The organism is Providencia xihuensis (assembly GCF_041953405.1).
GTDB classification, from domain to species: domain Bacteria; phylum Pseudomonadota; class Gammaproteobacteria; order Enterobacterales; family Enterobacteriaceae; genus Providencia; species Providencia vermicola.
Genome location: NZ_CP169565.1, coordinates 3,055,482 through 3,170,824, shown reverse-complemented (window position 1 = coordinate 3,170,824; position 115,343 = coordinate 3,055,482). Strand labels below are relative to the sequence as shown.

The 115,343-nt window shown below is 39.0% G+C and carries 82 protein-coding genes and 1 tRNA gene (1 of these 83 only partly in view); 48 read left to right on the top strand and 35 right to left on the bottom strand.

Translation table 11 applies throughout. From position 1 onward, the window contains the following. Window positions 1-119: 119 nt before the first annotated feature. On the top strand, window positions 120-542 hold the full coding sequence (locus ACE2AL_RS14260) for a DUF2000 domain-containing protein (RefSeq protein WP_206085454.1): 423 nt from the start codon (window positions 120-122) through the stop codon (window positions 540-542). Window positions 543-589: 47 nt separating this feature from the next. On the opposite strand, the gene pflA is transcribed toward ACE2AL_RS14260, so the two are convergent. From pflA to ACE2AL_RS14240, 4 genes are all read right to left on the bottom strand, one after another. Then, window positions 590-1,378, bottom strand: coding sequence for a pyruvate formate lyase 1-activating protein (pflA, locus tag ACE2AL_RS14255; protein ID WP_375083626.1), 789 nt, complete (start codon window positions 1,376-1,378; stop codon window positions 590-592). Between the two features lie 139 nt (window positions 1,379-1,517). Beyond that, window positions 1,518-3,800 (bottom strand): formate C-acetyltransferase, encoded by a 2,283-nt coding sequence (gene pflB / locus ACE2AL_RS14250; protein ID WP_206085456.1) that lies wholly within the window; start codon window positions 3,798-3,800, stop codon window positions 1,518-1,520. A gap of 70 nt (window positions 3,801-3,870) precedes the next feature. Then, on the bottom strand, window positions 3,871-4,728 hold the full coding sequence (focA, locus tag ACE2AL_RS14245) for a formate transporter FocA (protein ID WP_206085457.1): 858 nt from the start codon (window positions 4,726-4,728) through the stop codon (window positions 3,871-3,873). Window positions 4,729-5,179: 451 nt separating this feature from the next. Beyond that, entirely contained in the window at window positions 5,180-5,953 is a 774-nt protein-coding gene (locus ACE2AL_RS14240) for an IclR family transcriptional regulator (RefSeq protein ID WP_206085458.1), read from the bottom strand. A 343-nt stretch (window positions 5,954-6,296) separates the two neighbouring features. Between ACE2AL_RS14240 and ACE2AL_RS14235 the strand changes: the two genes are divergently transcribed. The 3 genes from ACE2AL_RS14235 to ACE2AL_RS14225 are packed head-to-tail and all read left to right on the top strand — an operon-like array spanning window position 6,297 to window position 10,173. Beyond that, the gene (locus tag ACE2AL_RS14235) at window positions 6,297-7,190 is read left to right on the top strand and encodes a dihydrodipicolinate synthase family protein (RefSeq protein ID WP_206085481.1); all 894 of its coding nucleotides are present in this window, start codon (window positions 6,297-6,299) and stop codon (window positions 7,188-7,190) included. Between the two features lie 50 nt (window positions 7,191-7,240). Continuing rightward, complete coding sequence (locus tag ACE2AL_RS14230; RefSeq protein WP_206085459.1) at window positions 7,241-8,554, top strand: MFS transporter; 1,314 nt, start codon at window positions 7,241-7,243, stop codon at window positions 8,552-8,554. Between the two features lie 23 nt (window positions 8,555-8,577). Beyond that, window positions 8,578-10,173 (top strand): UxaA family hydrolase, encoded by a 1,596-nt coding sequence (locus ACE2AL_RS14225; protein ID WP_272538766.1) that lies wholly within the window; start codon window positions 8,578-8,580, stop codon window positions 10,171-10,173. A gap of 65 nt (window positions 10,174-10,238) precedes the next feature. On the opposite strand, the gene ycaO is transcribed toward ACE2AL_RS14225, so the two are convergent. Continuing rightward, window positions 10,239-11,993, bottom strand: coding sequence for a 30S ribosomal protein S12 methylthiotransferase accessory factor YcaO (gene ycaO, locus ACE2AL_RS14220; RefSeq protein ID WP_206085461.1), 1,755 nt, complete (start codon window positions 11,991-11,993; stop codon window positions 10,239-10,241). A gap of 318 nt (window positions 11,994-12,311) precedes the next feature. On the opposite strand from ycaO, the gene ansB reads away from it, so the two are divergent. After that, complete coding sequence (gene ansB / locus ACE2AL_RS14215; protein WP_206088380.1) at window positions 12,312-13,355, top strand: L-asparaginase 2; 1,044 nt, start codon at window positions 12,312-12,314, stop codon at window positions 13,353-13,355. 96 nt (window positions 13,356-13,451) lie between these two features. Here ansB and ACE2AL_RS14210 read toward each other — a convergent pair whose 3' ends face one another. Then, window positions 13,452-14,246, bottom strand: a complete 795-nt coding sequence (locus ACE2AL_RS14210; RefSeq protein ID WP_206085463.1) for an SDR family NAD(P)-dependent oxidoreductase — start codon at window positions 14,244-14,246, stop codon at window positions 13,452-13,454. Between the two features lie 587 nt (window positions 14,247-14,833). Between ACE2AL_RS14210 and ACE2AL_RS14205 the strand changes: the two genes are divergently transcribed. Further along, window positions 14,834-16,231, top strand: coding sequence for an OprD family outer membrane porin (locus tag ACE2AL_RS14205; RefSeq protein WP_206085464.1), 1,398 nt, complete (start codon window positions 14,834-14,836; stop codon window positions 16,229-16,231). Window positions 16,232-16,437: 206 nt separating this feature from the next. Here the strand turns inward: ACE2AL_RS14205 and ACE2AL_RS14200 are convergent, their stop codons facing one another. The 8 genes from ACE2AL_RS14200 to ybfF form a co-directional block, all read right to left on the bottom strand. Further along, window positions 16,438-16,971 carry a polymer-forming cytoskeletal protein gene (locus tag ACE2AL_RS14200; protein ID WP_241016871.1) on the bottom strand — a complete coding sequence of 178 codons (534 nt, stop codon included), beginning with the start codon at window positions 16,969-16,971 and terminating at the stop codon, window positions 16,438-16,440. A gap of 674 nt (window positions 16,972-17,645) precedes the next feature. Then, window positions 17,646-18,095, bottom strand: a complete 450-nt coding sequence (fur, locus tag ACE2AL_RS14195) for a ferric iron uptake transcriptional regulator (RefSeq protein ID WP_004256285.1) — start codon at window positions 18,093-18,095, stop codon at window positions 17,646-17,648. A gap of 266 nt (window positions 18,096-18,361) precedes the next feature. Further along, entirely contained in the window at window positions 18,362-18,889 is a 528-nt protein-coding gene (gene fldA, locus ACE2AL_RS14190) for a flavodoxin FldA (RefSeq protein ID WP_206085466.1), read from the bottom strand. Window positions 18,890-19,043: 154 nt separating this feature from the next. Beyond that, complete coding sequence (gene ybfE, locus ACE2AL_RS14185; protein ID WP_206085467.1) at window positions 19,044-19,337, bottom strand: LexA regulated protein; 294 nt, start codon at window positions 19,335-19,337, stop codon at window positions 19,044-19,046. 169 nt (window positions 19,338-19,506) lie between these two features. Beyond that, window positions 19,507-21,606 carry a type I secretion system permease/ATPase gene (locus ACE2AL_RS14180; RefSeq protein ID WP_375083625.1) on the bottom strand — a complete coding sequence of 700 codons (2,100 nt, stop codon included), beginning with the start codon at window positions 21,604-21,606 and terminating at the stop codon, window positions 19,507-19,509. Between the two features lie 3 nt (window positions 21,607-21,609). Beyond that, the gene (locus ACE2AL_RS14175; protein WP_206086634.1) at window positions 21,610-22,938 is read right to left on the bottom strand and encodes an HlyD family type I secretion periplasmic adaptor subunit; all 1,329 of its coding nucleotides are present in this window, start codon (window positions 22,936-22,938) and stop codon (window positions 21,610-21,612) included. Window positions 22,939-22,952: 14 nt separating this feature from the next. Continuing rightward, window positions 22,953-25,040 carry a type I secretion system permease/ATPase gene (locus ACE2AL_RS14170; RefSeq protein ID WP_353167658.1) on the bottom strand — a complete coding sequence of 696 codons (2,088 nt, stop codon included), beginning with the start codon at window positions 25,038-25,040 and terminating at the stop codon, window positions 22,953-22,955. Window positions 25,041-25,254: 214 nt separating this feature from the next. Beyond that, window positions 25,255-26,031 (bottom strand): esterase, encoded by a 777-nt coding sequence (ybfF, locus tag ACE2AL_RS14165; protein ID WP_272538761.1) that lies wholly within the window; start codon window positions 26,029-26,031, stop codon window positions 25,255-25,257. Between the two features lie 321 nt (window positions 26,032-26,352). On the opposite strand from ybfF, the gene seqA reads away from it, so the two are divergent. The 7 genes from seqA (at window position 26,353) to ihfB (ending at window position 34,410) form a co-directional block, all read left to right on the top strand. Next, window positions 26,353-26,898 (top strand): replication initiation negative regulator SeqA, encoded by a 546-nt coding sequence (seqA, locus tag ACE2AL_RS14160; protein WP_206086637.1) that lies wholly within the window; start codon window positions 26,353-26,355, stop codon window positions 26,896-26,898. 55 nt (window positions 26,899-26,953) lie between these two features. Beyond that, entirely contained in the window at window positions 26,954-28,588 is a 1,635-nt protein-coding gene (pgm, locus tag ACE2AL_RS14155; RefSeq protein ID WP_206086638.1) for a phosphoglucomutase (alpha-D-glucose-1,6-bisphosphate-dependent), read from the top strand. Between the two features lie 268 nt (window positions 28,589-28,856). Further along, the gene (gene serC, locus ACE2AL_RS14150; protein WP_206086639.1) at window positions 28,857-29,948 is read left to right on the top strand and encodes a 3-phosphoserine/phosphohydroxythreonine transaminase; all 1,092 of its coding nucleotides are present in this window, start codon (window positions 28,857-28,859) and stop codon (window positions 29,946-29,948) included. A 120-nt stretch (window positions 29,949-30,068) separates the two neighbouring features. Continuing rightward, on the top strand, window positions 30,069-31,343 hold the full coding sequence (gene aroA / locus ACE2AL_RS14145; RefSeq protein WP_375083624.1) for a 3-phosphoshikimate 1-carboxyvinyltransferase: 1,275 nt from the start codon (window positions 30,069-30,071) through the stop codon (window positions 31,341-31,343). Window positions 31,344-31,534: 191 nt separating this feature from the next. Further along, on the top strand, window positions 31,535-32,218 hold the full coding sequence (gene cmk, locus ACE2AL_RS14140) for a (d)CMP kinase (RefSeq protein ID WP_047756742.1): 684 nt from the start codon (window positions 31,535-31,537) through the stop codon (window positions 32,216-32,218). A gap of 174 nt (window positions 32,219-32,392) precedes the next feature. After that, the gene (gene rpsA / locus ACE2AL_RS14135; RefSeq protein WP_004909559.1) at window positions 32,393-34,066 is read left to right on the top strand and encodes a 30S ribosomal protein S1; all 1,674 of its coding nucleotides are present in this window, start codon (window positions 32,393-32,395) and stop codon (window positions 34,064-34,066) included. Window positions 34,067-34,122: 56 nt separating this feature from the next. Then, window positions 34,123-34,410 carry an integration host factor subunit beta gene (gene ihfB, locus ACE2AL_RS14130; protein ID WP_006813582.1) on the top strand — a complete coding sequence of 96 codons (288 nt, stop codon included), beginning with the start codon at window positions 34,123-34,125 and terminating at the stop codon, window positions 34,408-34,410. A gap of 20 nt (window positions 34,411-34,430) precedes the next feature. Here ihfB and ACE2AL_RS14125 read toward each other — a convergent pair whose 3' ends face one another. Continuing rightward, window positions 34,431-34,868, bottom strand: coding sequence for a hypothetical protein (locus ACE2AL_RS14125; protein ID WP_375083623.1), 438 nt, complete (start codon window positions 34,866-34,868; stop codon window positions 34,431-34,433). A gap of 220 nt (window positions 34,869-35,088) precedes the next feature. Here ACE2AL_RS14125 and ACE2AL_RS14120 point away from each other — a divergent pair, with 220 nt between their 5' ends. The 6 genes from ACE2AL_RS14120 (at window position 35,089) to kdsB (ending at window position 41,912) form a co-directional block, all read left to right on the top strand. Beyond that, window positions 35,089-37,452, top strand: coding sequence for a DNA internalization-related competence protein ComEC/Rec2 (locus tag ACE2AL_RS14120; protein ID WP_375083622.1), 2,364 nt, complete (start codon window positions 35,089-35,091; stop codon window positions 37,450-37,452). Window positions 37,453-37,488: 36 nt separating this feature from the next. Continuing rightward, complete coding sequence (gene msbA, locus ACE2AL_RS14115; protein ID WP_206086643.1) at window positions 37,489-39,234, top strand: lipid A ABC transporter ATP-binding protein/permease MsbA; 1,746 nt, start codon at window positions 37,489-37,491, stop codon at window positions 39,232-39,234. Beyond that, the gene (lpxK, locus tag ACE2AL_RS14110) at window positions 39,231-40,229 is read left to right on the top strand and encodes a tetraacyldisaccharide 4'-kinase (protein ID WP_375083621.1); all 999 of its coding nucleotides are present in this window, start codon (window positions 39,231-39,233) and stop codon (window positions 40,227-40,229) included. Before msbA ends, lpxK begins: the two co-directional genes overlap by 4 nt. Before the next feature lie 399 nt (window positions 40,230-40,628). Beyond that, window positions 40,629-40,844: a cold-shock protein gene (locus ACE2AL_RS14105; protein WP_206086645.1), complete on the top strand. Its 216-nt coding sequence runs from the start codon at window positions 40,629-40,631 to the stop codon at window positions 40,842-40,844. Between the two features lie 136 nt (window positions 40,845-40,980). Continuing rightward, the gene (locus ACE2AL_RS14100) at window positions 40,981-41,160 is read left to right on the top strand and encodes a Trm112 family protein (RefSeq protein WP_206086646.1); all 180 of its coding nucleotides are present in this window, start codon (window positions 40,981-40,983) and stop codon (window positions 41,158-41,160) included. Window positions 41,161-41,165: 5 nt separating this feature from the next. Continuing rightward, window positions 41,166-41,912: a 3-deoxy-manno-octulosonate cytidylyltransferase gene (gene kdsB, locus ACE2AL_RS14095; protein WP_206086647.1), complete on the top strand. Its 747-nt coding sequence runs from the start codon at window positions 41,166-41,168 to the stop codon at window positions 41,910-41,912. A gap of 74 nt (window positions 41,913-41,986) precedes the next feature. Here kdsB and elyC read toward each other — a convergent pair whose 3' ends face one another. After that, entirely contained in the window at window positions 41,987-42,814 is an 828-nt protein-coding gene (gene elyC, locus ACE2AL_RS14090) for an envelope biogenesis factor ElyC (RefSeq protein WP_206086648.1), read from the bottom strand. A gap of 338 nt (window positions 42,815-43,152) precedes the next feature. Here elyC and cmoM point away from each other — a divergent pair, with 338 nt between their 5' ends. The 9 genes from cmoM (at window position 43,153) to ACE2AL_RS14045 (ending at window position 72,739) form a co-directional block, all read left to right on the top strand. Then, window positions 43,153-43,941 (top strand): tRNA uridine 5-oxyacetic acid(34) methyltransferase CmoM, encoded by a 789-nt coding sequence (gene cmoM, locus ACE2AL_RS14085; protein ID WP_375083620.1) that lies wholly within the window; start codon window positions 43,153-43,155, stop codon window positions 43,939-43,941. Beyond that, entirely contained in the window at window positions 43,938-45,263 is a 1,326-nt protein-coding gene (mukF, locus tag ACE2AL_RS14080) for a chromosome partition protein MukF (RefSeq protein WP_375083619.1), read from the top strand. The genes cmoM and mukF overlap by 4 nt, the downstream gene beginning before the upstream one ends. Beyond that, window positions 45,244-45,969 carry a chromosome partition protein MukE gene (mukE, locus tag ACE2AL_RS14075; protein WP_272538756.1) on the top strand — a complete coding sequence of 242 codons (726 nt, stop codon included), beginning with the start codon at window positions 45,244-45,246 and terminating at the stop codon, window positions 45,967-45,969. Before mukF ends, mukE begins: the two co-directional genes overlap by 20 nt. Next, window positions 45,969-50,411, top strand: a complete 4,443-nt coding sequence (gene mukB, locus ACE2AL_RS14070; RefSeq protein ID WP_375083618.1) for a chromosome partition protein MukB — start codon at window positions 45,969-45,971, stop codon at window positions 50,409-50,411. The genes mukE and mukB overlap by 1 nt, the downstream gene beginning before the upstream one ends. Window positions 50,412-50,961: 550 nt before the next feature. Continuing rightward, on the top strand, window positions 50,962-59,934 hold the full coding sequence (locus ACE2AL_RS14065) for a C80 family cysteine peptidase (RefSeq protein ID WP_375083617.1): 8,973 nt from the start codon (window positions 50,962-50,964) through the stop codon (window positions 59,932-59,934). A gap of 485 nt (window positions 59,935-60,419) precedes the next feature. After that, on the top strand, window positions 60,420-62,204 hold the full coding sequence (ldtD, locus tag ACE2AL_RS14060; RefSeq protein ID WP_353166203.1) for a L,D-transpeptidase: 1,785 nt from the start codon (window positions 60,420-60,422) through the stop codon (window positions 62,202-62,204). A 353-nt stretch (window positions 62,205-62,557) separates the two neighbouring features. After that, the gene (locus ACE2AL_RS14055) at window positions 62,558-63,106 is read left to right on the top strand and encodes a YcbK family protein (protein ID WP_206086655.1); all 549 of its coding nucleotides are present in this window, start codon (window positions 62,558-62,560) and stop codon (window positions 63,104-63,106) included. A 39-nt stretch (window positions 63,107-63,145) separates the two neighbouring features. Next, a complete protein-coding gene (locus ACE2AL_RS14050) occupies window positions 63,146-63,781 on the top strand; it encodes an MBL fold metallo-hydrolase (RefSeq protein WP_272538752.1) in 636 nt (211 codons plus the stop codon). Between the two features lie 201 nt (window positions 63,782-63,982). Continuing rightward, window positions 63,983-72,739 carry an anthrax toxin-like adenylyl cyclase domain-containing protein gene (locus tag ACE2AL_RS14045; RefSeq protein ID WP_375083616.1) on the top strand — a complete coding sequence of 2,919 codons (8,757 nt, stop codon included), beginning with the start codon at window positions 63,983-63,985 and terminating at the stop codon, window positions 72,737-72,739. 76 nt (window positions 72,740-72,815) lie between these two features. On the opposite strand, the gene ACE2AL_RS14040 is transcribed toward ACE2AL_RS14045, so the two are convergent. From ACE2AL_RS14040 to pncB, 4 genes are all read right to left on the bottom strand, one after another. Further along, window positions 72,816-74,006, bottom strand: coding sequence for an amino acid aminotransferase (locus tag ACE2AL_RS14040; protein WP_206086658.1), 1,191 nt, complete (start codon window positions 74,004-74,006; stop codon window positions 72,816-72,818). Between the two features lie 432 nt (window positions 74,007-74,438). Then, window positions 74,439-75,524, bottom strand: coding sequence for a porin (locus ACE2AL_RS14035; protein WP_375083615.1), 1,086 nt, complete (start codon window positions 75,522-75,524; stop codon window positions 74,439-74,441). A gap of 560 nt (window positions 75,525-76,084) precedes the next feature. Next, a complete protein-coding gene (gene asnS / locus ACE2AL_RS14030; RefSeq protein ID WP_272538749.1) occupies window positions 76,085-77,485 on the bottom strand; it encodes an asparagine--tRNA ligase in 1,401 nt (466 codons plus the stop codon). Window positions 77,486-77,970: 485 nt separating this feature from the next. Next, complete coding sequence (gene pncB, locus ACE2AL_RS14025) at window positions 77,971-79,185, bottom strand: nicotinate phosphoribosyltransferase (RefSeq protein WP_206086660.1); 1,215 nt, start codon at window positions 79,183-79,185, stop codon at window positions 77,971-77,973. 467 nt (window positions 79,186-79,652) lie between these two features. On the opposite strand from pncB, the gene pepN reads away from it, so the two are divergent. From pepN to ACE2AL_RS14010, 3 genes are all read left to right on the top strand, one after another. After that, on the top strand, window positions 79,653-82,271 hold the full coding sequence (gene pepN, locus ACE2AL_RS14020) for an aminopeptidase N (RefSeq protein ID WP_375083614.1): 2,619 nt from the start codon (window positions 79,653-79,655) through the stop codon (window positions 82,269-82,271). Window positions 82,272-82,601: 330 nt separating this feature from the next. After that, on the top strand, window positions 82,602-83,612 hold the full coding sequence (gene pyrD, locus ACE2AL_RS14015) for a quinone-dependent dihydroorotate dehydrogenase (protein ID WP_206086662.1): 1,011 nt from the start codon (window positions 82,602-82,604) through the stop codon (window positions 83,610-83,612). A gap of 251 nt (window positions 83,613-83,863) precedes the next feature. Next, complete coding sequence (locus ACE2AL_RS14010; RefSeq protein WP_206086663.1) at window positions 83,864-84,409, top strand: cell division protein ZapC; 546 nt, start codon at window positions 83,864-83,866, stop codon at window positions 84,407-84,409. A 136-nt stretch (window positions 84,410-84,545) separates the two neighbouring features. Here ACE2AL_RS14010 and ACE2AL_RS14005 read toward each other — a convergent pair whose 3' ends face one another. Beyond that, window positions 84,546-85,661 carry a YcbX family protein gene (locus ACE2AL_RS14005; RefSeq protein ID WP_375083613.1) on the bottom strand — a complete coding sequence of 372 codons (1,116 nt, stop codon included), beginning with the start codon at window positions 85,659-85,661 and terminating at the stop codon, window positions 84,546-84,548. A gap of 98 nt (window positions 85,662-85,759) precedes the next feature. Here ACE2AL_RS14005 and rlmKL point away from each other — a divergent pair, with 98 nt between their 5' ends. The 6 genes from rlmKL (at window position 85,760) to rmf (ending at window position 93,825) form a co-directional block, all read left to right on the top strand. Beyond that, on the top strand, window positions 85,760-87,868 hold the full coding sequence (gene rlmKL / locus ACE2AL_RS14000; protein ID WP_272538746.1) for a bifunctional 23S rRNA (guanine(2069)-N(7))-methyltransferase RlmK/23S rRNA (guanine(2445)-N(2))-methyltransferase RlmL: 2,109 nt from the start codon (window positions 85,760-85,762) through the stop codon (window positions 87,866-87,868). A gap of 12 nt (window positions 87,869-87,880) precedes the next feature. Then, the gene (locus ACE2AL_RS13995; RefSeq protein ID WP_206086666.1) at window positions 87,881-89,788 is read left to right on the top strand and encodes an ABC transporter ATP-binding protein; all 1,908 of its coding nucleotides are present in this window, start codon (window positions 87,881-87,883) and stop codon (window positions 89,786-89,788) included. A gap of 32 nt (window positions 89,789-89,820) precedes the next feature. Then, window positions 89,821-91,095: a membrane integrity-associated transporter subunit PqiA gene (gene pqiA / locus ACE2AL_RS13990; RefSeq protein WP_206086667.1), complete on the top strand. Its 1,275-nt coding sequence runs from the start codon at window positions 89,821-89,823 to the stop codon at window positions 91,093-91,095. After that, a complete protein-coding gene (gene pqiB, locus ACE2AL_RS13985; RefSeq protein ID WP_206086668.1) occupies window positions 91,092-92,741 on the top strand; it encodes an intermembrane transport protein PqiB in 1,650 nt (549 codons plus the stop codon). The genes pqiA and pqiB overlap by 4 nt, the downstream gene beginning before the upstream one ends. Further along, entirely contained in the window at window positions 92,741-93,295 is a 555-nt protein-coding gene (gene pqiC, locus ACE2AL_RS13980; protein WP_206086669.1) for a membrane integrity-associated transporter subunit PqiC, read from the top strand. Before pqiB ends, pqiC begins: the two co-directional genes overlap by 1 nt. 359 nt (window positions 93,296-93,654) lie before the next feature. Beyond that, entirely contained in the window at window positions 93,655-93,825 is a 171-nt protein-coding gene (rmf, locus tag ACE2AL_RS13975; RefSeq protein ID WP_004909639.1) for a ribosome modulation factor, read from the top strand. Between the two features lie 131 nt (window positions 93,826-93,956). On the opposite strand, the gene fabA is transcribed toward rmf, so the two are convergent. From fabA to ACE2AL_RS13960, 3 genes are all read right to left on the bottom strand, one after another. After that, window positions 93,957-94,475 carry a bifunctional 3-hydroxydecanoyl-ACP dehydratase/trans-2-decenoyl-ACP isomerase gene (fabA, locus tag ACE2AL_RS13970; protein WP_206086670.1) on the bottom strand — a complete coding sequence of 173 codons (519 nt, stop codon included), beginning with the start codon at window positions 94,473-94,475 and terminating at the stop codon, window positions 93,957-93,959. A 96-nt stretch (window positions 94,476-94,571) separates the two neighbouring features. Continuing rightward, window positions 94,572-96,308, bottom strand: a complete 1,737-nt coding sequence (locus ACE2AL_RS13965; protein WP_272573496.1) for a Lon protease family protein — start codon at window positions 96,306-96,308, stop codon at window positions 94,572-94,574. Between the two features lie 206 nt (window positions 96,309-96,514). Continuing rightward, complete coding sequence (locus ACE2AL_RS13960; protein ID WP_206086672.1) at window positions 96,515-96,691, bottom strand: GhoT/OrtT family toxin; 177 nt, start codon at window positions 96,689-96,691, stop codon at window positions 96,515-96,517. 173 nt (window positions 96,692-96,864) lie between these two features. Between ACE2AL_RS13960 and matP the strand changes: the two genes are divergently transcribed. Continuing rightward, window positions 96,865-97,335, top strand: coding sequence for a macrodomain Ter protein MatP (matP, locus tag ACE2AL_RS13955; protein WP_206086673.1), 471 nt, complete (start codon window positions 96,865-96,867; stop codon window positions 97,333-97,335). A gap of 171 nt (window positions 97,336-97,506) precedes the next feature. Here the strand turns inward: matP and ompA are convergent, their stop codons facing one another. Next, window positions 97,507-98,568 (bottom strand): porin OmpA, encoded by a 1,062-nt coding sequence (ompA, locus tag ACE2AL_RS13950; protein ID WP_206086674.1) that lies wholly within the window; start codon window positions 98,566-98,568, stop codon window positions 97,507-97,509. A 354-nt stretch (window positions 98,569-98,922) separates the two neighbouring features. Beyond that, on the bottom strand, window positions 98,923-99,444 hold the full coding sequence (gene sulA, locus ACE2AL_RS13945; RefSeq protein WP_206086675.1) for an SOS-induced cell division inhibitor SulA: 522 nt from the start codon (window positions 99,442-99,444) through the stop codon (window positions 98,923-98,925). 233 nt (window positions 99,445-99,677) lie between these two features. Here sulA and ACE2AL_RS13940 point away from each other — a divergent pair, with 233 nt between their 5' ends. Next, window positions 99,678-100,292 (top strand): TfoX/Sxy family DNA transformation protein, encoded by a 615-nt coding sequence (locus tag ACE2AL_RS13940; RefSeq protein WP_375083612.1) that lies wholly within the window; start codon window positions 99,678-99,680, stop codon window positions 100,290-100,292. A gap of 118 nt (window positions 100,293-100,410) precedes the next feature. Here the strand turns inward: ACE2AL_RS13940 and yccS are convergent, their stop codons facing one another. After that, window positions 100,411-102,561: a YccS family putative transporter gene (yccS, locus tag ACE2AL_RS13935; protein WP_375083611.1), complete on the bottom strand. Its 2,151-nt coding sequence runs from the start codon at window positions 102,559-102,561 to the stop codon at window positions 100,411-100,413. Window positions 102,562-102,683: 122 nt separating this feature from the next. On the opposite strand from yccS, the gene helD reads away from it, so the two are divergent. Continuing rightward, complete coding sequence (helD, locus tag ACE2AL_RS13930; protein ID WP_272573498.1) at window positions 102,684-104,738, top strand: DNA helicase IV; 2,055 nt, start codon at window positions 102,684-102,686, stop codon at window positions 104,736-104,738. A 47-nt stretch (window positions 104,739-104,785) separates the two neighbouring features. Here the strand turns inward: helD and ACE2AL_RS13925 are convergent, their stop codons facing one another. Next, window positions 104,786-105,244: a methylglyoxal synthase gene (locus ACE2AL_RS13925; protein ID WP_206086679.1), complete on the bottom strand. Its 459-nt coding sequence runs from the start codon at window positions 105,242-105,244 to the stop codon at window positions 104,786-104,788. Window positions 105,245-105,357: 113 nt separating this feature from the next. Here ACE2AL_RS13925 and ACE2AL_RS13920 point away from each other — a divergent pair, with 113 nt between their 5' ends. Beyond that, window positions 105,358-105,771, top strand: a complete 414-nt coding sequence (locus tag ACE2AL_RS13920; protein WP_272538741.1) for a CoA-binding protein — start codon at window positions 105,358-105,360, stop codon at window positions 105,769-105,771. 75 nt (window positions 105,772-105,846) lie between these two features. Here ACE2AL_RS13920 and hspQ read toward each other — a convergent pair whose 3' ends face one another. Next, window positions 105,847-106,167, bottom strand: a complete 321-nt coding sequence (gene hspQ / locus ACE2AL_RS13915) for a heat shock protein HspQ (RefSeq protein WP_206086681.1) — start codon at window positions 106,165-106,167, stop codon at window positions 105,847-105,849. A gap of 218 nt (window positions 106,168-106,385) precedes the next feature. On the opposite strand from hspQ, the gene ACE2AL_RS13910 reads away from it, so the two are divergent. Further along, the gene (locus tag ACE2AL_RS13910; RefSeq protein WP_206086682.1) at window positions 106,386-106,664 is read left to right on the top strand and encodes an acylphosphatase; all 279 of its coding nucleotides are present in this window, start codon (window positions 106,386-106,388) and stop codon (window positions 106,662-106,664) included. A 7-nt stretch (window positions 106,665-106,671) separates the two neighbouring features. On the opposite strand, the gene tusE is transcribed toward ACE2AL_RS13910, so the two are convergent. Continuing rightward, window positions 106,672-107,001: a sulfurtransferase TusE gene (gene tusE, locus ACE2AL_RS13905; RefSeq protein WP_225817886.1), complete on the bottom strand. Its 330-nt coding sequence runs from the start codon at window positions 106,999-107,001 to the stop codon at window positions 106,672-106,674. A 180-nt stretch (window positions 107,002-107,181) separates the two neighbouring features. Here tusE and ACE2AL_RS13900 point away from each other — a divergent pair. After that, a tRNA-Ser gene (locus ACE2AL_RS13900) sits at window positions 107,182-107,269 on the top strand. A 169-nt stretch (window positions 107,270-107,438) separates the two neighbouring features. Here the strand turns inward: ACE2AL_RS13900 and ACE2AL_RS13895 are convergent. Together ACE2AL_RS13895 and ACE2AL_RS13890 are read right to left on the bottom strand one after the other, a co-directional pair. Next, window positions 107,439-108,002: a GNAT family N-acetyltransferase gene (locus ACE2AL_RS13895; RefSeq protein ID WP_375083610.1), complete on the bottom strand. Its 564-nt coding sequence runs from the start codon at window positions 108,000-108,002 to the stop codon at window positions 107,439-107,441. Window positions 108,003-108,616: 614 nt separating this feature from the next. Beyond that, on the bottom strand, window positions 108,617-109,177 hold the full coding sequence (locus tag ACE2AL_RS13890) for a hypothetical protein (protein ID WP_349415311.1): 561 nt from the start codon (window positions 109,175-109,177) through the stop codon (window positions 108,617-108,619). Between the two features lie 196 nt (window positions 109,178-109,373). Here ACE2AL_RS13890 and ACE2AL_RS13885 point away from each other — a divergent pair, with 196 nt between their 5' ends. Next, window positions 109,374-109,694, top strand: a complete 321-nt coding sequence (locus tag ACE2AL_RS13885) for a DUF3024 domain-containing protein (protein WP_375083609.1) — start codon at window positions 109,374-109,376, stop codon at window positions 109,692-109,694. An 820-nt stretch (window positions 109,695-110,514) separates the two neighbouring features. Here the strand turns inward: ACE2AL_RS13885 and ACE2AL_RS13880 are convergent. Further along, window positions 110,515-111,021, bottom strand: coding sequence for a DUF2931 family protein (locus ACE2AL_RS13880; protein WP_375083608.1), 507 nt, complete (start codon window positions 111,019-111,021; stop codon window positions 110,515-110,517). Between the two features lie 186 nt (window positions 111,022-111,207). Further along, the gene (locus ACE2AL_RS13875; protein WP_349415308.1) at window positions 111,208-111,663 is read right to left on the bottom strand and encodes a hypothetical protein; all 456 of its coding nucleotides are present in this window, start codon (window positions 111,661-111,663) and stop codon (window positions 111,208-111,210) included. A 166-nt stretch (window positions 111,664-111,829) separates the two neighbouring features. Here ACE2AL_RS13875 and ACE2AL_RS13870 point away from each other — a divergent pair, with 166 nt between their 5' ends. From ACE2AL_RS13870 to ACE2AL_RS13855, 4 genes are all read left to right on the top strand, one after another. Then, window positions 111,830-112,123, top strand: a complete 294-nt coding sequence (locus tag ACE2AL_RS13870) for a hypothetical protein (protein WP_375083607.1) — start codon at window positions 111,830-111,832, stop codon at window positions 112,121-112,123. Window positions 112,124-112,146: 23 nt separating this feature from the next. Continuing rightward, window positions 112,147-112,686: a hypothetical protein gene (locus ACE2AL_RS13865; protein WP_375083606.1), complete on the top strand. Its 540-nt coding sequence runs from the start codon at window positions 112,147-112,149 to the stop codon at window positions 112,684-112,686. Between the two features lie 310 nt (window positions 112,687-112,996). Beyond that, the gene (locus ACE2AL_RS13860; RefSeq protein ID WP_375083605.1) at window positions 112,997-113,650 is read left to right on the top strand and encodes a YnfC family lipoprotein; all 654 of its coding nucleotides are present in this window, start codon (window positions 112,997-112,999) and stop codon (window positions 113,648-113,650) included. Then, window positions 113,647-115,068: a DKNYY domain-containing protein gene (locus ACE2AL_RS13855; RefSeq protein WP_375083604.1), complete on the top strand. Its 1,422-nt coding sequence runs from the start codon at window positions 113,647-113,649 to the stop codon at window positions 115,066-115,068. The genes ACE2AL_RS13860 and ACE2AL_RS13855 overlap by 4 nt, the downstream gene beginning before the upstream one ends. Before the next feature lie 64 nt (window positions 115,069-115,132). Here the strand turns inward: ACE2AL_RS13855 and ACE2AL_RS13850 are convergent, their stop codons facing one another. Next, window positions 115,133-115,343, bottom strand: partial view of a lyase family protein gene (locus tag ACE2AL_RS13850; protein WP_375083603.1) — the 3' end only. 1,211 nt of this gene lie beyond the right edge of the window; only the last 211 of its 1,422 coding nucleotides appear in the window; its start codon lies beyond the right edge, outside the window — the gene reads right to left on this strand; it ends in the stop codon at window positions 115,133-115,135.

The window sequence follows — 115,343 nt, the reverse complement described above, 5'->3', positions numbered from 1 at the left end:
TAGAGAAAAAAATTACCGAATAATAAGCTTGCCATAGCTGAGTTAGAAAGCCTATTTCTTTCTTTAAATGCCATAATTATCGGGAAATTGAACACAATTAAAAATAGTAGGGGACATAAATGATATTTAATCCAGCTGAGCATCGCTGCGCTATCGTGGTTAATCAGGATTTATCTAACGGGCTTGCAATGAATGCCGCCAGTGTGATTGGTGTGAGCTTAGGAAATAAAGTAAACAATATGGTGGGGCAAGATTTAAACAGTGCAGATAATATTCATTATCCAGGGGTGATTTATGCCCCTTTACCGATTTTAAAATCACCAGAGCAGTATATTAAAGACATAGAAGAAGCTGCATTAAAAGAAAGTGAAATTTATATCATTCCTTTTAGTCTATTGGCGCAATCGTGTCGCACTTATGGTGAGTACCAGCAAAAGTTGTCAGAGCATGAATATAAAAATATTCAGTTAGCGGGTATTGGGCTGGTGGGAAATAAAAAGGCGGTGACTCAGCTTATTGGCCATTTGCCTTTATTTAAATAGGAATAATGGCAAATAAAGAAGAGGCTCAATGTTGAGCCTCAACTTATTTAGTACATGACTTTGTGCCCATAACTTTCAAGAATGCTTTTGACGCGTTCCATCACTTCTTTTGATGGTGGTTTAACTCCATCAAGCTTGTATTCTTCACCCATGGTTTCCCATTTGTGTTTACCAAGTTCATGGTAAGGTAATAATTCGATTTTTTCGATATTACCCATGTTTTTCGTAAATTCGCCGAGCAGATGTACTGAATGATCATCATCACTCCAGCCTGGTACAACAACATAACGCACCCACGTTTTTTGATTACGTTTAGCTAAATATTGTGCGAATTCTAACGTTCGGTGATTGGAGACACCGACTAACTTTTGGTGAATATCATCGTTGATTTGTTTTAAATCTAACATCACCAAGTCAGTGACATCCATCAGTTCATCAATAACAGGATCATAGCGACGAACAAAACCGTTAGTGTCCAAACAAGTATGGATATTCTCTTTCTTACAGGCACGGAACCAATCACGGACAAACTCTGCTTGTAAAATAGCCTCACCACCTGAAGCGGTGACACCGCCGCCCGTTGCATTCATAAAGTGACGATAGGTGACCACCTCTTTCATTAATTCATCGACGGTGACAATGTTGCCGCCGTGGGTATCCCAAGTATCGCGGTTGTGGCAATACAAGCAGCGCATTAAGCAGCCTTGGAAAAAGACAATAAAACGAATGCCAGGGCCATCAACAGTGCCGCAAGATTCAAATGAATGAATACGGCCTAACGTTGCTGGCGATTCTGTTTTAGTGATATCGGTTGTTGTAATAATTTCGGCAGACATAGCAGGTACTCCAAAATATCCGTCATACTTCTAAGACTTTATGCATGAAATAGTGATTTGTAGTCTTTAACTGACAGTATAGATAAAAAGACCCCATAAAGCGGGGTCTTTAATTTACTTTATTTTAATGAGCTAATTATTACATTGAACTTGTAAAAGTACGAGTAATAACGTCTTGCTGTTGTTCTTTAGTCAGTGAGTTAAAACGCACTGCATAACCTGATACACGGATAGTCAGCTGCGGATATTTCTCTGGGTTTTCCATTGCGTCTAACAGCATTTCACGGTTCATGACGTTAACGTTCAAGTGCTGACCGCCTTCAATAGACGCTTCGTGGTGGAAGTAACCATCCATCAGACCCGCTAAGTTCGTTTTACGCACATCGTCATCTTTACCTAACGCATTTGGTACGATAGAGAAAGTATAAGAAATACCATCTTTCGCGTAAGCAAATGGTAGTTTAGCAACAGAAGTCAGTGAAGCTACTGCACCTTTTTGGTCACGACCGTGCATTGGGTTTGCACCTGGTCCAAATGGTGCACCAGCACGACGGCCATCTGGTGTATTACCTGTTTTCTTACCATACACAACGTTAGAGGTGATGGTCAGGATTGACTGAGTTGGTACCGCATTACGGTAGGTAGGCAGTTTCTGAATTTTCTTCATGAAACGTTCAACTAAGTCACACGCGATGTCATCAACACGTGAATCGTTGTTACCAAATTGTGGGTATTCACCTTCGATTTCGAAGTCGATAGCAATACCGTCTTCGTCACGAATTGGTTTAACTTTCGCATATTTGATTGCAGACAGTGAGTCAGCAGCAACAGACAGCCCCGCGATACCACAAGCCATGGTGCGATAAACATCACGGTCATGCAGAGCCATCAGCGAAGCTTCATAGCTGTATTTGTCGTGCATGAAGTGGATGCAGTTCAGTGCAGTGACGTACTGAGTTGCCAACCAGTCCATGAAGTGGTCCATTTGGTTCATCACAGTATCGAAATCAAGGACTTCGTCCATGATTGGTGCATGTTTAGGACCTACTTGCATTTTCAGTTTTTCATCAACACCACCGTTGATGGTATACAGCATGGTTTTCGCTAAGTTTGCACGCGCACCAAAGAACTGCATTTGTTTACCAACAATCATTGGGCTGACGCAACATGCGATTGCATAGTCATCGTTGTCGAAGTCTGGACGCATTAGGTCATCATTTTCATACTGAACTGATGAGGTATCGATAGACACTTTTGCTGCGAATTTTTTGAAATTCATTGGCAGTTTTTCTGACCACAGGATAGTCATGTTTGGCTCAGGAGATGGGCCCATGGTATACAGTGTGTTCAAGAAACGGAAAGTACTTTTCGTTACCAGTGTACGGCCGTCAAGACCCATACCTGCTAATGATTCAGTTGCCCAGATTGGGTCGCCAGAGAACAGCTCATCGTATTCAGGAGTACGTAAGAAACGTACCATACGCAGTTTCATGACTAAATGGTCAATCAATTCTTGCGCTTGTTGTTCAGTGATTTTACCAGCTTCTAAGTCACGTTGGATATACACGTCTAAGAAGGTAGAAACACGACCAAATGACATTGCAGCACCGTTTTGTGATTTAACTGCGGCTAAGTAACCGAAGTAAGTCCACTGTACTGCTTCTTGCGCGTTTGTTGCTGGTGCAGAAATATCGTAACCGTATTTTGCAGCCATTTCTTTCATTTGACCCAATGCACGGTGCTGTTCAGCAATTTCTTCGCGCAGTTGGATAGTCATCTGTAGGTCTTCACCTTTTTCTAATCTTTCTTGCAAAGAGGTGAATTGGTTAAATTTGTCTTTCATCAGGAAATCAATACCGTACAGCGCAACACGGCGGTAGTCACCGATGATACGACCACGACCATATGCATCAGGCAGACCAGTTAAGATACCTGATTTACGGCATTTTAAGATGTCTGGCGTGTAAACGTCGAAAACACCTTGGTTGTGAGTTTTACGGTATTCAGTGAAGATTTTTTTGATTTCTGGATCTAAAGTACGGTCGTAAGCTTTGCATGAGCCTTCAACCATTTTGATACCACCGAACGGGATAAGACCACGTTTCAGAGGAGCATCAGTTTGTAAACCAACGACTTTTTCTAATTCTTTAGTAATGTAACCTGCATCATGGGAAGTGATGGTTGAAGCAACATCTGTATCAAAATCAACAGGCGCATGCGTGCGGTTTTCGATTTTGATCCCTTCCATAACTTTATCCCACAGCGAGTCAGTTGCTGGGGTAGAGCCTGCTAAGAAAGATTCATCACCTTCATATGGAGTGTAGTTTTTCTGGATGAAGTCACGTACGTTGACGTTTTTCTGCCAGTCACCTTGGTTAAAACCTTGCCATGCTAAAGCGAATTTTTCATTTAATTCGGACATGATACTTTTACCTTTTAACAGTGGATCTTTTAGGGATCTTAATAAATCTTTTCGTGTGTGTCAGTGGCGATTAATGTTTCTGGCCACCACGTAAATGCATAAACCAATAAATGAGGCCGACTAAAAGTGCGCCGCCAATAATATTTCCGATAGTGACTGGAATTAAGTTATCTGTAATAAAATTTCCAATCGTTAAGTGTGAAAACTGCTCTGGTGCCATATTGATTTGTGTCCAATATTCAGCAGGAGCGAATTCTTTAATCATGATGCCCAATGGGATCATAAACATGTTGGCGATGCTATGCTCAAACCCACTGGCGACGAACATCGCAACAGGGAGAACTAATACCACCAGTTTATCGGTTAAACTGCGACCTGCATAACTCATCCAAACCGCCAGACAAACCATTAAGTTTGCTAAAATTCCGAGTGCAACAGCCTCAATAAAGGTGTGGTGCAATTTATGGCTACTGGTTTGTAAGACATTTAATCCCCATTGGCCATTAGCCGCAGTGTATTGCCCCGCAAACCAAATGATAGCCACAAAGAACAGCGCGCCAATTAAGTTGCCAATGTATACATTGAACCAATTGCGGAACATTTGTCCCCAGGTAATTTTACCTGTGGCTTTAGAAACGATAGTTAAGACAGTGGAAGTGAAAAGGTCGGCACCACAAACAACGACTAACATTAAACCGAGTGAGAAACAAATCCCACCAATCAGTTTGGTAAAGCCGTATGGTGCATCGGCAGCCCCAGTTGTTGCAGTAATATAGAAAACAAAAGCAATAGAAATAAAAATACCGGCAGTGAATGCTGACAAGTAAGTAATTGCAGGATGTTTGTTCGCTTTATAAAAGCCAGCATCATCCGCGACTTGCGCCATTACAGCAGGTGGCAATAAATTAAAAGGGTTGTCAGCTTTCATACCAACACTCTCTTACAAAGTTGATTAATTATAGCACGCAATAATAGTAACAAAGGGGATAAGTGATAAATTTGATATGGATCATGAACACTCGCAAGAATACCGTCTAAATGGTTAATTTTATGTTAAAATCAAGATTAACCAATTGAAATTTAAGCAATAAATATTTTTTAAATTTTATTAAAAATTTTTATAAAGAGCATTTTTAGTGATATGGAAAGTGAAAATATACATATAAATGTTAATTATTTAAGTGCAATATGATCCCTTTGCTAAGGTATTTAACTTATGTCTAAATTTAGCGCTAAATTTATTGATATAAACCTCAAAAACCATCTGTTAAATTTCCGCCAAATTGTCATATTTTGCTAACAATCAACAAAATGATACGGCATACAAAAATTGTTGTTCCAGATCATTTTAGACTATATATGCCAATATTGAATTTTTATTATTTATAAAATTCAATATTATCTAGCGTGTTAAGTTCTTGTTCGATGCGTTCGCGGCTGGTTAACAGCGTTTCGATGACTTGGGCTGTTTTTTCATCGTTACTGCGGAAGGTGGGGATAGACACACTGATAGCGGCAATAATTTTGTTTCGTTGGCGCAATGCGACAGCATAACAAATGGTTTCTTCATTAATTTCTTTATTATCAATGGCATATCCATTTTCTTTTACTGCGTTTAGTTGCGTACGTAATTGTGGCAAAGTATGAACACTGTATTGTGTCAGCGGGGTGAAACCTGCAGGGTAAAGTTGGGAAATTTGTTCGTCACTGTAGTTAACAATCATTGCCTTACCTAGCGCAGAATAGATAGCTGGTAAGCGAGTGCCAATACTGGAGACTAACTGAACTTTTTGTGCAGATTGTACTTTATCAATATACAGGACATCAGCACCATCTAAGATACCCATTTGGCAAACTTCATTACATTGTTCGACAATAAGCCCCATCTCGCGATGGATCATTTTCAGCCAATACGATTTTTCGAAGAAAACGCGAGAAAGAATGGAACAAGCGATACCAAGATAGTAAAGCTGGCTGTTATCATCGTAATTAATATAACGGTGCTCAACCAATGTTTTTAGAATGGGGTAAATAGTCCCTTTCAGAATTCCAGTCTTATCAGAAAGTTGCGTTAAAGATAGCCCCGTATTTTCTGCAGCCAATACTTGAAGCACCTCTAAAACACGAATTGTCGGCATGTGTCCTGTAGACATTAAATCACCTCCCTGATTAATTGTGCCGCTATTCTAGGTTCAAAACTGAGCTATGTAAATCACTAGCAAAAACCCATTTCTTTTCTAAATCTATCGAATGACATTGCGCTGTTGACAGCAAAAGTCGTGATCCTGTTCAAAATTTACCAATAAAAAATGACCTTCTTGTTTTTAATATAATCAGTAACTTCTTATTTATTTCTTTTTAATCAAATGATTAAGGTGTTTTTATTTTAACTTTGTTCAAATTTGACTCAATCCATTTTTCGTGGTTATTTAATGTTGTTTTTATTTATGAATAAGGTTTGTATATATGAACAACAACCAAGTGGAGCTATCACGTATGGAAAGTCGCTATATCACCCCTGTTGTCACTATTTTTGATGACAAAGGCCGCGTTGATATTGAACAAAATCGACAAGTTTATGATTCGCTTAGCACAAAAGTCTCGGGTTTTGTCACGATGGGCAGTACGGGGGAGTTTTTTGCACTCGATATGAACAGTTCGAAAACCTTGATTGACCTTTGTGGCAATTACCCCAAAAGGGATATGAAGGTCTATGCAGGAGCAAGTCGGTTAGATGTCAATGAATCGATTGAACTTGCCAATTATGCGAATGAGCAAGGGGTCGATGGGGTAATGATAATCAGCCCCTATTATTTTCCGTTAGATGACGAGGGTGTATTTCGCTTTTACAGCACAATAGCAGAAAAAACCTCAGCAAAAATATTTATTTATAACTTTCCTGAGCGTACGGGATACTCTGTATCACCTGAAGTGTGTTTACGCTTAGCAGATAAATACCCTCATATTATTGGCCTGAAAGATACCATTCCCGACACTAATCATACAGCGCAAGTCATTGATGTTGTGAAATCCCGTATTCCACACTTTGAAGTCTATGCAGGTTACGACAACAACTTTGCTCATGTCGTGTTATCAGGTGGAAACGGTTGTATTGGTGGCCTTTCAAATATTATTCCGCAGTTTTTTGCTTCATGGATGAACGCCTTTGCAAAAAGCGATTTAGCGCTCGTCGCTAAACATCAACAACGTGTTGACCAACTGATGGCGATTTACGGGGTGAATGCTCCCTTTATTCCAACGTTTAAAAAAGCGTTGCAACTGAAAGGAGTGATTAACTCAGACCGTTGTAGCTCACCATTTATTGGATTGAACAGTGTACAGACAGAGCAACTTCAGCAATTATTAGCACTGGCTGATTCACCGCTCTGATCTTTCCTATAACAACACAATAGAACATCTTACCGACAGGGAAAAATATCATGGCGACAACACAAGCTTATAACAATCCTGTTTTAAACTCTGCGATTAAAAAATCGTGGAAACGTTTAGTACCCCTGATGTTTATTTTGTATTTCGTTGCATTTATTGATCGGGTGAATGTTGGTTTTGCTAAAGATGCTATGCAGTTAGATATCGGGTTATCGGACTCTGCATTTGCGTTTGGGGCAGGGATTTTCTTTGCGGCCTATGCATTATTTGGTATCCCCGCAAACTTAATTTTAAATAAAATAGGTGCCCAAAAATGGTTGAGTATCACCACAATCATTTGGGGCGTACTCTCCGCGATGACAGGCTTTGTCACCAATGAAACCCAATTTATTATTTTGCGCTTCTTATTAGGGCTAGGGGAAGCAGGTTTCTATCCAGGAATTCTATTATTAGCATCAATCTATTTTCCTAATAATGTCCGCGGATCAGTGATTGGTATATTTGTTTTAGGGGTGCCATTAGCCTTGACGCTAGGTTCTCCACTTTCTGGTGCATTATTAGAGTTGCATGGCTGGTTAGGCCGTCCAGGTTGGTTCTGGATGTTTGTTATCGAAGGCTTGCCTGCGGTTGTTATTGGTATTTTTGCCTTCTTTTATCTGGATGATAGCCCTGAAAAAGCGCGTTTTTTAACCGACGAAGAGAAAAAGGCATTAACGGAGCAACTTGCCAAAGAAAATGCAAAAACAGAAACTACCTCTGTGCTTTCGGCGCTCAAAAATGCCAAGGTGTGGCACCTTGCATTGATTTACGGCACCATCCAAATATCCGTGTATGGCCTGATGTTCTTTTTGCCTTCCCAAGTGGCTTCATTAATGGGGGAAAGCTTAGGATTCAAACAATCGTTAGTGGCAGCTATTCCATGGGCTTGCTCAGCCTTTGGTGTCTATTATATTCCGCGCTTTGCCGACCGCCATCCAACAAAGCGTGTGGAAATATCTGTTTTGTGCATGTTAGCTGCGGCGGTGGGCTTAGCGTTATCTGCATTTGCCAGCCCAGTTTTTGCTATTGCAGCACTATGTTTAAGCGCGGTGGGCTTCTTATCGGTTCAACCTGTCTTCTGGACGTTTCCGCCTCAGTTACTCAGTGGTCCTGCATTAGCAGCGGGGATTGGTTTTTGTACCACTATGGGGGCATTTTGTTCATTCCTTGCACCTATCATCCGCGTTGAAGTGGATAAAGTAATGAACAGCAATACAGCGGGGATCATGACATTGTCAGTGATAACTGTGGGTTGTGCTGTGTTAATTGCGCTCCTTAAAAAGAACTCTCATAAAAATGGCCATAAAGTTTTGTCATCGAATTAATGGCAACAATTGGAAGGTGTGACATGCAAAAGATTTTACGAATTGATGAAAGCGACAACCTGATTGTTGCCTTAAAAGACTTGCACGCTGGGGAAGTTTACCATTGGGGCAATGAAGAAATTACCTTAGTCACTGACGTGAAGGCTAAACACAAATTTGCCTTAGAAGCGTTACCCATTGATGGTGTGGTATCGATGTATGGCACTGCAGTAGGTAAAGCGACGCAACCCATTGCAAAAGGCGAAGCCATTACGGTGAACAATATTCGCCATTATGCAGCTCCTGTTTCCTTAGAAAATGATTCACTATACGAATGGAAAGCACCTGATGTTTCCGCTTATAAAAAACGAACTTTTCAAGGATATGTACGAGGAGATGGGCGTGTAGGAACAGCAAATTACTGGCTAATTTTCCCGTTAGTTTTTTGCGAAAACCGCAATGTGACGAAATTAACCGATGCTTTAAATGATGCATTAGGCTACACCAATAATAGCTTAAAAAGCTTTGCACTAGACTTAACTGCAGGAACGCAAACGCCGACAGCAAAACCAAAGCTGTTCCCGCATATTGAAGGCGTTCGGTGCATTACTGTCACCAGTGGCTGCGGCGGTGCAACCTCGGACAGTAAAACCATGTGTGATGTGTTAGCAGCTTATGCAGACCACCCTAATGTGATTGGTATTACGGTATTTAGCTTAGGATGTGAAAAAGCGCAGCGCAAAATGTTTAAAGAATCACTGGCTGCACGTAACCCAAACTTTGATAAGCCTGCACTGTATTTTCGTCAACAAGAGTGGGATAGCGAAGAAGAAATGATGCAAACTGCGCTCAAACAAACTTATGAGTGCATGAAAGCGGTTAAGCCACAATCGAGGGTTGATGTGCCATTATCCCACCTAAAATTGGGCGTAAAATGTGGTGCTTCTGATGGTTTTTCAGGGATTTCAGGTAATCCTGCAATGGGGCTTGTTTCAGATTGGTTAGTCACGTTAGGTGGCGCATCTGGTTTGGCAGAGTTTCCCGAATTATGTGGTGCAGAAGGGGATATGGTGAAACGCTGCGTATCTTTCGATGACAAAAAGAAATTTCTCGAATTGATGGAACGCTATGAAAAAACGGCGAATTTCTTTAACACCACCATCGCGGATAACCCAAGCCCTGGAAATATTGCGGATGGCTTAATTACCGATGCGATTAAATCTACAGGTGCGGCAAAAAAAGGCGGCACTTCACCCATAAGTGCAGTGTGTGATTACGCAGAACCCATGCCAGAGAGCGGATTGTCACTGGTTTGTACGCCGGGTAATGATGTAGACGCGGTAACTGGGCTTGTTGCCGCAGGCTGTAATGTGGTGATTTTCTCAACAGGGTTAGGTACACCGACAGGGAACCCGATCGTGCCCGTACTAAAAATTTCGACTAATAGCGCAATAGCAGAACGTTTGTCCGACATGATCGACTATGACTGCGGTCCAATCATTGATGGGGTTCCATTGCCGACGATCAGTAAAGGGCTATTTGAACGGGTCATCGAAACGGCGAGTGGAGAATATCAGGTGAAAGCGGATCGCTTAGAACAATTTGATTTCTTATTGTGGAAGCGTTCGTTGGATTTATGATTTATCTACATCAATAACATGACAACAGGTTGATGGGGAAGGCTCCCCGCCAACCTGTGACTTAATTACGCGTTAGCGCGTTTGGCTTTTTGCAGTTTTTCATAAGCCGCAAGTAGTGCTTGATGAGCTGGCAGTGCTTTTAGCTCATCATCGATTGACCACAAGCCATAGAAGCAAGACTCTCCTGCAATTGCAGCAGAGGCTGCATCGACCGCTTCTTGCCCATACATACGGACAAATGCATTGTAGTATTGCGCAGGGTTTCTTTCTTCTTCTTGCGATAATAACAATAGCGTTTGCAAGCAACGATAATAGTTCGCACGTTCTGGCGTGAACACTGAACTGTTAAAGTCTTGTGTCCACTCAACCCATGCTAAAGCTTGTTCAAGGTCACCACCCGCAAGGGCTAACATTGATTTTAATTCACCGATACGCAGGTTGCTCCAACCATTATCTTTACCGACCGCTAAACCAAGCAATTCACGTACACGGGTGAAATCGTCTAAACCGTCATCATCCAACTGCTCAATCAGGGCAAGGTAGTCTTGCTTTTCCCATTGGCTATCAGGCAGGTTGATAATCGTATTGCGTAAATAAGCGCCCATTGCATTATTCGCAATATGTAAATCTTCAACAGGGTAAATATCTGACATACCTGGCACTAAAATACGGCACGCATAAACGCCTAAATGGTTATAATCTGCGATGTAAACCTCGGCATCTAACGTATTGAAAATACGGATAAGCGTCGCAAATTCTTCCTGCGTCGTACCTTTGAAGCTCCAATCTGCAAATTCATAATCCGCATCGTCTTTAAACAGATCCCAGCTAATTAAGCCACTTGAATCAATAAAGTGTGTTTCAAGGTTGGTGTGCTCAGCCACTTCTTCATCATCAAAGGTTGGTGCGTTAAACACATCTAAGTCTTTTAAGCCGCGGCCTTGTAATAATTCAGTAACGGTACGCTCAAGGGCAACACCAAAGTCAGGGTGTGCGCCAAATGAGGCGAAGCAAGTGCCGTTTTGTGGGTTAAACAACACCACGCAAATGACGGGGTATTTTCCACCTAATGACGCGTCGTAGCAGAAAATGGGGAAGCCTTCTTTTTCAAGGGTATCAATTGCTTCCACCACGCTTGGGTAACGAGCCATCACTTCTGTTGGAATAGTTGGCAAGCTTATGCTTTCTGCAATAATTTTATTTTTTACGAAGCGTTCAAACACTTCTGAAAGCCCTTGAACACGCGCTTCGTTAGCTGTATTACCCGCAGACATACCGTTAGAAACGTATAAGTTCCCAACGATATTCATTGGAATATAGACAGTTTTGTCATCAGATTGGCGTGTAAAAGGTAGCGCACAAATACCGCGTTCTTCGTTGCCAGATTGTAGGTCAATGAGTTGGCTTGCGGCTAATGCCTCATCAGGGTCATAGAATTTAATCAAACGATTGTCTAAAAGCCCTTCTGGTAGGCTGTCATCTTCTGTTAGTGGGAACCATTTTTCATTTGGGTAGTGAACAAAATCACCTTCTGAAATGGATTTACCTAAGTAGAAGTCAGCGAAGAAGTAGTTAGTCGATAAACGCTCGAAATACTCGCCAAGGGCAGAAGCTAAAGCGGCTTTTTTGCTCGCACCTTTACCATTGGTAAAGCAAAGAGGGCACTCTTTATCGCGAATATGTACTGACCAAACGTTTGGTACAGGGTTTAACCATGACGCTTCTTCAATATCAAACCCCAATTTTTTTAATTTGGTCTGGAATGCATCAATGGAGTCTTCAAGAGCGGCGTCTTTGCCGGGAATAAATGTTTGGCTCATTGTCAGTCACTTGTGAATAGAGTGTGTCAAACGGGCTATGATACGGATTTTTGTCGCAACCTCACGCTTTTTATTCATTAATAGACAAATCATCTTAATATTTATTATTTCTCCTAAAATAATTATATATACCCGAAATCCTTCAACTTGCAGCGGTGTTGACTACGCTTAGCTAGCCGAGTCACATAGTTTATCTATGCTCCCCGTCTATCTTCGCTTGTCGCCTACCTGCAACTCGAATTATTTGGGGTATAGATCACAATAAATTTAGCATAAACCCACATAATAACTGAAGTTTATTAATGAAAGGAAAATAGGATGAAAAACAGAAATAAAGCGCTGCTCGCAACACTGGTTTCACTGTTTACCGTATCTGCCGTCGCTTTACCGAATATTACGGTATTAGCAACGGGGGGAACCATTGCTGGGGGTGGGGATTCAGCAACTTCTTCTAGTTATCAAGCGGGTAAAGTGGGGATTGATGCGTTAATTAATGCAGTTCCAGAAACCAAGAAAATTGCTAATTTAAGCGGCGAACAATTGGTGAATATCGGTTCGCAAGATATGAATGACCAAGTTTGGTTGACGTTGGCGAAAAAAATCAACCAAGACTGCGATAAAACCGATGGCTTTGTGATCACTCACGGAACGGACACACTAGAAGAAACGGCCTTTTTTCTTGATTTAACAACCTATTGTAAGAAACCAATTGTGTTGGTCGGTGCAATGCGCCCATCAACAGCACTGGGAGCTGATGGGCCGCTAAATTTGTATAACGCGGTGGTGCTTGCAACGGATAAGTCAGCTGGTGACCGTGGCGTGCTAATGGCAATGAATGACAAGGTGGTTCAAGGCCGAAATGTGATGAAGATGAGCACCACAGAAGTCCAGGCATTTGATGCGGTTAACGCAGGTGCCGAAGGGTTTATCCACGATGGCAAAGTGACGTATTTCCAAGCTCCTCAGCCACGGGAAAATAACGCTGCGTTTGATGTGAGTAAACTCGATAAATTACCTGCAGTTGGTATTGTTTATAACTATGCGAATGCTTCCGCAGCACCTGTTAAAGCTCTAAGAGAAGAAGGGGCCGAAGGTATTGTTAGTGCAGGGGTTGGTAACGGCAACATGTACAAAACGGTATTTGATGCACTAGCAAAAGCGGCAAAAGAGGATGTGGTTGTAGTACGTGCTAGCCGTGTTCCAACAGGCTATACTACACGTAATGCAGAGGTCGATGATAATCTATATGGCTTCGTGGCATCTGAAAGGTTAAATCCACAAAAAGCACGCGTATTATTGCAGCTAGCGTTGACTGAAACTAAAGACCCACAAAAAATTCAAATGTTATTTGAAAAATATTAAGTGTGAAAGTTAAGGTAGCGGGGTGCAGGTTTTTGCCCCCCGTTAATTGTCTTGCTACTCGATAATCAATACATTAGGTAATAAGCTTACCGATGATTAAATAATATCGTCAATGACTCCGCCATCAACGCGTAATGCCGCTCCAGAGGTTGCAGAGGCTTGTTTCGAACATGTATAAACCACCATATTTGCCACTTCTTCCACAGACGCTACACGTCGAATAACTGAACTTGGTCTGTGCGCAACGACAAATTCGTTAGCGAGTGCTTCGATTGACTTACCTGTTCTCGCTGCTTCGTCTTCCATCAAATTGGCAAAACCATCAGAAAGGGTCGGGCCAGGGAGAACACTATTGACTGTCACACCAGTACCAGCAACATATTTAGCGAGTCCACGAGAAAGGGAGAGCATTGCTGTTTTTGTGACACCATAGTGGATCATATCCGCAGGAATATTGCGTGCAGATTCAGATGAAATAAAGACAACTCGCCCCCAGCCTTTTTCAACCATTGCAGGCAATAGGGCTCGAGATAAACGTACTGCAGACATCACATTGGTTTGCCAGTAATTATCCCAAGTGGCATCGTCGGTTGTGTAAAAGTCCTCAGCACCATAAATGCCAGCATTGTTGACTAAAATATCGATCTCTTTGATTTCACTGAGTAGCAGGTTGAGCCCCTCAGGGTGGCTCACATCAGCGACGGCTGGGGATACTTTAGCGCTAGGAAGCTCTTTTTGTAGGCGGGATACCGCATCATCAACACTTTTCTTATTACGACCGTTAATCAATACTTCTGCACCGCTACTTGCAAGCCCTTTTGCTATCGCAAAGCCGATACCCGCGGTTGATGCACTAATTAAGGCGCGTTTTCCTGTTAAATCAATATTCATTTTTGTACGCTTCTTGTTGAAATGGAAATTTCATAGTAGCAGATGAAAACAGGGGAATTATTCTCAATAATGCTATCGTATTATTGAGAATATTAATGCAGAAAAATCGAAAAATGATAAAGAATAATTACTATCAATTTATTCAAATGATTAAGCTAAAACAATAAAACGAATTTAAAAGACCTTATTTCATTTACCTTTCTCACAAAATTAAGTCAATGTGGTGATAGAACGCAAGCAATAGTACTTAATTTGGCGTGTTTGCATCATATCAAGGCAATTTATCCACGTGTTCTTAAGTTTAACCCTCTCTCTAATATCTATTTATTTATTATATTTATCAAACTGTTATATATTTTTAAATCATGAGTCATCATCTGTGATGGTGACTATTAATAAAAATTAATGTGCCGTTGATCATATTTTGGCAACAAAGCCAGTATCAGTGTTGATAATTCGCGTCGCAAAAAATAGGCTAATTACATCACAAGCAACATAAGTTGTTGTGAATATTTGGATTTAAATGGAAAGTTAAATCGTATTTCGGCCGAATAATAAAACATAAAAAATATTAGAGGAATACAAGAATGGTTAATAAACATGTCAATACTGGCAGGAAGTTGCTCGTCTTAAAAATCGCAATCGCGATGTTACCTATCGCGTATCAACCTATCACTCACGCTGAACAGTTTTTCGAAGATTCAAAACTCACTGGTGGGCTTTATTACTGGCAAAGGGATCGTTCCCGTAAGGATTTAGACCCAAATAGCGATAAATATAAAAAATATGCAGATAATCTGAAGCACTCTACATTTAATGCTAGCCTAGACTTTTCATCGGGCTATTTTCAAGATGTTATTGGTTTGGATTTAGCGGGTTTTACTGCCATCGAGTTATCTAACAGTGGGCCTGCTGCCCCCAATGAAATCGGTTTTAGTGACGCTAAATCACGCTGGGATGAAAAATGGACAGGCGATCGCAGTGGGGTGACATTTTATAAAGCTGCTGCAAAATTAAAATATGGCCCTTTCTGGGGGAGAGGGGGATATATTCAGCCAACGGGTCAGACCTTATTAGCTTCGCACTGGAGTTATATGCCTGGGACTTATCGTGGTCTAGAAGTTGGTGGTGTGTTTGATTTTGAACAAAACGGTGAGTTGAGCATGTCTTATATGTGGGCAGACCGTTATAAAGCACCGTGGTACCGTTCAATGTATGATTTCCGTGAAGCGGATGGTAAAACAGGGATCAGTTATTTGCACTCAATTGGGTTTAAATATGATTTTAAAAACAATTTAGTGTTAGAAGGGGCTTATGGCCAGGCAAAAGATTATATGGATCAGTATTTTGCTAAAGTTTCATATGCCGTGCCTGTGGCTGAACGCGATTTACGTCTCTCATATCAATTCTATGGTTCAAAAGACAAGGTTTCTGATGGCGGTGTTAATGATGTTTATGATGGATTAGCATGGTTGCAAGCGATGACATTAGGGTATACCTATGAGGAGTTTGATTTTAAAGTTGAAGGAACCTATGTTAAAGCAGAAGGTAATCAAGGCTACTTTTTGCAACGTATGACTCCTGGTTGGGCGACATCGAATGGACGTATGGATATTTGGTGGGATGGTCGTTCAGACTGGAACGCCAACAATGAAAAAGCGTTATATGCTGGTGTGATGTATGATCTTAAAAACTGGGATCTTGCGGGTTGGAAAGTGGGGACATCCTATATTTATGGTTGGGACGCAAAACCAAGTACTAACTCCCAATATGCCCAAGATGTGCGTTTAAAAGAAAGTGCGTGGAATTTTGATATATTATATACCGTTCAAACAGGTCGAGCAAAAGACACTCTCTTTAAGTTACACTTCACCAAATATGATAATCATACCGATATCCCTAGTTATGGTGGTGGTTATGGAAATATCTTCCAAGATGAAAAAGATATTAAATTTATGGTAATGATGCCATTTACGGTTTTTTAATGAGTTAAGTAAATAGCGGTTACCATTGTAATATCTATAATGGTAACCAACTAAAAATACACATAGCATATATATGCAATATCAAACTATTAAATAGAATAAGAAAATATACTTATATTTAAAGTTTGAAATTTAAAAATAAGGTGGGGATAGATCCACCTTATTTTTAATATGTAGTCATTATCCTAGTACAGAAAAACAAATGATTATAACGAAGCAATTCCTTTATCATCTTCATTATTAGTGATAGGCGTATCATGTTTTATTTTATCTTTTAATTTTGTGACTTTATCCATATGAGAAACACTATTTTTGACTTTAGCTTGTCCTGAAAGGATGCCGCCTTTTTTAATCGATAAACTGCTGTAGTGAATTGTTCCATGGACTTCGCCATTATTTTCGATACTAATGGACTCAGAGACGCACTCACCCTCAACTTGGCCATTAATAATCAATTCTTTACAAGTAATATTACCCGTCACTTGGCCGTTGAGCATAACTTTTACAGTATTATCTTTCCCTGTAATATTGCCAACCACCTTGCCGTAAATATGCACTTGCTCGTTAGATGTTATGTTGCCTTCAAACATAACATCCCTTGAGATAATTGTATTCGATTTTTCTTCACTAAGCGTTGGGGTTGATATCGTAACTTGTTCTTCTATCTTAGAAATAATATCAGGTTCACGAATTGTAGTTGTTTCTTCTAGAGCTTGTTTGTTTTGTCTTTTGGTGAACATTTTACTTACCTTTTTTTGATTGAAGTATAAGATCAAGAACAGAATTGATAATACAAATGAAAATAAGGTGATGGCAGTATGACGAAAAAACCATCCTATTAAAGTAAGAAACCAGAAGAAAAAACTAGTGTTAATAAAAAGATATGTTTTTTTCATCAGTTAATCTCTTACGAAGTACGAGAGTAATCCAAATAAGTCTAGCTAAAAATATATGAATTACATCATATAATTGTAATTTAACTTTTTTATTACACTAATCTTGCTTATTAAATTAAAAGCAAGCCAAAATTTGGTCGTAATATGTTGAACTTATTTTAGACATTAATTAGATAAATCATATGACAGTGATATAAAAAACAGATGCAATGTATGTTTTAAATGACGTTATGCATCACTATGATACCATTGTAAATATTTTAAAATAGAGAGATGAATTTATCCGACAAACAATATAAAGGATTTGAAGTGAATTGCAACTTATTATAGAACACTTCAATATTTCACCTTAATGACATATTTTAGTGATAAATATAAAGTGAATAAGATAAATTATGGGTATTCTAACTGGAAAAGGTTAATTTATCGGTGAATTGATGCAATAAAAAAGCCTGATAACGATAGCATCAGGCTTTTGAAGAATGGGTCACCATCAAGTTACGATGGCGATTAATTTATTACTCTTTTGCTTCGTGTGCGTCAGCGTTATCGCGGCAATCACCATCAGCACAGTGGCCATATAAGTATAAGCTGTGGTTAGACAGTTTAATACCATGGCGAGCAGCGATATTTTTTTGGCGGGTTTCAATCGACTCGTCAGTAAACTCAATCACTTTACCACAATCTAAACAAATTAGGTGGTCATGGTGATGTTGCTGAGTTAATTCGAATACAGATTTTCCACCCTCGAAATTATGGCGTGTAACGATACCTGCATCATCAAATTGGTTCAATACACGGTATACAGTCGCTAGCCCGATCTCTTCGCCCATGTCGATCAGCTTTTTATAGAGATCTTCCGCACTGACGTGGTGGCACTCAGGCTCCTGAAGTACTTCCAAAATCTTAAGTCTTGGAAGAGTGACTTTGAGTCCAGCATTTTTCAATGCTTTATTGTTGTCTGTCATGCGGGTTTGTCCTGTATCTTAAATCATAAATTTAACAATAATGAGACATTTTTAACATAAAACCAGTTGTCTTCTAAACTGATTTACAATTATAGGCATGGAAAATAAAAATAGAAACCATGCATTGTCTCATTATTTTGATAATCTCTTATAAGTCTATCCAATAAGGATATTTAATCGATTATTTTAGACTGAATGATGCTCTGAGGTGGTACATTTTGAGCGGAAAATGATTCAATCTATCAGCAACACATATTTTTAATCGACTAGCCGAGAATTTCAGCTAATGACATTTCTTCAGAGATTTGTTTGACCCATGCATCCACTCGTTCATCTGTTAATTCAGGTTGGCGATCTTCGTCAATCGCTAAGCCGATAAAGTGGTTGTCATCCGCCATACCTTTAGAAACTTCGAAGTGGTAACCTTCAGTAGGCCAGTGTCCAACAATCACCGCACCTCGTGGCTCGATGATATCGCGAATTGTGCCCATCGCATCACAAAAATATTCTGCGTAGTCTTCTTGATCTCCACAACCAAAGAGCGCGACAAGCTTACCGTCAAAATCAATTTCTTCTAATGTTGGGAAAAAGTCATCCCAATCACATTGTGCTTCGCCGTAATACCAAGTTGGAATACCAAGAAGTAGAATGTCAAAAGCCTCAATGTCTTCTTTGCTACACTTAGCAATATCATGAACTTCTGCTACATCTTTGCCTAATCTTTCTTGGATCATTTTGGCAATATTTTCTGTGTTACCTGTATCACTTCCGAAGAAAATACCGATGACTGCCATAAACTGATTAACCTCTTGTTTTTCTAAGAGAGAAAGAAGGAATTTCTCAACTTCTAGAACTCATTTAGAACGAAAATAAATAGAATTTTATGCCTTATTCTGGCGAAAAAACTTTTATAAGTCTGTCAAATTTGTGTGATTTACTAAGAGAGCGTTACTTGAGTATTGTCTCATCAACGTGCTGAAGTTGTGACATCAAGATTTCTTCTATTAATTCACTGCGGCTTATATTTTTTTCTTCAGCTAACTGATTGAGCACAGTAACAGCTTCTTCATTTAGTTTAAGTTCAACTCGACGCAACCCCTTCACTTTATCGCGTTTTAGTTGGTTGCGTTTGTTTATCCTTAGTTGTTCATCCCGTGATAGCGGGCTTGTCTTAGGTCGCCCAGGCCTTCGTTCCTCAGCGAACAAATCCAGAGTTGTACGATCAGTTTGTTCTTTTGCCATGTCTATAATTGCTAAAAGGGTGTGCCAATAATTCAGCGCGCCATGATACCCTAGCTCATCACGCAGTGCTATAGCTTGGAAGTAAGCGAGTGAGCCTGATAGGTTAAAAAAAGTACGCTTTTAGGAAAAAAGCACCACTTGCTATCTAAGTGATGCTTTTTTAGGCATTTTATTGTGTTTGCTGTTGCCATAAACGCGCATAAAGCCCATTCGATGCAAGGAGGTTTTTATGCGTATCCATTTCAATAACTTTCCCTTGTTGAATAACACAAATTTTATCAGCATGCATAATTGTGTTTAGCCGATGTGCGATGCTAATAACTGTTCTGCCTTGGGCAATTAAATGCATATTTGCCATAATTGCAGCTTCTGACTCATAATCGAGAGCCGAAGTGGCTTCATCAAGAATTAAAATATCTGGTTCAGTCAGCAAAGCGCGGGCCAAGGCAATTCGTTGGCGCTGCCCCCCAGAAAGGTTCAACCCTTTTTCTGCTAAGGCTGAATTGAAGTTATCTGGTAAAGACATAATGAAATCATAGGCACCCGCGAGTTTTGCCGCTTGGATCACTTTTTCATCTGATGCTTGGGGGGCACTTAAGCGAATGTTATCAGCAATACTTCCAACAAATAGTGTACTTTCTTGTAAAACCACACTCATTTTTCGGCGCAGTGATACTGTATCTGCGACAGCTAAATCCATTCCATCTACAATAACTTGACCATGCTGTGGTACATAAAGCCGCTGTAAGAGCTTAGTTAACGTACTTTTCCCTGAGCCTGAAGGGCCAGTAATACCAATAAACTCGCCTGCTTTAACCGACAACGAGAGATTATTGAGAACCTCAGGCGTATCGGCCTGATAACGAAATCGAATATTTTGAAACTCGATTTGCCCCTGAATAGCGGAAGAACTTGAAATACCTTTTCGTTCATTTTCTACTGGTTTATCAAGAATATCACCGACACGACGTAGGGATACTATAGTGTGTTGAAAATCCTGCCAAACTTGTGCAAATCGAAGAACAGGCTGAGTCACATGTGCACTTAGCATATTAAATGCCACTAATTCACCAGGGGTTATTCCTCCGTTTAAAACCTCTTTAACACCGACCCACAATAGGATTGCGGTGGTGATTTTACTCACTAGGGTCATCAATTGTGTTGCAATTTCACTGCGCATAGAGACTTTGAAGTTTTGCTGTAATTGCTTACTGAATATTTTTTCCCAACGGTTATTAAAATATTTCTCTGTCGCAGTGGTTTTAATAGTTTCAATCCCCGTAATACTTTCGGTGAGAAATGTCAGCCCATTTTCATCTGCTTGGTAGGATTTTTCAGTTTGCTGGCGGATCATGGGGCCTAAAGCCATCCATAAAATAAAAAATACCCCCATTGAACCCAGTAAAATCCAAGACATCACACTGCTATAGGAAAATAAGACGGCGATAAATAAGATCACAAAGATAAAATCAATAAACAGCATTAACGTAGAGCCAGTTAAAAACTGCCTGATATGTGCGAGTTCACGGATCCGCGCAATAATTTTCCCCGTTGGACGTAGTTTAAAATAATTGAGCGGCAGTGCCATTAAATGGCGATAAATTTTCCCAGATAGTTCAGCGCTAATCTGGCTACTGGTATGGCTGAAAATTTTATTGCGAATAAAGCCGTACAGAGGTTCAGCAATGGCAATCGCAAAGATAGCTAACGCAATGATATGCAGATTAGAGAGGCTTCGCCCCACTAAAACCTTATCAATCAAGTTTTGAAATAATAAAGGACTCACTAATGCAAAGAGTTGAATTACTGCAGAAAGAATAAAAATATTCCGTAATTTCGCCGTCTGCCGCATGATAGAGGGAATGAACCAGTTAAAGCCGAATGCTTTTTTTTGTTCAGGTTCCAATTGCTCTTTGAATAACAAAATGTCGAGTTCAGTATGCTGCTCAACCCCAGCGTCTAAAATTGCGTGCTGCTGATTACCTACAGGGTCAATTAGGATCAGCTCTTTTTCTCGATGTAACACTTGCCAAGTTCCCTTTATATAAGCAAGTGCGGGGAGGGGAACATGTTCGAGTTTTGAATACGGCAAAGCAACCAGTTCTGTTTCATACCCTAACATATGGGCACATTCCCGCATTTCCCAATCTGTTGGGGAGGTGTTTTGCATTCCAATCGCATGCCTAAGTTGGTCAGCAGAGACATTTTTATGGTAATAATTTGCCATCCAAACTAAAGCATCTAAGCCATGGTTATTGATTTGTTCCATTGATTATTTTTCTCTCATCGCGTTAGAGGTATATTCATTAATAGGGCTAAGTAGGTAATCAATAATTCGGCGTTTATTCGTTTTTATTTCAGCTACGATGGAAAGCCCAGGCGTGAGTTCGATGTTTTCACCATCAACGAATAGTTCTTTTTTGTTAAGCCCTATTTGGCCGAGAAAAACTAACCCAAGGTTTTCGTCTTGGGTGCTATCGCGTGAAACAGAGATAATTTCACCTTCAATGGTGCCATAACGGGTGTAAGGGAAGGCGTCAATTTTGACATCGGCTTTCAAACCTTCGTGAATAAAGCCAATATCTTTATTTAAGATTTTTATTTCGGCGAGTTGGACATGGCTATTTGGCACGATCACCATGAGTTGTTGAGCGGGTTGAAGTACGGCGCCAAGGGTATAAGTGGCAAGTTGTTGAACGGTACCATCAACAGGCGCTCGAATAACTTCTAATTGGTTCCTTTCTTGGTTTTTCAATAACTCTTGTTGGAGTGAAACTTGTTTAAACACCGCTTGTTTGTATTTATCATCCCATTCTTGTTTTTTTTGCGCCTTGATTCTGTCTTGTCTTTCGACTAATGCATGGTGCTGAGCGAGTAGTGTAGACAGCTCAGATTGCTTAGTGATTTTTTCTTTTTTTGCAATTAAGAGCTCCCGCTCTTGTTCTAAAAACTCTTTTTGGCTAATCAACTGTTTTTGAGTCAATGAATGGTGTGCATCAAGGCGTTTTTTAATATTACTTATCAATGCATTAATTGAATTCAACTCATTTCTTCTAGCTTGTTGATTAACAACATTAAGCTGCATTTCATTGCTAATTTCATTAATGAGTGACTCAAATTCAGCTTGTTGAGTTTGATAACTTGCCAGCGCACTTTTTTGCTCGGTGCCTGTTAATTGATTAAACGGCGGTAATTTAGCAATGGGTTGTTGGGACAACAAAGCTTGATGAATTAAAGCCTCTGCCACGTGAAAACTATGTTGATAGTTTAGGCTCAGAATATCTTGATCAACACCGAGTACATTAACGGTTAATAATGGATCGCCTTGTTTGACACTCTGACCATCCTCGACATGAATATGCTGTAGGCGACTTAATTCAAATGCTTGAATTAATTGTGTACGGCCAGAAACAATCAATTTTCCCTGTGCGGTGGCTTGAATATCTAACTTGCCAAAATATGACCAAGCTACGGCAATAAAAATACCAAAGCTAATGCTTATCGCGACATACATGGCTAAATATGAAGGTGGTGTTTTTAAAATAGCCAAGTGCGAAGGTAAAAAACTGTTATAACGGTTTCGTTCTAATCGATGTTTCATGTTGCGTCCATGCCTTATTTTAGAGACTGTTGTAGTGTCCATAGGTGCTTATAAAAATTACCTTGCTCGATAAGCTGCTGGTGGCTACCTTGCTCAATAATTTTTCCATCTTGCATCACAATGATCCGCTGGTGGTGGCGGATGGTTGATAAACGGTGAGCGATGGTAATCACGGTTCTCCCCTTGGCTATTACATGCATATTTTCTTGAATAACCGCTTGGGACTCATCATCTAAAGCACTAGTTGCTTCATCAAAAATAATGACTTTAGGGTTTGCCAGTAAGGTGCGAGCAATTGCGATACGCTGTCTTTGCCCTCCAGAAAGCGAAGTTCCACCTTCTGCGAGCACCGTGTCATAGCCCATTGGTAATTTAAGAATAAAATCATGAGCGCCAGCCATTTTGGCGGCATAAATTACCTCATCCATTGACGCGTTAGGGGCTGTCTGAGCAATGTTATGAAAAACTGATTGGCTAAATAGATAATTTTCTTGTAATACAATGCCGATTTGTTGTCTGAGTGAATTTAAATTGATAGTGGATAAAGGCATATTATCAACATATACGGCGCCGCTTTCCGGTGTATAAAGCCGCAATAGTAGGCGAGCAAGGGTACTTTTCCCTGAGCCTGATGTACCGACAATCCCGATGGTTTCCCCTGCTTTAATATTTAAATTAAAGTTTTTAAGGATATAAGGCATGTTGGGTTGGTAACGAAATGAGATATCTTTAAGAACAATATTTCCTTTGATGGATGGGGTGTTTTCTTTATTATTTTGTTCGATAGGTAAGTTTATGATTTGTGATAATTTTTCTATGGCAACATTGGTACGGATATAGTCTCCCCATAATTTAACCAGTTTGACCAGCGGCTGATTGGCGTGACTCACCATCATATGAAAAGCGATAAACTGACCGATTGTCATTTGCAAGGCTAATACTTCAGAAGCGCCAACCCATAACACAATGGCACTCGTGACCTTCTCAATGACCATGACTAAATGTTCAGAACGAGAACTAATTTGGCCAGAAACAAAGTTAGTTTGGCTCATATCAGAGGTTTGGTGATCCCAACGGCGGATAAAATTAGGTTCAACTGATAAGCTTTTTGCTGTTTCAATACCATTAATGCTTTCTGTTAGGAAAGAGGTATTAATGGCAATATTGGTAAATTGTTGCTGGGCAGCGGATTCAATTTTAGGGGTTAACCACCAAGCTAATACCAGATAAAGAGGGATAGAACATAAAAATATTAATGTGAGTGTTGTAGAGATTAAATTCATCACATAAATAAAGACAAATAAAAATAAGACATCTACGCACAATGTGAAAAAACTACTGGTTAAAAATTCTCGTATTGTTTCTAATTCTTTGACTCGAGTAACAATAGCACCGATTTGTCGATTTTTGAAAAAGGGAATCGGGAGCCGTAATAAATGATTGACAAGTTTAAGACCAAGGGTCATATCAATACGATTTACAGTATGATGGTAAATATATTCACGCAGCCCCTTTAATATTACCTCGATAAATGCCGCAACGATTAAACCAAAAATTAAAACATCTAAAGTCATTAAGCTATTATGAATTAAAACTTTATCCATAATAACTTGCATTACAATAGGTGAGACTAACGCTAAAATTTGGAGAATAAATGAGAAAAATAAAACCCAAAGAATGATAGCTTTATATTTCATAAACTCAACTTGAAACCATGTTATATCAAATTGGCCTTGTTTCAGACTGACATGCAACCAGTCTCCACTCCAATGTTGTTGTAGTTGTGTGATGTCCCAGATTTCAGGTGGGGAGTTACCAAACTTCTGAATAAGAACTTGTTCATTATTTTTATTAGCTAATAAAAATGCTTCACCCTGTTTATCATATAAAATAACAGGGCAAGTGAGCTTGGAAATATTTTTTGATTTTTGATGTTTTTTTTTGCAGTTAATATAATGATTTTTTTTGATTAGTTTAACTTTTTCACTGTAGCTGATGGTTTTATGTATTAATTCCTCAAGTTTATTGGTGTTGGTTTGCCCTGATAATTTGGCAATGATATTAATAAAGTATAGAGTTGATTGTTCATGAATACTTTTCATTATTTGAATTGATCATTCCTTTGAATATATAAAACAAAGCTAAACTATGGCCATATTTTGTATTTAATTTAATAAGATAATACAGGCTTTAATATTGCCTGTGTATTGAAGTTTGTCTTATTCTTTTATTCAAAGTTAAATTATTATGGTGAATGACTAAGATAAAGATATTGAAATATAGTGCTACTTTTCAATATCTTTATAAAGAAAGGAATTAATGAGGAATAGATAAAAAACGGTGGATAGCTCTTAATACATGGTCGGGTTTTTCTGCGTGCACCCAGTGCCCTGTATCTGCAACAACCCATGCCTTTGCGTTTGGGAATTGCTTTGCAATCTCATCTTTATACTCTGCCTGTACATAAGGTGAATTACCGCCGGGGATCAATAAGACTGGTTTATCCCATGTTGGCACGGTTTCCCACCCAATAATTTTTTCATAATTCGCTTTAAGTGCAGGAATATTAAACTTCCATTCCCCTTGTTTAAAGGATTTAAGTAAAAACTGGATAACACCTTCCTCGTTTATTTCGTCTCGCATAATAGCAGCGGCATCTTGGCGATTTTTTGCTTGCTCAGTGGTCACTGCATCTAGTGCTGCAAAAATTTTATCGTGACGGCGCACTTTGTATGCAACTGGAGCAATATCAATGGCGACAATTTTTTCAATAAAATCAGGGGCAATTTCAGTTGCTGCCATAGCAATTTTACCACCCATAGAGTGACCGATTAAAATCGCACTTTCATAACCTAATGATTTGATAAGAGTAATAACATCTTGTGCCATTTGTTGGTAAGACATCTGCTCAGCACGAAAAGAATCGCCATGGTTGCGAACATCAATTTGAACAGTATCGAAATAGTGTTGAAGGTCGCGACCAAGTACACCCAAATTATTGAGGTCGCCAAACAATCCATGAATAAGAACGACAGGGCTATTGCTCAGTGGATTTTCGGGTTTATGAATAGTATGGTTGAGTAACAGAGTCATATTTTTCTTATCAAAAATTAGGGAAGTGAGACACTTATCATGTCATGGCTATAAAGAAAATCCAAATATTCGAATAAGCATCTTAAATATTAAGGTCATTGGCTAGGTCAATAGAATAGCAGGCGTAAGAAGTTAAATTCAGAAAATTGAATATGACTACGGATTAAAAAGACCTAAAGCGATAGAACGATAACACACTGAAATATCATCAAACTTAGCAGAATGTTTACTTTAAGTTATTGAAATTTTAATTGTTTTGTTTTTTTTAAAACTGTCTTATAATCACACCGCAAATTTTAGTTAAATAAGTACTGGGAAAAAATGAAAACGATAGAAGTTGATGAAGAGCTTTACCGCTATATTGCGAGCCATACACAGCATATCGGTGAAAGTGCATCGGATATCTTGCGCCGTATGTTAAATTTCAAATCCGGGCAGCCAGTACCAGTTAAAGAGATTAGTCAGGCACAACCGGTGGTTAAGGTCGAACCCGCAGCGAGTACACCTGTGGTGGCACAAAATCCAGTTAGAGTCGTTCGAGAATTATTATTGTCTGATGCTTATGCTGAAAAAAGCAAAGCTATCGACCGCTTTATGTTGATTTTATCAACACTGTACAGTTTAGATGCAAAACGTTTTGCCAGCGCAACTGAGCTCATGCATGGTCGTACTCGTGTTTATTTTGCGGGTGATGAGCAAACATTGCTTGCTGCAGGTAAACAATCTAAACCTCGTCATATCCCAGGTACGCCTTACTGGGTGATAACGAATACAAACACGAATCGCAAACGCAGTATGGTTGATGCCATCATGCAGGAAATGCAATTTCCAGCCAATGTGATTGAAAAAGTGAGTAATACAATTTAATAACTGAATTTCACTGATGTTGATAACCAAGCATCAGTGCTTTGGGAGAAAACAAGTGACAATACATGAACGTGCAGGGCAGCTTCCGTTTCAAAGTGACTTGATCAATGTCGCTCAATTAACCGCTCAATATTATACGCAGCAGCCTCAGCCAGGAAATGCTTCACACGCCGTTAAATTTGGTACTTCTGGCCATCGCGGTAGTTCGTTACGCAAGAATTTCAATGAAAATCACATATTAGCAATTGCGCAGGCTATTGCAGATTTACGTAAACAACAAGGTGTTACGGGGCCTTGTTATGTTGGTAAAGATACACATGCATTGTCTGAAGCGGCGTTCATTACAGTGGTTGAGGTATTAGCAGCGAATCAAGTTCATGTGATTGTTCAGGAGAATAACGGCTTTACGCCAACACCTGCGGTCTCTCATGCAATTTTAAGTTATAACCAGTCTCATACTGATATAGCGGATGGCATTGTCATCACGCCATCTCACAATCCACCAGAAGATGGTGGGATCAAATACAATCCAGCTAATGGTGGCCCAGCTGATACTGATTTAACATCAGTCATTGAAAAACATGCCAACCAATTATTGGTAGATAACCTCGTTGGTGTTAAACGTTTAAATTTTGATGTTGCAATGGCAAGTGAATACGTTACAGCACAAGATTTGATCATGCCTTATGTGGTTGCGCTTGGTGAAGTTGTTGATATGGCGGCAATTGCGAAGTCAGGGCTGAAAATAGGTGTTGACCCATTAGGCGGCTCAGGCATTGAATATTGGAAAAAAATTGCAGAATATTATCAACTAGATATCGAGATTGTTAATGACCAATTAGATCAAACCTTTCGTTTTATGCCTCTTGACCATGATGGTGTTATCCGTATGGATTGCTCATCTAGTTGGGCAATGGCGGGCTTATTAGGGATGAAAGAGAAGTTTGATTTAGCATTTGCTAATGATCCCGATTATGACAGACACGGCATTGTGACACCAGATGGTCTAATGAACCCTAATCATTATCTTGCCGTTGCGATTGACTATTTATTTCAACATCGCCCGCAATGGGGGAAAGAGGTCGCTGTTGGCAAAACACTGGTTTCCAGTGCGATGATTGACCGCGTTGTTAACGACATTGGTCGTGAACTGGTTGAAGTGCCTGTCGGGTTTAAATGGTTTGTTGATGGCTTATTTAGTGGGAAACTGGGTTTTGGTGGTGAAGAAAGCGCGGGTGCATCATTCCTTAAATTCGATGGTACGCCTTGGTCAACAGATAAAGACGGTATTATCCTGTGCTTGTTAGCAGCTGAAATCACAGCGGTTACAGGCGAAAACCCGCAGCAGCGTTATAATAAATTGGCCAAGAAATTCGGAGCCCCAATTTATAATCGCATTCAGGCCAAAGCCACACACGAAGAAAAAGCTAAGCTGAGTAAATTATCTCCAGAAATGGTTGCAGCTGATATGTTAGCAGGGGATAAAATTACCCAGCGCTTAACGACGGCTCCAGGTAATGGCGCATCCATTGGTGGGTTAAAAATTATGACGGATTATGGCTGGTTTGCCGCAAGGCCTTCAGGAACAGAAGAAGCTTACAAAATTTATTGTGAAAGTTTCCGTGGTGAAGAGCACCTTCGCCTCATTGAAAAGGAAGCCATCGAAATTGTGAGTAAAGTGATCAGTTAATCAATCCCTTCGTTTGAATATCCCGCATTGTTACTTTCGGTAGCAGTTCGGGATATTATCTGTTTTTTATCGTTAATTTCTTCATAAAATTAGGGTTGTTGAGAGTGTGACGAGATTAACAAAATTCTTTTCTTTATTCTGCCCCAAATTCCCCTATAACTTTTCATTATCGCGCGACAATAACCGTTGCAGCTAAAGGCTCACAATGGTACAACTTTAAGCATCTGTGTGAATTTTGCTAACGATAATTGAAGATAGGGTGAGGTCAATGAGTCAGGTTTATAATTTCAGTGCAGGTCCAGCAATGCTACCTGTCGAAGTGATGCGTCGTGCTGAACAAGAATTTTGTAATTGGAAAGGCTTAGGTGTTTCGGTAATGGAAGTCAGCCATCGTGGAAAAGACTTTATTGAAGTGGCGTCCGAAGCAGAACAAAACTTACGTGACTTATTAAATATTCCAGATAACTATAAAGTACTATTCTGTCATGGTGGAGCCCGCGCTCATTTTGCTACTTTGCCAATGAATTTATTAGGGGGCAAAACAACTGCAGATTATATTGTTAGTGGTTATTGGTCAGAATCAGCAGCGAAAGAAGCTGAAAAATACTGCAAGCCGAACGTCATCAACATTACAGAAGAAAAAGATGGCGTTGCAAGCTTAAAACCTATGAGCGAGTGGCCTTTAAGTGATGATGCGGCCTATGTACATTATTGTCCTAATGAAACGATTGGTGGCTTAGCAATCCATGAAGAACCTGATTTCCCCGAAGATAAAATTATCGTTGCGGATTACTCATCTTCCATCCTTTCTAAACCTATCGACGTTAGTCGATATGGCGTGATTTACGCAGGCGCTCAAAAAAATATTGGGCCTGCGGGGCTAACTATTGTCATTATTCGTGAAGATTTATTAGGTAAAGCATCACCGCAAACGCCGTCAGTATTTGATTACACAGTATTAGCAAAGCACGATTCGATGTTTAATACCCCACCAACATTTGCGTGGTATTTAGCGGGTATGGTTTTCAAATGGCTGAAAGCGCAAGGCGGTTTGCAAGAAATGGCAAAACGCAATTATGAAAAATCACAGTTACTCTATAATGCGATTGATGATAGCCAGTTTTATATCAACCGCGTTGCGGTAGAAAACCGTTCTTGGATGAACATACCATTCCAAATGCAAAACCCTGCGTTAGATGCCAAATTTATCGAAGAGGCAAAAGACCAAGGGCTACTTTCACTAAAAGGCCATAAAGTGGCTGGTGGTATGCGTGCGTCTATCTATAATGCGATGCCATTAGATGGTGTGCAGGCATTGGTTGATTTTATGGCTGATTTCGAACGCCATCACGCTCAATAATGAGATTTACCGACTGAAATAGGATGTTCAGTCGGTTATTTGTGCCCTCACGATTCGATTAAAAAGAAAATAGGGTCAAATTTTATTTACTTGCCAACTTCACTGGAGAAACTGCTTTTTATGCAATCCCTGACATTACAACCTATCTCTTCAATTAACGGCACCATCAACTTGCCAGGGTCAAAAAGTGTCTCAAATCGTGCACTGTTATTAGCTGCCATGGCCAAAGGAACGACCACACTCACTAACTTATTAGACAGTGATGATATTCGCCATATGCTGAATGCATTAAGCTTGCTAGGTGTGAATTATCAACTTTCTGAAGATAAAACACGTTGTCGAGTGGAAGGTTTGGGGGGGAATTTATCTCACCCTGATGTGCTAGAAATATTTTTAGGAAATGCGGGAACAGCAATGCGCCCACTAACCGCTGCTTTGTCATTGAGCCACAATGACATTGTGCTCACAGGCGAACCTCGTATGAAAGAGCGCCCAATTGGTCACTTAGTGGATTCGCTAAGAGAAGGTGGTGCTGTCATTGAATATTTAGAGCAAGAAAATTACCCCCCAATTCGCCTGAAAGGTGGTTTTGTCGGTGGGGAAATTTCGGTTGATGGCTCAGTATCAAGCCAGTTTTTAACTGCGTTATTAATGGCAGCCCCTCGATCTGAGCAAGACACGACCATTTCAATTATTGGAGAGTTAGTCTCTAAGCCGTATATTGATATAACATTAGCGTTGATGAAAACCTTTGGTGTTGAAGTCGAAAATAATCAATACCAGAACTTTATCATTAAAGGCCAGCAACAATATCAATCACCAGGTGAATATTTGGTCGAAGGTGATGCATCTTCTGCTTCTTATTTCTTAGCGGCAGCGGCGATTAAAGGCGGCACTGTACGCGTCACAGGTATTGGCCGTAACAGTTTGCAAGGTGACACTAAGTTTGCAAACGTGCTTGAAAAAATGGGTGCAACCATTCGCTGGGGGGATGATTTTGTTGAATGTGAACGTGGAACATTAACAGGGATTGACATGGACATGAATGCTATCCCTGATGCCGCAATGACAATTGGTACTGTTGCATTATTTGCCGAAGGTGAAACGGTTATTCGCAATATTTATAATTGGCGTGTAAAAGAAACTGACCGGTTATATGCGATGGCAACTGAGCTACGTAAAGTGGGTGCAGAAGTAGAAGAAGGGCACGATTATATTCGAGTGATACCGCCGAAAAAATTACAGCATGCTGAAATTGAAACGTATAATGACCATCGTATTGCGATGTGCTTTTCTTTAGTTGCACTCTCAGATACAGCAGTAACTATCTTAGATCCAGGTTGTACAGCAAAAACTTTCCCCGACTATTTTGAACAGTTAGCTCGATTAAGTTAATCATCCGATGAAAAGGGTTGATAGCAAAGTCTAAATATCAACCTTTTTCATTCCGCATAGAAATCAACTTTCTCTTAATTTATTGCAATCATCAGAACCTGCTTATTTCACAAAATTGATGAATTGGTATAATACCTTCACTGAATTCAATTGTAGGTAGCCGAGGCTATTTGCAGGAAAGGAGATTTTTTATGGTGGCAATCGCCCCTGTAATCACGGTTGATGGACCTAGCGGAGCAGGTAAAGGCACCCTTTGCCAAGCATTGGCAAATGATTTTGGATGGCAACTTTTAGACTCAGGTGCAATTTACCGTGTACTGGCATTGGCTGCACTGCATCATCATGTAGATATCCAATCAGAAGATGCATTAGTGCCTTTGGCTGCAAATTTAGATGTTCGTTTTGTTCCTGAAGAAAATGTATTAAAAGTGATCTTAGAAGGGGAAGACGTTTCCAATCAGATCAGAACAGAAACTGTTGGTAATACAGCCTCACAAACCGCGACATTTCCTCGTGTTAGAGAAGCATTATTAAGACGTCAGCGCGCATTTCGCACGATGCCAGGTTTAATTGCAGATGGTCGTGACATGGGAACTGTTGTGTTTCCTGACGCACCAGTGAAAATTTTCCTTGACGCCTCAGCGGAAGAACGCGCACATCGGCGCATGAAGCAGTTGCAAGAAAAGGGCTTTGATGTTAATTTTGAACGTCTTTTAAGCGAAATAGAGGAGCGTGATTTTCGTGATCGTAACCGTTCCGTTGCGCCTCTTGTTGCCGCGAAAGACGCATTAGTGCTGGATTCCACAAGTATGTCTATTGAGGAAGTTATTGAAAAAGCACGCACCTACGCAAAAAAAATTCTACAATTATCGTGATAATAGGCTTTATTTTAGCTTATAATTAGATAATATACGCACTTACCGCTATGTTGGTTATTTTATTAGCATAGCATTAACCTTACGACATGGAACGTTGTCGGGTATGTGAAACAACCCCATTTGGCGGGAAGCTAAGTGGACGTTAATTAAAAACTCTTGAAGATCATTAATATGACTGAATCTTTTGCTCAACTCTTTGAAGAATCCCTGCAGAATATTGAAACTCGTCCTGGTTCTATCGTCCGTGGTACTGTTGTTGCCATCGACAAAGACGTAGTCCTGGTTGACGCAGGTCTTAAATCAGAATCTGCTATCCCAGTAGAACAGTTCAAAAATGCTCAGGGTGAGCTAGAAATCCAAGTTGGCGACGAAATCGATGTGGCTCTGGATGCAGTAGAAGATGGTTTCGGTGAAACTATCCTGTCTCGTGAGAAAGCGAAACGTCATGAAGCATGGCTGATGCTGGAAAAAGCTTACGAAGAAGCTGAAACTGTAACTGGTGTTATCAACGGTAAAGTTAAAGGTGGTTTCACTGTTGAACTGAATGGCATTCGTGCGTTCTTACCAGGTTCACTGGTAGATGTACGCCCAGTTCGTGATACTACTCACTTGGAAGGCAAAGAGCTTGAGTTCAAAGTAATCAAGCTGGATCAGAAACGCAACAACGTTGTTGTTTCTCGTCGTGCTGTAATTGAATCTGAAAGCAGCGCTGAGCGCGATCAACTGCTGGAAAACCTGCAAGAAGGCATGGAAGTTAAAGGTATCGTTAAGAACCTTACTGACTATGGTGCATTCGTTGATCTGGGCGGTGTTGACGGCCTGCTGCATATCACTGACATGGCTTGGAAACGTGTTAAACACCCAAGCGAAATCGTCAACGTTGGTGATGAAATCAATGTTAAAGTTCTGAAATTCGACCGTGAGCGCACTCGTGTTTCTCTGGGTCTGAAACAACTGGGCGAAGATCCTTGGGTCGCAATCGCTAAACGTTACCCAGAAGGTACTAAACTGACTGGTCGCGTTACTAACCTAACTGACTACGGTTGCTTCGTTGAAATCGAAGAAGGCGTTGAAGGTCTGGTTCACGTTTCAGAAATGGATTGGACTAATAAAAACATCCACCCATCTAAAGTTGTTAACGTTGGTGATGTTGTTGAAGTTATGGTTCTGGATATCGATGAAGAACGTCGTCGTATCTCACTGGGCCTGAAACAATGCAAATCTAACCCATGGCAGCAATTTGCAGAAACTCACAACAAAGGCGACCGCGTTGAAGGTAAAATCAAGTCTATTACTGACTTCGGTATCTTCATCGGACTGGACGGCGGCATCGATGGCCTGGTTCACCTGTCTGACATCTCCTGGAACGTTGCAGGCGAAGAAGCAGTTCGTGAATACAAAAAAGGTGACGAAATCGCAGCTGTTGTTCTGCAAGTCGACGCAGAGCGTGAGCGTATTTCTTTAGGTGTTAAACAGTTAGCTGAAGATCCATTCAATAACTACTTAGCAGCAACTAAGAAAGGCGCAATCGTAACTGGTAAAGTTATCGCGGTTGATGCTAAAGGTGCAACTGTTGAGCTGACTCTGGGCGTTGAAGGTTACCTGCGTGCATCAGAAGCTTCACGTGACCGTGTTGAAGATGCAACTCTGGTTCTGAACGTTGGTGATGATGTTGAAGCTAAATACACTGGTGTTGATCGTAAAAACCGTGTAATCAACCTGTCTGTTCGCGCTAAAGACGAAGCTGATGAGAAAGACGCTGTTGCAGCTGTGAACAAGCAAGAAGATACAGCATTCGGCAACAACGCTATGGCTGAAGCTTTCAAAGCAGCTAAAGGCGAATAATTAAGTGGGGGCAACGGTAATGTTGCCCCTTTGTAGCGGTAGTTTAGGGAGGTACTATGACCAAGTCTGAGTTAATTGAAAGACTGGCTAGCCAGCAATCTCATCTTTCAGCAAAAACCGTTGAGGAAGCTGTAAAGGAAATTCTTGAGCATATGGCTGATACGTTAGCTAGCGGTGAGCGTATTGAAGTCCGTGGTTTCGGCAGTTTTTCTCTTCACTACCGTGCACCACGAGTTGGCCGTAACCCAAAAACAGGTGACAAAGTGGAACTGGAAGGTAAATATGTTCCCCACTTCAAGCCAGGTAAAGAGTTGCGTGATCGTGTAAATATTTACGGTCAATAATAGACTGTAAATCTTAATTATTACATCAAACAGCGCTTGTGTTTAACATGGCGCTGTTTTTTTATATCCTGACCAACACCAACACCAACACCAACACCAACACCAACACCAACACCAACACCAACACCAACACCAACACCAACACCAACACCAACACCAACACCAACACCAACACCAACACCAACACCAACACCAACACAACAACACCAACACCAACACCAACACCACACCAACACCAACACCAACACCAACACCAACACCAACACCAACACCAACACCAACACCAACACCAACACCAACACCAACACCAACACCAACACCAACACCAACACCAACACCAACACCAACACCAACACCAACACCAACACCAACACCAACACCAACACCAACACCAACACCAACACCAACACCAACACCAACACCAACACCAACACCAACACCAACACCAACACCAACACCAACACTATTTTTAGAATAAGCGAAAATAATCGTATGAAAACAAAAATAGTATTTAACTACGTATGACTGCGAAGCGCTTCGCAAAAATTTTGTAATTAATATTCTTTATTAAATGCTTTTGGGAAGTTCGTTCTAACGTTGTATTTATGAATTAAAAGTTAAACCAATAAAGGCTAAGTTAGGTATAAGGTTTAAAAATAGATAAAAAATAAAATTACAATGAAAAACTTTCAAAACAATAATAGGATATGGAAATATAAAGACACAAAATTATCCTTAACATTGGTATCATTCGCTGTTATCGGTGGGGTATTACCTTTGTTATTTATACCTAATCTTTTAAATATTGATGATTCAATTTTTATTTTGTTTTCTTCTGTTTTTTTATTATTTATACGTTTTGTAAATAAAACCCTAAAATTAGTTTTGTTAGTAATGGTTTTCTTTCTATGGGGAAATTGGCATGGTAATAATATAAATAGTAATATAAATTTTTTATCTGAAAGATATCATTATCTGGACATAACAGTCACCAGCTTATCAACTGAAAATAAAGAACAAAAACTAAAAGTTAAAATTGATAAGGTTAATAATAAAGTAATTTACCCACCGCTTTATGCAATATGGAAAAGTAAAGAAATTATATGTGCAGGGCAATCATGGCGAATTAATAGCAAACTAAAGCCTTTACATAACTCTTTGAATGAAGGTAGTTTCGATCAACAACGGCATCAATTAGCGCAACGGGTTGTTGGTATACTAAAGAATAAAGAAAATATGGTATTGGATCCTGAATGCTCCATAAGGCAAAAAATAATCAATAATTTTATAGAGCCACTTAGTGTCTTAAGAAATGTAGGGATTATTTATGGATTAATGTTTGGAGAAAGAACATTATTGTCTGAAAAACACTCGCGTTTATTACAGCAGACTGGTTTAACTCATTTAATGGCGATTTCAGGCTTGCATATTGGGTTGGCTTACTATTTAGGGATTCTTATAGCCAGAGGCATACAATATGTGCTTCCCATTCGTTTTATGAATCAGGTTCTCCCTATTGTATTGGGATTAGTATTAGCATTTTTGTATTCATGGGTCTCTGGCTTTGCAATTCCAGCGACTAGGGCATTGTTTTCACTGATTTTATGGGTCTATATTCGAAACAGCCCATCATTATTCTTTTCTTGGCAGTGGGCACTTTGGAGTATTGCAGGCATTTTACTATTTGACCCACTTGCTATTTTATCAGATAGCTTTTGGTTATCGAGTTTTGCTGTTTTAGCTATTTTGTATTGGTTGACCGTTTTTCCATTACCTGCACATCTAATTCAAACGAAAGTTATTGGCAAAGTCATAGGTTTAGTACATTTACAGGTTGGGTTATTGATTTTATTAATACCAATGCAAGTAATTGTATTTAATGGTGTTAATGTCATGAGCATATTTGCCAATTTATGGTTTGTTCCATTGATATCTTGGGGAGTAGTACCCGCAATATTGGCTATTTTTTTAATACCAAATCTAACATTACAAAATTTAATTTTTGGTTTTATAGATAGAGTCATTGATTTTGGATTGCTTCCGCTACCTTTTTTTAGCCGCTATTGGATAGATCTTTTTCATATACCCTATTACCTATTATTTATTTGCTGGTCTATAGCGCTAATATGCCTATTTAGGTGGTATAAAACGTATTTTTCTCTTATTGGGTGCATTGTGGTTTTGATTTTAGTAGAGCGGAGCAACGATAAAAAGCCAGTGCATGACTGGAGTATGACATTACTCGATATTGGGCATGGCTTAGCTGTTATTATTGAGCAAAATAATTTAGCTTACCTATATGATACTGGAAACTCTTGGAAAGGGCATAGCAATGCCAAAAGGCAAATAATTCCTTTTTTAAAACAAAGAAATATAATACCGATGGGAATTATTTTAAGCCACAATCATTTGGATCATACTGGAGGGGTCAGTGACTTAATTAAGGAATATCCGTGGTTGAATTTACGAAGTAGTTTTGGAATTCATTTAGCTAAATCTAAGCAAAAGAAATCGAATAAGTTTAAAAAGATGATGAATCTACCTTGCGTTAAAGGACAAAAATGGCAATGGGGAAAGTTGATGTTTGAAGTTTTGTGGCCAGAAAAATTATCCGCTATTTCTCATAATAATGATTCATGTGTTATACAGTTTACAGATGGATACCATAAAATCTTATTGACTGGAGATATTGAAAAGAAGGGAGAAGAAAAATTAGTTGAAACTTATAAACATAGCCTCCATTCTTCTATTTTGTTTGCGCCTCATCATGGAAGCCAAACATCATCAACTAACTTATTGTTAAGAAATGTTCAACCTGAAATGGTTCTCGTTTCATCGGCAAGGTATAGCGCATGGAAAATTCCGTCGGAAAAGGTCTATCAAAGGTACAAAAAAAATAATATCCATTGGTTAAATACTGCAGAGAAAGGGCAGTTAACATTATGGTTTAACAAAGAAAATATCAGTGCACGTAGCTACCGCGATGAAATTTCTCCGCGTTGGTATCATCTGTGGTTTGGCTTACCGCTGTTTCCCGAGTAGAATAGTGCGCTTACATTAAGTCTGGTAATTAAAAGTATGAATGATAAAGACCTTTCGACAAAACAAACTTTTCGCCGCTTATGGCCGATTATTGCGCCTTTTAAAGCGGGCTTAATTGTTGCAGCAATTGCTCTTATTATAAACGCTGCTGGCGATGCGTTTATGATTTCGTTATTAAAACCTTTATTGGATGAAGGTTTCGATAAAGCCGATAACGATGTATTAAAATGGCTCCCACTCGCCGTATTAGGTTTAATGGTTGTCCGTGGTGGTTCTAGTTTTGTCTCAACTTATTGTGTTTCTTGGGTTGCAGGTAAAGTTGTGATGAATATGCGCCGTAAACTTTTTGGCCATATGATGGGAATGCCAGTGAGTTTTTTCGACCAACAATCCACGGGAACGCTTTTATCTCGAATTACCTATGATTCAGAACAGGTTGCGTCGTCATCTTCAGGTGCATTAATTACAATTATCCGTGAAAGTGCTTATATCATCGGCTTATTTACGATGATGTTTTACTATAGCTGGCAATTATCACTCATTTTGATTGTTATCGCGCCTATCGTGTCCATTACTATCCGAATTGTTTCTAAGCGTTTTCGTAAGATCAGTAAAAATATGCAAACAGGTATGGGGCATGTCACTGCAAGTGCGGAACAAATGCTAAAAGGACACAAAGAAGTTTTAATTTTTGGTGGCCAAAAAGTTGAAACTGAGCGTTTTTATAAAGTTAGTAATAATATGCGCCGCCAAAATATGAAGATGGTGACCGCGTCGGCAATTTCAGACCCCATTGTGCAGCTGATTGCCTCATTTGCCCTTGCATTCGTTTTGTATGCAGCAAGTTTTCCTGATATTCGCGATGAACTCACCTCTGGTACTATTGCCGTTGTTTTCTCATCTATGTTTGCATTGATGCGCCCGTTAAAATCATTAACGAACGTCAACGCGCAATTTCAGCGTGGAATGGCGGCTTGCCAAACGTTGTTTGCTATCTTAGATTCCGAACAAGAAAAAGATGAAGGGACTAAAGTTCTCAAGGATGTGAAGGGTAATATCAAATTTGAGAATGTAACTTTTACTTATGCAACAAAAGATCATCCTGCATTAGATGATATTTCTTTTACTTTGCCAGCAGGAAAATCCGTTGCGTTAGTTGGACGTTCAGGCTCTGGTAAATCGACAATTGCCAACCTAATCACGCGCTTTTATGACATTGATAAAGGTTCTATCCAAATTGATGGCCATGATATTCGTGATTACACACTGTCATCATTGCGTAGCCAAGTTGCTCTTGTATCGCAACATGTTTACCTTTTTAACGATACGATAGCGAATAATATTGCTTATGCAACGGATGGAAGCTATAGCCGTGAGCAAATTGAAAAAGCGGCTGAAATGGCTTATGCCATGGACTTTATTGCTAAGCTTGATAAAGGGTTAGATACCGTTATTGGTGAAAACGGTGTCATGCTTTCAGGTGGACAACGCCAGCGTATTGCAATTGCACGTGCTTTATTACGTGATGCACCAATTTTGATCCTTGATGAGGCGACATCAGCACTTGATACTGAATCAGAACGTGCAATCCAAGCTGCACTTGATGAGTTACAGAAAAATAGAACATCATTGGTAATAGCGCACCGGTTATCAACAATTGAAAATGCAGATGAAATTTTAGTTGTACAAGATGGTCATATCATTGAGCGTGGAACACATACATCGTTGCTAGCGCAAAATGGGGCTTATTCTCAATTACATAGTATTCAATTTAAACAATGATAGAACGTATTTGGTCCGGTAAATCATGGCTGTATGTATTACTATTGCCGTTATCTTTTCTTTATGGATTGATAGCAATAATACGCCATTCAGCTTATAAAGTCGGACTAAGTCGCTCTTGGAAAGCACCAATACCTGTGGTTGTGGTGGGAAACCTCACAGCTGGAGGTAATGGCAAAACGCCAGTGGTAATCTGGTTGGTTGAGTCGCTGGTAAAAGAAGGCTATCGAGTGGGGGTGGTGTCTCGCGGTTATGGTGGAAAAGCAGAGAGTTACCCACTTGTTCTTGATGAAAATACGTCAACAACAGCTGCTGGTGATGAGCCTGTTCTAATTTACCATCGTACTAAAGCCCCCGTTGCAGTAGCCCCTAAACGTAGTGATGCAGTCAAAGCACTTCTGGCCGTGCACGAATTGGATGTGGTCATCACTGATGATGGTTTGCAGCATTATGCATTGCAACGTGATTATGAAATCGTTGTGATTGATGGTCAGCGTCGTTTCGGTAATGGGTGGTGGCTACCTGCTGGGCCCATGAGAGAACGAGCGGGGCGTTTAAATAGTGTGAATGCATTAATTGTCAATGGTGGGCAGCCAGAGGGGCGTGAAGTATTGATGACCCTAGAAGGTGACACTGCGGTTAATATTGTGACTTCAGAAAATCAGCCTGTTACCCAGCTTCAATCAGTAGTTGCAATGGCTGGAATTGGGCATCCGCCTCGTTTTTTTGCCTCTTTAGAGCATAAAGGGCTTACGTTGATGAATACCCACGCTTTTGCTGACCACCAAGATTATGAGCAAAAACAACTTGCTGCTCTTGTTAAACCTACCCAAAGCTTACTGATGACTGAAAAAGATGCCATTAAATGCCGCTCATTTGCACAGCCAAATTGGTGGTTTTTACCTGTAAAGGCGCAATTATCATCCAATGGTGAGCAAAAAATCCTAAGTGAAATAAAAAAACTTATCACAAATAACAAAAATGCTTGCCACTAACACTTCACTATGATAATAATATCGCCACTGTGATATAGGTCTAATTATTATGTATCTAGATACAATACAGTAATAATTGGATTTTATACTAGCTTAATTTCACGCTCCGTTCTTTAGTTAGTCTTCATATCCTCGCACATCAACGCTGTTAAATCGTTGTTACTTAGTTTTGTCATCATAATGTCAAAATAGACTGTTAACTTCACAGTAGATGCGTGGTGCCTGAAATTTACATTTACGGGCGTTATAAAAGATGCACAATAATTTAGTGCATGAATTGGTAAAAGTTTAATTACTCTTTAATGTATTAATAGATCGGCAATATATAAATGGGAAGCAAGAAAGAGTAATGATACAAAAATAAAAAGGTATTGTTCTTAGAACAAAAGGAGTTTTAATATGAATTTTCAATTACATATGGGTCGAGTTAAATGGTTTGACGCAAAAGAAGGTTACGGTTTTATTTCACCTTTTAATGGTGGAGATGATGTATTTGTGACAACAAAATCAATTGCTAATAAAAAAATTAAATCATTGTTTGAAGGTCAAAACGTTGAGTTTTCCTTAACTCGTAGTTCCGATGGCATAACGGCTGCTGACGTTATTGCTTACTAAATAAAAACAGCACAATTTCTCCTGCTTTCATCCTCTCATCTTCGCAGGCGATCTTAATCAGAAAGATTAAAGTTAACGGTGATATCTGCATGTGATATCCTGACTCTAAGTGAGTCAAATCCATTCGGGAGAAAACATGGATCACCGTTTACTTGAAATCATTGCCTGCCCTGTTTGCCATGGCAAATTAAGTTACAACAAAGAACACCTCGAACTTATCTGTAAGTTTGATCATCTGGCCTATCCCATTCGAGATGGCATCCCCGTTTTACTCGAAAACGAAGCGCGCCAAGTCTCATTAGATGAAGGACAATAATCGCCATGTTTACGGTTATTATTCCTGCGCGTTATGCATCAACCCGTTTACCTGGCAAGCCGCTGGCTGATATCCATGGTAAACCGATGGTTGTTCGAGTGATGGAGCAAGCCATTAAATCAGGTGCAGACCGAGTGATTGTCGCAACAGACCACCAAGATGTGGCGAATGCGGTCATTGCTGCGGGTGGCGAAGCGTGTATGACTAACCCTGATCACCAATCAGGTACAGAAAGATTAGCTGAAGTTATTGATACATATGGCTTCTCTGATGATGAAATCATTGTGAATGTACAGGGTGATGAGCCGTTAATTCCGCCTGAAATTATTAGCCAAGTTGCTCATAACCTTCAAGGCAGTAAAGCGAATATGGGCACTCTAGCTGTACCAATTCATGATGCACATGAAGCTTTCAACCCAAATGCAGTGAAAGTGGTGACAGATCATGAAGGGTATGCATTGTACTTTTCCCGTGCAACGATCCCTTGGGATAGAGACAATTTTGCGAAAAACCATGATTCGATAGGTGATTTTTTCTTACGCCATATTGGTATCTATGCTTATCGTGCAGGCTTTATTCGCCGTTATATTCATTGGGAAGCGAGCCCGCTAGAGAAAATCGAAATGCTTGAGCAACTTAGAGTGCTTTGGTATGGCGAAAAAATTCATGTGGACGTTGCAAAAGTGACACCGGGGGCAGGTGTTGATACACCAGAAGACCTAGAGTTGGTGAGAAAACAATTCTTATCATAGGTATTTATTCGCTTTTACCAATGGCATGATGCGATAAAAAAGGCGTAACCTTAATGAGTTACGCCTTTTTGTTTTTATTCGGAAACAACTAACTCAGGTGTGCTGAGTGATTCTTCCAAGGCTTGAGTATTGTCAGGCTTTATATGCCACCAAATCGTGCCAATAAACTCGTACCAAGCTCGCTCGCTATGGCTGAAGTAATAGGATGAAGGAATATATTTTTCCCATGGATTAATACCACTGCTAATGGCTAATTGATTTGCAGGGGCTGGATAAGGCTGCATACCTCTATCGGTGAACATTGTAATAGCCCTTGGCAGATGGTTAGCGGATGTCACAAGTAAAAATGGCGCTTTACCAATGATTTTCTCAACCTCGTAAGCCTCTTCTTGTGTATCTTTGGGGTCAGTGAGTGGGATTGTATCTGACTCAGGAACACCCAATGACTGTGCTACGTTAGCTGCAACTTCGGCACTGCTCATCGTGCTGTTGGCTTTTCCGCCTGTGAATATCAGTTTGCTCCCAGGGTGTTTAAGATATAAACGCACGCCTTCGGTGACCCTTGGCAGGCTGTTATTTAATAAATTGGCGCTTGGGCTCCAATCAGGGTTATAGGTAAAACCACCGCCTAAGACTACGATGTACTTGATATCATTTGGTGGGTTTTCTGTGATTAATTCATAGCGTTTATTGTATTTACCCTCAATAGGGGCGAGCAAGCTATCTGAAACGGGTTGTAAACCAAGTAGCGCTATTAACACTAAGCTCGCGGTTGTTAAGCTTTTCCCCCATTTTTGCCAGCGAGTAAACCACAGTAAAAGCAGCCCGATAGCCCCAATGATGAGCAATAGTGGCAATGGCATCAAAAGTGAGCCAATGTACTTCTTTAAGAAAAATAACATAATCAAGCCTATATTTAGGGGACTAACCACTGCCAATACTCGGTATGAGTCTGGCAAATTTGCTACATAAGACAACGAAAATTAGCGTTAATAATGCCAAAATGAAATTCGCTGAGCAAAAAAAACTACTATGCAAAAATATAGCTATTATCTGTTATAATTTACGTTTCAATTGTCGCCAACATCTTGTGTGATAAGCACAATACTCAGTGATAATATTCATGATTAGATAAATTTTCATCAAAATATGGATGAAATTGGCTAATTTTGAATGTTTTTGCGACAAATTGACCCATAAATATGCTGTAAATGACGAATGATAGGCAACTGGATAGCACATGGCAGACCGCAACTTTGATGATATTGTCGATAAATTTGCAAAAAATATCTACGGAACGACCAAAGGCAAAATACGTGAAGCGGTGGTTTGGCAAGACTTAACTCAACTATTAGAGACCCAGTTTAAGGGAAAAACGCTACGGATCCTTGATGCAGGTGGCGGAGAAGGCCATTTTTCGCGCAAATTAGCGGCATTAGGTCATCAAATCATACTTTGCGATTTATCCGAAGAGATGTTGGAACGTGCTCGTGAGTTAGCCAAAGAAGAGGGAATTATTGGTAACATGCAGTTTGTCCATTGTGCAGTACAAGATATTGCACAATATGTTGATGAACCAGTTAACCTTGTTCTTTTTCACGCGGTTCTTGAATGGATTAGCGATCAAAAATATGCAATTGAACAGCTGGCAGATATAATCAGACCAGAAGGCGTATTTTCTGTCATGTTCTATAATGCAAATGGCTTGGTTATGCGTAATGCAATTTTAGGTAATTTTCATCTTGCAACACCGCATATCCAACGTCGGCGTAAACGTTCGTTGTCACCGCAAAAACCGCTATTTCCTCAGCAAGTTGATGAGTGGTTAGCAGAGTGTAAGATGGATATCTTAGGGAAAAGCGGTGTCCGGGTTTTCCATGATTATTTGCAAAGTCGGCAGTTACAGCAAAAAGATTTTCCTGCGTTGTTGGCGCTTGAACAACAATATTGCCGTGAGGAACCGTATATCAGCATGGGGCGCTACATTCATGTCATGGCACGCAAACAAATACAAAAGGACGATTTATGAGTGATTTTTCCCAGACCGTCCCTGAGCTCGTGTCTTGGGCACGAAAAAATGATTTTGCAATTTCACTTCCCGCTGAACGTTTAGCATTTTTACTTGCCGTTGCTGTACTGAATAGTGAGCGGGTGAATGGTGAGATGAGCGAAGTGGAATTGGTCGATGCCTTCCGTGAGGTTTGCAAAGGGTTTGAACAAACGACAGAGTCACTGGCGGTACGCGCAAATAATGCCATCAATGATATGGTACGCCAGAAAATATTTAACCGCTTTGCAAGTGATATTGTCGAAGGTAATGCAATTTATCGTTTGACACCATTAGGCATTGGTATTAGTGATTACTATATTCGCCAACGTGAATTTTCAACGTTACGGCTTTCGATGCAGCTTTCTATCGTTGCAGGGGAATTGCAACGTGCGGCAGAAGCTGCCGAAGAGGGCGGTGATGAGTTTTATTGGCATCGTTATGTTTTTGCTCCGCTAAAATATTCTGTAGCTGAAATCTTTGATAGCATTGATTTATCCCAGCGAATAATGGATGAGCAACAAAATTCCGTAAAAGAAGATATTGCAGCACTGCTAAACCAAGACTGGCAAGCGGCGATTGCCAACTGCGAACAATTATTGTCAGAAACCTCAGGAACTCTGAGAGAATTGCAAGATACGTTAGAGGCCGCAGGGGATAAACTACAAGCTAACTTGCTACGTATTCAAGAAGCGAACATGAATGCGCCTATATTTTCAGATATGGTTGATAGGTTAGTTTTTGATTTGCAAAATAAATTAGACCGTATTGTGAGCTGGGGGCAACAATCCATTGATCTTTGGATTGGCTATGATCGTCATGTTCATAAATTTATCCGTACTGCGATTGATATGGATAAAAATCGCATATTTTCTCAGCGGTTACGTCAATCCGTTCAACATTATCTCGACAGCCCTTGGGCACTCACTTACACCAATGCTGACCGATTATTCGACATGCGAGACGAAGAACTTGCCTTGCATGATGAAGAAGTCACAGGTGAGTTACCATCAGAACTGGAATTTGAAGAATTTAGCGAATTAAATGATAGGCTTGCAGAACTAATGGAAGCAGAACTCGCGTTCTATAAAATAGAGCAGCGTCCATTAGATGTTGGTCGTGTATTACATGATTACTTGCAGCAGTATCCGCAAAAACGTCATTTTGATGTGGCGCGAATTATTATTGATCAAGCTGTAAGATTAGGTATCGCAGAGGCTGATTTGGCGGGATTACCGGCAGAATGGCAAGCTATTAATGATCACGGAGCCAAGGTACAGGCACATGTCATCGACAAATATTGAACAATTTATGCCAGTTAAGCTGGCTCAAGCATTAGCTAACCCTATTTTTCCAGAGCTAGACAGCCAATTGCGTTCAGGTCGCCACATTAGCATTGATGACCTTGATAACCACGCATTTTTGATGGATTTTCAGGAAGCGTTAGAGCAATTTTACGCACGTTATAACGTTGAGTTAATCCGTGCGCCAGAAGGTTTTTTCTATCTGCGTCCTCGCTCAACCACATTAATCCCACGCTCCGTATTGTCTGAGTTGGATATGATGGTTGGGAAAATCCTTTGTTACCTCTATTTGAGTCCAGAGCGCTTAAGTAACCAAGGTATTTTTACCTCACAAGAGTTATTTGAGGAGCTGCTATCGCTGGCAGATGAAAGCAAATTATTGAAATTTGTTAATCAGCGCTCGACAGGGTCTGACCTTGATAAACAAAAATTGCAGGAAAAACTAAGAACATCACTAAACCGTTTACGCCGTTTAGGCATGGTGCATTTTTTGCAAAATGATTCGAGTAAATTCATTATTAGCGAATCGGTTTTCCGTTTTGGTGCTGATGTGCGCAGTGGTGATAATCCGCAAGATGCCCAATTACGTATGATCCGTGATGGTGAAGCTATTTCCCTCGATGGTGAATTATCACTCAAAGACAGTGATGACGACGAAGTCGAAGATAGCCAAGACCCAGCAGAAAGTGATGAGGATGAAGAATAATGATTGAACGCGGAAAATTTCGCTCACTGACGCTGGTGAACTGGAACGGTTTTTTTGCTCGTACTTTTGACCTTGATGAGCTGGTGACTACACTCTCAGGGGGGAATGGTGCAGGTAAATCGACGACCATGGCGGCGTTTATTACTGCCATGATCCCTGATTTAACCTTGCTGCATTTTCGTAATACCACAGAGGCGGGTGCGACATCGGGTTCCCGTGATAAAGGCTTACACGGTAAATTACGTCCAGGTGTCTGTTATGCCATCTTGGATGTGCTGAACTCAAAACACCAGCGTGTCATGGTCGGGGTGCGCTTACAACAAGTCGCTGGGCGTGATAAAAAAGTCGATATTAAGCCATTTATGGTGCAAGGTGTGCCACTTGCCACTGTACCGACCGAAATTTTAACGGATGTGATTGATGGGCGTCAGGCCAAGGTTATTCCATTAAATGAGTTAAAAGAAAGACTTGAAGAGCAAGATGGCATTTTATTCAAGCAATTCAACTCGATAACTGATTACCACTCGATTCTGTTTGAATTAGGCGTATTGCCTAAACGCCTGCGTTCAGCAGGGGATCGTAGTAAATACTACCGTCTTATTGAAGCCTCGCTGTATGGCGGGATTTCAAGTGCAATCACGCGTTCATTACGTGACTATTTATTACCAGAAAACAGCGGAGTCCGTAAAGCGTTCCAAGACATGGAAGCTGCACTACGGGAAAACCGTTTAACCCTTGAAGCTATCCGCGTTACTCAATCAGACCGTGATCTATTCAAACATCTGATTAGCCAAGCCACAGACTATGTTTCTGCGGATTACATGCGCCACTCAAATGAACGACGCATTCACCTTGATGCGGCATTGGCAGCACGTAATGAACTCTACGCTAGCCGTAAACAACTCCGTGTTGAACAAGTTCGCAGTGTTGAAATGGCGCGTGAATTAAATGAGCAAAATGGCTCGTCAACAGAGTTAGAGGCGGACTACCAAGCAGCAAGTGATCACTTAAACTTAGTGCAAGCAGCCCTTCGCCAGCAAGAGAAAATCGACCGTTATCAAGCTGATATCGAAGAACTGACATATCGCCTTGAAGAACAAAGTGAAGTTGTTGCACAAGCGACAGAATCACAAGAGGAATTTGAAGCACGTGCTGAAGCGGCGGAAGTTGAGGTTGATGAATTAAAAAATCAGCTCGCCGATTACCAGCAAGCGCTTGATGTACAGCAAACGCGCGCCATTCAATATCAACAAGCACTGCATGCGCTGAATCGTGCACGTGAGCTGTGTCAATTACCTGAATTAACCATCGATAATGCAGATGAATGGTTAGACACGTTTGAGGCCCGGGAACAGCAAGCAACCGAAGCCTTATTGGCACTTGAACAAAAAATGAGTGTAGCAGATGCTGCACACAGCCAATTTGAGCAAGCCTATCAACTCGTTAAGAACATGGTGGGTGAGGTGAGTCGCAGTGATGCTTATCAACAAGCGCGTGCATTATTGCGTGATTGGTCATCCCAGCAACATTTAGCTGAGCGTGTTCAACCTTTACGTATGCAACTCTCTGAATTACAACAGCGTTTAAGTAGCCAGCAAAATGCAGAAAGGTTACTCGCTGAGTTTTGTAAACGCCAAGGACAGAGCTATGAGCCCGATGAGCTCGATGCCTTAATGGCAGAGCTTGAAGCTCAGCAAGAAGAATTAAGTGTTGGTGTAAATGAAAGTGGTGAACGACGCATGCAAATGCGCCAAGAGCTTGAACAAATTCGTCAGCGTATTGCTCAGCTTTCAGCGAAGGCTCCTGCGTGGATTGTTGCTCAAGAAGCGTTAACGCAACTGAACGAACAATCGAGCGAGGCATTCGATTCAAGTACCGCTGTTACTGAGTTTATGCAGCAATTGCTCGAACAAGAGCGCGAAATTACTGTTGAACGTGATGAAGTTGCAGCCCAGCGCCGCGATCTTGAAAAACAAATTGAGCGTTTAAGCCAGCCAAGTGGGGCAGAAGACAGCCGCATGTTAGCGCTGGCAGAGCGTTTCAATGGTGTTTTACTGTCTGAAATCTATGATGATATTACCATTGAAGATGCCGCTTATTTCTCAGCGCTATACGGCCCAGCTCGCCACGGTATCGTGGTACAAGACCTTGATGTGGTTCGTAGCCAGCTGGATTCACTACAAGATTGCCCAGATGATGTGTATTTCATTGAGGGAGACCCATCTTCTTTCGATGATAGCGTTTTTGATGCTCAAGAGTTTGAAAGTGCCGTTTTAGTACGTTCATCTGAGCGCCAATGGCGTTATTCGCGCTACCCTGAATTGCCACTGTTTGGCCGTGCAGCGCGTGAAAGTCATTTAGAGTCGCTCACAGCAGAACGTGATGAACTCGCAGAGCGTTATGCGACACTCTCTTTTGATGTGCAAAAAATTCAGCGTGCACACCAAGCATTTAGTCGCTTCATTGGCCAACATATTTCCGTGGCGTTTGAAAGTGATCCTGAAGCTGAAATTCGGACATTAAATCAAAAGCGTACTGAACTTGAACGTGCATTAAGCCAATATGAAGAACAAACTTCGCAGCAACGCCAGCAGTTTACTCAAGGTAAAGAAAGCTTAGCTTCTTTGAATCGCCTCTTACCTCAAATGGGGTTACTGCTCGATGAAACCTTGGCGGATAGAGCGGAAGAAATTAGCGAAGAGCTGATTGAAGCAGAAGAAGCGGCGCATTTCCTGAATAAACATGGACATGCGTTAGAAAAATTAGAGCCGATTGTGACAGTATTGCTCAGCGATCCTGAGCAGCACGACCAATTGCGTAAAGATTATGATACTGCAAAACACACACAGCAAAATGCGAAACAGCAAGCCTTTGCTGTGGTTGAAGTTGTCCAGCGCCGTGCTCACTTTAGTTACAGTGACTCGACAGGTATGGTCAATGAAAATGCCGACTTAAACGAAAAATTACGCCAACGTTTAGAACAAGCGGAAACAGAACGTACACGTGCTCGTGAGCAATTACGTCAGCACCAAGCTCAATCTGCTCAATATCACCAAGTTTTTGCTTCATTACGTAGCTCTTTTGAAACGAAGCAAGAAATGCTGAAAGAGCTAGAAGCTGAAATGCAGGAAATCGGTGTTAAAGCCGACCCAGATGCGCAAGAACGGGCTCGGATTCGTCGTGATGAATTACATCAACGAGTAATGGAAAATCGTAGTCGTATTAATCAGTTAGAAAAGCAGCTAACACTATGTGAAGCTGAAATGGATAACTTACAAAAACGTCTACGCAAACTCGAAAAAGATTATTACCAGCTGCGTGAGCAAGTCGTTTCGGCGAAAGCGGGTTGGTGTGCAGTAATGCGTTTGGTGAAAGATAACGGTGTTGAACGCCGCTTACACCGTCGTGAACTTGCATATACCGATGGTGACAGCCTGCGTTCAATGTCGGATAAGGCGCTAGGGGCCCTACGTCTAGCTGTGTCAGATAACGAGCATTTGCGTGATGTTTTACGTCTATCGGAAGACCCAAAACATCCAGAGCGTAAAATTCAGTTCTTTATTGCCGTTTATCAGCACCTACGTGAGCGTATTCGCCAAGATATCATTCGCACTGATGACCCGATTGATGCGATTGAACAAATGGAAATTGAGCTTGCACGTTTAACGGAAGAATTAACAGCACGTGAGCAAAAACTGGCCATTAGTTCGAAAAGTGTGGCGAATATTATCCGTAAAACAATTCAACGTGAGCAAAACCGCATCCGTATGCTTAACCAAGGGTTACAGGCTGTGGCATTTGGTCAGGTTAAAGGGGTACGTCTAAACGTCAATATTCGCGAAAGCCATGCACTGTTATTGAGCGTGCTATCGGAAGAAAGTGAGATGCACCAAGACTTATTTACTAGCCAACGTTTAACGTTCTCTGAAGCTATGGCAAAACTGTATCAGCGTCTGAATCCACAAGTGGATGTTGGGCAGCGTTTACCACAAACTATCGGGGAAGAGCTGTTAGATTATCGTAACTATTTAGAGTTAGATGTAGAGGTTAATCGTGGCTCAGATGGTTGGTTAAAAGCAGAAAGTGGTGCGTTATCAACAGGTGAAGCTATCGGAACAGGGATGTCAATTCTTGTGATGGTAGTACAAAGTTGGGAAGAAGAGTCACGGCGTTTACGAGCTAAAGATATTATTCCTTGCCGTTTATTATTCTTAGATGAGGCTGCACGCTTAGATGCTAAGTCAATAGCAACGCTATTTGAGCTGTGTGATAGGCTAGAGATGCAATTGATTATTGCAGCGCCGGAGAATATTAGTCCAGAAAAAGGGACAACCTATAAATTGGTTCGTAAAGTGATTGGTAATAATGAGCACGTACATGTTGTTGGTCTAAAAGGGTTTGGGCAAGAGACTCCTAATACAGTAACACCAGCATTACAGTAATTAGTTACCTGAATAAAATGAAGGCCGATATTTATTTTTAAATATCGGCCTATTACATTTGATGAAAGCTATTCTTGATTATTTACAACTCCTTTTCCCTGTTGAATTAAATCACAAGTACCAAGTTATCTAATCTTTTTAATAATATACCAAAGTGCTAAATTTATTGGTAATTACTTAGATAGTTTCGAAGTAGTATGAATAAAATCAATAAACCCTGGAGTTTGATATCTGGACATAGACCTATATCTAATTTAGGTCATAAATACAAGACGAATCCTACCATATAAAATTAATTATTATTAATTTGATACATAAAATTCAATTGAATCTATTACCTATATAGTTGACTAAAAAATACTTCAATAAGTAGTATTTATTTCAAATTGGTAATGTATTTATATTAAATATAAATATTGAACTCTATCCTATAATATTGTTTTTAATGTTAAATTATTTAACTAATATGATTTTTAATTGTAATATTGTTTTGCTAATTGTTTTATTTAAACATCTTTGTTCATTTTAAATTATATGGAGATTTTTAATAATGGGTAATATTGTAGATGGTGTTGATTTTTCACAAACTCAATTTATTGAATATTTTACAAGTGATGAAAATAGGGGCATCTATTCGACTGTATTTAATGAATATGGTTTGGATTTATCTAAATTGCCTGGATATTGTTATGGTTTTTCAAGTTCATTTTTAACATATGCTGCAGAAGGTAATGGTGAAAAATTCCTGAAAATGTTGAATCACTTAAATTATGTGTTAACTAATGATGAAGGAAAATCAGTACACTTGAGTAAAATAAAACAAGATGCACTAAAAATACATGCGAAAGAGATATTAGATTATTACATGCTAGATGTCATAACGACCCAAAATTTTAATGAAAAAGGTATGTTATATAGCGATTATGTCGAAAATTTATTAGGTGTTGACCTTGTTACAAAAAAAAGAAACTTCATTGAATATGTAGAAGAAATTTTTGAATATAACCATCTTTTAGCATTGAATAAAAATATAGAAAATAGTGATTATTATGATTACTTAAACAATGGAATTAAAATTAAAACTAAAAAATATTGGGAGGCGTTACATGCAGAGCCATCATTTTTTGAAACAAATGATGGAAAGGCAGTTGTATCAGATCCACTATTCATAAAGTTAAAAAATAAATTTAAATCTAAATTGAAAACAATTAATGAAAATTATAGCCACTCAGATATAACCTTTTTTGTGGATGTAATAATCACAGATGTTCAAAGAGATCTTTATTTAGAGTTGGAAAGTTATAATAGAAAAAGAGGAATTGCAAACTCAAGGCAAAATATAAGCAATTATGGGAATCAAGGTTTATATGAAATTAAGTTAAGTGAATTAAGTTCTAGTTTGATGGAACATACTCGTAATAGTAAAGAGCCCTTTTTATGCCATTTTTCATCAGAGCAACACTCAATGGCGATCAGTGTTAATTATGATGATGAAAATAAAAATTGGAAATATAGATTTTTTGATCCTAATGCGGGCACTTATATGGCCGATGAACATCAAGTATTTGTTGATTTTATAGAGCACTTTATCTCTATGAATAAAGAGAATTATAATTTTAGTTCATTTGAGAATGGTGAGCATAAAGTTTATATTTCTATAGTTGGAAATTCTGCAACTCAAAGTGATAGAGGAAAATTTAAAGGAATAGAAGCTAAAAGACTAAGGGACCTAGAAATAAAATTATTAATAGAAAGAAAAGAAATAATTGAAGATAATGAATTAAGTATAAAGCTAATTTATACAGGCTATAATGAACAAAAAAATATAGTAGAAGCTCAAGTTACAGTTAATCGTAAGATAATTACTATTTTTTCAGATGTTATGGAATTTACTGATTTGTTCGATAAGTTGAAATCTAGCAAAGATTTATTAAAGACAATAGAGGGGGATATATTCATTTCTAAAAATGAATATAAAGTATATAGAGTTAACCACAGGTTTAATATTAATGAAGATAAAAAAATTGAACAGTATATTGATAATAACAAGGTGATAGCTAAATTAGATACAGATTTCTTTGACACACATATTAATCATATGAAAGAGGATCGATTGCTTACCTTAGCTGGAGAACAATCAGCGAGTACTGAAAAAATTGACTCCTGGCTTGACCCATATGAAATATACCAAGCAGAGCGTGCTAAAGATGCTGATCCTGACAGAGCAAGAAAGCCCACTGAGTATAGTTATAATGTCATTGTTCAAATTGAAGGGGATGAGATATCAAGTAAAGCGACTGCGCATGCTTTCTCTAAACACCCAGATAACTCAATGATTATTCAATATGACATAAAGTCTCGTCAATATAAAATAATTCATGGTGAAATTAACCGACTTAATTCAGATAGGGTCAGATGGATAACTGTTGGTCACGGTGGCTATATCGGTGGCGGTAAGCCAACTTTATATGGAAAGAATACACCTGAACAATTTGCGGAAGGAATGAGTTATTTACGTAAAAAAATATTAAATAGTCAAAGTCCAGATAAATTAGTGTTAATTGGTTGCAATTTAGGCCGAGGAGGAGTTAGTGAAAACTTTGCATTTGGTGTCACTGGAGCCCTCGCTGAAAAAGGCATGAAGATGCCTATTATTGCCTATAATCGAAAAGTAAGTGTTATTTATATGGGTAATAAGTTGATCGTGCCTGATGACACGGTATTAGACTCAATAACCACTAAACACTTCAAGCAAACCTATCAATTTGACCCGAAAATATTGGAAATTAACATTAATAATAAACTAGGAGCCGTCTATTTTATTGATGAGCTACGTCGCGGTGAAATAGATTTTAAACAGTTAATAGACAATGAAAATCATTTTATGTTTGAGGGATTAGGTATGATTCCTGGGATAGATTCATTTGCTAGTTTTAGGGACGGTGACTCATATAATATAGACTTTAATTTGCTAAGAAAAGTAGCTTACAATCCAGAAGGTTATAAACAATTTATCGATGAGGTGGCAAAACATAAAGGGGAGCTGCCTGATGACTTTCATGCCTATTTTTCTAATAAATTGCGTAAGCTAGATACACCAATATGGGAAATGGTTGATGCGGACTATATAAAAAATAACCCTTTAAGAAATCGGGGGCAGGATGGTTCATTCATTACTGTCGTAATACGCTTGACTGGAGAATCTAAAGGGCTAGATATGGCACAGAGGTTAGCAAGGTCAGAACCTGATAACGTCATGATTATTCAGGCAGACCCTAACCTAGAACAATGGGACATGAAGCAATGGAATTTAGAATATGGTTCGGTTTCTAATTTACAGAGCAAAGAAAAACCCGTTAGATGGGTGTTGATTGGTGACTCTGATACGGTTATCAAAACAAATAAAAACTTACACTCTTTATTAGCAAATATACGAGACGAATACCCGTTTATTAATCCTAAGCAAATTTTATTCCAAGGGATTGATACAACAATGGTTACTACGGCTGGAGATCACAAGCAGTTTACTGATGACTTATCAACGAAGCTTAAAGAGTTTGGTTTTGACTCGCAAGTAATCTCGAAATTAACATTCCAACCTGTATCTAAACCGATATCTCAGCCAGTAGCCACAAACCATATGCAGCCAACGCTTACAGCCAATAATAATCATGAATATTTGAGCACATTGCTTGAGAATATAGCACTTGAAAATACTGTAATCAAAGATATAAATATTACAGATCATCCTTATTTAGCTAATTACTTTACGGATTCTAATGGTCAGCTTGATATTAAAAAATTAAAAATTGCAATTTATGATCCTTTAGTTAGCCCTAAAGTAAACGAATATTTAAATCAAGCAAAAAACGAAGATTTAACTCAGTGGAATAGTCTATTTAAATCGAAGCCATTAGGTTCACTACAAGAGCAAGCAGGTAATATTAATAGAATATTAGTCTCTATTCAAAATGACCTATCGTACATTAATAAATTAAGCGAAGATTCTATTGAACAATTGAGGGTATTATTCCCTGCTATTAATGGATTCGATAAAGGAAAAGTGCTCGCGTTATCGACTGACCGCAATGCCTTCATGTTACTAAGCCTTGATTTAAAAAATTTTAGTCAACTGAATCCTTATAATTTTGACTCAGAAGACGCTCCTTTAAAAGGGCTGTTATTGGACAAAGCCTTATCATTATATCAAGAAAATAATAGGCAGAGGCAGCAGCAATTTAATCAGTTAATAAATAATACGAAAAATAACTCCAATGGAAGTGAAGTTAATTTAATTAACCATGGAATGATTAGACTACATGGCTATTCAGAAAATCTAGACAAAAAGTTAGGGCTTACCTATGGTTTGGAATCATTATTAGGCGATATTGATTCAGCTCGAATTTTGATGAAAAGAAAAGCATATTTAGAGCAGCAGCAACACGAAGGCTTATTAAGCAATAGTGAAGAGGTGTTACTAAAGAAACTAGAACAGTATTCAAGCCATATTGATAGAGGATTGAGCGATACGGGTATTTTGGTGGAAGACCTACATCTATCCAATATTTTAACGGCTGAGCTATCTGATGTAGAGCTGCATAAGGGCGCAATATATTTATTAAAAGGAGAGTCAACCACCTATACAGTAACATATAAACTTCAAGATGGTATTTATCAATATAGCTTATTTGATCCGAACGGTATTCAAATTCAAGTTAAACAACAAAATAAAAGGCAAGCCAAGAGTGATTTTAGAAAAGTATTAACGAGCTATTTAAATGAGGAAATTTCTATTGAAAATGGGAAATGGGTATCACGGGCAAAGCATGCTGGCTTTATAGTTGACAGTAATGGTGAGCCAAGAGGAACGATCGTATTTATTGACCCTCTCTCTACTGATCTTAAAGAACGTATGAGCCTCTATAGTCAGCAACGAAACGATATTATTAATCATACAGATTTTAATGAACCTAAAAATAGTTGGATTAATATTAAAGGTGAAGACATATCGCTAGCTAAATTGCAGAAATTAGGGACTACAATTGATGGAAAAGCGATAACAGTTGAAGAAACTAGAAGTGAAGGTTGGTCAAATAAAATTCGTTTTAATGCGCAAAGCCTTGCAGCTGAATTAACTTTATTGAGCGGTAGCGACTCAGATCTCGCCTTTCTAAAAGCACTGAGTCTGCAATTAAATGATACCGATATAGCAGATATTGTAGAGTATGATGCAGACTTTCGCGATACTGCAATATTAAAAAAACAATTAAAATATCTAGCAAAATTTAAAGACGCTAATGGAATAAAGTTTACGCCAAAACATATTGAAAAATTAAGAGGATATGGCGTGAAATTACCTCCTTTTCAAAAATTTGGTAATCGACTTGGTCAGGTTATGGGCGGGGTAGGTATTGGGCAGACTTTAGTGAGCATTTATAGCATTATTGATAGGCTAAATAACCCTGATATTACAGAAGATGAGTATGATGAGCTAAAAAAACAGTTATACATCACATGTGGTTCGGCATTAGCCAATTATGGTGACATGATTGTTCAACCGGTTCTATTGAAAATGGCTGGAAACAGTTCTTCGCTGGTAAGATCTCGTTTGGCGATGGGAGTACTTATTGTATTTAATTTAGTTGGGATGGGATTTGATGCCTACCAAGCCTACGATAACTTATCGAAATTAGAAAGTGTCTCTGATCCAAAACAGCGAGAAGACTTAATCGTTAATGCCTCGCTTTCTATTGCTAGTTTTATTGTCAATGGCATTGTTATTATTAGTATTTTAGCAGCTTCTTCAACAATCCCCGTAGCTGGTTTAGTTATAGGTGCAATTTTAATGATTGGCGGATGGATCTATAATGGGATAAGGGCAGTTGAAAATATTAAAGAACAAATAGATATTAGTTGGGATCGTGAATTAGAAGAGGGGATCAGAGGCGCATTTGGTTTACCCCCGACGATTCGAACTCAACAAGAAATAATGAATAAAAACTATATCGCCTTATTCATGCATAATGAGTGGCTAGAGTCTTTAAATACATTTGAACAGCTTTTTGAGGATTTAGGTTTTAGTCATCACTTAAAAGTAATGGAAAAACCTATTATTGAGAATGAAGAAAGATTTTATTTAGTTGATGAAGATAATAACTATTTTGGAGGGCCTCTTGCTGATGTTCATCTTGGACACGGATTTTCAGAAATAAAATACCTTAAGCGGGGAGCTCCTACTTATAGTTGGAGAGAAGCGGATATATTACAAAGGAATTATCATTTACAGCCAAATGGCCATACTCGGGCGAAAAGACCTTATGAAGCCGCATCCCGTAAATATGTCAAGCAATTGAGTGAAGTGAAAGGCCTAAAACAAGTTGGCTCAGTACCGACAAGTGAGCGTTACTCTTTTAATGTGGACTACAATAACCCATTATTAGATAGATATAATGCTAAGCATGGAATTGAACGGCACTATTATCAAATTCCTTTTGAGCAGCAATTTAAACTATCAGCTCAAAAGCAAATTAATCTATATATTACAAAAGGGGGATACAGCCATTTTAAAGAAAGCATAACGCAGGTTTCTGATGATGCGCCTAATGGTATGACTATTGAGGGGGGAAATATTGATGAGATTACTTTGAGTTTAAATAATATTTTTTCAAAAGGTATGAGTATTGATACTGCTACTGGCGATGATGTCGTTATTGGTAAGAAAAATAAAATGAACGCATTTCAAATCTCTACAGGAGAAAAATATCTTGTAGGAGGAAATAAGACAGATTATTTTTATTTGAATGATAGTGACATTAACTCATTGAAATCGGGAGGAAATGAACCGACTAAATATTTAGATGGTCTTTTAGGTCAAGACACTTTAATGATGAGTGAGCCGATTTTTGGTTATAGCGTCCATGTTAATTTAAATGAGTGTCGTGTGAGTTATCAAAATGATAAAACAGGGGATGCTATTAATGTTGCAAACATTGAAAATATTGAAAATATTATTTTATTCAATAAGTCTAATGATGAAGTCCATGGTGATGAACAACAAAATATTATTGATGTAGGAGCTGGAAAAGATAAAGCATATGGGTATGGCGGTAATGACCGATTGATACTTGTGGAAGGTGAGGCTCATGGGGGGGATGGTGATGACAGTTATTATATTCGACGTTTTGATTGGACAGAACATGCCCCATATTTTTATCGGACACGTACAAAGTACAATCGAAAGAATAAAAATTTCGTAGATGTTCCCTATATAAACCCTGAGTACTTTAAGATAAATGAACATAAAAAAGTGTTCGTGTCTATAAATGAAGATAGCCAGTCAGTTAGCTCTATAGATATCGAATATACCTTAGATGAAATATCTGCTGTTTATATAGAAAATAATCATTTGTATATCAAGTTATCATTAGAGCCTGAAAATAAATTAGGCCATACATTTACTAATGTAAAAAGTGAGGTCACTATCGAATTAAGAAATGCTTATTCTACAACGGCAGATGGTAGAAAGTTACAACATAGTTATAATATAACCACTCGTGATGGGTTTACGTTTAATAGTGAATTAAAAACATTTTCAAATGAAGAGGATAAATCTATAAAAAAAGATTTGTTCAGTATTACTTATCTTCAAGATAATGATCAATTATCCCATTCCAGAAATGATAATGTTTATATTAATGAACAATCAAAAGAGATAACCATTCGTGGTGTTACCAAGCCATTATCCCCTTCTTGGGGGCATTTCTACGCTGCTGGAAAAGCGAAAAATTTTCAATATCAAGGAACTGATGAAAATAATCAAGTACAAGGGATTAGTGAAGGTGCTTTTATTACAGTTAGCTTAGGTCAGGATGTCTACCAAATAATTCCAACACTTTACAAAAATGGGGAAGTTATTTTTGATTTTTCTGAGGTAAAAGACCGTTATAGCAAAGAAGATAAAATCGTTTTGTTATTACCTACCGAAAATGCTTATTCATTTACTTTAGATGGAAAAATATTGAGAGTCAAAGATAAGTTAAATGAAGAAAAATTTAGCATAAGATTCGAGAATTTTGATGAAAGTATGAGTGATTCAGTCATTATACAAGATAAGTACAGTAATATATTCAAGCTAAAATTACAGCAAGAAGGCGGTACGATAGATAATATTGAGCAGGTAACCAAGCGCATTGATGATAATTATATTGTTACTTTACCAGCAGGTTACCTTTCTAATGAACCTGTCATCGCTGGTGAGGATGGCGATGATATTATTACTGACAGAAGTATGATGGGGCGTGTTATTTTAGGCGGGCGAGGTGATGATACGATAAAGGTTTTTGGTGGAAATAATGTTCTTTTAGGCGGTGAAGGGGAAAATAGCCTTAGCGGAGGAGAGGGGCATGACTTTCTACTTTCTAGTCAGGGAAATGACATTCTAATGGGAGGGAAAGGAAACGATCATTATTTAATTGATGGTAGTTATGAGGGGATGGTTTTCATTGATGATACCGAAGGGTATAACCATATCCACCTTGTTAATTTTAGTGGTGAAACACAAGAGGAAGCAGATGAGAATGGCAATGTGTATCGTAGATATCGCTCTGATTTTGATAAATATGTTATCGTGAAATTCAAATCTGAAGAAAGGAATACACCTCAAATTCATATCTATCCACAGTTGACACCAAAACTACAAAAGTTGATGGAATATAATTCAGAATCATTAATAGGTGAATTAACCAAAGAGCTATCGAACACAAATAAAACTGGGCAATTATCTACTTGGAACCCTGTTGAAAAGTTACATGGTATATTGGAAGGTATCCAAAAACCAATATCACTGACACCTAGAAGTGAATATTTATTCCTTGATTCTACGAATTCTAAGGGAAATTGGCTAGTAAATACCTTGGAAGGTGATGATACTGTTAATGATAAAAGCGGTGATGGCCGCATTATTATGGGTGATGGGGGATTTAAGCGGTTTTCAGTCGATGGCGGAAATAATGTGCTATATGGTGGTAAAGGTGAAAGCTCATTGGTTGCTGGTAGCGGTGATGATGTCCTGATTTCACTATCTGGCGATGATGTGTTAAATGGGATGGAAGGGGACGACCTTTATGTTGTAAATGGATATGGAGAGGGACATGTGGCTATTTATGCTACGCAAGGAGAAAATAAAGTCATTTTGGTAGGTTTTGATGGTGGCAAGCTAATTGAAGATAAACGGTCGAATGGCATTGTAGAATCAACATTGACCTCAAATACTGGGCGAGTCGTAACTATCTATTATCGTAACCATGAATACTCAGATAGCGATAGTGTGTCCGTAGAGTTTTATAAAGATAATAAAGATCTATGGAAAAATCATAGCGAATTAGTTGTCGATAGATTACTTCAAGTATTGGCGAGCAGTCGGGAAAAATATGAGAATAACCTAGATATGGCTTTGCCTGTACATGAACAAAGTAACTGGGCTCCTACCACTTATGTTGAGTCCTACTTAGCGAAAACATTTTAAGGTAGTGAAGGTAAAGTAACCCTATAACTTTTATAAAAACGCTCAAGTCAATAGATTGAAATGAGCGTTTTTTTATTATGGTATCAGTCAATTTAAGTCCCATCATATGGGATTATGATTTAATAACTTGAGTGTACACCACTTGGTAAAATTATTGTTTAATTAATTTGAATAAAACAAGGTTTTTCAAACATATTTCCTCCTAATAAAAACCATTTTTTTTATATGGGAATTAGCTATTAAAGAAAGCTCTCAGTAAAGCTTTTAATTAAAATAAAATTCATCTATGTTTAAAGCGTAAAGTAGTCGATTAGCCTGTTAAAAATGAAAATAATTCTTTTTATCATTTAATGATGACCTATCGATGTCTATCTGAAAAACAGAAAATTAGTCTATTCCTATAACATTACGGTTAAAATTAAATACAATAAAGCTGCAACTATAATAAAAACTATTTTATCCATGTAGTAACTTAAGGTGGATGTATGGCAAAGAGAAGAGTGAAAGCTCTGCAAGTTTCAGTAATATGTGGGTTAATGACATTCCAGTTTCCTGCATTTTCCAGTGATGAAAATACGCAGCAAAGTGTAACCGAAGCTTCACAGCCACAAGTTGTTGAAGTAAAAGAGACCTTAACGGTTACACCAACAGAGAGTATGGCAAAAATAGTGGCTTCACTTCCAGCTGATGTGAAACCCGTTTTTGCAGCACAACTCGCTAAATTATATGCCGATAAGCAAATGAAACTTTTATGGCAAGATGAAACAGCGATTAGTCAATTTCAACAGCAAATAGCGGAACTTTCACTTTCTGGGGTTCAACCTCAGTTTGCGCAATGGTTATCCTTATTGGAAAATAACCAGCTTAGTGAGCTTGGTCGTGATGTGATTCTATCAGATGCGATGCTTGGTTATCTCCAATATCTCTCTTCTATTGAATCCAGTGGGCAATATTGGTTATATACGAATCGACCTTACAAAATCATTGCGCCTACAGCTGCACAAATAAAACCTTGGTTAGATGCTGTTGATTCTCAACGTCTAACTGAGTGGGTTAAAGCTCAAGCACCTAACCATCCAATGTATCAGCCGATGCGCAAAGAAATGCTTAAATTGCTGGCACAACCTGAAGATGAGTTAGAAATAACGAGTACGAAGACACTCAAACCAGGGCAATCCAGTGATGATGTGCTTGTATTACGTAAAATTTTACAGCGTGAAGGTTTGTTAGCCGATAGCATGACAGAAGATGTGGTTGAAACTGAAGCGCCTGAAACGTTAGCGCAAGTTGCAGAGCAAGCAACTGAACAGCCGACGGAAGTTGCTGTTACAGAGTCTGCAAAACCAACGAGAACAGCTTCGAAAGTTTATGATCAAGAACTGGTCGATGCCGTTAAAAAATTTCAATTACAGTATGGTTTAGAAGCCGATGGTGTGATTGGTAAAGGCACGCGGGTTTGGCTGAATATGAAGCCTGCGCAAAAAGCAGGATTGATGGCGTTGAATATTCAACGTTTGCGTATTATTCCTGCAAGTAGTGGCACTGGGATTTTGGTGAATATTCCAGGCTATTCGTTAGATTTCTATTTAAATGATGAAGTTATCCTAGATTCTAAAGTGATTGTGGGCCGTGCGGATCGCAAAACGCCAATTATGAGTAGCGCATTAAATAATGTGGTAATCAACCCGCCTTGGAGTGTGCCAACCAGTATGGCGCGTAAAGATATTGCACCAAGAGGAAAACAAGATCCAAGTTATTTTAGCCGTAAAGGGTATACTGTTTATTCAGGTTGGGGGGCAGATTCCTATGAAATTAACCCTTACTCAATCGATTGGGATAACATCACTCCAGCAAATTTCCCATACCGTATTAGACAAGCGCCAGGTCCAACCAATTCATTAGGGCGCTATAAATTCAATATGCCAAGTTCCGATGCCATTTACTTGCATGATACGCCAAACCATAGCTTATTTAACCGTAATGCGCGTGCGATAAGTTCAGGTTGTGTACGTGTCAATAAAGCGAGTGAGCTAGCCAGCATTTTACTTGGTGATGCAGGGTGGGAACAAAAACGTATTGATGGCGCATTGAAAGAAGGGTCAACACGTTACGTCAATATACCAGACAGAATTCCTGTGTATCTTTATTACCAAACAGCTTGGGTTGATAAAGACCAACAACCGCAATACCGTGCTGATATTTATCAATATGATAATGGTATTGATAATGTAGATACCTATCTGCCATTATTGAAAAAAGTCATGCTGTAATAATTAGATAATTAACGAAAAAATAGAGGTGGAAACGCCTCTTTTTTCACTAATTCTGTTTAATTCCGAATAATTCCATTGTTGATGTACAATTTATGATTATCATTAAGCTAAATTATTGATGTCGTGCTGTTCAGGAATCTATTACAACAGATTTAACGTAATAATACGGTTAAGACGCAGAATTTAGTGATATGACTCTATTTTTGACGAATATAGCAATAAATTTGACTTAAATTATGCATATCTTTACATAATTATACATTAAAACTGAGTGTGATTTGCTAGACTCAATAGGTTGTCTGAAATTCATCGAATATTTATTTAAATTATTAGAGTCTGAGTTATCACCTATGGATATTATTGATCAAACCCGCAGAAAATGGCTGGGAATTGGTGCTGCAACAGTGGGCCTCAGTTTATTACCAAGTCATGTATTTGCCGCAATGACGACGCCTCGTCCTCGTATTTTGCGTTTTCAAAACATTAATACAGGCGAGTTTTTGAAAACAGAATTTTTTGATGGTCGTCGTTACAATAAATCTGAACTTGCTCGTTTAAATCATTTTTTCCGTGATTATCGTTGTGACAAAGTTAAAACGATCGATCCAAAACTGTTTGATCAAATTTATTTACTGCAAATGATGATGGGAACGAATAAACCCGTTCAATTGATCTCTGGCTACCGTTCTTTAGAAACGAATAATAAATTACGCAGTAAAAGTTCAGGGGTCGCCAAAAAAAGCTATCATACACGTGGACAAGCGATGGATTTTCACATTGAAGGTTTACAATTAAGTAATATTCGTAAAGCGGCACTGAAAATGGGTGCGGGTGGTGTTGGTTACTACCCACGAAGCAATTTCATTCATATTGATACAGGACCTGCAAGAACGTGGTAATCTGTGTATAGGTGACATAGATTACGGAGTAATTGTTCGATGAAATATACCATTATCCCAGTAACGCCATTTATGCAAAACTGTCAGGTTATTTGGGATGAAAATACGCTAGACGCAGTTGTGGTTGATCCTGGTGGTGAAGCAGAAAAATTGATTTCTGCTATCGAAAGTCGTGGATTAACCCTTACTAAAATTTTGCTTACCCACGGCCATTCTGATCATATTGGTGCTTCAGCCATACTCTCCAAACATTTTTCAGTGCCTATTTATGGGCCTCAGAAAGAAGATGCTTTCTGGATTGAAAACCTTGCAGAACAAAATGCGATGTTTTATATCGGAGAATGTCCAGATTTCACCCCTGATTATTGGTTAGAAGAGGGGAATAAAGTCACGTGTGGCGGTATTACTTTTGATGTGTTGCATTGCCCAGGGCATACACCAGGTCATATTATTTTAGTCAATCACGATGATAAAATAATTTCAATGGGTGATGTGTTATTTAAAGGCGGTGTGGGGCGTAGTGATTTCCCTCGTGGAAATCATCAGGACTTAATCGCATCGATTAAAAACAAAGTGTTGCCATTAGGTGATGACTATCAGTTCATTCCAGGTCACGGGCCTATGTCAAATTTAGGCTTTGAACGCAAAACCAATCCTTTTTTACAAGATGAATAGTTTACTGAAATTGATTACTCAGCGTGCCATTCAATAACCCCTTATCAGGGGTTTTTTTATACGCAGTGGGTGTAATCTAAAATAATTTAAAACTATGTCCTAATTATATTTCTTGAAACTATCTATATCTTGAAAATTTGATATTTTAAATTGGTTTTAATCTGATTTTAATATTAAATTTTTATTTATATAGGGATATATATGGGGAAAGTAAATATAGATTTGACTCTATCTAAAGGTGATTTTATTCAGAATACTAATGAGGAAAAGAATGAAAAAATAATTAATTTGAATAATCCGCAAATATCATCGACACTAGAGAATACTTCCGATGGTATTAGTAAAGATTATACCAGTATTAACTTGCATCTTAAGCCTTTAAACAAAGAAATTGATGTGCCTGTTTCAGGTATTTCAGAAATACATCAGCATCTAATTACTCAAGTTTCCAATGAAGAGAATATTATTATTGGCTTTCGCCCTATTGACCCTAAATCAACAAGTATTATAGGAACGGGAGAATACAGCAGCAAAGGGTTAGCTATTAAATCGAAAAGTTCGGATTGGGGACCTCATGCAGGTTTTATTCCTGTGCAACAACAATTTGCGAAAAAATCGGGGAGAGAAAATAGCAAAAAATATAATGAATACTCTCAATCATCTATTAGTGAAGGTAAAGCTATTGCTGTTATGCTAGAAATTACTTCAGAAAGAGTTGAGGAGCTTATACGATATAAAACGATTTATTTTTCAAATACAGTAGAACAAGATGGGTATAAAGAGATAAGTGCTTCTTTTGATGGTGTTGAAAAAGTATTTTTTCTAAAAAAAATTAAAAAAGATAATATCGATAGATGGGGTTTATATCATCTAGAAAATAATAAAATAGAGCCATTTTATGTTATTGGTGATTCTAAAACAGGAAAAGCAATAACAGCAGATTATGATATTTTCAGTATTATTTTTCATATGTCAGATTTGGAGCATTATGTGAAAGTAACTTCGATGTTGACATGGGAAGAGTGGAAGGCTAGCGTAAACTATGATGAGTTAAATTCAGTCCAGAAAAAATTATATAATGATGAAATTGAATATAATAGAAAGGAAGGAAAAGATAACGGAATTATAAATAAAAAAATAAAAGAAATTAAAAATAAATTAAATAAAAAGTTTGGTCTAGCCGAGGGGATGGAGTTGATTCACCATGGGGCTGATGATGCTAACCCTACGAGTATAATGAACGAAAATTTTCCTATTACCTTTGTATTACCAGAAAGACTAAGAGGAAAAAATAGCCTTATAGGTACAACGGAATCTATCGATACATATTTTCATATGAATTCCCAAGGTGCAATCATTATTAATAATGTTGAACAACTTTCTAACTTTCAGCAGTTATTCATAAATCAGGGTTATAGGGCACCATTAAATAAAAAGTGGAGTGAAGGAGATAATGGTCAATACTTCGATCCTAAACGTAAAATATCAGGTAGTTTTATTGAAGGACGAACAGAAATAATACGGAAAAAAAGTATCATTAATAATGACCCGACCACAGGAAAATCTGTTGTTCAGTTAGATACAGATTTTGATGATGTTTATTTAAATATGCAGGAAAGTTATAAAAGTAGTCGATTGCCGGAAAGCAATCCACTAAATACGGGTAATCTAGATACTTGGCTAGATCCGATGTTGATATACCATCGAAACAAAGCTGGTGATGCGAAAACTAATAGACAGGCAAAATATACTGAATATACCTATAATGTGATTATACAAAATGGTAGTGATCAAGATTCAGCTAAAGCAACTGCTTATGCATTTTCTAAACATCCTGAAGACTCTATGATTATTCAGTATGATATGGGCTCGAAGCAATATAAAATTTTGCATGGAGACCTGAATAGAATTAATGTAGGAAAAGTACGTTGGATAACAATTGGTCATGGAAAATATTATGGTCATCATCAGCCAACTCTTTATATGGAAAAAAATGCACAGCAATATGTTGAAGCATTAATGTATTTACGCAGAAAAGTTTTAAAAAATACAACGCCGGACAAACTCGTCATGCTAGGGTGTGATTTAGGTCGTGGAGGTATTAATGAAAACTTTGCACTAAAAGCGACTAGCTTACTTGCTGAGAATAATGTACGCGCTCCTATCGTCGCTTATAATCGGCAAGTCGGAAATATGTATTTAGGGTCTAAGGTTATTTATCCAGTTGACTTTGTAAGAGACTCGGTAAATACCAAAGGTTACAAGTTTGTCTATCAGTATCATTCAGGTAGTGAGCAAGTCAGGATCAATAATAGCTCTAGTGCATTATATTTTATTAATGAGGTTCGTCGTGGTGAGCTATCACTCGCTCAACTAAATGATTATATTGAACCCGACCCTTTGTATATGTTTAGGGATCCTGATACTCGTATTCTTGATAATAATTTAATAAAAAAAGTAGCTTACAATCAGAATGCCTATAGACTATTTGTTCAGGAGCTTAAAAAAAATAACAGTCTTTTACCCAATGATTTTTATACTAGGTTCTCTGCACGATTAAATGAACTCGGTATCATAGATATTCCCATTTGGAAGATGGTTAACAGCCAGAATATTCAAAAAAAGGTATTAACAAATACAATTAAGAATTCAGGAGAGTTAACTGTTATTATTAGGCTGACACGGGATAAAAAAGGTTTATTACAAGCGGAGAATTTAGCCGCGAGAAATCCTCAAAATACATTAATTTTTCAAATGGATGTTGATAGTAAAAAACATATTTTAGAATATGGTAAAGAACATTTAATGTCTTTATTGGAAAAACAAGTAATAACGAATTGGGTGATTATTGGCGATGCAGAAACAGTACGAAAGCCAACAAATGCATTGTCTATTGAGCTATCGCTACTCAAAAAAAAATATCCGTTAATAAACCCTGAAAATATCCTATTCCATTCTGTTGGACCAGCAATGATAACGGAAGCCGGTGAGCATAAAATATTTCTTAGTAGTTTATCTGAGGAGTTTAAAGTACAAGGCATTAACCGTGAAGTTAAATCTAAATTTATCTATGAAGCTCTGGATAAATCCACAACGGTAAACAGTAATGTTTCTCCTACTGTACTCGCAAGTCAGCCTAACCAGCAGCTCATTTCATTATTGGAAAAAATAGCACTAAAAGAAATTGCTATTCAAGATATCGATTTGGTGCAACATCCTTATTTGTTAAATTACTTTTCGGATAACGAAGGGTTTATTGATGTTAAAAAACTAATGATTGTATTACAAGATCCTCTTGTCAATTCAAAGGTAAATGGAGCATTAAACCGTGGATATACACTTACCACGGCATCAATAAATCAATTGATAGAGACAACGCTAGAGACGAATTATCGGCAACAAGCAGATAGCATCCACACTTTATTAGTAGCAATAAAAAGCGATCTTTCAGTATTAAATAATTTAAGTCAACATTCCCAAGAATTACTTAAACAGCTATTTCCTGCCGGTGATGGCATAGATAAAGGTAAAGTTTTAGCTTTAGTCACGGATGATAACAAGCTCATTTTGTTAAGTGAAAATTTAAAAGGATTTAGTGAGCTTAGCATTAAAAATTTTGAAGGTGATAATGGGAGATTTAAAAACCTCTCTTTTTCTGAAGCATTTAAAACGTATAAAAATCATCAAGCTGAACGGTTGCAACAATATAGCCAACAATTAAACCAAGGAAAAAACATTGGTTTGATTAATCATGGTATTATATCGAAAAATGGTGGGTCGACTGGGATAGACCAAGAATTGGGCCTCATATATGGCATTGAATATTATTTTACCGATAGTGATTTAGCACGTGATTTTCTTGAGCGAAAGGCTCAAATCGAGTTAATTGCAGACCAAAAAACACTTACTTCAGCAGAGGATACTTTGCTGAAAAAAATGCAAAAATATACTCAGGATATTGATACGTTAATCAAGAATAACAGTATCTCTATTTCTGACCAATCAGTGGTAAATTTATTTTCAGTGGTTTCTGATACGACAAATAGGATCGTGTTTTTACAAGGAGAATTAACAACTTACACAATCATTCATGTTAGGCGTAATGGGGCATACGAAATTTGCCTATTTGACCCTCAAGGGGTGCAATTTAGCATTAGAAATAACTCTCTTCAGTTAGCACAGCAGCAATTTCAACAGCAACTTAAACAGTATTTTAATGAGGATATCCAACTTTCCGATGGGAAGTCTATAAATAGAGGTAAGTCGGCAGGCTTCCAAAAAATGGAAAATGGTGACTTTAGAGGAAGTATTCAATCAATTGATTTGGAGTCGCCGAATCTAAAAGCTAGATTCTCTTCTCTACAGAGTCAACGTAAATCTATTATCGAACAAGCTGAATTTGGTTTACCTAAAAATAGTTGGGTAACGATTAATGGTGAAAAAATCGCTTTTGCTAAATTACAGCTATTAGGGGCAACGATAGAGGGGAAGCCTGTTACTCTATCAGATATTATCTCAGATAATTCGCATAAAAAAATTCGCTTTTCCTCTGAAAAGTTAGCTATGTATTTTTCTTTAATGGAAGGCGGAAAAGACGATGTTATCTTTACTAAAATATTTCGTGAACAGTTAAATTCAGGAGATATATATCAACTAGTCGATAATCAAGCGAGTTTTAGTGGATCTGCAGTATTGAAAAAGCAATTTAAATATCTAGCGAATGATAGTGATGTACAGCAAGAAACTATTTCTTCTTCGACCTTATTAAAAGTTCGTCAAGCAGGAACTAAACTTCCATTATTCCAACGTATTGCAAACCGTGCTGGACAAGGAATGGGGGCAGTTGGTGCTATTCAGAGTATGATCAGTGCATATGCTATTTTACATAAGCTCGATAACCCAGATATCACAGAAGAAGAAATTAAGGAGTTAGAAAAACAGTTTTATTTATTATGTGCATCCGCATTATTTAATTATGGGGATATGATTATACAACCGATGTTGTTAAATATCTCTTCTGCTAGAGGTGTGAGTTCTCTTGTTCGTGCAAGGCTTGCTGCGGGAACAGTTATCATTTTTAACTTAGTCGGAATGGGGATTGATATCTATCAAGCCTACGATAGTTTATCTAAACTCAATGACGTATCAGATCCTAAACAACGCCAAGATCTTATTGTTAACGCCTCTTTATCTATTACTAGCGCCGTAATTAATGGCGTGACAGTGATTGCTGTATTAGTAGGATCTTCAACTATTCCTATTGTGGGACTAGTTGTTGGTGGAGTTTTGCTTGTTGGTGGATGGGTTTACAATGGTGTTCGTGCAGTCGAGAATATAAAAGAGGTCATTGATATTGACTGGGATAGGGAATTAGAAGAGGGAATACGAGGAGCTTTAGGTTTAGAGCCGACTTTGCGAACTCAACAAGAGATGAATACTCAGTTGTATATTAATGCATTTAAAAAACAAAATTGGGAAATTGATCTGGCATTATTTGAGAGTCATATTCTAGCGGCAGGCTTTGATCATCATTTAAGTATTGTTGAAGAACCTGTTTATGGTAATGAGCAAAAATATTATTTAGTAGATGGATATGGAAACTATTTTAGTGGCATATTAGAAAATCAACGTCTAGGATCAGGCTATTATGGGCTCCGGTTTTCGAAAAAAGGTGCGCTTTCTTTTACTGCTAATGAAATTGATTTTATTCTGGGTAATAAGATCATTAGAAAAAGTGCATGGTTTAGAGATTTAATTTATTTGTATAAAAGAATGGGATTATCGGTCCGTAAAAATTTCAGGCCTAAAAAAGAAGCAAAAGAGATAGTTGATATTAAACAAACAGGAACGAAACCTACGCACGATACTTATTCTTTAAATTCAGCATATAAAAATCCGTTATTTGATGCATTTAAATCTCGCCATAAAATTTCAGAAAATAGTTTGACCTTATCAATGCATAATCAGTTACTAAATTCGAGTTCCTCACAAATTAATTTTTACTCAAATAAAACTGAATTTGGTGTGTTAGGGCAACGGATGTTTAGAGAAAATGAGCGGCGTTTTAGTGAAAATTTAGTGAATGATTTTCAAAGGATAGCGTTGTATTTGGATACCCCTTACAGTAGAGGAACGAGCTGGAATACAGCTAATGGCAATGATGTCATTATTGGCGCAAAAGGGCGAAAAAATGCATTTCAGGTTTTATCGGGCGAAAAATATTTTGCAGGTGGAGATAAAGATGACCTGTTTTATCTGCGAGATAATAATTTAAGCGCATTAATGTCACTCAATAATACAATGCCAACTAAGTATCTTGATGGTCAGGGCGGGAACGATACGGTTACTATTGACCTCTTACCTGATGATCATCATGCTTATGTTAATTTAGAAAAAAATACACTGCATTATAAGCAAGAAGGAAAGCATCCGTTTATTTCTATTGCTCATTTACAAAACATAGAAAATGTTATAATCAAAGGGAATACCAATGATAGTGTATGTGGCGATGATACAAATAATGTACTTGATGGTGGCTTAGGTAAAGATTTATTAGTCGGGAATGGTGGTGATGATAAACTAGTTTTAACCCAAGGTGATGCAGTGGGTGGTGATGGAAATGATAGTTATCATATTCGCCGTTTTGAATGGATGCAGCATGCTAATGACCTCTATCTTACAGAGCAGTATTGGGCAAAGGAAGAAAAAGCAGTTAAAACTAAACGTTTTCTAAACCCTACCTATAAGAATAATAATAAAGAATATCGGGCTGATGTGGCTATTAAAGAATCTAGTCGTTCACAAAGCCATGTAAGCATAGAATATTCTTTAGATGAAATAAAACAGGTTGAATTAAGCGGTAATGATTTAATTCTAACTATCAAATTACCAAATAGCACACTGGATGGACATGATTTCACCAATATAGAAAGCTCTGTTTTTATTCGGCTAGAGAATGTTATTGACCCAAATAGTGATTTAAACAAACCGCATCATGTGTACCGAATACAAACTCAAGATGGTTGGATGATGACGACGCAGATTGGTCAAAAAGAGCCTGAGCAATATTTCAGCCTCAGTTATATTCAAGAAGCTGATCAAGTTGCGACAACAGAAAGCAAATCAGTTGAAATAGATGAAACGGTTAATACCATCATAATAAATAAGCACCGAAAACATGTAGCACCAGAATGGGGATGGTTTGCACCAATAGGTCGTGCTGAACAATTAACATATCGTGGTAATGATAAAAATAACTTTTTGCCTCTGGTTAAACTAGGAAATTATATTGAGGTTACTCGCGGGGTTGACACCTATCAAATTCTTACAGAAAAAGATGAATATGGCAAAATTAAATTTGATTTCGCGAAGGTAAAAGATAGTTTCACAGTTCATGATAAGGTGATTTTATTATTACCTACTGAGAATGGTTTTGCTCTCTCGATGGATGAGGGGAAATTAGGTAACTTCGATAAATTTGGGCAGAAAAAACTAATAGTTCATTTTACAAATGTGGGAGATAATCTTTCTGAGGTGATTTTAATACAAGATAAATATAGTAATGTATTTAAAGTGGATTTACAGAAAAATCATATTTCCCCAGTGAATCCAGTTATAAGCAGCAGCGATTATGACGATCAAATTCTTTTACCTGCGGGTTATATATTAGAAAAGCATGTTATTGATGGCCAAAATGGCGACGATACTATTATCAATAAGAGCTTAAATAGCTATGTGTTATTAGGTGGGGAAGGTGATGATAATATTAAAGCTACCATGGGGAATAATGTCTTATATGGCGGGGCTGGAAATAACTTTGCTAGTGGCGGGGAGGGGGATGATTTATTGCTGTCAGATGATGGAGTAGATACTTTGATGGGTGAAGGTGGAAATGACCATTATATTATTGATGGCAACCACTCAGGCGCCACTTATATTGAAGATAATCATGGTAATAACCATATCCACTTAGTTAATTTTAAACGGCAAGAAATTGAAGAGACCGATCCCGCTTATCAAATTTATGTTTCATCATCAGGTAAAATTCTCAAGATTAAACAGCCAACTCATGATAGCGGGGCTCGCTTTAATATTCATCACTATAATCAACTTGATAGTAAATATATTTCATCTACGACGAGTAGTATGACTTCGTTATCTTATTACTTATCTGAAAAACTCGATAAAGCAAAACATTCAGGACAGCTAGCCATCTGGAAGCCAGTTAATGAGCTTGCTGATATGTTAAATGACGTTCCTAAACCATTAAAACAAACCATGGAAAATGATGGAATTGTATTATCCGAAAATTATGCGAGAGAGCATTGGCTTATTGATATGCAGGCTGGTAATGATGAAGTGATAGATATGTCACAGCATGGCCGTGTGATTAAAGGTGGGAGTGGTAATGATAAGCTGATAACAACAGGTGGCGAAAATATCCTTTATGGTGGTCAAGGTGATGATATTTTATTGGCGCAAGGCATGAAACAGGATGTATTAATTTCTTTAGATGGAAAAGACCATTTAGCTGGTGGTAAAGGGGATGATATCTATATTGTAAGTAGCCATGGGCAAGGGGATGTCACTATCCATGATCTCGAAGGGCGTAATCAAGTGGTACTGGTTGATTTTTCCCCAACTGAGATAATCTACAAAGAACTTTCAGCAACGCTTGCAGAAACGGTATATCAATCAAAGGGAGGAAGGAGAGTCACTTTGCAACACAATAATCACACTGCCTCTATGACTAATGTGATGCAAGTGAGCTTTTTTAATGATTACAAGCAATTATCAAAACACAATGAGGAATCAACTATTGATCGCTTGATACAGTTGTTGACGGAGCAACGTATTGCTTATGAGGGAAGCGTTGACCCTAATATTGGTAATGATAATGTCAGAAATAACTGGGGAGGAGTCCAAATGACAGAGCGTTTCCTGAGCCATTTGAGGTAATTCCTTTGTTATAAACAAAACAGCCAGTTAAGTTACTGGCTGTTTTTGTGAAATATGTAGTTGTTTGAATAAATATCTATAGAACTTTCACGATAGCATCACACAGTGGAACCATATTTTCCAGCGTTAAGCCAGCCACGTTAATACGGCCTGAGCTCACAGCATAGATACCAAATTCGCTACGTAGACGCTCTACCTGCTCTTTTGTCAGCCCACTGAAGGAGAACATACCATTTTGGTTGATAATGAAGCTAAAGTCTTGTTTAGCGCCTTTTTCATCCAAGGTTTTGACTAGTAGCTGACGCATACGTTTAATACGTTCGCGCATTGCGGTTAATTCTTGGATCCATTCGGCTTTTAACGCATCATCAGAAAGGATTGTGGTAACCACTGCTGCGCCGTGTGCTGGTGGGTTTGAGTAGTTTGCACGGATAACCGCTTTTGCTTGGCTAAATGCACGTTCTGCGTTATCGCTGTCTTTCGCGATAATAGTGCAAGCACCAACACGCTCATTGTATAAACCAAAGTTTTTAGAGAATGAGCTGGCAACAATCATTTCAGGGTTATTTTTGGTGAAAATACGCAGGCCTTCAGCGTCTTCATCTAAGCCTTTAGCAAAACCTTGGTAAGCAAAGTCAAAAACAGGTAATAGGCCTTTTTCTGCGCACAGGTCAGACAGTTTAGCCCATTGCTCAGGGGTTGGGTCAATCCCTGTTGGGTTATGGCAGCAACCGTGCAGCACAATCACATCGCCAGCAACAGCAGATGACAGGCTATTTAGCATACCGTCAAAATCCATACCGTGGCTAGCCGCATCATAGTAGTTGTAGGTTAATACTTCTAAGCCAGCTGCTTCAAAAATATTTTTGTGGTTAGGCCAAGTTGGATTGCTTATCCAAACACGCTTCGCGTTGGTTTGTTTCGCAATAAAATCCGCAGCGATACGTAATGCACCTGTACCACCCGGTGCTTGCGCTGTACGTGCACGTTTTGAGGTGACAATTTCATGTTGTGCACCGAATAACAGTTCTTGTGTTACACGGCCAAATTCTGGCATTCCGCTAATCGCAAGATAGTTTTTGGTGTTTTCATTATCAAGCAGGAATTTTTCTGCTTTTTTGACGGTATCAAGCACAGGGGTTTTCCCTGATTCGTCTTTGTAGACGCCAATACCTAAGTTAATTTTATTATCGCGGGGGTCAGCACGGAAACTATCAGCAAGACCTAAAATTGGGTCAGCGGGGGCAGAAGTAATTTTCTCAAACATGTTGTCGATTCCAAAGCTCGGTTGTGGTACCTAACACCAACCTGTGTGGTGAGGCAAAGTAAGGGTGTTTATGGCAACCTTACCTGTCAGATGCCCCATCCAGCGGGTTAATGCTGGGTATAGCTGAAAACGGGTTTAGTCGAACGAGTCGAGTTCTCAGGTTAACGTGTGAAAGGGCTTTTGCCAACCGTTTTACGAAAAATTGGCGAGATCTTGTGAGCTAGGTAGGAATTGCATGTAATCCAACCAGAAATATCCATAAAGGTGGTGAATTTACCTGTCTTATCGATGGTTTGGGTTGATAAGTGGGAAGGTGAACAGGTTTTAAGGTAGGTATAACAAGGGTAGATATAACATAGAAATGAAAAAGCAGCGCTGAAGCGCTGCTTACAAAAACATGTTACCGTTTCTCGATTATCAGTTAACTGATAATTAGAATTGGTAGATCAGACCTAAACCAACTACGTTGTCTGTCATCAGACCGTATTTTTCGCTGAAGTCGTTGTCTTTTAACAGGTTGATTTTGTAATCAACAACTGCAGACATATTTTTGTTAAAGTAGTAGTAAGAACCTACAGAGATATATTTAACGATATCGCCGTTTTGACCATTAACATTTTTAGCTTTAGATTGGTTATAACCTAAAGATGGTTTCAGACCGAAATCGAACAGGTACTGAGCCACTAATTCAACGTTTTCAGTTTTGTTAGCGATAGTGTCGTTTTTACCGAAGTGAGTCGTGTTCAGTGCTTGACCGTACATAGCTGCTAAGTAAACATTGTTAGCGTCGAATTTACCACCAACGTTCCATACTTGCGCTTTGTCGCCGCCAGCTGCAGTAGTGTTTTTCTGTGATGGAGTACGAGATGAGTTTGCGTAGCTACCACCCAGTGTAACGCCCCAACCTAAGTCATAAGCAGTCGCTAAACCGTAGCCGTCACCGTTGTTGTCCCAAGCGTTTTTACTGCCAGACTTGTTGTTGTCGCCGTTTTTACCTTGGTATTGCAGGGCAAAGCTCAGGCCATCAACATAACCGAATGCGTTGTTATTACGGTAAGTTAACAGGTTACGGTTACGGCTAGTCATGAATGTGTCAGACTGAGCCATAGTGTCGCCGCCCCATAAAGGCATAACGTCGGTCCATGCGTTCACATCATAGTTAACACCGTAGTTACGGCCGTAATCGATTGAACCGAAATCAGCGAATTTTAAACCAGCGTAAGCTAAACGGTTTTTGTTTTCGTTGTTAGTTTCAGTTTTGTTAGTTTTAGTTTCCCACTCGAAACGACCAAAACCAGTCAGTTGATCAGTGATTTGAGTATCACCTTTCAGACCTAAACGAACACGTGAATCGTCGCCATCTTGGCCACTGTCGCCTTTAGCAAAGTAGTGACGAACGTCAACTTTACCGTAAACGTCTAACTTGTTGCCGTCTTTATTGTATACTTCAGCTGCGTTTGCTGCACCAGCAGCTAACAGAGCTGGGATAACCATTGCAAGAATATTGCGTTTCATCATTATTATTACCCTCATTGGTGTTATTCGGACACCTGCCACTGCCAAAAATAATTCGCAAAAAATAATTGGAACTATTTATGAGAGATTAGTGTCGTCTATGTCGGCGACCAGTGTTCCATTGCTAAATAAATTTATCTACCCTCAAAGTGCTACAAAATCAAAGATTCTGAAACAAACGGTAACTAAATGTTTCTAAATGTAAAAAATAGAACAAAAAACAACCGCTCATCGTACCAGTTTAAAAAATATTACAAAATTAAGGGAACTTTTTCAGTAGACGATTTGAGCTTTTTTTGAGCAACTTAGAGAGATTTAACTGAAGATTTTTGGTTGGCAAAAAACAAAAATGAAGCAAAAAAGCAGATTATTCTTAGCAATATCAATGTAAGTGCAATATAACGGGAAATTATAAGGCAATAACGTAAAAAATGTGATCTGTTTATCAGATGACTGAAATTAAATGTAACAAGATGAGATAGTTATTAAGTGAAAGCATCTCAGGGCTTAATTATCACGAGCCAACATGCGCTGGCTCGTGAATCAATACAGAAAAGCAGAAATTAGAATGCTGCGTTTCTTGGGGTACGTGGGAATGGGATCACCTCACGTACGTTACCGACACCAGTTACATAGGCAACTAAGCGCTCAAAACCAAGGCCGAAACCTGAGTGAGGCACTGTACCGTAACGGCGTAGATCACGGTACCACCAGTAATCTTCTTTGTTCATGCCCATTTCTTCAAGGCGAGCATCTAACATGTCCAAACGCTCTTCACGCTGTGAACCGCCAATGATTTCACCGATACCCGGAGCAAGGACATCCATCGCCGCAACGGTTTTACCGTCTTCATTGAGGCGCATATAGAAAGCCTTGATATCTTTCGGGTAGTTTTTCACCACGACAGGCGCTTTAAAGTGCTGCTCAGCGAGGTAGCGCTCATGTTCAGAAGACATATCGACACCCCAGTAAACTGGGTTTTCGAATTTCTGGCCACAGGTCTCAAGGATTTTGATAGCATCAGTGTAATCAACTTGCGCGAAATCAGAGTTAACAAAGCTTTCTAAGCGAGTGATAACGTCTTTATCAACACGTTGCGCGAAGAACTCTAAATCATCACGACGTTCGGTCAGTGCTGCTTTAAATGCAAACTTCAGCATTTTTTCTGCAAGGCCAGCCACATCATCTAAGTTTGCAAACGCAACTTCTGGCTCAACCATCCAGAATTCCGCCAAGTGACGGCTGGTGTTGGAGTTTTCAGCACGGAATGTTGGGCCGAAGGTGTACACTTTGCTCAGTGCCGTTGCGTAGGCTTCACCATTTAACTGGCCTGAAACCGTTAAGAAGGCTTCGCGACCAAAGAAATCTTCACTGAAATCCACTTCACCTTTGTCATTACGTGGCAAGTTATTGTAATCCAGTGTAGAGACACGGAACATTTCACCTGCGCCTTCGGTATCAGAAGCCGTAATGATTGGTGTTGAAACCCAGAAGTAGCCTTGTTCATCAAAGAAGCGGTGGATAGCTTGCGCTAAGGTATGACGAACACGTGCAACAGCACCAATTAAATTAGTGCGTGGACGTAAGTGTGCTGCTTCACGTAAGAATTCAACGCTATGGCGTTTTGCTGCCATTGGGTAAGTGTCAGGGTCTTCAATCCAACCAACCACTTTGACTGCGGTGGCTTCTAATTCAAATGATTGACCTTGACCTGGAGACTCTTTTACCGTACCCGTAACTTCAACGGAACAACCCGTGGTGAGATGCAGGACTTCGTCATTATAATTCGGTAAATTATTATTAATGATAGCCTGTAACGGGTTAAAGCATGAGCCGTCATAAACGGCGAGGAAAGAAAAACCAGCATTTGAATCTCTCCTTGTACGTACCCAGCCTTGAACGGTGACTTCAGAGCCTACCGCCACACGGCCTTGCAGTACGTCGACTACAGGCGCTACTATCATATAATTCACTCTCTTCTATATAATGGTTAATCTTATGCATCTGCAACCCGTCATACTTCAAGTTGTAGGTGTGTTGGCTTCACAAACTGACCCTAGTCACATACTTCAGTATGCTCCTAGGGCTCAATTTGCTTGCCGCCTTCCTACAACTCGAATTATTTAGGGTGTATTCCAGCTTTCGTAATAGGAATATTCAATACCGAGTTCAAGCACATAACAACCTTGTTATTATGCGAATGGCGGATGAAACAGATTAATAAGGCTTTTTCGTATTAATCCCATATTTCAGGGGCCAAAGCTCTATGTTACTTGCCATTTATTAGGAAACAAGTAAAAAATCGCGATAAAACATTTCTGTTGAAGCGAAGCGTGGTTATCGAGCTTAAAGGCTATAGTAATAGTAAGTGAATAAAAGAAAAAGCGGGTTTTTGAGCTCAGCACAAGAAAAGTGCATCTTCTTGTGCTGAATGAGGAAAAATAGCGGATTAACAGGCTTTTTCCATTTTAGGCAGATCAAAGGCTTTTCGGAGTTGATTAACGAATTCATCGTCTTCACAAATCGTTTTGCCAGGGCTATCTGATAATTTAGCGACGGGTTTTCCATTGCACTCGACAAGCTTGATGACAATATTCAGCGGCGTTACATGAGGAATATTGCATGTTAGCCTTGTACCAATCCCAAAAACGAGATTAATGCGCTGATGGAAATAGCGATATAAATCAAGTGCCTTTTGTAAATCTAAGCTATCGGAGAAAACCAGTGTTTTGCTCATTGGGTCGATACCCAGCTTTTGATAGTGAGCAATGGCTTTTTCACCCCATTCGATCGGATCCCCCGAATCATGCCGTAATCCTTGGTAGCGCTTCGCAAAATTGACATCAAAATCGCGTAAGAACGCGTCCATGGTGATACAGTCAGTTAACGCGATGCCAAGGTGATCAGGGTATTCGTCTAACCAACTTTGTAGGGCTTCACGCTGGCTGTTTGCTAGCTCGGGGCTAATTTGCTGGTGTGCTTGGAACCACTCGTGTGCTTGTGTACCGACAGGGATTAAATCGAGCTCATGGGCCAGTTGGTAGTTACTGGTACCGATAAGATAAGGAAATTCGTTTTTCAGCATGGAAACAATAGCGGATTGCACCGCATAAGAAAAACGGCGGCGAGTGCCGAAATCCATTAATTTAAAGCCAGACAAATCAAGCTGGTCTTCATTAGCTTGCGCATAGAAAACGGTTAACAGTTTTCTGAGTTGGCTAACAGCATCGTCGGGAGTGATTTCAGGGTGTCTATCTCGCTGCACAATTTCACTAACAAGTGCAAGCAGGGGGACTTCCCACATGATCACTTCACGCCAAGGGCCACTAATACGAATAGCTAATTGCCCATCGTCATGAGAGGTGACTATGACTTGTTCAGGGTTAAAGCGGAACGTTTTTAGCCAAGTGAGGTAATCTTCTTGGAAAAAAGGCAAGCGGTGTAGAAATGTCAGTTCATCGTCAGTCAGGGATAAATGTTCCATCAACTGAACTTGTTGCCTAATTTCATCGGCGTAGGCGCCTAGGAGCTCACTGCTACGACAGCGGAACTCAGCAACAACCGGTACGTGGTAGTATCGGTGGAAAACAGCCTGCTGCATATGAAGCTTGTAAGCATCGGTATCAAGCAGTGATGTAATAATCGGTGTAGCGTCTAAATTCATGGCGCGCAGACATCCTCGCGGAGCTTATCTACTTATATTAGCAATTTGCTAAATCGTTAAAGTTGCAAAAGTATACCCACTTTAACAAAAGATAGAAGCGTTATTCTATCAGTCTGTATTAGCGGGGCATATTCAGCTTAATTCGCTCATTTGCTTCTAGGTAAAGCTGTTATATCAGAGAAATCCATTTTGAAACGAGAGCGACTAATGTTTTAGATACAAAACGATTAATCACGAAAAGATACTAACATGTCGTGAAATATTTGATAGTACTATAGCACCAACAAACAAACGATTTTGTAACAAAACAGCGACTATTAAATATAAGAAAGTAACATCAGATAAAAAACAGATAACATCTTTTGATGAAAATGTTTCTCAAATCCGTTCACATTACGGTGTCTTATAGTATTGTATAAAGCAGCGAAGTAGTGCGATATCGAATATAACGAATTAAAAGGTTACTTATGACCCAGTTAAGACAAGCGAAATATCGTCAGGATTATCAAGCCCCTGATTATACGATTACAGAGATTGACCTCGATTTTAATCTTGACCCTGTTAAGACCGTAGTAACCGCAGTGAGTCAGGTGAAACGCATTAATCCACAATCTTCAACCCTGGAATTACATGGCGAAGATTTATCATTAATGAGTATCGAAATTGATGGAAAAGTGTGGGCCGATTATCAACAAGCTGAAGGTAAATTGATTATTAAATCATTACCTGAATCTTTTACGCTGCGTATTGTGAATGAAATTAGCCCTGAAAAAAATACGGCGTTAGAAGGTTTATATGTTTCAGGTGATGCTCTATGTACGCAATGTGAAGCAGAAGGTTTCCGCCACATTACCTTTTATCAAGACCGCCCAGATGTATTAGCGCGTTACACCACAACCATTACTGCAGACAAAACGCGTTATCCTTATCTTTTATCTAATGGTAACCGTATTGCAGAAGGCGAGTTAGAAAATGGTCGCCATTGGGTTAAATGGGAAGACCCATTCCCGAAACCAAGCTATTTATTTGCATTGGTCGCGGGTGATTTTGACGTATTAAAAGATATTTTTATCACTCGTAGTGGCCGAGAAGTGGCGTTGGAATTATTTGTCGATAAAGGTAATTTAGACAGAGCGCCATGGGCGATGCAGTCGCTAAAAAATGCCATGAAATGGGATGAAGAGCGTTTCGGTTTAGAATATGACCTTGATATTTATATGATTGTCGCCGTTGATTTCTTCAATATGGGGGCAATGGAAAATAAGGGCTTGAACGTCTTTAACTCCAAATATGTGTTAGCCAAAAGTGATACGGCAACAGATAAAGACTATCTGAATATTGAATCCGTGATTGGCCATGAATATTTCCATAACTGGACGGGCAACCGCATTACTTGTCGTGATTGGTTCCAATTAAGCCTAAAAGAAGGCTTAACGGTTTTTCGTGACCAAGAATTTAGCTCAGATTTAGGCTCTCGATCAGTTAACCGAATTAATAATGTTAAAGTGATGCGCGCGGCACAATTTGCGGAAGATGCAAGCCCAATGGCTCACCCAATTCGCCCTGAAAAAGTAATAGAAATGAATAACTTCTATACATTAACAGTGTACGAAAAAGGTTCTGAAGTCATTCGGATGATCCACACCTTACTTGGTGAAGAAATGTTCCAAGCAGGGATACAGTTGTATGTTCATCGCCACGATGGCAGCGCAGCCACATGTGACGATTTTGTCCAAGCAATGGAAGATGCGTCAAATGTCGACTTGTCTTTATTCCGCCGCTGGTATAGCCAATCAGGTACACCAGTATTAACAGTACGTGATGAATATTCGCCTGAAAAACAGCAGTATACATTGCATGTTAGCCAAATGACGCCGCCGACGTTAGATCAAACAGAAAAACTGGCTCTGCATATTCCTCTGGATATTGAGTTATATGATGAGGAAGGGGCAGTTATTCCATTAAAACGTGGTGGGAGCGTGGTAAACTCAGTGCTCAACATCACTCAAGAGACACAATCTTTTGTGTTTGATGAAGTCACAACTCGCCCAGTGCCGTCTTTATTACGCGAATTTTCTGCGCCAGTTAAGTTAGATTATAACTATAGCGATGAACAATTAGCGTTTTTGATGCAGCATGCCAGCAACGAGTTTTCACGTTGGGATGCCGCTCAGCAGCTGATCAACAACTATGCAAAGATCAATGTCGCTAAATACCAAAAAGGTGAAGAACTTGTTTTACCTGAGTCGGTAGTTGATGCTTTCCGTGCCGTTTTATTGAGTGAATCAATTGATCCTGCGCTAGCTGCATTGATCTTAACGCTGCCATCAGAGAATGAAATTGCAGAGCTATTTACAGTTATCGATCCTGTTGCTATCCACGAGGTGATCAATTTTATTCATCACCGATTAGCCAACGAGATGTCTGATGAATTCTTGACGGTATACCGCTCGATTAATATTGATGGTTACCGTGTCGATCATCAAGATATTGCAAAACGATCGTTACGTAATGTTTGTTTGCAATATTTAGCGGTGAATGATGATGCAGTGATGGCGAATAAACTGGTCGAAGATCAGTATAAAAATGCGGATAACATGACGGATTCACTGGCAGCACTGACAGCTGCTAATGAAGCACAACTGCCTTGCCTCGTACAATTGATGGCTGATTTTGATGAACGCTGGCACCACGATGGCTTGGTAATGGATAAATGGTTTACATTGCAAGGTTCAAACCCAGCAAAAGGCACGTTATCAAATGTGCGTAAGCTGTTAAATCACCGTTCATTCAGTATGAGTAATCCGAACCGTGTTCGTTCGTTAGTTGGCGCTTTCACGGCAGGTAACCCTGTTAATTTCCATGCAGAGGATAGCAGTGGCTATCAGTTCCTGTATGAAATTTTAGTCGATCTGAATACTCGTAACCCGCAAGTCGCATCTCGCTTAATTGAGCCTCTTATTCGCTTAAAACGTTACGATGAAAAGCGTCAAGCTCAGATGCGTAACGTGTTAGAGCAATTAAAAGAACTCGATAACTTATCGGGTGATTTATTTGAAAAAATTACCAAGGCGTTAGAAAGCTAATTAGTCCACGGTTAAATATAAGAAAATCCCAGATATTGTCTGGGATTTTCTTTTTCAACGAGTAACCGCATGACGATAGGTCACCTCCAGCTTATGTGAAACCTAATTTGCAGTGATAAATTCAACTAAACGCATTTTTATTGATTTTTTCATGGCACATAAGCGTTCAAATAGGGTAATCTATAGCGCGTTTTATCCGACGAAACATCGTTTGCACTTTAGTGTTCAGTAAAGCTTATGTTCATAAAGCTTAATTGCTGGTGGCATTGGGTGCGTGCGACATGATGTCTTTCTTATTGAAACGCACTAGCAGAATATAGGTTATTGGATATGTTATATCACCTTGCCCGCAAGGCACTATTCCAGTTCGACCCCGAAAAAGCGCATGAAATGACTTTTCGCCAGCTTCAACGTTTAAACCATTCCCCTTTTCAATGTCTGATTCGCCAATCTGTTGCTACCAAACCAACCCAATGCATGGGACTCTCGTTTAAAAATCCACTTGGGCTTGCCGCGGGTTTGGATAAAGACGGTGAATGCATTGACGCATTTGGTGCAATGGGGTTTGGGTTTGTTGAAATTGGTACTGTGACGCCACGTCCTCAGTCAGGAAATGATAAGCCAAGGCTTTTTCGCTTAGTTGAAGCGGAAGGGATCATTAACCGCATGGGATTTAATAATAAGGGTGTTGATAACCTTGTTGAGAATGTTAAAAAATCCAATTATGGCGGGATTATTGGCATTAATATTGGCAAAAATAAAGATACCCCTGTTGAGCAAGGTAAAGATGATTACCTTATTTGTATGGATAAGGTATATGCACATGCAGGTTATATTGCCATTAATATCTCGTCACCTAATACACCAGGTTTGCGTTCATTACAATATGGTGAAGCACTCGACGATTTATTAAGTGGAATAAAAGCAAAGCAATTAGAACTGCAATCATTGCACAATAAGTATGTCCCTGTTGCTGTTAAAGTGGCACCTGATTTATCCGAAGAAGAAATTATTCAAGTCACAGATAGCTTAGTCCGACATAATATTGATGGTGTTATCGCAACTAATACCACGCTAGATCGCTCTCTTGTCCAAGGTTTGAATCACTGCAATGAAATGGGTGGATTAAGTGGACGTCCTGTTCAATTAAAAAGCACCCAAGTGATTAAACTTATTTCTCGTGAATTAAATGGCAAACTTCCGATTATTGGTGTGGGTGGAATAGATTCATTAACCGCAGCACGTGAAAAAATGGAAGCAGGTGCTTCATTAATTCAAATTTATTCTGGTTTTATTTATCATGGACCAAAATTAATTAAAGATATTGTCAATCATATCTAGTAAATTGTAAATTTACTTAACAAGGGGGTTTCTTTATGCCCCCTTTTAAACTATATTGCTAATAGTGGCTATTTTTATATCAATTTTATTTCAATTTTCAGCGAATGTGTTATTTGACAATAACATTATCCAGTTGTCTGCAAGGCGAATTATTTAGCGTATAAAAATTAGCTGTAGAGTAAATTTAGGAAAGATCGTATTGATGATCGTTCTTATATATATTTACCGGTAAATCGCTAAAGGATCCGTTTATGAATATTAAACCAGATGATCATTGGCGTTGGTATTTTGATCATGACCATGACAGGGTGATGTTAGATCTCGCCAACGGCATGATATTTCGTTCATGTTTTCCAGCTAAAATGCTGACGGTATTTGCTCGTAATGAAATGCCATTTAGTATTGAGGACGCTGGGGAATTTTATTTATTTGATGAGCAAGCTAAACGATTAAATATTACACAAGAAGAAAGGGCCGAATTAGTGCTTAATAGTCTTGTAGCTTATCGTTTTTTAAAACCGCAAATGCCAAAAAGTTGGTATTTTTCTTCATTCCATGCGATTAATACGCCCAAGCAAGGGCAGATTATTCAAGTGTGCTTAGAAAATAGCCATCATTATTCCACATTTATTATTGCGGAAGCTGGATCTTGTGCAAGTTTGTGTTTATTGGCAGAGCCAGTTTTGGAATTACCTGATCGTGTTTTAAGATTTTGTGATCCAATTAAGATCATGAATGATCGCATGCTTGAATATTCATCTAAAGCCAAACGACAGTTATATGGAAATGTGGTTTGATTGATCATCATAGATCACATCAAAAAACGAATAAATAAAATTATTATTTTCAGTATGATCATTAATTTGGTTGTTGGAATGTTAACACCATCATAAATAAAAATAGATGATGGTGTTAAATATCCAAAATTAAATTTTACTTAAATGCTAATTTTAATGCTGTTTTAGGGATACAACTGCAGGCTAATATATAACCATTCTCCCTAATTGCACTTTGTTTTAATGGCGTCACTTCACCAGACACTAATTTAATTTTACACCGACCACAAATACCCGCTCGACATGAATAGGGTATATTTAAACCGTGAGATTCAAGTTGTTCAAGGATCACATTTTGGTTATCACCTTCATATTCGGTTTCGTCGAAAATTAAGCTGACTTTGCTAACTTTAGATTTAGTATCTTGCGTGGAAAGGTCTTTTTCCCTTTCTTGCATTAAATATTGTTTGGCGGTCTTAGTTTCTAATACGGTTAATGTATCACCAACACGAATGACGCCTGTATTTTGAATTATTACATTTTGCCCAAAATCGACATCACCGTTTTCATCTGAGCGGAAAGTTTGTAATGTCGCTAATGGCTCGCTATTGGGGTGTTTAATGCCTTTTTCTGGGCTTACGGTTGTGAGGATACAGCGACTGCAAGGCCTATCTAAAGTAAAGACGACATCCCCAATTTGAATCGTTTTCCACGTGTCTTCTTCAAACGGTTTTGCGCCAGTAATAATTAAGTTACCCCGAAATTGTTCAAGTTTAATACTGGCAGGGCAGCGGCGTTGTAGTTCTTGAACTGACGCTTCATTTATTAACAGAAAAGGGTAGCCATCGGCAAATGACATCGGTACGTCTTGGTATTCTTTCACGCGACGAGAAAGCAGTGGGCTCAGCCAACGTAACTGAACGGGCTCATCAAAAAAGGTGCTTAACCAGCTGTTTATTGTTTCGGGTGCGATGAGTGCGTGAAAATGATTGCCCCAAACTTCGGTAGGGCTCTGTTTCTCATCAAAGTCCTGATACAATACTGTTGCACTTTCACCATTGGGGGCTCGAAGATGAAGTCCATTATTGAGCATAACAGGTGTAAACAGTAACATTTGCGGGTATTTTCTCGCCGTAATAAATTTACCTTCCAGCGTGGTTATCATAAAATTACGATCAAAAGTCAAACCGCTAGTATCAGCGAAGGCATGAGATAAGCGCACCCCTCTCATGGATTTTACTGGGTGCGTATAAAGGCGCGAAAGCGTGATCATTTTTTAATCCTTATAATTGTGCGCAGCAACTTTATGACAACTGCATAAGATTAGCTATAATGCGCAACAATTTTTCATCGAAATCGGTAATAAATACTATGAATTTTCTGTTTGCCAGCACAGCTCGTGGCCTAGAAGAACTACTGAAAACGGAACTGGAAGCTCTCGGTGCTAGCCAGTGCAAAGTGACCCAAGGGGGCGTCTATTTTCAGGCCGATGAACGGGTCATGTACCAAAGCTTACTGTGGAGTCGGCTGGCATCGCGTATTTTATTGCCATTGAATGATTTTGATGTCTACAGTGACTTAGATTTATACCTTGGTGTACAGGCGATTGACTGGTCTGAAATTTTTTCTGTGAATGATACGTTTGTAGTGCATTTTACAGGGACTAACGAAGAAATTCGTAATAGTCAATATGGCGCCTTAAAAGTGAAAGATGCCATTGTCGACAGCTTTGTTCGCAAGTTAGACCAACGTCCTGATGTTGCACGCCAACAGGCAGATATTCGTATTAATGTGTACCTGAATAAAGAAAAAGCCAGCGTAGCGTTAGATTTAAGTGGCGATTCTCTGCATATTCGCGGTTACCGTGACTTAGCAGGGCAAGCGCCATTAAAAGAAACATTAGCCGCGGCGATCATTAACCGTTCTGGTTGGCAGCAAGGTACACCATTAGTTGACCCAATGTGTGGTTCGGGGACGTTATTAATCGAAGCCGCGATGATGGCAACAGACAAAGCACCGGGTTTGCATCGTACCCATTGGGGATTTTATGCATGGTCAAAATTTAATGCCGAATTATGGCGCGAGCTAACCACAGAAGCACAAGTGCGTTTTCGCCAAGGCTTAAAAGAGAATACTTCGCGTTTTTATGGCTTTGATATTGATAAGCGTGTGCTGGAAATGGCGCGCGCGAATGCGCGTCGGGCAGGCCTTCAAGATGTCATTACCTTCAATCAAGGTGATGCGGCTGCGTTAGAAAACCCCGTTAAAACAGAAGCAGTCGGCACCATTATCAGTAACCCACCATATGGTGAGCGTTTAGAAAGTGAGCCAGCCTTAATTGCCTTACACAGCCAATTAGGCCGTGTCGTGAAAGCGCGTTTCCCAGGCTGGCGTTTATCGATTTTCAGCGCTTCACCTGAATTATTAAGCTGTTTGCAATTACGTTCAGAGCGCGAATTCAAAGCGAAAAATGGTCCATTAGATTGTGTACAAAAAAATTACCAATTAGCGGCTACGCCTTCTGAAACCGTTGCGGAAATTTCCCCTGATTTTGCGAACCGTTTACGTAAGAATTTGAAAAAATTAACGAAGTGGGCAAAACAGCAGGGTATTGAAAGCTATCGTGTCTACGATGCTGACTTGCCTGAATATAATGTTGCAGTCGATATCTATGGTGACAAAGTGGTGATCCAAGAATATGCACCACCAAAAACTGTTGATGAACGTAAAGCACGTCAGCGTTTATTTGACGTGATCACGGCGACGATGAACGTATTAGAATTAACATCAAATCAATTGGTGTTAAAAACACGTCAGCGCCAAAAAGGCAAACAGCAATACGAAAAACTGGCACAAAAAGACGATTTCTTTTTGGTGCAAGAATACAATGCCAAAATGCTTGTTAACCTAACTGACTACCTTGATACAGGGCTATTTTTAGACCACCGAATCGCACGTCGTATGTTAGGGGAAATGAGCAAAGGTACTGATTTCTTAAACTTATTCTGTTATACAGGTACGGCAACCGTGCATGCAGGTCTGGGGGGCGCGAAAAGCACGACATCAGTCGATATGTCCCGTACTTACCTTGAATGGGCAGAAAAAAACTTACAAGCGAATGGGTTAACGGGGCGTCAACATCGCTTAATTCAAGCTGATTGTTTAGGCTGGCTAGCAAACAGCAATGAACAATTTGATCTGATCTTTATTGATCCGCCTACATTCTCAAATTCAAAACGCATGGATGGCACATTTGATGTGCAACGTGACCATGTACAACTGATTACACATTTAAAACGACTATTACGCCGCGGCGGAACTGTGATGTTCTCAAACAACAAACGCGGTTTCAAAATGGATATGGAAGCAATCAAAGAGCTAGGACTACAAGCACAAGAAATCACTGCGAAAACGCTTTCTGAAGATTTTGCACGTAATCGTCAAATTCATAACTGCTGGTTAATTCGCCACGCAGAGTAAAGGATAGAATCAATGGCTTTAATTAATTTATCGGGTGCATACCTTTCCTTCAGTGATGCGCCATTACTTGATAATACTGAAATTCATATTGAAGATAACGAGCGTGTTTGCTTGGTTGGTCGAAACGGTGCGGGTAAATCAACCCTGATGCGTGTGCTGACGAAAGAACAACCTTTGGATGATGGCCAACTGGTTTACGAACAGGACTTAGTTGTTGCACGCTTGCAGCAAGATCCTCCGCGTAATGTGGAAGGCACCATTTTTGATTTCGTTGCAGAAGGTGTTGCGGAGCAAGCGCAATACCTGAAGGATTACCACCATATTGCCAAAGTGGTGGAAGAAGATCCTAGTGAGAAAAACTTAAATAAAATGGCTGAATTACAAGAAGTTCTTGATAACCGTAATTTATGGTTATTGGATTCTCGTATCAGCGATGTGCTGAAAAAATTGGGCTTACCTGCGGATGCGGAGCTTTCCTCCCTTTCTGGGGGATGGCTACGTAAAGCGGCGCTGGGGCGTGCGTTAGTGAGCAACCCACGGGTTTTATTCTTAGATGAGCCAACAAACCACTTAGATATCGAAACCATTCTGTGGTTGGAAAACTTCCTTAAAGATTTCCAAGGCAGTATCGTGTTTATTTCCCATGACCGTTCATTTATTCGTAATATGGCAACCCGTATTATCGATTTAGACCGCGGACAGCTAGCCTCATGGCCAGGGACATATGATGATTATTTAGTCAGTAAAGAAGAAGCCTTGCGCGTTGAGGAAATGCAAAATGCAGAGTTCGATAAAAAACTGGCTCAAGAGGAAGCGTGGATCCGCCAAGGCATTAAAGCGCGTCGTACCCGTAACGAAGGGCGTGTTCGTGCCCTGAAAGCACTGCGAGTTGAGCGTTCAGAGCGCCGTGAAGTGATGGGAACAGCGAAAATGCAAGTGGGTGAAGCAGCCCGCTCAGGTAAAATTGTTTTTGAAATGGAAAACGTTAATTATCAAATCGATAATAAAGTTCTAGTAAACGATTTTTCTGCACAGGTGATGCGTGGTGACAAAATTGCATTAGTTGGGCCAAATGGTTGTGGTAAAACCACACTATTGCGCTTAATGCTAGGTGATTTACAAGCAGACAGCGGTCGTGTGCATTGTGGTACAAAACTGGAAGTTGCTTATTTTGACCAACATCGAGCTGCATTAGACCCTGATAAAACTGTCATGGACAACCTAGCGGAAGGCAAACAAGAAGTGATGGTAAATGGCAAGCCACGCCATGTATTAGGCTACTTGCAAGATTTTATGTTCCCACCAAAACGTGCAATGACACCTGTCAGAGCCTTATCAGGTGGTGAGCGTAATCGGTTATTATTAGCTCGATTATTCTTAAAACCAAGTAACTTACTGATCCTTGATGAACCGACCAACGACCTTGATGTCGAAACATTAGAGTTACTTGAGGAGTTAGTGGATGGTTACCAAGGAACTGTCCTGCTAGTGAGCCATGATCGTGAATTTGTTGATAATAGCGTAACAGAATGCTGGATCTTTGAAGGCAATGGCATTATTAACCGTTTTGTGGGTGGCTATTTTGACGCGCAAAAGCAAAGAGCACAAACCGTGAGTTTGAAAGCCGAACAAACGAGTAAAGTAGCTGCGCAAGAAAAAACAGCCAAGCCAAAAGAAGTGGCAAAGCGCCCAAATAAACTCAGTTATAATTTATTACGTGAACTGGAACAACTACCTGCTAAGCTTGAACAACTGGAAACGGAAATTGAAGCACTGCAAGCTAAAGTTGGTGATGCGGATTTCTTCAATCAACCTCATGATGTTACAGAGCAAACATTAAGCCAGTTAGCAGCAAAAGAAGCGGAACTGGAACACGCGTTTGACCGCTGGCAAGAGCTTGAATTGCTTAAGAACGGATGAGCTAATTAATCGATTAGAGGAGCGAATATTCTTTGTGTACCCATGAGTCTCATGAACATGTACTTTGTCCTCAGTGCGATATGTTGGTTGCGGTTCCTGAATTGGAACAAGGCAGTAAAGCAACCTGTCCACGCTGTGAGACGACATTAGTTTCAAAGTGGCGATATCCGTATAAGCAGCCCGCTGCCTATGCGTTTAGTGCGTTGATTATGTTATTCATTGCGTGCATGTTTCCCTTTGTAAAAATGAGCGCAGCGGGTATTGAAAATGAAATTTCGCTTTTTCAAATCATTGAAATTATCGCCACGACGCGTTATAGCGGTCTGGCGCTATTTTTCTTGTTTTTCTCTTTAGTCATACCTGCTTTTTGTATGGTCACCATTATCCTTTTAGGGCTACAAGTTCATATTCCTAAAGGGATTAAAGTAGTGATCACGCGGATTTTATTCCAAATGAAAGCGTGGTGCATGGCGGAGATTTTCTTAGCGGGTGTTTTAGTCAGTTTCGTCAAATTGATTGCCTACGGTGATATTGGTATTGGGCTAAGTTTTTTGCCTTACTGTATATATTGCATGTTACAGGTGAGAGCATTCCAATGCCTGGATAGGCATTGGTTGTGGAATCGTATTGAAGCTGCACCAAAGCTCATACATCCATTGAAAGTGGGTCAAACAGGTATAAGCCAAAATATACGCTTGTGCTTGGTTTGCACTGCGATTTTACCTGCGGAACAATCTAAATGCTCACGTTGCCATTCCTATGGCAGTGTTCGTAAGCATCAAAGTTTACAATGGACATTGGCGCTGCTTGTGACGTCCATTATGTTATATATTCCTGCAAATGTGTTGCCGATGATGACGACAAACACATTAGGCAGTGACTTAAACTCCACAATTATTGATGGGGTTATTTTGCTGTGGGGGGATGGTTCATACCCCGTTGCTATGGTTATCTTTGTCGCCAGTATTATGGTTCCTACGCTGAAAATGATTGGGATTGCTTGGTTGTGCCTTGATTCAAAAGGGTATGGCAACCGTGATCCTCATCGTATGCATTTTATTTATGAGCTGGTGGAATATGTTGGTCGCTGGTCAATGATTGACGTATTTGTGATTACGATTTTGGCCTCTTTAGTCCAAATGGGGCAGTTAATGAGCATCGTTCCTGCGATGGGGATTATTTTCTTTGGTGTTGTCGTGATTTTAACGATGTTTGCGGCGATGACATTTGACCCTCGATTGACTTGGGATCGTTGTGATGCGAAAAATGCAGTGAATACTGCTGAACAAGAAGGAGCCATAGGGTGACCTCACAAGAAACACCACAGGCTAATGCCAAAGTCAGTAAGCTAAAAAGTTGGTCACCTGTATGGGTGATCCCCATTGTCACAGTTTTACTTGGGGCCTGGATCTTATTTTATCACTTTAGTAACCAAGGCCCAGAAGTGACATTGATCACTTACAATGCGGAAGGAATCGAAGCTGGTAAGACCAAAATTAAAAGCCGCAGTGTCGATATCGGTGTTGTGGAAAGCGTGACGCTAGATGACAATTTTAGTCGTGTCATCATTAAAGCGCGTTTAAATAATGAAATGAAAGAGTTACTTCGTACTGACTCGGCATTTTGGATTGTTAAACCTGCAATTGGTCGCGATGGTGTTACAGGCTTAGGAACGTTACTTTCAGGAGCTTATATTGAGCTTCAGCCTGGTCTTGCAGCAAAAGAACACTTTGAATTCACCTTGTTAGATACACCACCTTTAGCATCTCCTGATGCTAAAGGTATCCGCGTTATTTTAGCCAGTGATAAAGCGGGGCAGCTCAATCCAGGTGACCCTGTCTTATTCCGTGGTTACCGCGTAGGCTCTGTCGAAACCAGTAACTTTGATATGGATAAGCGCGATATGCGTTATCAACTGTTTATTAATGCGCCTTATGACAAACTTATCAGTTCAAACGTGCGTTTCTGGAAAGACAGTGGCATTGCCTTTGATATGTCATCTCAAGGTGTACATGTCGAAATGGGGTCAATTGCCACTTTATTAACCGGCGGTGTAAGTTTTGATGTCCCTGCGGGATGGGTTCCTGGAGCCAGTGTTAAGGAAAATACAGAGTTTGAACTGTTTGATAACCAAAGCAGTATTCAAAATTCACTGTATACCCAGTACCAAGACTTTGTTCTCTTTTTCTCTGATTCTGTACGTGGATTGCAGCCTGGGGCACCTGTTGAATTCCGGGGTATTCGTTTAGGGACTGTTGCACAGGTTCCGTTCTATACCGCGGGTTTAGACCAATCACTGGATAATGACTTTAGAATTCCTGTTCTTATTCATATCGAACCAGAGCGTTTTTCTAAAGATGTAGGCGCGAATTTTAATTTAAAAAATGAATTAAAATTAGCAATGAAAGATGGGTTAAGAGCATCATTGAAATCGGGTAATTTACTGACGGGTGCACTATTTGTTGATTTAGACTTTGTCCCTAATGCTGAGCCATATAAAGGCCCAACGGTGGTTGCTGGGTATAAAATCATTCCAACGACCAGTGGTGGTTTAGCGCAGATTCAGCAAAAAGTGATTGCAGTGCTGGATAAAATCAACAATATGCCAATTGAGCCTATGTTGAACCAAACCACACAAACGTTAGCAGAAGGGCAAAAAGTGGTAAAAGAAGCCAACGCAATGTTAGTTGAGCTGAATAAAGTAATGGCAAGTAAAGAGTTCCAAAATTTACCACATGATTTACAAAAAACGTTGCAAGAAATGAACCGTGCAATGCAAGGCTTCCAACCAGGCTCACCTGCTTATAATAAGATGGTGGATAATATGCAGCGTTTAGACCAAGTCTTGAGAGAAGTTCAGCCACTGTTAAGAACGTTAAACAATAAGAGTAATGCATTAGTCTTTGAAGCCGAACCAACTAAGGATGTACAGCCGAAAGGAGTTAAAAAATAATGAGATATCTGATATCGATATTTGTTTTGTTGTTGGCAGGGTGTAGTAGTACACCAGAAAAAATGTATTACCAGTTGCCAATACACGCTTCTGAAACGCAATCTGTGGCGGTGATGAATAAAGGCCAAGTATGGTTGCAGCGCATTATGTTATCGGATGTATTGACGTCGAACGGCATCACTTATCAAACGACAGATGTAAGCTACACCAATGCAAGTACACACTTATGGGCAAGCCCATTAGAGCAGCAACTAGGGCAGTCAATGGTGAGTGAATTGTCTGCAGCGTTACCTGAAAAGCTAGTTTCGTTGCAGCCACTACAAAACTCACCAGATACCTTAGATATTACACTCACGGCTTTTAATGGTCGTTATGATGGTAAGGTGCTCATTCAAGGCTTCTGGACATACTCAAAGGATAAAAATGTGATCCGTCGTAATTTTGATGTCCAACTGGATCAGCAGGAAGATGGTTATCCTGAATTAGTCCGTACGTTGGCAGCAGGTTGGCAGCAAGTTGCCAAAGGGATTGCTGATGAAATTAATAAACACTAATTAATCATCTTTTAATTCGTTTTCTAAGTGCACTTTAGGTATACGTAATGATTACTATTACCTGAGGTGCATTTTTTTGTCATTAGAAATTCTGTTTAAACACGCTTTTAGGATAGGTTTAAAAATAGTCGTTTTTAGTTATTCTAAAATGATGATTATTAAAGAGATATTTATAAATTTCAATAGATTCAAATGGTTGTTATAAATGGGCTATACAAGTCACATTTATGCCAATTATGACAAATATATGAAAATCTTTACTTGATTTTCTGTTCGGTGGGCGCTATTTCTATAGAGTACCTATTAAGAAATAGTAGGTGCTGTTTTCTTTTCCATTTAAATGATGAGGGAAGTAAGGCATGAAAAGACAGAAGCGAGACCGTTTAGAAAGAGCTTTATCAAGAGGTTATCAAGCTGGTTTAGCAGGGCGCTCTAAAGAATTGTGTCCATATCAGGCTGTAGATGCTCGTTCGCACTGGTTAGGTGGTTGGCGTAAAGCGATGGAGGATCGAACCGTAGCCGTTGTTTAATCCCACTATTATATCTGAACCTTTAGGTTAAATAACCTGCCTGTCTTTTGGAATTATTTGTGGGTTTTTAAATTAAAGGTATCACTCAATTTAAGAACCTCCGCAATTGCGGAGGTTTGCATTTCAGTGACTTAGAAAGCGCTGGTATCTTTGAATAGACCGACTTTTAAGTCTGTTGCGGTATAAATTAATTTACCATCAACGAATACTTCTCCATCAGCTAAGCCCATGATCAGCTTACGGTTAATCACGCGTTTGAAACTGATACGGTAAGTGACTTTTTTCGCTGTTGGCAGAACTTGGCCAGTGAATTTAACTTCACCTACACCTAAAGCACGACCTTTACCTTCGCCGCCTAGCCAGCCGAGGTAAAAACCAACTAACTGCCACATAGCATCAAGACCTAAACAACCAGGCATAACAGGGTCATTAGTAAAATGACAGCCAAAAAACCAAAGTTCAGGATTAATATCAAGCTCAGCTTCGACATAGCCTTTATCAAAGGTGCCACCATCTTCGGTCATTTTGACGATGCGATCCATCATCAACATATTTCCTGATGGCAGTGGAGGGCCATTTTCCCCAAATAACTCGCCTTTTCCAGAAGCAATTAAATCATCTTTAGTGTAGGACTCGCGTTTATCAACCATGTTCTTCAGATAGCCTTTATTATGTGTAGGGGTACAGGATAGCTTACACTTGTACGCTGAACAACTCCGATCTGCTATTTTTTACGCAATCTTTACTTAACTCATCCACTTCAAGAACCAAGGAAGTCTGGCTTTATCAGGGGAATTGGCTTGGTTAATACGTTCTTGAATTAAAGCTAACAAGTGTACGTTATCGCCTTCCACTTGCTGTTCAAAGTAAGGTTGTTTCGTTAATAATGTAATCGCTTGAGCAACATGTTCGACGGGCCAAATATGGAATTGACCCGCTTTTACAGCTTCAACTACTTCTGCTTTGGTGCATAAATGGCGCACGTTAGCCATGGGAATAATCACACCTTGCTCTCCTGTTAAGCCGCGTTTTTCGCAGATATCGAAGAAACCTTCAATTTTCTCGTTGACTCCACCGATTGGTTGGACATAACCAAACTGGTCAACAGCACCTGTCACCGCAATTTGCTGGTCAATAGGCTGTAATGCTAAGGCGCTTATTAACGCGCATAGTTCAGCGAGAGAGGCACTATCACCATCAACCTCACCATATGACTGTTCAAAAACAATTGATGCTGAAAATGGCTGTGGTTGTTCCAGTTTCAGTTCATAGTTTAAGTAAGCTTGCATGATCATCATGCCTTTAGCATGAATATTACCGCCAAGCTCTGCTTTGCGCTCAACATCCGTGAATTCACCATCACCAAGGTGAGCAACACAGGTAATCCGAGATGGCTCGCCAATCGCTTCTGGATGTCCAGGATATTGCAAGACAGATAATCCATTGATTTGGCCAATAACTTCGCCTTCTGTTTTGACGAATATTTGTTCTTGTAAAATATCATCTTGCGTACGCTCAGCCAGAAAACTGTGTCGCCATAAGCGGTTTTCAATTGCTTTGGTAAAGGATTCTTGCGTAAGCTGCCCATTGATTGAGTAATGGGATGCATCTATCAAGCTGCGTGTTAACCAAGGGGTATCTAGTGGTAGATTGAATTTATCTTCACAATAACGCGTTGCTTGCTGAATAAAAGGAACCCACCCATCAGCTGCAATATTAGGTAATGAATTTGTTTCTATAATGGATTTGATATAACTCATCCACAGGGACAATTGTTCTTCATCTTCGAAGAACATGATAGGTTCATATTCCCCATAAATAGCGCTATCGAAGATTTCTGGTGCACTATATTCAAGTTCTTCTAATGCGAGCCTATCCCCAACAACCACGACGTTGAGCTCAAGGGGCTGAGGCTCTATAGCAATAGGTAATGGTTGATTTTCAGAGTAGGGTAACCATTCTAATTGGCGTCGGTTAACCATGTTTTTTAGACGGTTCCACATAAGTGGTTGGCTAATTAATGCGTTTGCTGCTATTACAAGCACGCCACCATTAACTTGATGAACTAGGCCCGGGACGAGTTGCAATGATGGAGTAACATAACCCAATAATTGCTCTGGTTCTACCCAATGCCGATAAGCGATAGGTTGCTGAGTTGAAAAACGGCTTTTAATGCCGTCTTTCCACTGGAAAGAATGTTTATCTTCAGATAATTGATAATCCCCATCAATGACTGATGTGTTTTCTAGTAATGAGTTAATTGCATTTGCATAAGTGCAAAGATACTCCTCACTTTCATCAGATTTGATAAACATAAAGCGGGTATGCGCTAATTCCTTAACGAAACGCTGCATTCCATCAAATAACCGAGGTTGAATATCGGAAAATGTTGCGGGATTCAGAGATTCTGAAGAGACTAAATGTGTCTGAAATGACGATAAATTAGGAATTAGGCCTTGCCATGTTAGTTCTTGACTGATCACTATGATTATCTGCTATTAATAGGGTTATAAATAAAATGCCTGCCAGTTAGCTGGGCGCATGTACTTGATTGTGTTTATTCGGTCAATTGACCATTCGTATTGTTTGTTTTATAAACGATTTTCAAGCCAGTAAATTACCCAGTGGGCAAGACTGTTATATTAGCCTTTGATAGGCAATCTTGCAGCAATAATTGTTGAAATATCGATTAGAATAACGAAAACATGAGCACAACAGGGAGTGTCATTGGCCAAGTGAAGCCAATTAATAGAGCACTAAGTAGACGCATAATACAGCTTGGATCTTTCGTGATAAATAGGGTGAATAACATTGCACATAGGCCGCCAACCCCATAGATGACGAGTATGTTTTCAAAAGTTGACATGCATGATGATAAAATTGTTAACAGGTGGATGCGGATTCTACACTATTTAGACAAGGAACGGTTATTTTCTTTGCTGAAAAAATGAATATTTAACTAAATCGAATTTCTGCTTGAGCATTTTGTTTATAATATTGCTAATATAAAGATAGGTTCGGTTTTCTTCAGGAAAAATTATGAAATATCAGCAGCTTGAAAATCTTGAATGTGGCTGGAAATGGGAGTACCTCGTGAATAAAGCACGTGCTGGCGAAGCGATTACCCGTTACATCGAACGAAGCGCAGAAAAAGAAGCGATAGAATTGCTGTTAAAAACGGAAAATAGACCTAGCGAAGTGCTTAAATGGATTTCACTGCATATGAATCCTGATCTTGATAACCGGATGAAGCAAAGTATTCGAGCTAGGCGTAAACGACATTTTAATGCAGAGCACCCGCATACACGAAAAAAATCAATAGATTTGAATTTTTCAGTTTGGCAACGTTTATCTAATTTAGCGGTAAAACGGAATAAAACATTGTCAGAAACGATCATCCAGTTGATCGAAGATGCAGAACATAAAGATAGATATGAAAATCAGATGAGTACATTGAAACAGGATCTCCAAGCAATACTAGGCACTACAAAAAATCGTGGTGATGAATAATGCATTGATGGATGATAGTTAGGTATCTTGACTGGATTAGTAAAAAGTTGGATTAGCTGCTATTAAAATAGATTTTGAATAATCTAAAGCCTCCATAGTTTTAAGTCAAAAAAAACCCCAATCGCAATTGGGGTTTTGTATTTAGTTCAAAATTCAAACGAGGGCTAAGAATTAAGCGCCTGGTTGAGTAACAACTTCAGTTGTACCTTGAATTTCGATTTCAACGCGACGGTCTGGCGCTAAGCACTCGATCAGAGCAGCACGGCCTTTAACAGCGTCACATTTGTTGCCAGTTACTGGATCTTCTTTACCGCGACCTTCAGCTGCGATTGCAGATGCTGGAACGCCTTTAGATACTAAGTAATCAACAACTGACTGAGCACGTTTTTGTGACAGTGGCAGGTTGTAGTTTTGTGAACCGATACGGTCTGTGAAGCCAACAACCAGTACACGACCTTGAGTTGGGTCGATGCTGCTCAGTTCGTTGTACAGTTCGTTCAGAGCTTGCTGACCTTCTGGTTTCAGAGAAGCTTTGTTGAAGTTAAACAGAACGTCTGAACGCAGTGTGAAACGTTTGTTTTCAACAACTGGAGCTGCTGGCTCAACAACTGGAGCTGGAGCAACTACTGGAGCTTCTTCTTGACCAAAGCGGTAAGCAACACCAACACTCAGCATGCCGTTGTCTGGACGAGTACCGATATTGTCTTTATCACCTAAGTTGCTAACCCATTGGTAGTCTAAACGAGTAGCCCACTCTGGAGTGATTGCGTACTCAAGACCCAATGCGTATACAGGCGCAACGCCAGTATCAGTTTCTTTGTAGTTACGTTGGTTAGCTTTAGCTTCTGTACGGTAAACCATACCACCCAGACGAGTATAAACGTCTAAGTCATCCATGATTGGATAGCTTAATTTAGTGGTTAATGAAACACCCATAGAGGTTAAGTCGCCTTTGTCAGCGCCTTTGTATTTCATTTTACCAAACCAGTCGTAACCTAATTCGAAGCCCATGTACTGGTTGTATTGGTAACCAGCAAATGCACCTGCACCTAAAGTGTCACGCTCAGTAGAACTACCTACTGATGGGCCACCGTTAGGAGTGAATTTAGTGTCTTCGTAATGAGACCAACCTAATTTAGCACCTGTATACCAAGTGTTATCTTTTGGAGCTGCTTGAGCAACTGTTGCAAAAGCGGCTACTGCCACTGCTACTGCGATAGCTGTTTTTTTCATTTTTACGCCTCGTTATCATCCAATATTGGCATGGCCTCAATGAGCCTTATTATTCGCCATTGGTTCAATTTACTTGCTAGGTTTCGCAGACATTATCTACAAAAAATTAATAAAAGTAAAAAATAATGCCGTAAGCTTAACAAGCTAAAGTCTACAACGAACTTAGAAAGATACAAGTAGAGTGAGCAATAAACGTTAAAAAAAGTATTTTTTTAGTGTATAAATCAGAGAGATATGTATATTTCGTATTATGATTGTTTTTTATCTATCTGATTGATCTTCAATGCTTTTCATTTCACTTTAGGGATAAATATTTCTAAAGGTTAAATTTAGTAAGAAAATTCTTAATCTTGGTTAGTGATAGTGAGTTGAATGAATTTTTAGGTTGTTTAGCTGTCCTGATTGCATACTCACCATATTATATGTCTTTTGTGGGCGCATAATAAAGCCGATAGAATGACCTTCTTGTGCTGCGTCTTGTAAGCGAACAAAATCTTGTTCATTTAATTCAGGTAGCCATCCTAAAACAACACTGTAATTACCACTCTTTAATGCTTTTTCCATTGCATCAATGGTGGTTATTGGTGCCATATGATTTAACTGCATAACCTTATGTGTAGGAATACCCGCTTGTTCTAACCAGTGTTTACTAAGTTTTTTGTTTGGGCTTAACCACAGTAACCAACGTGATTGAACACCAAACTGACGCAGCATAGGCAACAAGATGAAATCCATTATAGGATGTTTTTCATCGTAGACAAGTTCACTCACCATACCTTGCTGCATTGAGCCATTGGTTGGCTCCGCAGTTTGGAAAGATTGTGTGTAATTATTAAGAGAATGTTCTGTTGTGTTATTCCAAGAATAGATGCTCATAATTCACCTCGCAACAATGCTGTATGAACATACAGTAACTGTATATCCATCCAATATCAAGACTATTTTTTCAAAGCGCTTCGCAACTTTGGTGTTTTTCTATGCATTCTACTTGGCATTTTTTATTGAAACTCTCAGAATTGGTTATGCGTAATTGCTTGTAATGAAAGAAATAATAAAATTAATTTTCTCAAGGATGAAAGTTAACCAGGCCCAAAAAGGAGTTAAGGTAAATGTTGTTATCAGAAGAAAAAATTTTTTATTTGTACCGTTTATTAAACCGGTTGGGTGAGCTTAAACGCAAAAACCACTTTGGCGGATACTGTTTATTAGTCGATGATGCGATTGTGGGATTATTACTGGATGGGCATTTTTATCTCAGAGGGTGTTTGTTAGCGAGAAGCCACTTTGAGGCCTCGGGGCTTGATAGGCTAGTCTATACTAAAAAAGGTATCCCATTGGAAATGCGTTATTACCAGCTATCAGAGCAAATGTGGTGTGACGAAAAGCGTCTTCTACAACTTATTGAAATTGCTTACCATTCTGCTGTTGAGGAACTGCAACAAAAGCAGGTTACAACGCGTAGAATAAAAGATTTACCGAATATGAATATGTCTGTTGAAAGGGCTTTGGGGAAGATAGGGATCTTGCATGCTGACGATTTACGCATGGTGGGTGCGAAAGCCTGTTTTATGAAGTTAAAACAACATGGAAGGCATAAGCCAAGTATTAAGTTGTTGATTGGTTTAGCCGCCGCGATTGAAGGGTGCCACAGCGCAGTATTACCGAAGACAATTAAGCAAGAGCTAATTGCCTGGTATAATAGTTTTGAATTAACGACAATGTGATAGCGTCATCGTAAAGGTGCTTAATTAAGCCGTTTAATTGACAGCACTGCATAAAACAGAAAATCAAGCGGGTATTAAGAGCTTGTTTTATATTCTAATACCCGCTCATCGGTAATATTTATGATGAACTGATTTGCTGGATCATTTGTTTTATTTCAGGAATAAGCTCAAGTAAAAGCTTTATTTGCTCCATGATTAACAATGTTTTTTCATCATCACTCGCTGAAATATTGTCAATACGGTGTAAGAGGCTATCACGCAACTTTTCTGATTTTTCATCAACGATATATGGATCTAGCGTGGTAATTTGTAGAGAAGATTCGACATAACAAATGGCATCATTTAATAAGGTTAAATTCTCTTCATTTTGTATTTTCTCTCGGTGAGCGCCAAGGGCGGAAATATAACTTAGTAAAGTATGATTCAAGCATAATAAACGAAATGCCTGCTCTTGGGTTATCCGATAAGATTTAGGGTCTGATGCCATATTGGAGACAATGGAAGCAAATTCGGCATCATTATTATGTGCCTCACGGCGTGCTACTCGATATTCTAAGCCGTTGTCTTTTCCTTGGTAGTATTGTAATAAAATCGCATCTAAATAGCGGCAATTGCTATCCATGGTTTTTTGCACAACCTGAGGCAGTTGGCGAAATTTCCAATCAGGCCAAATAAAACTCACCGCAAGTAATGCGATAAAGCAGCCAATTAAGGTATCGATAATTCGAGGGAGTGCGACATCGAAGCCCTCACCGAGTAGGTTAAAACAGAATAAAACTAACAAAGTAATAAACAGCGTGGCTTGGGCATATTGGCTGCTTCGGAACATGAAGAACAACAACCCTGAAATCACGATGAGAGTAAGCTGCCCTTCTATTGAAGGGATTAAATTAAGGAGCGGTAAGCCGATAATAATACCCACAATCGTGCCGATGATACGTAGTGCTAAACGTCGTTTAGTGGCGTTGTAGTTAGGTTGGCAGACAAATAAACTGGTGAGTAAAATCCAATAGCCCCTTTCCATATCAAACAATTGAATAATTGCATAACCTGTACAAAGTAAAATTGACATTCGCACCGCATGGCGAAATAAAGAGGATTTTGGCGTTAAATGGTGATTAATGCGTGAAATAATATCGCTAAAACCTGAGAGCGATTCATCAGATAATTGCTCAATTTGCTTATTATTTTGTTGCCATGAGCTTTGTTCAAGGCTCAGCCCTTTCAGTTGAACATCGATACCTTTCAAGTTTTTCAATAAATTATGTAATGCCTTGATTTCATGGAGCGTAGGGGATTGTTCCTTGAGGAGTTGCAAGGAATTTTCAAGGTAAGCAAATGTACGTTCGAAGCGTGGATTGTGTTGGTATGGTTTACGCCATAACACAGATTGAGCAACTTGTTGGCAAGCGCGGGCTTGCATAGTTAATAAACGTTGAAAACGGAATAAAATATCATGATGGCGAAGTGTACGGCTAAGCTGTTGATATTGAATATGGGATGAGCTGGCTCGCTCATGAATATCTTGAGCAACAAAATAATAATGCAGAGTATTGCGCGTCCCTTTTTGCCCTCGGTCGCCTTTTAAGCGGCTAAGTAATGCGCTTTTTGTTTGGTTCATGGTATTAACTAAGCTGCTGTTAACTAGCGCTAAATCATAAACAGATTGCTGATAATCATCTTCAAGGTCGGGGTCAAATAAGCTAGCTTTAGCATCTAAATAAGCAGATAACTGTTGGTAACACTGCGTAATGGCATCTTGCAATGGCCGCACTGGAAATAAAATATGGCCGATTAAGGTTAAAAGGTTATACCAGATTGCCCCTATTAGAAGAAGGGCTGGCTGTTGGTACCATGTATCGAAAATTGGGACGCCTAACATGGTGTAGATTGCAATTAATAATGCACCGAACGCAATGGTGGCATAACGTTGCCCTAATGCACCCAATAAAATAAATCCGCAGGTGGAAAATGCTAATCCAAAAAAGAAAAATAGAGGATAAGGAAATAAAAGTTCAATAGAAACTGAGGCAATAAAAAAACAAAAAAGAGTAATAATTAAATTTTTTATTCTGCCAGTTAGCCTATCATCTAAGTCAGTTAATGCAGCAGCAACGACACCTAATGTAAACGGAATGGTGATTTTTGGCTCTTGACCTAAGAGCCATGGTAATAAGGTTGCGCCTGTCAGGGCTATAAAGATTCGGATATAATATAGAATATGGCTGTTATAGAGCACACGACGATAACTGGTAAGCAGCGTTAGCACAAAGTACCTCAAAGGTAAGAAAATCCCTATTCCTTATAGGATAGCGTGTTTACTCGGAATAAAAAACCGTTTGGAATCAAGCCAACGTATTTTAGTCATTGATATTCTTAGGTGCAGGACGTATGGAACTGAAATCAACACAGATTGGACAGCGTCTGGCTCAGCATCCCTACAATCGGGTTCGCTTACTCAACGCAGGTATTGAAGTTAGCGGTGAAAATCACCAATATCTTATCCCTTTTAATGAACTTATCGATCTTCGTTGTAAGCGGGGTATTGTCTGGGGGGAGTTAGAGTTTGAAATTGTAAACGAGCAAGTCATTCGTTTGCATGGTACTGAATGGAAACAAACTCAGCGCTTTTTTCATTATTTAAATGAAAAATGGCAGCAATGGAGTGGAGAGATGAGCCAAGTGAGTGCAGAGGTTCTCACTCAGTTGAACAATAAAATTGAGCAAATATCACAGCAAGATGCATGGTTGAGTTTACGCCAATTAACGGTGATTAAAGATAATATTAAACAGCAGTTTTCGTCGCTGCCATTACCCCTTGCCCGAATTTCGCAGTTCGAAAATTGTTCAGTACAGTACCAATTATGCCTACAGTGGCTGAATCATAGCCAACAGTGTCGTAAGCAAATCAATGAGAAATGGTGTGAATCTGTTTTGACTCGTTACCACGATTTCTTTCAGCAAGTGGAATCATCACCGCTCAATCATTCTCAGTCTTTATCCGTTATCAATGGTGAAGATAACGTACTTGTGCTTGCGGGGGCTGGAAGCGGCAAAACGTCTGTATTAGTGGCTCGTGCGGGCTGGTTAGTTCTACGGGGATTAGCAAAGCCAGAGCAAATTTTACTGTTAGCGTTTGGTCGTAAAGCCGCAGATGAAATGAATGAGCGTATTCAATTACGTTTGCAACAAGATGAGATTCAAGCAAAAACTTTTCATGCTTTAGCTCTCCATATTATTCGAGAAGGCAGTAAAAAATCCCCTGTAGTCAGTGAACTAGAAAGCAACACTAAAAAACGCCAAGCGTTACTCTTAAAAGAGTGGCGCGAGCAGTGTTCAAGTAAAAAAGCGCAAGCTAAAGGTTGGCGAGAGTGGCTGAGTGAAGAGCTGATGTGGGATATTCCAGATGGCGAGTTCTGGCAAAACGAAAAAATAACCCAGAGAGTCGTTGCACGTTTAGAACGCTGGCTAAGTTTGATGCGAATGCATGGGGGTAGCCAAAAAGAGATGGTGGATAATGCCCCTGAAGGGATACGAGAGTTATTTCATAAGCGTATTAAATTGATGGCTCCGTTACTCAAAGCATGGAAGAACGCGCTAAAAGAAGAGGGGGCGGTTGATTTTTCTGGGCTGATCCATCAAGCGGTTAATATCCTCGAAAAAGGGCGATTTATTAGTCCATGGAAACATATTTTAGTCGATGAATTTCAAGATATTTCACCGTTAAGGGCTAAGCTTTTGCAAGCGTTACGCCAACAAAATAAGCAAACAACCTTGTTTGCGGTAGGTGATGATTGGCAAGCTATCTATCGCTTTAGTGGTGCTGAGCTGGATTTGACAACATCTTTTGAACATAACTTTGGTGAAGGGGAGCTTTGTGCTCTGAACACCACTTATCGGTTTAATGAGCGTATTGGTGACATTGCTAACCAGTTTATTTTACAGAATCCTATCCAGCTAGATAAGCCTTTGAACAGCTTGGTTAAAGGTAATAAAAAATCTGTCGTCCTTTTGTATGAAGAGGCGTTAGAGCGCTTGTTAGATAAAATGAGCGGGTATGTGCTTGATGATGAAATCATATTGGTTTTAGCGCGTTATCATTATTTAAAACCAGAGATCCTAAATAAAGCGCAAACACGTTGGCCGAAGTTGAATATCCAATTTATGACGATCCATGCATCAAAAGGGCAACAAGCTGATCATGTTATAATTTGTGGGCTCAATGGTGGAAAAGATGGGTTTCCTGCACCAGCAAGAGAGTCAATTATTGAAGAAGCATTATTGCCACAACCTGAATCATTTGAAAATGCAGAAGAACGGCGCTTACTGTATGTTGCAATAACACGTGCAAAACAGCAAGTTTGGCTACTCTATAACCCTGAAAACCCATCGGAGTTTGTTGAGGAGCTCAGGCAATTAGGTGTACCAAGACAGAAAAAACCGTAATGATATTGCCCTGTGTTGAAAGTGTTTGGCACAGGGCAATCGATGTATTAGCCTGTGCGTTTGGTTAGGTAACTTTGATAATCAGGGATGACAATATCGATTGCCTCATCAAAAAATGGTGAGGTGATGAGAAAATCTGCGGTTGCAGGATTAGTGGCAACAGGAATGTTCCACACGGTTGCTAAGCGCAGTAAGGCTTTGACATCAGGGTCATGGGGTACAGCATTGAGTGGATCCCAAAAGAAAATCAAAAGGTCGATTTTTTGTTCTGCAATCATGGCACCAATTTGTTGGTCTCCCCCCATTGGGCCACTTAGCATACTCGTGACTGGCAAGCCTGTGTGCTGGTTAATCAAATTACCTGTTGTTCCCGTCGCATACAGTTTATGAGCTTGCAGGCGCTGTGTATTTTTCGTAGACCAAGACAGCAAAGACGACTTACAGTGGTCATGGGCAACTAAAGCAATATTTTTTGAGGCACCTATAATACGGGTTGTTGATTCCATGGTTTTCCCTTAAGTCAGATGGACTTTAAATATCGTTAAAATTGATTGGGCAAAGATGTACCAGATATATCATAATGCTAGTGAATAGTTTACTGGTTTTGGGAGATATTTTGATGAAAGATCAAGAAATTGCTGAAATTTTAAAAAGCGTGAAGACCATAGCATTAGTCGGTGCGAGCGAAAAAGTTAATAGACCCAGTTATGAAGTCATGGAATACCTATTACATCAAGGCTATCACGTCATTCCTGTCAGCCCAAAATTAGCAGGGCAAACGTTGTTAGGCCAGTTGGTATATGAAAAGCTAAGTGACATAAATGAGCCAATAGATATGGTGGATGTATTTCGTAATGCAGAAGCTGCTGTCGGTATCGCGCAAGAAGCCGTTGCTGCTAAGGCAAATGTTTTGTGGCTACAAAAAGGCGTGATTAGCGAAGAGGCACAAAAAATTGCATTAGAAGCGGGAGTGAAGTTTGTGATGGACAGATGCCCAAAACAAGACATTCCAGCTTTAGGACTTGAGAAATAATGATTTTACTTAACAGTTAAAAAGTAAAGCAGCTAAGTGCTGCTTTACGGTTGCGTTCATTAATGAGAAGAAAAATTAGTTACGCAGACGCGGTGCCTGCAACTGAGACCTTATTGACTCTGCAAGTTCATCCATCGAAGGTTGTTCAGGATGGTCATCTGCAGATTCATAAGTAATTTGTGCTTCAGCCAAATAAGTATGAACAGCATCCCCATTGTCATCTTCCATAACAACATGATACCAAGGCAGATCGCGTAGCGTACTGTTTGAGGCAATATCATCATCATGTGGTTGTTCGAGCGAATATTCAGCGTCCACATCAACAACGACCCCTAAATAGCCGAGAAGTTTGTGTCTGACTTGTTGCCCGATCCCATATTTACTGGTGATCATCATAGCGACCTCCTAATAGCCTTGCTTGTACTTCAATCTATATGTGGGCAGTGTTGCGCGTTTTCAAGTTAACGTATGGACAATTAGCAATAACGCAATACACTGTCTCTATATGCAACGTTGAGAAAGCAGTGCCTCACTAGCAGATTATCTGTTCAACGGGTAAAAAACAACAGCTAAAAAAGAGAACCACACTATTATGCTCTAAAAAGGAGGCGAACATGACAACATCAGGCCGTTACTTTTATATTTATGGGCGAGTTCAAGGGGTTGGCTTTCGTTATCAGACCTATCATTGGGCCAATCAAAATGGGCTTAAAGGTTTTGTGAGCAACCGTGAAGACGGCAGTGTAAAACTTGCGATTTATGGCTCAGAGCAAGATATTGAATTTGTCGATGACTGGTTGAAAGCGGGTGGACCACCAGGGGCTAAAATTGATCATTTTTTTAGTGAAAGCTGGCAAACGGCGCCAATAGCGGATTTTAATGTCCGCTATTAGTAAGAAATCAAATACATTTCACAGGCTTAGGCAAGCCAGCAAGTTTAGTCGCTTGTTTGGCTGGCCCTTTTGGAAAGAGCCGGTATAGATAGCGGCTATTGCCTTTTTCTTCCCCAAATTGTTGCGAAACGGCTTTGACTAACATGCGGATCGCTGGGGATGTATTAAATTCTAAGTAGAAGTTACGCACAAAACGAATGATTTCTAAGTGCTCATGAGTCAGTTCAATGCCTTCTTCTTGCGCAAGTAAAGGGATGAGTTCCTCTGACCATTGTTGGCTATCGAGCAAATAACCTTGAGAGTCCGTTTCAATTTCTTGATTGTTAAACAGCAACATACTTTATTAATCCCAAAAAAACAGAGTACAAATTTAGCAAAAATGAGCCCATAACCCAAGCGAACGAATTAAAATGTTGATATTTTCACCCAACAGACTGAAATGCGTATATTTTTAAGGCGAACGAACAAGTTAGGGGTTTACATCCACGAAGAGGATGTTTATAGTGCACGTCATTGCGGAGGGGTGGCCGAGCGGCTGAAGGCAGCGGTCTTGAAAACCGCCGATGGGAAACCATCCGAGAGTTCGAATCTCTCCTCCTCCGCCATCTTCACTTCTAGTAACGTCTTCCAATCCCAAGTAAATCAAGCATTCCAACTAAATCCCATTATTCCAACGTCTACTATCGTCTATTGAAAATTACCCCCTTTAGGTGGTGTATAATTAAAATTACCAAGGAAGTCATCTTTGGGGATTTTATTCACTACTTCATGATATTACGACAATTTTTCTTTGTTTTTCATGTTCCATTCTTCTTTAGATACATGAAATTCAATGCCTTCACCTGTTGTAACCTTAAACCTTCGTTTAAATTGCAAACCAGCTGATATCATTGTTGCTTGTGAAGCAATACTATTAACATCTGTTCTGGATATAATTTGTAAGAGATTTAATGTTTCAAAACCATACCTAACTAAAGCTATTGCCCCCTCTTTTCCAAGCCCTTGGCGCCAAAACTTACTAGCTAAGATATATCCCAGTTCTGCCGTATCATCACCATATGGAATAATTTTTACTGTTGTAGATTCAATTTCATAAGGCACACACAAAATCCAAAATCCTACAAATTCTCCATCCATAAAACCAGCCCAACATCCTAATCCTCGTTTAGCTCTAGTTAATGAATCAGTGAACTCTTTTTCGCTTGCTTCCGCAGTTTGAGGACCATCTAGGTACATCATAACTTTTGGGTCCTTTCCTAGATCAATCTGATATTGTAAATGCTTTTCGTTTAAGGGAACGAGTTGCAATCTGGTTGTTTTTAATACAATCTGCTTCATTTGTATCATCCGATTATATTTAAAACTATGGAGAGACGCTGAAAAATTAATAGAAAAGGATCAGCTATTACACTTAGCCTATCAAAAAGCGATTGATTGTTGGCATTCCTTATTAACGGATACTTTAGAAAAAGGGGTCTCTGAAAACATTTTTACCATAAATTGTGGATCAGCTGATGAAGTAGCTTGGCGTTTGATAGCCACATCGTTTGGACTTGAAAAGCTTTTGACTGCAAAGCCTACTGATTTTAAAAATTGCCATGTAAGTATGTATCTTAAAGTTTTTGTTAACCACGAAATAAAACTTAAAAAATCTATTTCATAGAAAATAACTAAAGTTTTGATGTGTCCTTATTGTTTAGCAATCAATATCTAGGCTAGATTTTATTTGTGAACTATTTTTTGCTTATTATAGAGTGAGTTAGACGGGCTGGCTAATTAGCCGAAAACGCCCGTTCATCCTCACTAAGAGATCTATATTTTACACTTCAATTCAGTTGATGACCTACCAGAAAGGAAACAAAGTTACGGCTATAGGTCGCTATGAATGGTTTAATGGTTATTAGCTAACAGGGGCACAGATATTTATTGGTTGATATGTACTAGTTTATTTATCAATCCATCAAAGATTCAATAGCATATAGCCAGCTAATTGAATGTTTATCTATATCGGTCACAGGATGAGAACCTACACATTGAGGAAGCCATGTTCTGTCCCATTTGATTTTTGTTTCCTTACCAACCCACCAATCAGTAATTTTGCTATCCCATGATTCAGCAACAATTAACCTATAAATTTTTTTGTTTGGAAAGTTTTTGGTAATCATGGTTAGGTTATTTTCTTCCATTCTGCCCCAATCAGTCATCATCTCGCGCATTTTCTCAATACTATATAATCGCTTAGCCTCAACAAAAATAACTGAGGATTCATTAATCAGAATAGTATCAATATGTAGGTCAAAGCGTTCACTGTTTGGATTCTTAAGTGGAACCTCCATAAAGGCCACAGGATTTATATTAGCGTCAGTGGTACTTGATTCGAATTGATGTGCTAGCTTATAAGTTAAGTTCTTTTCATTAAACCCATTTCTACCTTGATTTGGGTGATAAACAGACAGATTGCTACCAAATTTTTGAGCTGCTTGTTTTACTAGGTTATCAATTAGTTCAAACATGTATAAACCTCATTAAGTAAAATATATTTTGCATAATATGTGATCATAGCTTGAAGTAAACAGGCAATTTCTCCTCTTTAAGATGACCAGTTCAACTAACCCGAAAATATTTAGGTAGATTAGTAAATACCACTCAGATATTGCTTTAGGTGTAAAATTAGATTGAAATGGAATTATTTTATGTATGGTATAGCAAATGATAAAGCAATCAGGAGTTAAGTTTCTTATTGAAAAATATATCAAAATATGGGCGCCTTATGATAATAATTGGGACATTTTCTACTTAACCTACAGTGTACTAAATAAGGAAATAATTATTTCACAAAGAGGTACATGCTGTGGCGATGAGTCATCAATTCCCATTATCAAAATAAAGTTCGATAAGAATAATTCAAATTGGCGGCTGTTTTGGTTTAATGTTGACCATTGGGTAAATTATGACAAAACACGCACGTATACCTTAGAAGAAGCACTTATTGTTATTGATGAAGACGATTCGTCATATTTCTTTGGATAGCGTTTTATTATCTGCAATAAAACTACCAATTAGTGATATTTATGCAACTGAGATATTTCATTGAGCCAAGCAAAAACAGACATCAAAAACCGCCTAGCAATGATCTTGGTTGTATAGAGACTTGTATAGAATGAAAGTTAGAATTTAAATAATTATTTAGTATCAATGTAATAGGTGTCGTGTATGATTCTCTCCTCCGCCATCTTCACTTCTTGTAACGTCTTCCAAAGTCTTCCAACCCCAAGTAAATCAAGCATTCTAACTAAATCCCATTATTCCAACGTCTACTATCGTCTATTGAAAATTACCCCCTTTAGGTGGTGGATATGGGGGCTAAGTTAACGCTACATTTCATCAATATTAATTTTTTTAAATTCAATTTTTGTTGTTCCTTGTTCTAGATATAAATTTGCTTCACTTGTATTGGAAAAAATTATATTAAAATTTACAAGGCTTTTAGAATCAAAGTATTTATGAAAGAAGGTATAAATTTCAGGGTCTAATCTCACTCGGTAACGCGATATTTTAGAATTACTTTTACGTCAAAAATAAATAGTCTGGGAATAGAATGTAAAGTCGTTTGTTCGATATTATCTAAAACGCTTTGATCTTCACCATTAATCATTTTAAATGTGTAGGCAATCAACTGGTTGGGGTGATTTGACGTTAATTTCCAATTGATAGAATTAAATATATATTCATTGAATTGTTCAGTCAGTTTTAGTGTATCTTTACGTGATTCTTGAACTCTTGTTACATATTGGTTTTTTGTAATAGGCTGGGCTGGAGAACTTGACCAAGTATTTTTAATATGAGTTTCCTAGGGAATATCTATTTTGTGACCTTGATATTGACCAATCAATTTAATGTCTGCCCCACCAAGAAACACATAAACCTTTCCTTGTGGCCCTACATTAACAACAAGTTTGTTATATCTCTGGACTTTCTGGTGTGGTTGGGACACAAAAATGCCCTGAATTTTCTCCTTAAACATCTGTGATATTTCTTTTTTTGGTAAATTTATTTTAGCTTGCCAAAAATGACCATCTTTAAAAGATAGCCACGTCACTAGCATTGTGCTTGGGGTTTGAAAGTCTGCTCTAGAGGAGTTTTGCACACCAGTACCTAATGCCCCACCTGCAGAGTTTCTTCCCCTAAAATGGGTAATTATTTTTCCTGATGAATCTACAATATATGTCTGCGTATAATTGTATTCAGAAATAAATCCTGGAACCCATCCAATATCCACTTGGTATTCATTTGCCATCGCAGGTCTCATCATTAAACAAGATATAAGGAAAAAAAGCTGCCTTTTATATACTTTCATTGGAGTATCCTTTAGTTACCTTTAGCTTTTTTAGAACTACTAAATAATAATTTTTCATTAGTCTCTTGTTGTTTATTGAGTTCCGTCCTTCAGTCAAGCAAACATATTTTTAAACTTTAGATATCTTATTCTTGGTACATTCCATTGTGTAAGGTAGATAATATTATTTTTATCAAACCAGGTTTTCTATTGAGACAAACCCGCAGATACCAATGCATCACAGTAATCGTTTTGGCCATTTCGAGTATAAAGCACAATACATTTAAGCATTGGAACCATTCGTTCGTTAAAGTTGTTTTCCCATATTTTTTCTTGTTCTATTTTTATACGTTTTTTGAGGGCATTTAATTCAATGGGGTTTTTAGAGGTATCAGGGTGCTCTAACGCTAGGTTAATATTTTCTTCAATATCGAGTGCTAATAATGCATCGCCACTTTTTTTACATGCCTTATAGGCGTTTTTAGCGATGATATCTTCTCTATTTTTTGTGTTTGAAGCTTGCTTTTTTGTATATTCCGTTAAACAGAGAACCCAATTGTCACTGAGAATTTCTGGGCTGTTTTCTATGGCATTCGTTGGGTTTGACCATCCTGAAATCGGCAATATGATACATAAGCCAAGCATCAAATGACGTAAGACCATTCTATTCCTCTTATGTTTATTTTATAAACAGTTAACTTAAAGTTAAACCCTTTCGTCTATGATAATGAGACTCATTTATATTATACTGGTTTTTGAAATTGTTTTTTATAAATTTAAAAAGGTCATACCTCGTGAAAATACTTTATTGTTTATTTTTGTAATGTTAATGTCAGGTTGTACAAATTATAGAGTTAATACAGATAACATCAACATATTAGATAATGATCAATTATGTAAAGCGCTTGGTGAAAACCTAGCATTGGTGTTGCAAGGTTTTGAGCGTACTGACGACATTAAAAGATTAAACAATGAAATAGCACAAAGGGCAGTGACGGAGGCTCTCGATAAGAATAAATGCAATGATATTTCTGAACGTACTAAGGATTATGAATATTCACGAGTGAGATTTGGCTCATTAATGAATAATAATTTCAATTTAATCAATAGAATAAATCTATAGTTTTTCTGAATAAGGATGTGGTTATGCATTTGCCAGAGAGATTAAAGCCAATTAAGGTTCGCCGTACAAAGCTGAAACAACTAGTTGAATTATTAGAACAAATAACAAATGAAATAGATAGAGGTGCAACAGAGAATGATAAAGCACTTAAATCAATGATGTTGGAATGGAATTCAGGGGTAGTATCACCTTGTGAATTCAGTGATTTTCGTGATTACTCATCGTGGACAAGCGCTAAGGAATTTACACGTACCGCACTAAACCAGACGAAATACCTTGATGATTTGCTTTATGAGGAACTCATCCAGATTTTAGAATTTATTTGCAGTGCCGAAGGTAGTGATTCTGAACAAGATTACGCAATAAATTTACTTGAGATTAATTTTGATGCAAACCCATCGGATCTGATCTACTGGCCAAATGAATGGTTTGGCCTTGAAGATGAGGGGCTGGATAATCTGACTGTTGCTGAAATGGCGGGGTATTTAATGGAAAAGGCTGATCGACACTTAGCTAATTCACCCAAAATAAACCTAAAATACTCGATTCCCAAAGCGCTTTAATTCGCATTGCTGCGCATTTTTTTGACTCTTATCTCTAAAAATTTAGCTTAATCCACTATTTTAGGCGAAAAGGTAAGAATGTGCGATCCGTTAGTTTTATTTCCCCCAATGCCTGACATTTGTCAAAAACCTGATAGTATAAATGCTAAGTAAAACTAATAGTTATTAATGTATCTCAGAATACCGGCATTAAAGGGTATATAAAAATGAATCGTAAATTCGTATTACCAATGGCGCAGGTAATTGTTTTTTTACCTCTTTTGAAGCCTTGGCTTTTCAAGAACAGCAATATAACCCAGTTGTGTTCAATATGGCACAGTTGTACGATTTCAACCCGGTGAGAGGAAATATTAAAGAACTGAATACGACTGTTTATAACGATGATAAAACAATCAATTATGAGTCTCAACTAAAAATTGGGCGTGATGGTTGCGTGGAAAGTTTTCGTTTAAATCAGAAAAAAGATGAATATCTAAGTGGCGTTCATAATTATCTTTCTATTACGCGGGTCAAGAATAAGCTTATCGGTACGGATGCTAATGGGCCAGTAGAAATGGTGATAGGCAAAGATTGTAGTATTATTTCAAGGAAAGACACAAATGGTGAATTGATTTATCAATATAACAAGGATGGGTTTATCACAGGTTCAATACTTGCGGACACCAAAGAAAAGTTTGGCGAAAATAATTATAATTGGCATATGCTACCAACTGAAATTAAATACTATAAAGGTAATAGCGTTATTTCAGAGACGTTGCTGACCTATGGTAAAGACTTCACAAAAGCATTTGATCATACAATGGATATTAGAGCATTAGGGCAAACCATCTTATTGGTTGAGTCTAAATGTGATTATGATAGGCGCAATATTGCTTACCAATGTAACTTTATACTTACCTTGAACTCTAATGGTAAAACGGTCAAACTGGCTAAAAGTAGTAAAACAGAAGCGAAATTTTATTGATTAATAAAAAAAGAGTAACTTACATAAGTGCCTGCATTTTGTTTCTTGCCTGCTTATCTTTATCCGGTTTCATTTTATCAATGAATAAGGTGTCGAGTTTTGAAATTAGTCATGAAGGTGAACGAATAGGGTATAGTATTTTTACACTCTATGATGGCAAAATTTATGCAAATATTCCTAGTAATGGGGAATATGCCATCGAAGAAGCAGATCCTAGTAGCTTTAAAGTACTCACAATAGAAGGCCACCTTCGCGATGCGCAATTTGCTGTTGATGCTAAAAATAGCTATTGTGGTAATAAGATTGTGCCCAAATTTAATCCTAAAACAGCAAAAGTCATTGGTAATGATTATTTTACGGATGGTGAAACGATAATTTATTGTTCATCAATATCACAAGTAAACAATGATCTTTCAGACTTAGAATATTTGTGGCAAACATGGCTATTTGGCTGGGAGTTAGCTGGAAAGCCACCGAGATATTATTACCCTTTAGTGTTATTGCCGAAATCAAATAAAGCGTACCAATTGATTGGGAATAGAGATGTTCTAGATGATGGGGAACAGGTTTATTTCAAAGGGCATGTGATGAGTGGTGCTGATGCTCAAAACTTACGTGCTGTTAATTTTATACGCCTAAATAATACCCTTTGGGAAAGTGCGTTCTTCTTTCATGATGGAAAGTCTGTTTATTATCAGCAAGACAAACTCGCCTTAAAAGATAATGATGATTTATATAGTTTTGATGTAGATAATCTACATGATGAAGCGTACTTATTCTCTCCTCAGTCAGGTGACGTGGCTGTAAATAATTTATTGTTTCCCTCTGAATTCGCATCTTATCAAATTATTAGTCGTCATGGGGCTCATGTGAATCATGCTTTATTTTTATCCGATAATAGCGTGTATTTTTATGATAAGAAAAAAGGGAAAATACGTCGGGCGGGGGATAACCTGTTTCCTGAAACAGGATGCCCTGAAATTTCACCATTAATCTTTTATTGTAATAATAAAACGTATTATGTGGGTAGCTCTGAAAAATGGGGAAGTAACCGTTCTCCTGGGTTGATATCCCGTCGAACAAGCCTTTATCAACTACAAAGTGAAAGTGCAGAGCCTTGGGTAAAAATAGGTAATGTAACAAATCACCACTATGCTGAAGTGTGGCGAAAAGGCTCCCAAACTTATTATTTTGACCGTCTAGGATCTTCGCAGTTGATCTTTCAAACGATGTATAAGATAACAAGTGAAAAAATAGCTAATCGGCTATTAAATGAGCCACTACGACCTAATGATATTCGCCAAATGGTGAAAAATGGCGACTTGCAAGCCGTATCGAATATTGAGATTTTGCATGCAGAAACAAAATATAAAAAAGGGATATTCGATATGTTTACACTCTTTTGGGATGGTGATTAAATTATAAATAAAAGCCAAGTTATATTTCTTGGCTTTTATGTTTAACTACATTTAAATTCAGTAATTATCGCTGGCTTGAAATAAACTTACTGAATACTTTTTCACTAAGCTCAATATTAGTGAGCATGCCGAGATTAAATATCTCATCAGCTTCGTCATTGCTTAGCAAACCAGCCTGTATTGCAGCTTGCTTACAGGTAAGATTATTTTCTGTCGCCAACTTGGTCACTTGCAGGCTTGTTTCATAACCAAATAAGGTATTAATCACCGTCGAT

Coding starts and splice junctions, on each gene's coding strand:
- ACE2AL_RS14260 (WP_206085454.1), top strand. CDS start 120: ATGATATTTAATCCAGCTGAGCATCGCTGCGCTATCGTGGTTAATCAG.
- ACE2AL_RS13995 (WP_206086666.1), top strand. CDS start 87,881: ATGGCTTTAATTAATTTATCGGGTGCATACCTTTCCTTCAGTGATGCG.
- ACE2AL_RS14180 (WP_375083625.1), bottom strand. CDS start 21,606: ATGGAACAAATCAATAACCATGGCTTAGATGCTTTAGTTTGGATGGCA.
- ACE2AL_RS14200 (WP_241016871.1), bottom strand. CDS start 16,971: ATGTTCACCAAAAGACAAAACAAACAAGCTCTAGAAGAAACAACTACA.
- ACE2AL_RS14235 (WP_206085481.1), top strand. CDS start 6,297: ATGGAAAGTCGCTATATCACCCCTGTTGTCACTATTTTTGATGACAAA.
- kdsB (WP_206086647.1), top strand. CDS start 41,166: ATGTTTACGGTTATTATTCCTGCGCGTTATGCATCAACCCGTTTACCT.
- fur (WP_004256285.1), bottom strand. CDS start 18,095: ATGACAGACAACAATAAAGCATTGAAAAATGCTGGACTCAAAGTCACT.
- ACE2AL_RS14120 (WP_375083622.1), top strand. CDS start 35,089: ATGAAAAACTTTCAAAACAATAATAGGATATGGAAATATAAAGACACA.
- rlmKL (WP_272538746.1), top strand. CDS start 85,760: ATGAATTTTCTGTTTGCCAGCACAGCTCGTGGCCTAGAAGAACTACTG.
- pqiC (WP_206086669.1), top strand. CDS start 92,741: ATGAGATATCTGATATCGATATTTGTTTTGTTGTTGGCAGGGTGTAGT.
- ACE2AL_RS14225 (WP_272538766.1), top strand. CDS start 8,578: ATGCAAAAGATTTTACGAATTGATGAAAGCGACAACCTGATTGTTGCC.
- ACE2AL_RS14050 (WP_272538752.1), top strand. CDS start 63,146: ATGAAATATACCATTATCCCAGTAACGCCATTTATGCAAAACTGTCAG.
- ACE2AL_RS13860 (WP_375083605.1), top strand. CDS start 112,997: ATGGCACAGTTGTACGATTTCAACCCGGTGAGAGGAAATATTAAAGAA.
- ACE2AL_RS14105 (WP_206086645.1), top strand. CDS start 40,629: ATGAATTTTCAATTACATATGGGTCGAGTTAAATGGTTTGACGCAAAA.
- hspQ (WP_206086681.1), bottom strand. CDS start 106,167: ATGATGATCACCAGTAAATATGGGATCGGGCAACAAGTCAGACACAAA.
- ACE2AL_RS13960 (WP_206086672.1), bottom strand. CDS start 96,691: ATGTCAACTTTTGAAAACATACTCGTCATCTATGGGGTTGGCGGCCTA.
- ACE2AL_RS13870 (WP_375083607.1), top strand. CDS start 111,830: ATGTCAGGTTGTACAAATTATAGAGTTAATACAGATAACATCAACATA.
- ACE2AL_RS14175 (WP_206086634.1), bottom strand. CDS start 22,938: ATGAAACATCGATTAGAACGAAACCGTTATAACAGTTTTTTACCTTCG.
- ACE2AL_RS14230 (WP_206085459.1), top strand. CDS start 7,241: ATGGCGACAACACAAGCTTATAACAATCCTGTTTTAAACTCTGCGATT.
- ldtD (WP_353166203.1), top strand. CDS start 60,420: ATGGCAAAGAGAAGAGTGAAAGCTCTGCAAGTTTCAGTAATATGTGGG.
- ACE2AL_RS14035 (WP_375083615.1), bottom strand. CDS start 75,524: ATGATGAAACGCAATATTCTTGCAATGGTTATCCCAGCTCTGTTAGCT.
- ACE2AL_RS13925 (WP_206086679.1), bottom strand. CDS start 105,244: ATGGAATCAACAACCCGTATTATAGGTGCCTCAAAAAATATTGCTTTA.
- matP (WP_206086673.1), top strand. CDS start 96,865: ATGAAATATCAGCAGCTTGAAAATCTTGAATGTGGCTGGAAATGGGAG.
- focA (WP_206085457.1), bottom strand. CDS start 4,728: ATGAAAGCTGACAACCCTTTTAATTTATTGCCACCTGCTGTAATGGCG.
- ACE2AL_RS13910 (WP_206086682.1), top strand. CDS start 106,386: ATGACAACATCAGGCCGTTACTTTTATATTTATGGGCGAGTTCAAGGG.
- seqA (WP_206086637.1), top strand. CDS start 26,353: ATGAAAACGATAGAAGTTGATGAAGAGCTTTACCGCTATATTGCGAGC.
- pepN (WP_375083614.1), top strand. CDS start 79,653: ATGACCCAGTTAAGACAAGCGAAATATCGTCAGGATTATCAAGCCCCT.
- ACE2AL_RS13865 (WP_375083606.1), top strand. CDS start 112,147: ATGCATTTGCCAGAGAGATTAAAGCCAATTAAGGTTCGCCGTACAAAG.
- tusE (WP_225817886.1), bottom strand. CDS start 107,001: ATGTTGCTGTTTAACAATCAAGAAATTGAAACGGACTCTCAAGGTTAT.
- sulA (WP_206086675.1), bottom strand. CDS start 99,444: ATGAGCATCTATTCTTGGAATAACACAACAGAACATTCTCTTAATAAT.
- ACE2AL_RS13920 (WP_272538741.1), top strand. CDS start 105,358: ATGAAAGATCAAGAAATTGCTGAAATTTTAAAAAGCGTGAAGACCATA.
- asnS (WP_272538749.1), bottom strand. CDS start 77,485: ATGATAGTAGCGCCTGTAGTCGACGTACTGCAAGGCCGTGTGGCGGTA.
- fabA (WP_206086670.1), bottom strand. CDS start 94,475: ATGGTTGATAAACGCGAGTCCTACACTAAAGATGATTTAATTGCTTCT.
- helD (WP_272573498.1), top strand. CDS start 102,684: ATGGAACTGAAATCAACACAGATTGGACAGCGTCTGGCTCAGCATCCC.
- ihfB (WP_006813582.1), top strand. CDS start 34,123: ATGACCAAGTCTGAGTTAATTGAAAGACTGGCTAGCCAGCAATCTCAT.
- mukE (WP_272538756.1), top strand. CDS start 45,244: ATGTCATCGACAAATATTGAACAATTTATGCCAGTTAAGCTGGCTCAA.
- fldA (WP_206085466.1), bottom strand. CDS start 18,889: ATGGCAGTCATCGGTATTTTCTTCGGAAGTGATACAGGTAACACAGAA.
- rmf (WP_004909639.1), top strand. CDS start 93,655: ATGAAAAGACAGAAGCGAGACCGTTTAGAAAGAGCTTTATCAAGAGGT.
- ACE2AL_RS14170 (WP_353167658.1), bottom strand. CDS start 25,040: ATGAAAAGTATTCATGAACAATCAACTCTATACTTTATTAATATCATT.
- ybfE (WP_206085467.1), bottom strand. CDS start 19,337: ATGGCAAAAGAACAAACTGATCGTACAACTCTGGATTTGTTCGCTGAG.
- ompA (WP_206086674.1), bottom strand. CDS start 98,568: ATGAAAAAAACAGCTATCGCAGTAGCAGTGGCAGTAGCCGCTTTTGCA.
- ACE2AL_RS14045 (WP_375083616.1), top strand. CDS start 63,983: ATGGGGAAAGTAAATATAGATTTGACTCTATCTAAAGGTGATTTTATT.
- serC (WP_206086639.1), top strand. CDS start 28,857: ATGAGTCAGGTTTATAATTTCAGTGCAGGTCCAGCAATGCTACCTGTC.
- cmk (WP_047756742.1), top strand. CDS start 31,535: ATGGTGGCAATCGCCCCTGTAATCACGGTTGATGGACCTAGCGGAGCA.
- mukF (WP_375083619.1), top strand. CDS start 43,938: ATGAGTGATTTTTCCCAGACCGTCCCTGAGCTCGTGTCTTGGGCACGA.
- ycaO (WP_206085461.1), bottom strand. CDS start 11,993: ATGAGCCAAACATTTATTCCCGGCAAAGACGCCGCTCTTGAAGACTCC.
- ACE2AL_RS14065 (WP_375083617.1), top strand. CDS start 50,962: ATGGGTAATATTGTAGATGGTGTTGATTTTTCACAAACTCAATTTATT.
- cmoM (WP_375083620.1), top strand. CDS start 43,153: ATGGCAGACCGCAACTTTGATGATATTGTCGATAAATTTGCAAAAAAT.
- ACE2AL_RS14040 (WP_206086658.1), bottom strand. CDS start 74,006: ATGTTTGAGAAAATTACTTCTGCCCCCGCTGACCCAATTTTAGGTCTT.
- ACE2AL_RS14100 (WP_206086646.1), top strand. CDS start 40,981: ATGGATCACCGTTTACTTGAAATCATTGCCTGCCCTGTTTGCCATGGC.
- pflA (WP_375083626.1), bottom strand. CDS start 1,378: ATGTCTGCCGAAATTATTACAACAACCGATATCACTAAAACAGAATCG.
- pyrD (WP_206086662.1), top strand. CDS start 82,602: ATGTTATATCACCTTGCCCGCAAGGCACTATTCCAGTTCGACCCCGAA.
- ACE2AL_RS13890 (WP_349415311.1), bottom strand. CDS start 109,177: ATGTTTGAACTAATTGATAACCTAGTAAAACAAGCAGCTCAAAAATTT.
- rpsA (WP_004909559.1), top strand. CDS start 32,393: ATGACTGAATCTTTTGCTCAACTCTTTGAAGAATCCCTGCAGAATATT.
- ACE2AL_RS14210 (WP_206085463.1), bottom strand. CDS start 14,246: ATGAATATTGATTTAACAGGAAAACGCGCCTTAATTAGTGCATCAACC.
- aroA (WP_375083624.1), top strand. CDS start 30,069: ATGCAATCCCTGACATTACAACCTATCTCTTCAATTAACGGCACCATC.
- ybfF (WP_272538761.1), bottom strand. CDS start 26,031: ATGACTCTGTTACTCAACCATACTATTCATAAACCCGAAAATCCACTG.
- msbA (WP_206086643.1), top strand. CDS start 37,489: ATGAATGATAAAGACCTTTCGACAAAACAAACTTTTCGCCGCTTATGG.
- ansB (WP_206088380.1), top strand. CDS start 12,312: ATGAAAAACAGAAATAAAGCGCTGCTCGCAACACTGGTTTCACTGTTT.
- ACE2AL_RS14010 (WP_206086663.1), top strand. CDS start 83,864: ATGAATATTAAACCAGATGATCATTGGCGTTGGTATTTTGATCATGAC.
- mukB (WP_375083618.1), top strand. CDS start 45,969: ATGATTGAACGCGGAAAATTTCGCTCACTGACGCTGGTGAACTGGAAC.
- ACE2AL_RS14240 (WP_206085458.1), bottom strand. CDS start 5,953: ATGTCTACAGGACACATGCCGACAATTCGTGTTTTAGAGGTGCTTCAA.
- ACE2AL_RS14005 (WP_375083613.1), bottom strand. CDS start 85,661: ATGATCACGCTTTCGCGCCTTTATACGCACCCAGTAAAATCCATGAGA.
- pncB (WP_206086660.1), bottom strand. CDS start 79,185: ATGAATTTAGACGCTACACCGATTATTACATCACTGCTTGATACCGAT.
- ACE2AL_RS13895 (WP_375083610.1), bottom strand. CDS start 108,002: ATGAAGCAGATTGTATTAAAAACAACCAGATTGCAACTCGTTCCCTTA.
- ACE2AL_RS13880 (WP_375083608.1), bottom strand. CDS start 111,021: ATGAAAGTATATAAAAGGCAGCTTTTTTTCCTTATATCTTGTTTAATG.
- ACE2AL_RS13940 (WP_375083612.1), top strand. CDS start 99,678: ATGTTGTTATCAGAAGAAAAAATTTTTTATTTGTACCGTTTATTAAAC.
- ACE2AL_RS14055 (WP_206086655.1), top strand. CDS start 62,558: ATGGATATTATTGATCAAACCCGCAGAAAATGGCTGGGAATTGGTGCT.
- ACE2AL_RS13885 (WP_375083609.1), top strand. CDS start 109,374: ATGATAAAGCAATCAGGAGTTAAGTTTCTTATTGAAAAATATATCAAA.
- pflB (WP_206085456.1), bottom strand. CDS start 3,800: ATGTCCGAATTAAATGAAAAATTCGCTTTAGCATGGCAAGGTTTTAAC.
- lpxK (WP_375083621.1), top strand. CDS start 39,231: ATGATAGAACGTATTTGGTCCGGTAAATCATGGCTGTATGTATTACTA.
- elyC (WP_206086648.1), bottom strand. CDS start 42,814: ATGTTATTTTTCTTAAAGAAGTACATTGGCTCACTTTTGATGCCATTG.
- ACE2AL_RS14205 (WP_206085464.1), top strand. CDS start 14,834: ATGGTTAATAAACATGTCAATACTGGCAGGAAGTTGCTCGTCTTAAAA.
- ACE2AL_RS13875 (WP_349415308.1), bottom strand. CDS start 111,663: ATGGTCTTACGTCATTTGATGCTTGGCTTATGTATCATATTGCCGATT.